We start from the raw sequence: 113,916 nt of genomic DNA on the forward strand, positions 1-113,916 counted from the left end.
CTTTCAGAAAGCTGAATGATATCTTCAAAGGAATGGAATTGATATATGATGTCCGCGCTTTCGTCAAGCTTGACTTGCATTTCGATGTAATCATCATCATACTCATCTTCTTCTGAATCCGCTTCTTGGTTCTTTGTTACGATCACAACCATCCCTTGTGCTTGGAGAGAATACACTTCCACTGCAATCGGTCCATTCGCTTCAAAGCCGAGCTCTGTATTTGCTTCATTCATCATATCTTTAAATAACTGGTGGACTTTAAATGAGTCCTTCCAGAGGTCTTCTTTTGTTAATCCACGATCAGTTAAATCATCGAGGGTCAAGAAGATTTTGATCTTATTATAATTCAGACGCTCAAGCCGCATAACGTTCCCTCCTGCCTCTACTTGCACACAAATCATATAACACATTATATGAGATGATGAGTCATAGGTTCTTAATTGTTATCAGTTTACACTGAGTTCACTAGTAAGACAAGCACAATGCAGTTTTTTATTGACACACTCTTTAGGGAAGTCATTCAGGTGCTGCAAGTGTCACGATGTGTGCCTCAGGCTCCGCCCCTAAACGAAGGGGCACTTTTGTTGTGCCGTACCCATTGCTGATGAGGTACGCAGCATTTTTCACAAAACCGGTTGTCCCAAGCTCATAAGGGCCAAATTTCCCAAATCGAATCTGCCCGCCATGGGTATGCCCGCTGAATATCACATCAATACCGTCAGTGTCATTAATTTGTTGATGGATCTCAGGGTTATGGCAAACCAGAACGTTCACCTGGTTCCCGTCAATTTCTTTAATCGCTTCTTCATAATCATCCATCTCCATCCTGATGTCATCCACTCCGGCTATGGTGATGGTATGTGCGTTATACGTAAAAGGAACCGATTCATTTCGCAGCGTAATAATACGGTGCGTTTTAAAAATAGCATACAGTTCCCGCTGACTGATTTCATAATCATTGTTTCCCCAGACAAACATGACAGGAACTCCCAAACCCGCAAGCCTTCTGACGTTTTCCTCAATTCTCGAGCAGGACACCCCGCCCTCAGCTAAATCACCGCCGATTATAACCAGATCCGGCTGATGGCCCTGCGCTTCCTCTAAAAGACCGTGATCAACAATACGTTTATGAATGTCAGATATAAAAAAGATCGTAAGAGGCGGCTTCCCCTTCATTTTTGATAACGTAAATGTATGGATTTTTAAGTGATTGCCTTTTGCCACTGAATACATTTTTGCCGTCATTGCCGCTGCTGCAATAGCCAATGCACCGGCAATTTTCATTGATCGCTTCATTAAAAACTCTCCATTCTTTTAGAACTTATCAATAAGACGGACAATAAAAAAAAGACGTTTCTATCGTTTGAGAAAACGCCCCATTTTATTTACTTTCAAAATATAGATTAATATCGTATTGGTGCTTCATCAGTTGAAAAACAGATTCTCTCGCCTTCCATTTATCAGGCTGCGGCCAAAGATCAGTGCTTTTCTGAATAATTTCACATCTCAGTTTATGGAAATCACCCTCGGCTTTTTCTTCTTTTTTCTTAAAATAATATGAAGTGCAGTATGCAAAAGCAGTTGCCATCATCCAAAATAAATAAAAGGTATGGCTGAGCATTTCTTGAAGAATGAGCTGAGGCGCCGGACTTTTGATCATCATTAAAAGACATAATAAGCCCAGGCAAATGAGTGAGGTCCACCGCCACCTGCGGCATTGCGCAGCATAGTTTTCGTATTTTTGTTTTCGTTTTACCAACGCCTGTAGCATCTGTTTGGTCGGCGCGTCCGTAAATCGGTCCAGCTGGTTCCATAAGGATTCCATACGCTTCACACCTTGTCCCTTTTCATTGCTACAATATATGAACCTGCGATCAAAAAGATGCCCGCTAATAAGTCAAAGGGATGTCCAAAATTTGCCCGGTATAAACGTCATTTCCGTTCAAATGGTTATAGGCACGGATCTTTTCTTCTCCTGATCTGCTTTTATAATATTTCATGGAAATGCGGTACAGCGTTTCTTTCTTTTGAACGGTGTGCTGAACGATACGTTTTGCCTCCGTATCTTGAACTGGTTCAGACTGCTGCTGTACCTGTTCCTGCTCTTTTTGGACTGTTTTTTCCGGGGAAGGGGAAGCAGCCGCGCTTTTTGCTTCCTGTTTGTTTGCTGTGTCCTCTTTTTCCGCTACAGCAGGCTGCTTCTTATCAGTTGTTGCTTCTGTTTGTTTCTCTGTCTTTTTGCCTTCAGATTTTTTTTTTGACTCTTCGCGCAGAACTGTCTCTGCCGTTTCTTTTTTGGCCTCTGGTTTTTGGACCACCTCGTATTTACTCTGGCTGCTGTTTATAAAAACATCTTCATAATCATCGGGATTTCCCGGATGGCTTTTCATTAGATAAAATAAGGTGACAAAGACGATAACCGGCACAAATACAAACAGTACTGCGAGAGTGGTAAATAACGGCGTTCTTGTTTTGCCTTGCTTTTTTTTCTTCTCTCTTTGATTTTTTACAGATTGTCTTGTCGGAAGGCTTTCTTCATCATCTTCGAAAAGGTCGTCCGCCAATGCGGTTTTATGGTCTTCATAAAGATTCTGGGCTTTTCTTCTTTCTACTCTAGACATGTTCGTCATGTGTATCCCTCCTAACATGTTCAAAACGAATCTGACAGGCAAACACGGCATCAATAATAAAATGCGCCGTTACCGGAACAAATAGATTGCCGGTCCATTCATAAATCAGTCCAAGCAAAAAGCTGATTGCCGTCACCATGATAAATAGCAGCCATTTTGTCAAATACCGAAAATGAAGAACAGCAAATACAAGACTGGCCGCCCATAAACCAATATGGGTCTGCAGCACTCCCCTGAATAACATTTCTTCAGCAAAAGAAATCAGAAGCGTTAAAAATATAATATGAGGGATTGGCCTTTTACTGAATAACTTTTTATTGATTCCGCCGTCATCATATAAATGAGGCGGACACCATTTCATGATTGCCATGTCGGCTAAAATGACAATAACCGCCAAAGAAACACCATAGTAAATGATTCTTGTATCCCTAATATGCCAGAGCTTGAAAAAATCACTTACATCCTGAAAAAAGAACAAAACGGCAGCAGCGGACACCATGATGATCAGAAGCTGTGTCATGTATAGCTGCTTCAGTATATCACGGTCAGACAGATGCTGGATCAAATCCTTTTGCTGTTTCAGTTCGGCTCACCTACAGTCTGCAGACTGAATATACGGTGCAATTCCGATCTCCAGCCGTCTAATGGGTCTATTTTGACGCGCTCCTCTTTTTGTTCATACAGCGAAAGATCAAAACCGCAATGTGAACAGCATGGCATGCTTCCCTTATCGGGCTCGTAGGTTTCATCAAAATAGGCTAACAGCGATTGTCTTAAACAGCCATCGCGATGAAGCAAAGCTGATACGTGACGCATTTTATCAAGTTTCAGCTCCATGCGATACGTGATTTCCTGCTTGATCAGTTCAATTGATGTTTTCCCCTGCATAAAGAGATGGATGATCATTCGCGACTGCGTCTCTGTGATACCACATTGCATTAATAATTCGCGCAGTTTTCTTTCGTCCCGTTCTTCCGTTTCTTCCAGCACGCGAATAACATTGGCGATTTCTCCATCCGCAAGGCTCTCCATTTGGATAATCTGCTCTTGCAATTCGAAATCTCCAGGCGCTCTGAGCAAAATGCTGACACTCGGTTTTCCGTCACGCCCTGCTCTGCCGATTTCCTGCATAAAAGCTTCAGCCGTCTGCGGGAGATAAAAATGGATGACATATTTGATATCAGATTTATCAACACCCATGCCGAACGCATTTGTACAGCAAATGACATCAAGCTGGTTATTGATAAATTGCTGCTGAATTAACATTCTGTCACCTGAATCCATGCCGCCATGGTAATAATCAACCCTGCTGCTTGTTTTATTTTTAATTTCCTCCGCTAATTCCTCTGCCCATTTCCTTGTCGGACAATAGACAATTCCCGGTCCTTGCAGGTTTTCAACCAGCTGAACGACCCTATCTATTTTTTCGGCAGTATCCGCGGTATTTTCAACTTTGAGTGCAATATTCGGCCGGTTAACCGAGTTAAGATGCTGTTCGGCATGCTGCAGATCAAGCAAATTCATGACATCATGCAGCGTATCCTTCGTCGCCGTAGCCGTCAGAGCAAGCACCGGCGGATGCCCAAGTTGTTTTCTCAGCTGTCCAAGCTTTGAATAATCAGGCCTAAAATCATGTCCCCACTCCGATATACAATGCGCTTCATCAATAACAAAAAGACTGATCGGAACGCTCTTTAATTTTTCCAGGACATATGACGACTGCAAAGCTTCGGGCGACAGATACAAAAATTTGTAGCGGTGGATATGCTCCAAAACGAAATGTCTTTCCTGCCTGCCGAGCATGCTATTCAATGCGGCAGCTCGTTTTTCTCCCCGCGCTTTCAGCTGCTGCACCTGGTCCTCCATTAAAGAAAGCAAAGGAGAAACGATTAATATCATACCGTCAAGCATATAACCGGGCAACTGGTAGCAAAGAGACTTTCCTCCCCCTGTCGGAAGCATTGCAATGGTATCCTTTCCGCTGAGTACGCTTCTGATGATGTCCTCCTGCCCTTTTTTGAAGGAATGAAAACCAAAAAACTGATATAACGCTTGCTGTAATTTAGTCATACTGTTTCACCTGCTTTGCCAATGCCAGCCTGATTTGAAAGTAGCTGAACCGCTGCTCTAGGCCTTCTCGAATTTGTTTGATCTTGTTTGTCCGCATGCGTTTGGCGAACTCAGCAATTTGGAGCTGATCTTCAGCCGAAATATATCCATCAATCACAAAAGCCGGCTCATGAAGAGAAATTTCGACGATATGGTCTTCAATTGTGGCGGTTTTCAGCTTTCTGATTTCAGCAATTCGCTGAATCGGAATCCCTTGTCTGACCATCTGCCATGTTTTTCTCGTAGACTCAGTCAGTGCGTTCTCCAAATGCACATCAGAAAGAAGATCCTTTAATATAGAATCTTCACATTGCGACAAGGAATGAATAAAATAATGTACCGCAGCCCAAAACAAGACATAAACGTACCACTCGTCTTCTTTCAGATTGTCAGCAAGCTGCCTGCTCGTATAACCGATCCTATTATATGAAGTTAATGAGTAGACAAAGATAAGAGCTGCTTTCTCGTCAAGCTTTTGCAAATAACTCTCCAGCATATCCTGCAAGCCTCTTGCCAGTTTTTCATGATCCTTTTGCTTGTGCATGTATCGCTTGACCCAGTGAAGCGTCTTATAATCTTTTGTGACGGGAATATACTGTCTACTGCTGTGCTGCTTATTTGACAATACCTGTACGAGAAGGGAAAGTCTTTTCCAGAGCACGCTTGCGGCCTGCTGAAAATAAGCGCCGTGGCAATGGGCTGGCCAAGGCCGTTCACTCAGCGCCTGCCTCAACATGCTTTCGCCTCTTATAGTCACTCTGTATGTATCTGTTTCTGGCATCGGTTCCAGAAATGACTGCTGTTCAAGCTTGCGGAGTGAGGCTGAAATGTCGCTTCTTGAACATTGCGGAGCCATTCCAAAATATCTTGCAGTCTGAAATAAGCCGGCATCTTGAATGGTTTGTGACGATCTTTTTCCTTTGAATAAGTGAAAAACGGCACTTCCTGACCGTTCCCCGTTTATTTTAGAAAGGCAATCGAGAACCATGATATCAAAGTAATTTAATGACAACCTATCCACCCACATTCTTCCTGACAAAAATCGCTGGTTTGTTCTTTTTATTTTAACAGATTTTAAACAGAAATCGACGTTTAAAGTCATCATTAGGGGGGATGTTATGTAGATAACCCCTTATGTGATAAGCATTCTCAATCATTTTTCTGTTGAAATGTGGCATCAACATCATTACAATAAGTAAGAGGAATAGGTGTTAAATTGATTAAATATAAAGATTGATCCATTTGTTCCACCAAGAACAATCTGGGAGGTTTTATTCATGGCAAAGTACACAATCGTAGACAAAGATACATGCATTGCATGCGGCGCTTGCGGAGCGGCTGCACCAGACATTTACGATTACGATGATGAAGGCATCGCGTTCGTAACGCTTGACGAAAACAAAGGCGTTGTCGAAGTTCCTGAAGTACTGGAAGAAGATATGATTGACGCATTTGAAGGATGCCCTACTGATTCCATCAAAGTGGCGGATGAGCCGTTTGAGGGCGACCCGCTTAAATTTGAATAGAAGTAATCGAAAAAGCTCCCCTGCGGGAGCTTTTTTTATTTAATGAATATGCGCGCTTCTTTGCTGTTCAATCCACGGTTTAAGCTTGATAAAGATAAGTGTGAACACAATCGTAATGACAATGCCTTTTATGACGTTAAATGGCAGGATACCAGCGACTACCGCTGTTTTCAGCGCACTGTCGGATAATGCCGGGGAGTGTAAAAACCATGTGTAGGCCGGAAGAATCAGAACATAATTCAGAATGCTCATCAGCACCGTCATAGCTGCAGTTCCAAGCAGAAGACTTACTGCCAGGCCTTTTGCTGAGTTCAGCTTTTTAAATAAGAAAGCAGTCGGCAAAATAAAGAGTGTTCCGGCAATGAAATTTGCAATTTGTCCTACAGGCACTCCAGCCATGCTCCCCTGAATGATATATTGAAGAACGTTTTTTATCGCTTCAACGGCAATACCCGCTAAAGGTCCGTATATAAGAATCGCAATAATGGCAGGGACATCACTGAAATCAATTTTTAAATAATCAGGAAGCCCCGGAAACGGAAAATTTAACAGCATCAAAACAAATGCGATGCTGCTCAGCATGCTGATCACGACTAATTTTTTTACTTTCAATTTGCTCTCTCCTTTTCGATCACATCTTACTCGAAAAGCGGAAAGGTTCTTTTTCCAGCCAATAAAAAAACCGCTCTATGATATAAAAGCGGGGTTTCAAAAATTTGGCTTGGTAAAGAAACGTTTGAAAACCTTTCTTTCAAAACGCTGCTGAACCTCCATCTTCTCCCATCCAGACTATACTGTCGGCTTCGGAATCACACCGAATCCTGCTGTCAAAAACAGCTCGCGGGCTTAGAGCCATTGCTCATCACCGCCGGTAGGGAATTTCACCCTGCCCCGAAGATTGATCATATGAATTTGGTTCCATTATAAACGATAAACGGCTGGTTGTATAGATAATTGCTTCAAATTAAATATAACGCCAAAAGTCTTTAAAACTGGTCAATTCCTCGCTTTCCTTTTATCCTTTACTGCGTCAATACACATTGACACTCTATTGAGAATATGTTAAATTATCAGATATTTAGTTTGTCAATTTAGGAGGAAATCTTACGATGTTTCGAGTATTGGTCTCAGACAAAATGAGCAACGACGGCTTACAACCACTTATTGAATCAGACTTTATTGAAATCGTACAAAAAAACGTAGCAGATGCAGAGGATGAATTACATACCTTTGATGCTCTATTGGTGCGAAGCGCGACAAAAGTAACAGAAGACCTTTTTCAAAAAATGACTTCTTTAAAAATCGTCGGAAGAGCCGGTGTCGGTGTGGATAATATCGACATTGACGAAGCGACGAAACACGGGGTAATTGTTATTAATGCGCCAAACGGAAACACAATTTCCACAGCTGAGCACACATTCGCGATGATCTCATCTTTAATGAGACACATCCCTCAGGCCAATATCTCTGTAAAATCCAGAGAATGGAACCGCACAGCATATGTCGGTTCGGAACTTTACGGCAAAACACTTGGAATTGTAGGATTAGGCAGAATCGGAAGCGAAATTGCACAGCGCGCGAGAGCCTTCGGTATGACCGTGCACGTTTTTGATCCTTTCTTAACAGAAGAAAGAGCGAAAAAAATCGGTGTAAACAGCCGTACGTTCGAAGAAGTCTTGGAAAGCGCAGATATCATCACTGTGCATACACCCTTAACAAAAGAAACAAAAGGCTTATTAAACAAAGAAACAATTGCAAAAACGAAAAAAGGTGTTCGCTTAATTAACTGTGCACGAGGCGGCATTATCGATGAGGCAGCTCTTCTTGAAGCTTTAGAAAGCGGCCATGTTGCCGGTGCGGCTCTTGACGTTTTTGAAGTTGAACCGCCAGTTGATAATAAACTCGTTGACCACCCGTTAGTGATTGCCACTCCTCACCTAGGGGCATCGACAAAAGAAGCGCAGCTGAATGTTGCAGCGCAAGTGTCAGAAGAAGTTCTGCAGTTCGCAAAAGGTCTTCCTGTTATGTCAGCCATTAACCTGCCTGCCATGACAAAAGATGAATTCGCTAAGATTAAGCCGTACCACCAAATCGCAGGAAAAATCGGCAGCCTCGTATCACAATGCATGAAAGAGCCGGTACAGGATGTCGCGATTCAATATGAAGGCACAATTGCTAAACTTGAAACATCGTTTATTACAAAAAGCCTTCTGTCAGGCTTCTTAAAACCACGCGTTGACTCAACAGTTAACGAAGTAAATGCGGGCGGTGTCGCAAAAGAACGCGGCATTAGCTTTAGTGAAAAGATTTCCACTTCTGAATCTGGATACGATAATTGCATTAGCGTAAAAGTGGCAGGAGACCGCAGCACCTTTACCGTTACAGCTACCTATATCCCTCATTTCGGAGAACGCATTGTCGAAATCAACGGGTTTAATATCGACTTTTATCCAACAGGCCACCTGGTTTACATCCAGCATCAGGATACGACGGGGGTCATCGGCCGAGTGGGACGTATTCTCGGAGATAACGATATTAACATTGCAACCATGCAGGTTGGCCGTAAAGAAAAAGGCGGAGAAGCCATCATGATGCTTTCTTTTGACAGACATTTAGAAGATAAAATTGTGAAAGAACTAACAGATGTTCCTGATATCGTGTCTGTGAAACTTATTGATCTTCCATAATGAAAAAAACTCAAGCTCTGCAGCTTGAGTTTTTTTCTGCTTTTTAACGGTTTCCTGTTTATGTATGTTTGTGCAGTACTTCTAACACGTTTCTCAGTTCGGATACAGGTATTTGCCCAGGTGCTGAAGCCTCTTCTCCTGCGCCGAATGTACAAGCTGATCCAAATATCTCACCGCTCAGCCTGCTGACTAATCCCGTTCCCGCCATTGACATTGTGATCATTGGACGGTCCGCATATTTTGTCTTCATCGTATACGTCGCATCAAGCAAGGTTAAAAGATCTCCTGCATCCTTTGGCATTACAGCTATTTTCGGAATATGCGCTCCTAACTCCTGCATTTTACGAAGCCGAGAAATGATCTCGTCCTTTTCAGGTGTTTTCTGAAAGTCATGATTAGACATAATCACGTAGACACCATTTTCTCCTGCTAAAGATACTAACGCTTCAACGTTTGCCTCTCCTGAAAATAATTCAATATCGATAAAGTCTATATCTTTTGTGCGGATAGCCGTTTCCAGCAAAGCAATGTAGGAACTTACATCCATTTCTTTGCTCCCGCCTTCTTTATGCGATCTGAATGTAAATAGAAACAGCTTGTCTCTTAAAGACTCTCGCAGCTTTGAGATCATCTTTATGACTGCTTCATTGTCGTCTGCTTTTTCAAATACATCGACTCGCCACTCGACAATATCCGGATCCAGTAATTTCACAGCTTCTGCTTCTTTTAAAATTTGCTTTTCTGTTTTCCCCATCAGCGGAACGATGATTTTCGGCATCCCTTCACCGATGGAAACTCCTTTGATTGTTAACACGTTCACTCGTCTCAAATCCTTTCAATCTTTACCTTGTTTTATTATACACGGACAACTTTTTTTTGAAAATTTCTATTATATGAAAAGCAACGAAAAAAGAGCCTGAAAAAAGGCTCTTTTAATTCAAGGAAACCGGATTTGGAGCAGCTGGAACCGGAATAGCTTCTGATACATCGTATCTGCCGATTTTATTTGTTCCCGTTTCCGCAAAGGTCACTTCTGTAAAGCCAAACTCCTTTGCTGTTAAAAGAAGTCCCTCCAGCATTAAGATGCCGGCAATAGAATCCTTAACCCCCGAGTGTTTTGAGAAATGGATATATAAGTGATTCTGTTTCTCCGTTACAGATTTGACGGCACCCGCTTGAATAAGAGGTGCAGTATTTGTTTGATTGCTCGATTCCATTTCCTTAATAGCTTCTTTTACAGTATTAAATGTTCTTTCTGTTGGAACGAGAAAGTCTTGTCCTTGTTCATTTTGGTACAAGGAGTAGGCTCTGTTCGACTGTTTAGGAATAGGAATTTCAGTAAAAGTACCATTTGAGCCAATACTGGCGCCGTCCTTTTTCTGCTCCGATGAAAAAATTTTGATTTTTTCATAAGGACTCCATTTTAAAGATTCTTTCAGCAATTTTTTTAGTATTGCGTCGTCTTTTACAGAAAAAGCCTCAATGGGCTGATCGACTTGTATATTTAATTCCTTATGGTTTTGGTTTTGGTTTTCCTTTACTTCCACTTCATCCATGAAGGAGGGAATCGTGATGGCGTGATCAAGGATATCCAATTGATCACTTTCAAACAGCACCTCCTGTATGGTTTGGTTTGATTTCGTTTTTTTAATGCTGACGGGTATAATTGTGGATGTTTCGGCATCGGCAATTGCTACAGTCGTATAGTTGTTCTGCTCCTTTTCAGGAACAACTAACGATGACTGATCCAGGGATAATGCAGCTTTTTTACTGTCTGCTGTCTCAGTTTTCGTTATAGCGTTTTCTTGGGACGCTTCTTTTTGTTGAGGCTGTGCCTGATCAAAGAAATGAGGAGAAATAATGAAGGCGATATAAACCGCAACTGCAGTGGCACATGCGGGGCCAATCCACCTAACAGCGGACTTTTTTTTGCTTTTTGCCATCGAAAGCCGCTTATATATGTCTTGCGGAGAACGATGGTCTTTAACTGCCGGCAGTTGACTTAACAACTCCTTTATCTGTTCTTCGTTCCAATCTGACTTCATCATCCATTAGCTCCTCCCTCAAAAGCTCCATATGTTTCCGAAGTACTTTGAGCCCTCTGTGTTGGGTCGTTTTCACTTTGCTTTCCGAGAAGCGCAGAGCATTGGCTGTTTCCTGTATTGAATATCCCTGAATAAACCGTAAGATAATCACAGCTCTTTGATCGATCGTACATTGATCGAGCGCAGCATAAATTTCCCGGACATTTTCATGTTGAACCGCGAGTTCGTCCGGAAGCAATTGCTGATCTCTGACATCCTGTGTGTCCCAATCAAATGTCCCGAGTACACGCTGTCTGATCGTCTGCTGCTTACGGAACCAGTCTATCGCCACATGGCGTGCAATTGACAAAAGCCATGTTTTTTCACTGCTTCTTCCTTCAAACGTATGATATGAATTTAATACACGAATATAAACCTCCTGAAGAAGGTCTTCAGCCTGGCTTTTATCCTTTACCATATAAAATAAAAATTGATATAAATCTTGATGGTAAGTTTTATATAACGCTTGAAAGGTTTCTTCCATAGGAAACCCCTCCGTTCCTTTAGTCGTAATAATAGCTTAAAAGTTACATTACAACTATATTACGAGAAACTGGAATTTGGAAGGGAATTTATATTAACATATCCTTAAATCTTATTAAGAAAAACCTTTTAAAAAACACCCGCTTGGATCAGCGGGTGTTTCTTATGGAACAAGATTCTTCGGCAAATTCAGACTCGACTTAATCATTTTGTCGGAATATAAAACGTAAACGTCGTTCCTTTGTCCATCCGGCTGTGCACCGTAATGGTACCGTTGTGAGCTTCCACAATATTTTTAACAATAGCGAGTCCCAGTCCGGTTCCTGCTCTGCCTCTTGTCCGTGCTTTATCCGCTTTATAGAACCGCTCAAAAATAAATGGCAGATCCTCTTCCGGTATGCCGGAGCCGGAATCTTTGACGTCTATTTTTATTCCATCCTTAACCGTATGAACGGAGATGGAGACACTGCCGCCTGATTGAGTATGACGCAGCGCGTTATCAATTAAATTGGTAAACACCTGCTCCATCTTATCTTCATCAAACATAAATTCCTCTTCAGTGAGAGAAATGTCCTGATGCAAAGAAATATTTTTTTCTTTGGCAACGCCGGAAAATTTGCGCATGATCTTTTCTATAAATTCATTAAGATTGATTTGTTCATAATGCAATCCAGTATGCCCTGATTCCATTCGCGCTAAATCAAGCAAATCGTTGACAAGGCGGCCCATTCGCAGCGACTCGTCATATATAATTTGAGCAATCTCTTTTCGGTCTTCTTCGGAACTCGCAATATCATCGACAATGGCTTCACTATACCCTTGAAGCATGGAGATCGGCGTTCTTAATTCATGGCTGACATTTGCGATAAAGTCTTCGCGCAATTTATCAAGGCGGCGTTCTTCGGTCATATCTCGAAGAACGGCAACCGCGCCTCTGACATGCGATTCCGCATACAGCGGCGACATCAGCAGCACCCATGATCTGCCCTGCAGCGTCATTTCAATCATTTGTTCTTTTTCTGTGCTGACAGCATTTTGGAACAGTTCTTTTGCTTCTGGCGGAAGATTGTCGCCTTCTTTAATATTCATATTCTGCTCATAATACCAAGCCTGCAGAAAACGTTCGGCCGGCGGGTTTGTCACGAGAATCGTGCCGTCGATATTGATAGTAATCACTCCGTCAGCCATACTGCTTAATATGTTTGAAAGCTGTTCTTTTTCTTGGTTGAGCGCATTGATATGAAAGTTAAGCTGCCGTCCCATTTGATTAAAGGCGGTTGCCAGCTCACCGATTTCATCCTGGGTTAAAATCGGGATTTTCGTGTCAAACTTGCCCTTTGCTAAATCCTGTGCGCCCTCTCTCATTTTTCGAAGCGGATACGTGACCCTGCTTGATAAAAAGAAAGCAAAAAATGTGGTCAGCACAATCGCAATGCCTGCGGCAAGGAATATATAACGGGTCGTGTGTTTTGTTGTGTCTTTGACGGCAAGCAGAGACTGAGATAAAAAGACCATGCCTTTTTTTCCGTCTTTTTCATACGGAACACCCACAATCAGGCGTTCATTATCCGTGTCTCTGCCGCTCAGGCCCGTACGTTTACTGACTTTTTTATGGTTGTCCAGAGCATGATGTAAATCCTTGTCCCGCTGTATTTGCTCAAGCGTGATAGATGAGAGCCGATTTTTATCGTTCGGCGAATACCAGTATTTTTTCTCATCCTGTATGATCGCAATGCTTGTTAAGTTATCAGCGAGCTCCCAGGTGATCGACCTTGCCAGCGCCTGATCCTCGTGTTTTTCTAAGATGACTGCGACTTTATTTGCAAGCTGGGTTAAATCATTTTCGGCTTCTTCCACATGATAATTTTCGATAAACTCGAGTAAAAGCACCGTTAAAATAAATAATACGATCAGGACAAGAGAAAGGATCGTAGCCCACAGCTTGCCTACTACGCTTTTCCAAAATTTCATTCAGCGCCTACCTCGAATTTATAACCGACGCCCCATACGGTGACGATTTTTTTGGCAGCTCCCGGTGATACTTTATTGAGCTTTTCCCGGAGACGTTTGACGTGTGTGTCTACTGTACGCAGATCGCCGAAAAATTCATACTGCCACACTTCCTTGAGAAGCTTTTCCCGATCATACACTTTGTCAGGCGTTTTCGCTAAGAAGTAAAGGAGCTCATACTCTTTCGGTGTTAAGCTCACTTCAGTTCCGTCAGCAGTTACCCGATGGGCATCATGATCGATTGACAGATGAGAAAACACCAATACGTTTTTCGTCGGCGTATTCGCATTGAAATAAGAGTTTTGAGAGGCTCTTCTCAGAAGCGCTTTTACCCGCAGCACAACTTCTCTCGGACTAAACGGTTTGACAATGTAATCATCTGTTCCCGATTCAAACCCCTGCACCCGGTTTGCTTCTTCTCCTTTTGCTGTCAGCATGATAATTGGTGTAGCTTTTTTTTCGCGAATTTGGCGGCAGACCTCAATTCCGTCTGTGCCAGGCATCATTAGGTCAAGCAAAATTAAGTCATAATTGGTTTCGAGGCCTTTGGCAATGGCTTCATCACCATTTTCCGCTTCTTCAATCACATAATTTTCACGTTCAAGATACATTTTTAAAAGGCGGCGAATTCTGGCTTCGTCATCAACTACTAATATTTTGGTTTCATTGGTTTGGTCCATCGTTTTCCCCCTGCTTTCCTTCTGTTACTTTCATTTTATCAAATCGTGAGAAAGTTTGAGAACTGTATCGCTTTGTTCTGGACTATGCATAAGAATGAAGTCCGGCAAGCACAAGATTTACAAATATTAAATTGAACATAATGATGGCAAAACCGATTACGGCCAGCCATGCTGATTTCTCACCGTGCCACCCTCTTGACAGCCTTAAATGCAAATAAGCGGCGTAAAACAAAAACGTGATCAGCGCCCATACTTCCTTCGGGTCCCAGCCCCAAAACCTCGTCCAAGCGAGCTGAGCCCAAATCATTGCAAAGATCAGCGCGCCGAGTGTAAAAATCGGAAAACCGATGGAAACGGCTCTGTAGCCAACCTCATCCACCAGATCAAGATTCACGTTTTTCACCAGAGGATGTAAACAGGCACTGATTCTTTTTCTGACGATCAGGCGAAGCGCTCCGTACAATAGGAGTCCAGCTCCAAACGACCAAATCACTGTGTTTACCTTTCTGCCTGAGAAAAGGGCCGGAAGCTCTGCAATGGGCTGCATTTTCCCCTCGGTGATAAGCTCACCCTCATGCGGACCTACAAGTGCGGGCATTTCATAGACCATCACGCTTTTTTCCTTATTCTTATCCACCCAGTTAAACTCAGCTTCATAGCCGGCAAAACGAAACACAGATGTTATCACAATAAAGGCAACTGCCGTCACCATAATAAACATGATAGCTTCAAGCCAAAAGGTTTTTTTACTTGGTTTTGTCTGGTCAACATGCTTCAAAAGAAAAATGACACCTGCGACAAAACTGATGGCGAGTATAGCTTGCCCCAGCGCAGCCGTGGTTACGTGGATATACAGCCAATTGCTCTGCAATGACGGAATTAAAGGCGAAATGTCCGTCGGAAACATGCTGGCGTATGCAATCAGCAATAAAGCGATCGATAATGTAAACAGACCTAATGAAGGCAATTGATAGATAAAATAAAGGATAATAAACGCAAGCACAAGCATCATACCAAAGGCCGTTGTAAATTCAAACATGTTGCTGACAGGCGCATGGCCGCTGGCAGCCCACCTTGTAATAAAATAGCCCAGGTGGCAGAGAAAACCGATAATCGAAAGGGTAATCCCGATCGTCGCCCACCGGTTTGCCCTGTCTTTTTTATTTTTCCTTCCGCGTATGGCCCCGCCGAAAATCGGGACCGCGATTAAATACACGAGAAAGGCCGCATAAAGAAAATTTCCGCTCAGCTCTGCCATGACACCACTCCCTTTTCGCCTATTTCTGTGTTTTCATTAATTCTTTTTGGTCTGCTGGTTCAGTCAGCCCCGTATCGGCTAAAACAAATTCTAAATCCCGCTTCAGTCCGTACCAGTTTTTATTGGTATGGCCGGCAACCATGACTGCACCTTCCTGTGTATGCAGCCAGATTCTGCGGTGCTGCCAGTACATTCCTTGAATGACGCCAATCATAAAAATGGCTCCGCCGATGGCAAGCACCCAAAGCGTCAGATCTTTTCTGACTGTCAAACCGGTTATGTTTTTCGTTTCGACATGGTCAAATTTTAACTTGTACTTATTGCTGCCCGACCCTTCAATTGTTTCTTGAATGGCAACAAAGCTTTTTTCGCCTTTTGGCTTATCTGGCGTTATGATATTAAAGACAAACGCCGGATTGTTAGGGATTTTTGTTTTTGTGCTCGGCTCTCCGTCCTGATTAAAATAGAAGTCAGGAAGGTAGCTGGCGACCTCGACTTTGTAACCGTTGCCAAGATCATAAACCGAATCTGGATCCAATAGGTTGATCTTTAAGCTCCCAAAGGATTTTTTTGATTTTTTGTCAATCAGCTGAAACACCATCTGATCGAGCTGATTCTCTTTATAATCCACCTGATAAACAGAAAACGAATCAAAGCGCAGCGGCTGGTTGACACGAATATCTTCTTCTTTTACTTTTTTCAGCTTCGGCTTCTCTCCGTAGACAATTTTGCCTTCCCGTTTATAGAGAACCGCGTCTGTTTGAAAGTTTTTCGCGACCTTTCCGCTTCCGACTCTGTCAATGGCATCAGCGAACACCTTTTTTTCTGTCTCGCTGTTATAAGTCTCTACGCTGAATTGATTGTTTTTCAAATAATATCTTCCGTCTGTGCCTGGAATTGCCGCAGTTTCGCCTTCTCTGACCCAGAGCGTTTCATCGACGTACATGCCCGGCACAAATCTCAGCATTGCGCCAATCAGGAAAATGATTAGTCCTATGTGATTGACATACGGACCCCAGCGGGAAAAACGCCCTTTTTCCGCCAGAATGCTGCCCTCTTGTTCTCGTATTCTATAACGCTTTTTCTTTAAGAGCGTCACAATCTTTTCTTTTTCTTCAAGGTTGAGCTCGGTCTCCGTTTCACTGAACAGCCGCTGCCTTTTTAAGAAAACAGGGCTTCTCCTGACCCCCTGATTTTTCAATGCTCTGTACAGGGGGATCACGCGGTCAAGGCTGCAGATGACAAGAGAAATGCCGATAGAGGCAATCAGCAGCAAATACCACCAAGATCCATATAAATGATGGAACCCAAGTAAATAATAAAGCTGGCCGAACGTGCCGTATTGTTCTTTATAATATGTATCAGCCTGAGCGCCGGGGGGCAAATAGGCTTCTTGAGGAAAAATAGTCCCGAATGCTGATGCTGCAAGGGTTATGACGATAAGCCATATTCCGACCTTAACCGAAGAAAAGAAGTTCCATATTTTATCAATGAACGTTTTGTTATAGGTTTGTGAACGTCTCGCACTTCCATCGTATCTCATATCAGCAAGCGGGGGCTGCGTTTCCTGAAGCGCCCTGCCGCACGATTCACATAAAACGGTTCCGACCGGGTTAATATGTCCGCATTCACATTTTACCTGCTTCATCCCGAAGCCGCTCCGGGTTTTATCAGATTCATATAGTCATGGATCATGCTTTCTGTCATAGTGCCGGTCACCACCTTGACAACTTTTCCTTCCGGATTGATTAAAAAGGTTGTCGGAAGCGGAGATACGCCATAGGCATCAAGCACCTGACGATCTGTATCCAGAACAACCGGAAAATTCACTCCGTAGGATTTCATAAAATTATGTACTGCTATCTTTGACTCCCCAACATTTACCGCGACAATTTCAACGCCCTGGTCTTTAAAATATTTGTATTGGTTCGCCATATAAGGAAATTCTTTTTTGCACGGCTCACACCAAGTGCCCCAGAAATTCAAAAAAACACCTTTTCCTTTTAAGTCACTCAGCTCAATACGTTCCCCATTCGTATCTTCAAGGACAAAATTCGGTGCCTCGGACCCTTCGGATATGCTCTCTTTGTCGGCAAATACAGCACTGTATATTGTATAGGCCAGCGCGCAGATTAAAACGAGAAGGATGCCGGTCCGAATGAATAAACGCCTTTTTTTCTTCATTGTCCACTGCCCCCTTCCCCTATTGCAGATCCATTCAATTATATCATTTCACAATCATTTCACATTTCTAACTTTTTGAAGGTTATGTGAAACTTAGAAAGCGTTTTTACCGTGTTCCGCTAGCGCTCTGAGCCTTTTGACTTCATGCGGCGTAAGCTCTCTTGCGTCTCCCGTATTTAAGCCTCTGAGATTTAAAAATGCGTATTCTTCCCGCTTCAGCTTGATTACTTCATGTCCGATTGCTTCAAACATGCGGCGCACTTGCCTGTTCCGTCCTTCATGGATGGTCAGCTGTATAATGCTTGTTTGTTTTTTCTTATCCAATGAAAGCAGCTTCGCTTTGGCAGGAGCTGTTTTGCCTTCCTCCAGCATAATGCCGCGCTCCAGCTTTCTGATCAGCTCTTTAGACGGTATGCCTTTTACCTTTGCTACATATGTTTTGTTTATTTCATATTTAGGGTGCATTAGCTTGTTGGCAAACTCGCCGTCATTGGTTAAAAGCAAAAGACCGCTTGTATCGTAATCCAGACGTCCGACCGGATAGATGCGCTGCGGCACTTCTCTAAAAAAGTCCGTCACGACTTTGCGCCCTTTGTCATCGTCCGCTGCGGAGATCACGCCTCTTGGTTTATATAGCAGAAAATAAACAGGCTCTTCACGTTCGACCTTCAAGCCGTTTACTTCAATCTGATCAGAACCGGTGACTTTAACACCAAGCTCTGTTATTACTTTGCCGTTCACCTTTACTTTTCCTTCTTTAATCAGCTCTTCTGCCTTTCTGCGCGATGCAACTCCGGCGTGAGCAATTACTTTTTGCAGTCTTTCCATGTCTTTCACCTCAAGTATTATCTTACTTTTTTCAACCTGAACAAACAAGCTTTTTCAGATTTCGCATGCTTTATCTAAAAAAACGCCATTTTCAGGCGCTCCCAAATAATAACGTAACGATGATGATAGATGCAACTACACCGATTAAATCAGCAAGAAGTCCCACCTTTAACGCATCACCCATTTTTTTAATGCCAACAGCTCCGAAATACACCGTCAGCACATAAAGTGTTGTATCCGTTGATCCCTGCATCACCGATGCCAGCCTGCCAATAAAGGAGTCCGGTCCATACACTGCAATTAAATCAGTGGTCATACCCAGAGCAGCCGTACCGGAGATCGGACGAATCAGCGCAAGCGGAACCACCTCAGCCGGTATGCCGATGGCGGAAAAGGCCGGCTTTAATAGATCCATAAAAAAGTCAAGCGCCCCCGATGATCTGAAAACAGTAATCGCAACTAGCATCCCGACTAAGTAGGGGATAATCGAAAATGCGATCTCAATTCCTTCTTTTCCGCCTTCAACAAAGGATTCATATGTCGGCACCTTTTTGATTGTCCCATAAAGAAGAATGCCGGCAATAATAATAGGGATCATGGCTAAAGACAGCCAGTTGATAATTTCCATCGGCTTACCTCCCCTTCTTTTTACGGCGGTAATAAAAATACCGGTCAATAATAATGGCGCCGATTCCAGAAATAAGTGTCGCCAAAATGCTCGGTCCGACGATATCTGTCGGCGTTTTGGAGGAATAGGCCATTCGCACGGCAATAACCGTTGTCGGGATGAGAGTAATGCACGAAGTATTAACAGCTAAAAAAGTGATCATGGAACGGCTCGCTTCCGAACGGTTTCCATTCAGCTTTTTCATTTGCTCCATTGCTTTAATGCCAAGAGGTGTGGCCGCGTTCCCGAGGCCGAAGAAGTTCGCCATGAGATTTGATAAAATGTAGCCCATTGCGGGATGATCCGGCGGTATGTCAGGGAACAGCTTAGAAATAAAAGGCCTGCACATACGGCTGAAAATATCCAGCAGTCCTGACTGTTCAGCTATTTTCATTAAACCCAGCCAAAAAACAAGCACGCTCATAAGTCCAAATGAGATTGTGACAGCTTCTTTGGCTCCTTTAAACACCGCCTCATTTACATCCTGCAGCGTTCCATTGCACATCGCAAATACTAGCCCGATCACAGTTAAGCTGACCCAGATTATATTGACCATTTTGCCCCGCCAGCCGCATTCAGAAAAATGGATTGAAACGTTTCAAAAAACTTTTTTTTCGGTTTTTGATTTCGTTCGTTTTCGTAATAGATCGGCACATTTGCGATGGTTTCATCGTTGAACATGACTTTCATGTGTCCTACAATATCCGGAATTTTTGAGACATCCTTTTCCCAGGCTTTTTTCGGTTTGAGCAGGGTAGTGTTGATTTTGACATCTTCTTTTTCTTCTTCGGTAAGCAAATAGGTGATGTCCCGTTTGATGAAAGCTTTAGACTCATAAAATGTACCTTTAAGCTTCGGAATATCTCCTTTTTTTGCGATTAAATATGTTTGATAATGATCAAATACATAGTTAAACATATTCATATGATCATCCCAATCGTCGGGGTCATTAATGGTAACGGCTATCAGATTAACGCCGTCCTTTGAAGCGGTTGAAACGAGTGTGCGTTTTGCAAGCTTGGTATAGCCTGTTTTCCCCCCTGTGCTGTATGGATACAGCATCGTCAGCAATTTATTTTTGTTTTTCCATACACTTTCCATTGTTTCTGCTTTGTATATTTTTGTGCCGGAGATGGTTTGATAGTCTTTGAGCTTCATGGCGTATTTCGTTAAAACAGCCATGTCATAAGCTGTTGAGTAGTGATTTTCATGGTCGTCCAATCCGTGCGGGTTTTGAAAACGGGTATTCTCCATACCGATTTGTTCTGCTTTTTGGTTCATCATATAGACAAATCCATCGAGGCTTCCCCCGACATACTCAGCAATCGCAACAGCAGCATCGTTCCCGGATCTCAGCATCAGGCCATACACAAGATCCTTTAATTTCACTTTTTGCCCTTCGGTTAAATAAATGGCCGAACCCTCTGTTCTGACCGCATTTGCAGAAACAGTCACGGTTTCTTCCATTTTTCCGGATTCAATGGCGAGAACAGCGGTCATGATCTTTGTAATACTGGCAATCCGCCTTTTTTCATGCTCGTCCTTGGCAAATAACACTCTTCCTGATGTGCCGTCAATGACAATGGCGCTCTTCGCACTGACATTTATAGCTGCATGTGCTGTGTTCACATTTACATTTGCAAATAGAAAAGAAATGATGACGATTAATACAGCTTTTTTAAAAATGCGCATGTTTGTTCACGTCCTTGTGGTGGTTTGTACAAGTTTATGCGCATGTCCATCAGTTATGAATAACAATTGTGTCTTGGCCTGCAAACATAAAAAAACTCTCCCGTAAAGGGAGAGTAAGTGTTATCTGATGGATGCCATGCTAGATCCGGACGCTTCGTAATGAGCCAGTTCTTCCCTCATCTTCAGAAACGCTGCGCTCAGCGGCAATAATAATTGCTCCAGAGACTGCGGAACAGCATGGTAGAACTCAATTGCGCTGACTCCGGTATATGACGCCCGGCTGTTTTCACACCAGGTGTCTTTCTTTGGCATAAAGAACTCTTCAATGCATTGATGATACACATTGTAAAGTGTTTTTTCCGCTCTGGTTTCCTGAAATGGCTCTTGCATAAGGAGACGGCGGCATGCTTCAGCGCCTCCTTCACAAAATACTGTCATTCTTCTCAGCGTGCTCAGCACATCACAGCAGTATGCCTCTTCAACAGGCAATTCAGCCTGCATAGACGCCAGTGTGGTTTGATTTAAATAATCATTAACGGTATTGACAACCATTGATAAGAATTCGCCTGTTTTTTGAGTCTGCACTCGCACAATCGAATGTCCCATTTCGTTTGGTATCTTCCCCTCATGTCTTTGTCTCTCACATTTTGCTTCTTTCATGATAGCTACTTCTTCCTTATATCTTATGTTGATGAAAAAGCGCGATTCATTAAATCTCTATTTTATGTCTTCAAAGGTTTGGTTAAAGTTTTCAAAGAATAAATCCGCTTCTTCTTGAAGAACGTCATCTTCCGCATTTTCAGGCAGCGGCGGAAGCTCGTCCAGCGTTTTTAAGCCGAATTGCTCAAGAAAAGTCGGCGTCGTGCCGTATAAAATGGCCCGTCCCGGACCGTCAGCGCGTCCGACTTCACACAGCAGCGCCTTGGCGACAAGGCTGTGTAAAATTCTTTCTGATTTTACGCCTCTGATATCTTCAATTTCCGCTCTCGTAATCGGCTGTTTATATGAAACAATCGCCAGCACCTCCAAAGATGCCTGGGAAAGGCCTTTCGACGGTACTTCGATCAGTTTTTTCAAGTACGGCGCAAAGTCCTTTTTGGTGGAAAGCATGTACGTATCTGCATATTCAATAAGTTCAATGCCTCTTGTATCATGACGGTAATCGTCTGCCACATCCGCCATAATGGTGTTCAGTTCAGGCTCTTCTATTTCAAGCACTGTTAACAGCTGTTTTTTGGTCAGTCCTTCATCGCCTGCCGCATATAGAAGGGCTTCCACTATAGCTTTCCAATTCACGATATCAAGCCCCATGAATGGATTCACTCCCCATAATGTAAATATCTGAAAAATTTTGCTCCTGCTCAATCAAAATCAGCTGATTTTTCATCAGTTCTAGAACCGCCAGGAAGGTGACAACCAAATGTTCTTTTTGCTCATATGAAAAAAGATCCATAAAGTTGATTCTTTTCCCTTTTGATTTCAGGCTGTGCACGATTTCATTCATTCTGTCTTCAATTGGTATTTCCTGTCTAGTAATTGTTGTTTCCATCGGCCTTGTTATTTTTTTTCGCTTCAGCACTTTTTGAAAAGCGCCAATCATATCGTAGACTGTGACTGACAGCTTTTGCTCCGACTGTTTCACTTCTTTTGCATATTCACTCAAGTCACTCGGCGGTTTCGTGAATGATTTTTGTCTTTCTTCTTCCCGTTCCTTTAATTCCTTCGCCGCGTCTTTATATTTTCTATACTCAATCAGCTTTTCAATCAGTTCCTCCCGCGGGTCTTCTTCCTCAAGCAATTCATCCTCAAACAGCTCTTCCTCTTGCTTCGGGAGCAGCATTCTGCTTTTAATACTGAGCAGCGTAGCAGCCATCACCAAATACTCGCTGGCGATATCAAGCTCAAGCACACGCATCGTATGTACATATAATAAATATTGTTCAGTAATCTTCGCCACAGGTATATCATATATGTCAATTTCAAGACGATTGATTAAATGAAGCAGCAGGTCCAATGGGCCTTCAAACGTATCAATTTTTACTTGATATTCTTCCATCATCTCACCATTTTCAAGTATCACTCTCATTGCCGGATAAACTGGCTACCCTTTAGTATAAGCCACCAAAAAGCTCTCGTCCAATACTATTTCATTTCCTGCATTTCAAGAGATTTGTGCTGAATATTCAAATAACAAGATATCCGCCTACACAAAAAAGGGCAGGTGTACATAGGATGCTCGCGTAGACCACAACAAAGGAGGCTGAATGTTCATGGGAGAAAAGTGCTTCAGCGGCGGTTTCGCTTTAATTGTCGTTTTGTTTATTCTGCTGATTATCGTAGGTGCCGCTTGGATTTGCTAGAACTAAAAATGAGCAGGTCCAATGCGCTGTTTTTTCCTTTTATCTGTCCTGTGTTACACTAAAGGCGGATTAAAAGGAGGAAGCATCTTGTACCCGAAAGCTTATATTGATTATCTCGTTGAATTTCACGCAACACGGGATTATTTTGAATGCCATGAAATACTAGAAGAATATTGGAAGGAAGATCCTCCGAACAAACGAAAAATACTTTGGGTCGGCTTTATCCAGCTTGCTGTTGCTTTGTATCATCACAGAAGACAGAATACAGCCGGGGCCAAAAGATTGCTGGCAAACAGCATACGGATTCTTCAAGCGAAAAAACAAGCGGTGGAAGATTTGGGGCTTGATCATACCCGTTTACTGGAGCTTATGCAGTCGGTTTACGAACAAATTGAACTGGGATCTTCCTATAAAAGCATCATGCTGCCAATTAAAGATGAGAAGCTGAAGGAAGCATGCCGCATTGAATGCAAGCGAAAAGCTTACACGTGGGGACAGCCCAGCACACTCACTGATAGATTTCTAATTCATAAACATTGTTTGCGGGATCGGACTGATGTCATCCGCGAACGCGAGAAAGAAATTGAACGAAGAAAAAAAAGCAGAGGCTGATAACAGCCTCTGCTTAATTATTGTATGAAATGTCTTGATCCTGCTGACCTTGACAGCGTTCGAAAAAGCTCTGCGTTAATTCATTCGGAACCAGTACCTGCGTTTTGAATAAATGCTTTAAAGCATCCATCATCTGTTTTCCGATTCCTTGATGGCGATGAGAAGGATTCACACTGATATGCCGGATTTCAACCTCGGAATCCTTTTTTTCAACTCCGATTGCTCCGACGATATCCTCGTCCTCTTTCCAAAGAAAGAGCTGGCGGTCTGTATCCGTTTCGTAGTCCTTAATTGTCTGCTGAAGCTGCTTAAGATCTTTTTCATTTGGCATAAATGAAAGAAGTCCCATCGCAATCTTTTCAAACGATTTTTTATAACGAATTAACATAAAAACCCCTCTATATCCTAATGTCCAGTTCTATCAAACGGATAAGTGTAGGTGATCCGTTTTCTCACATTATATCATTTTCGCCATATTTTTAAACTGTTTTCAGCAAATTATTCAAATGAACGGTTTAAATTTGCCATTTCTATGGCAGAAACAGCACAATCTACGCCCTTATTGCCTGCTTTTGTTCCAGCCCGTTCAATGGCCTGCTCAATGTTTTCCGTAGTGACAATTCCAAAGATCACAGGTACGCCTGTTGTGTTCCCTGCTTGCGCGATGCCTTTTGCTGCTTCGTTGCAGACGTAATCGTAATGAGTTGTCGCGCCTCTGATGACAGTGCCGAGTGTAATAACGGCGTCATATTTTTTTGTTTCAGCCATTTTTTTAGCAGCGAAAGGAATTTCAAATGCGCCCGGAACCCAAGCCACATCAATATCGTTTGTATCCACGCCGTGTCTGAGCAAAGCATCTTCTGCCCCGCTCAGCAGCTTGCTTGTAATAAAATCATTAAATCTTCCTACTACGATTCCGATTTTAAGACCTGTACCAACTAAATTTCCTTGTATGATATTCATATGATTTCCATCCTTTTTTGTGATTTTTGTTATTAGAAATGAAGTAAATGACCTAGTTTGTTCATCTTAGTTTGCAAATATTTTTTGTTGTGCTCTTTGGCTTCCATTTGAAGCGGCACTCTTTCTGTAATGCTGAGACCATACCCTTCAAGTCCGGCAATTTTCCGCGGATTATTCGTCAAGAGCTTCATATTCCGCACGCCGAGATCGCGTAAAATTTGAGCACCAATGCCGTAATTGCGCAAATCAGGCAAAAAGCCGAGCGCTTCATTAGCTTCTACGGTGTCATACCCTTCTTCCTGAAGCTTATAAGCTTTTAACTTATTGATCAGACCGATGCCCCGGCCTTCTTGGCGGAGATACAAAAGCACTCCCCGGCCTTCTGCGGCAATTTGCGTCAGCGCGGCGTGAAGCTGCGGTCCGCAGTCACAGCGATGAGACCCAAACACATCACCTGTGAGACACTCTGAATGAACCCGGACCAATACTGGTTCTTCATTAAACGGCACATCTCCCATCACAAATGCGACATGCTCTTTTCCATCGATCTCATTCGTGTATCCGTACACCTTAAATGTGCCAAAATCAGTAGGCAAGGTAATATCGACTTCCCGCTCTACAAGTGTTGTCAAGTTGTAGCGGTACTCAATTAAATCCTTAATGGTGATCAGTTTTAATTGATGCTTTTTCGCAATTTCAATGAGCTCAGGTACCCTTGCCATCGTTCCGTCTTCATTCATAATTTCACAAATGACGCCAGCTCCCTGAGAACCGCAGGCTTCAGCAAGATCAACTGCCGCTTCTGTATGGCCCGCTCTTTTCAGGACACCCCCCTTTTTCGCAATCAGCGGAAAAATGTGCCCTGGACGCTGAAAATCTGCCGGCACTGAATCGCTGTCCAGCAAAGCTTTGACAGTAAATGATCTTTCCTGTGCGCTGATTCCCGTTTTTGTCTTACGGTGGTCAATGCTTACTGTAAAAGCAGTGTGGTGGGAATCTGTATTGTGCTCAACCATAGGATGAAGATCGAGCCTGTCAGCGATTTCCTCACTGAGAGGCGTGCAAATCAGCCCTCTTCCGTGCGTCGCCATAAAGTTAATCACTTCAGGAGTCGCATGCTCTGCAAGAGCCACAAAGTCTCCTTCGTTTTCTCTGTCTTCATCATCCACAACAATGATGACTTCGCCTTTTTTTAAAGCGTCTAATGCCTCTTCTATCGGATGAAACATGCAAATCTTCCTCTCTAAAAGCCGTTTTCGCTTAAGAAGGCTTTTGTTATGGTTTGTTGGTTCTTATTTTCATTGGCTTTATGCAAAAATCGATACATATATTTTCCGATCATATCGCATTCGATATTCACTTTAGAGCCGATTGTTTTTTCTGAAAAAATCGTTTCGCTGATGGTGTGAGGGATTAAAGAAATCGTCACGGTATCATCTGTCAGCCCGAAGATGGTTAAACTCACGCCGTCCACGGTAATAGATCCCTTTAAAACCAACGTTTTTGTTAATGACGAATCCATTTTCAAATCATAGTAAACTGCGTTGCTTTTTTCTTCAATACGCGTGATTTCTGCGGTTCCGTCGACATGGCCTGAAACGAAATGGCCTCCAAAACGCCCGTTTGCCGCCATGGCTCTTTCCAGGTTCACTTTGCTGCCTTTTGATAAATCGTTCAGCGACGTTGCTTTGACTGTTTCAGGCATGACATCAACTGTGAAGTGACTTTTCGTGAAATCAGTAACAGTCAGACAAATGCCATTTACTGCAATGCTGTCGCCTAAATGAACATCCTCTAATATTTTTGAGCATTTAATTGTTAAGGCCATAGAGGGGCCTGCTTTTTTCATGGATTCGATTGTGCCTGTTTCTTCTATAATTCCTGTAAACATGGTCACCATCCTACTCGTTTTTCGGTTTTGCCGTCAGTCTGATATCACGGCCAATTTGGGTTATATCTGTGAATTGTAATAAGGGGACATCTTTCATTGATTGAAAACCTTCACCGGAGATTAAGCTGGGAGCAAGCGTTCCTCCGATTAATTTAGGGGCAAAATAGTAGATGATCTCTTGAAAACAGCCTGCTTTGACGAAGCTTCCGTGAACAGATGATCCGCCTTCCACATACACCGACATGATGCCTTCTTCCGCAAGGATTTTCAGTACATCGGAAATTGGTATACGATCTGTTTCCAGAGTAAATATTTTCACGCCAAAAGCGGAAAACCGTTTTTTCTTCTCCTCATCAGCACGTGTTGTTGTAAAAATCCAAGTCGGCGCTGCCTGATCGCAAATCACATTCGCGTCATCGGGAATCGAAAGTTCGGTATCAAGTATCACCCTGACCGGCTGTTTTGAAACATTCGGGAGCCTGCAGGTTAAGCTTGGATTGTCAGCTTTCACAGTGCCTGCTCCGACCAAAATGCTTTGATGTGATTTCCTGTATTGCTGAGCATCCTGTCTTGCAGCTTCTGATGTGATCCATTTGCTGTCACCTGTACTGGTCGCTGTTTTTCCGTCTAGGCTTGCGGCAGCTTTTAATGTGACGTAAGGGAGGCCTGTCCTCATGAAATGCAGAAATTTTTCATTCAGCTGTTCCGCCTGATCTGCCAGAATGCCTTCCTTTACTTCGATGCCGGCTTCTTCTATCATGCTGATTCCCCGTCCGGCCACAAGCGGGTTAGGATCTCTCATTGCGACAAATACTCTCTTTATCCCGGACTTGATAATCAGTTCGGCACAAGGCGGTGTTTTTCCGTAATGGCTGCATGGTTCAAGGGTGACATAAATATCAGCGCCTTTCGCATGTGCGCCTGCCATATGAATAGCATGGACTTCCGCGTGAGCTTCACCGTATTTTAAATGGGCGCCCATCCCGACAATCTGTCCGTCCTTCACCACAACAGCGCCTACGAGCGGATTCGATTCGGTCTGTCCTTCACCCTGCTTCGCAAGATCCAACGCCAGTTTCATATAATACTCTTCCATCTGTTTTCCCCTCCCTTCTTTATTCATTTACCGTCAAAAAAGCCCCGAATTTAAGAAAAATTCGGGGCTTTAGGTATTTTACGCAATAGGAAATAACACTATGCATGTTGATACATTTTGCATAGCGGTTCTTCATCCTTCTCCCATCCAGACTTTCACTGTCGGCTTCAGCTTAAACTGAATCCACCGCGTACATATGTGCACACGGGTCACGGGCTCTAAAGCGCATGTCGCTTTACTACCGCCGGTCGGGATTTCCACCCTGCCCCGAAGGATACAATCTTTATTCATTTGTCCTTAATGGCTATTATAGCGATCCTTTCTTAAGTACGCAATGAAATAAACTTACAATTTGAGAAATCAAAAAAACACCCATCGTTCCGAAAGGTGTTTTTTCACTTAATCATTTACTTTTGCGACCTTGATTAAACCGTCGATCCGCTTTGATTTGCTGAAGTACGCCTTAATCTTATCGCCTTCTTTTATATCAGACAAATCTTGATTTAACTTTTTTCCGTTGAAGATGATCTTCGTGCCGTTTTCTGCTTCTCCATGATATTCTGTGCCGTCAATTTTTGTCACTTGATATTCCTCGATTGTATACTCTTCTTCTTCGGAGGACAAGGTTTGTCCAATCGCTGTCGGAACGTCTTTCAGTTCAACATCATTTATGTACATATACCCCCCTGCAAGTAAAACCAATAGCACTAACAGAATGGTAATCTTGGTTTTTATTCTTCCCATTTTAAAAAACCTCCAGCCAATATGAATCTATTCATTCATATGAGTTATTCCTTTTTTTCATGAATAAAAAACCGCAAATTCTCGTAAATTATTAATATAACGATGCATAACGGGAATATGTTTCGCATTTCTGCAAAAATTTCTTTTCTATATATATACGAATTTATGTTCTGGTTTTAGGGGATGCATGAGAAAAAGAATAAAAAAGCAGCTCCTTTTCAGGAAACTGCTTATACCTAGTTGGTTTTACGAATGTCGTTAAATGGGAAGAAAACAAACTTTGACGTACCCGCAATTTGTTTTTTCGTAAAGAGTCCAAGCCCGTTTCGGCTGTCCATTGAGTATCGGCGGTTATCACCCATCACAAAATATTTGTTATCAGGCACTTTGATCGGGCCGAAATCATCAGTTAGATGGTCATATCCATCTTCTTTTGCTTGCTTTTTATTTGCCTTCAAATAAGGCTCAGCCACTTTTTTTCCATTGATATAAAGCTGGTCGTTTTTCATTTCGACTGTGTCTCCCGGCAAGCCGATCAGCCGCTTGACATAGTGGACATCATCCCCATTTAGCACGATGATATCCCCTCTCTTAAACTCGCCTATGTACTTAACTGTCATATTGACAAATACCCTTTCATGGTCATGAAGGGTAGGCTCCATGGACTCACCGTCAACGACATACGGCGCAAAAATAAAATTGCGGATGAGTAATGCCAGAACAACTGCGATAATAATCGCTTTGGCCCATTCAAATATTGATTTTTTCTTAGAAACGGTTTCCGCTTTCAACTGAGTTCCTCCAATAAACAACGGTCTTCAATTTATGTTATCACGAATCGATAAGAAATCCCATTAGGACCATTGAAGAAAATTTTCACATCTATTTATTCTTCTGCCAGAATCAATTTGTTCCCATTTCCTAATGAAATCGGGAGAAGAATCAATCAGCCTCCAAAGAACAAATCCAATATATTGCCGGCAGCTGAAGTTTCTTTATTATAAAACTCCGAATATCCGCATTTCTTACAGTAGACGACGAGAAAACGGTTATGCTGCACATCAAACAACTTTGACAATCCGGTTCCAGTTGTGGCAATTTCTTTTTGGCCAGCTTCAGTGCTTCCGCATTTTATACAGCCCTTGTTGTTCATCAAACGCAGCCCCTTTTCAAAAAAATGACATTGATATGATTTCATTTTACTACAAATGCCGTTTGGGATGAAGCATGTCAACTTTAAAATTTGTTTAATTTTTCCCTGATGGGTGTATATGACTGTAAGGAATGCTCCACCCATACAAACGCGGACTAGCTTTACAACCTCATTTTGTTTTTTACTGGTTCGTTTAAGCTATTTCATACGGTCTCTAATATGAATAAAGAGAAGAGGAGATAGGGATGATTTTCCCATTACGATGAATCATATTGAAGGGAACAGTGTAGGCAGTGCATTTTCTATAAGCCCGCTGAACGTATCAAAATCAGTGTTTTGTTACCGTCGGATTGAATACAATTGTGATTGAACACTTATGATTTGAAACATAGCTATAGGATTTAACTCAAATCTTTCTATGCCTCCTCGTTCTACCTTAAAAACGTCTGTTTGTTAACTGCCGCAGCCAGATCAGGCTGTGAGCGAAAAGAAAAAGCTCCCTCATATCGGGGAGCTTTCTGCCTGCCTATTAGCCTTCTACGCGAACTTCTTTCATCACGTCACCGTTAGACATGTTTTTCGCGAATTCTAGACCGCTTGTTACTTTGCCAAATACAGTGTGAACACCGTTTAAATGAGGCTGCGGCTCATGGACGATGAAAAATTGGCTGCCGCCAGTATCTTTTCCTGCGTGTGCCATAGAGAGTGCGCCTGCTTCATGTGTGTGCGGGTTTCCTTCTGTTTCACATTTGATTGTGTATCCGGGACCGCCTGTGCCAGTACCGTGCGGGCATCCGCCTTGGCTGACGAAGCCTGGAATTACTCGGTGGAATGTAAGGCCGTCGTAAAATCCTTCGTTTGCAAGTTTTTCAAAGTTTGCAACTGTACCCGGTGCTGCTTCCGGATAAAGTTCAAATTCAATTTTGTTGCCGTCTTCTAATAAAAAGTAACCTGTTTTCAATTGTATGCCCACTTTCTTTATTTTAATTTTCAAAGGAGAAATTTATGTATCATTATTATGGCTTGTCTCTCCTTGTCGCGGCTATTATACCACACCTTTTTGGGGAAAACGACTCTCCCGGCTTTTCTCCAAAATAAAAATGAAACCTGAACCTCTCTATCTCCGTCTAACCTATCGGAACTGTATTTTCATCATGATTCAGGTCCTCGCAAAGCAGCTTTAACTGCTGCTTGTGAAATGAAGGAGGTCAACTGCTTTGAAAAAAATATGGATTGGAATGCTGGCAGCGGCCGTTTTGCTGCTGACGATTCCGAAAGTCAGTCTCGCGGATGCCGCAGTCGGGGATGTCATCGTGACACTTGGTGCAAATTTGTCAGAATCAGATAAGCAAAAAGTGCTTGATGAAATGAATGTCCCTGATAATGCCACAACCGTGACCGTTACCAATAAGGAAGAACACGAATATTTAGGAAAATATATACCAAGCGCGCAAATTGGCTCAAGAGCGATTTCATCATCGTCTATTACCATTGCCAAAAAAGGCTCCGGATTAAATGTTGAGACACATAATATCAGCGGCATTACGGATGAAATGTACCTCAATGCCTTGATGACAGCCGGCGTTAAGGACGCGAAGGTTTATGTTACCGCTCCGTTTGAAGTGTCCGGTACTGCGGCTTTGACAGGCTTGATTAAAGCATATGAAGTTTCTTCTGACGAAGCGATTTCTGAAGACGTTAAGCAAGTCGCCAACCAAGAGCTTGTGACGACCTCAGAGCTTGGTGACAAAATCGGTGACGAAAATGCGGCTGCGCTGATTGCAAAAATAAAAGAAGAGTTTGCTAAAAACGGTGTGCCTGACAATAAAGCCGATATTGAGAAAAAAGTGGATGATGCGGCTTCCGATTTAAACGTCACACTGACAGACAGCCAAAAGGATCAGCTTGTATCCTTGTTCAATAAGATGAAAAATGTTGATATCGACTGGGGACAGGTCGGTGACCAGCTTGATAAAGCGAAAGATAAGATTAGTAAATTTTTAGACTCAGATGAAGGCAAGAACTTTATCCAGAAAGTCATTGATTTCTTCGTTTCCATCTGGAACGCGATTGTTTCTATATTCAAATAAAAAAAGCGCCGAATTCCCGGCGCTTTTTTCATTGCTTCACACTCGTTTTAAATGGCAGATCCAGTTTTACAATATCCTCGTACGTTTCTCTTTTTACGACTAAATGAGCCTCTCCGTTTTCTACAAATACAACAGCAGGTCTTGGAATTCTATTATAATTATTGGCCATGCTGTAGCCATAAGCGCCTGTACAAAAAACAGCAAGCAGATCTCCTTCTTTTACTTCCGGCAGGTCAATATCCCAAATGAGCATATCTCCGCTTTCACAGCACTTGCCGGCAATCGATACCGTTTTATCGTGCGCTTCTCCGATACGGTTAGCTGTAACAGCTTCATATTTTGCCTGATAGAGAGCCGGACGGATATTGTCGTTCATTCCTCCGTCAACAGCTACATACTGCCGGACACCCGGCACTTCTTTTTGGGAGCCGACTGTATAAAGTGTTGTGCCTGCGTCTCCTACAAGCGAGCGGCCCGGTTCGATCCAAATTTCCGGTATGTCAAATCCATAGCGGGCTGCATTTGTTTTTACAGCTTCGATAATTTTTTCTACATATTCAGTGGCATGAAGCGGTTCATCTTCTTCCGTATAACGAATGCCAAAACCGCCTCCAAGGTTCAGCACCTTTGAAACAAATGAGTAAGCTTCTCTCCATTCGTCAAGTTTTTTGAAGATTTTTTCTGCCGCTAGCACGAAACCGGCTGTATCAAAAATTTGCGAACCGATATGGCAATGAACACCCAGCAGCTGAATGTGTTCTGATTGTAAAACCTGTTCAATCGCCTGTTCAGTTTGTCCGTTATGAAGGTCAAAACCAAACTTTGAATCTTCCTGTCCCGTTGTAATGTAGTCATGTGTATGCGCCTCTACTCCGGGGGTAATCCGCAGGAGAACATCAATTGAGTGCCCAGTTTCTTTGCACAGGTCTTCAAGAATCGAGATTTCATAGAAATTATCAACCACAATGCAGCCGATACGGTGTTCAAGCGCCATCCGCAGCTCATCCCTGCTTTTGTTATTTCCGTGAAAGTGAATGCGCTCCGCCGGAAATCCTGCTGCAACAGCTGTGTAAAGTTCTCCTCCAGACACGACATCTAAGGAAAGCCCTTCTTCCTCGGCAAGCTGAATCATCGCAACAGAAGAGAATGCCTTGCTCGCATACGCGACCTGCGCTGTCAGCCCTGCAGTTATAAATGCCTGCTTAAAGCTTTTAGCACGCTCACGTATTAAAGCCACATCATATACGTAAAGAGGCGTGCCGTATGTTTCAGCTAAATAGAGAGCGTCCACACCTCCGATTTCCAAATGCCCATGTTGATTTTGTCTGCTAGTGCCGTGTAAGAACAATGTCATTCCCTCTTTCTCCGCTTATGGGTGAAAAGGACAGTTTTATGGACTGTCCTTTCATAATTAAGACATACATTATCATACTCTTCAGTCAGTTTCAATGCGATTATGAATTGGTAGGCTGTCTTAAGCGATTTCTTGGGTGAACAATGCTTGGTCTTACTTTCGCACCAGGTTTCGCCGTGCGAATCAGCACCTGCCACAGCGCCTTTCCGTTAAACGGAATGAGCGGCCATAAGTATGGGGTTTGAAGGGATTTTATGCTGGCCATGGCAATAATAAGAACAGTAAATCCTATAACGAGCCCTTTTACATGAAAGAGCGCTACTAATATCATAAGTGTAAGACGGGCCATTTTATTTGCCAGGCTTAATTCATAGCTTGGCGTCGTAAAGGTTCCAATAGCGGCAAGCGAGACATACAGTATGACCTCAGGAGAGAACAGCCCCACATCAATGGCAATTTGCCCGATTAGAACCGCGGCAATTAATCCCATTGCGGTAGATAAAGCGGTCGGTGTGTGAATAGCCGCCATTCTGAGAAACTCAATTCCTAAATCAGCTAAGAAAATCTGCAGAATGATCGGGATGTGCATATCTTTATTCAACCCGATAAATTTTAGATTCTCTGGCAGCAGTTCGGGTTGAAGAACAAAGAGAAACCAGATGGGGAGAAATAAAGTAGAAGCAAGAATGCCGAAAAATCGTACCCATCTTAAAAAGGTTCCCACAGAAGGAGCCTGTCTGTATTCTTCAGCATGCTGAACATGATGGAATAAGGTTGTCGGCGTGATGATCACACTCGGCGATGTATCAACCATAATCACGACATGTCCTTCAAGTACGTGATTGGCCGCCACATCGGGCCTTTCTGTATAACGGACGAGCGGAAACGGGTTGTAGCTTTGTTTGATAATAAACTCTTCGACTGTTTTGTCTGCCATTGTTAATCCGTCGACATCTATGGCAGCAATTTCTTTTTCCACGATGTCAACCAGATCCGGATCTGCAATGTCTTCGATATAACAAATGCTCAGATCCGTTTTTGAACGCTCGCCGACCTTTGTCATCTTGACGCGAAGGCGTTCGTCCCGGATCCGTCTTCTGAGAAGTGCGGTATTGACTACGATATTTTCAACAAATCCGTCTCTGGCGCCTCTGACCACCTTTTCCGTATCCGGTTCTTCCGGATTTCTTCCCGGATAGCTTCTGACATCAATGATAAAAGCAAATCCTGCACCTTCGACAATAACTGCGACTAACCCGGACAGCACCTGGTCGGTGGTTTCATCCAGCGTTTTTACTTTTTCGACCTGGGCGTTGAGCAGCCTGTTTTCAACGATATCGACCAGCTCTTCAGGGTCCTCTTTTCCTGTCCGGTTGTTTATGGCAACAAGCTCTCTCATTAAGTGAATGATAAAGGCAGTGTCACATAATCCATTCAAATAGTACAGCTGAACTTCTCTGTCTAAAATGGTAAGCTTGCGAACACCTACATCATAGCTGATTCCCATTCCGACGCGATTTTTAAAATAAGCTTCATTTTTGTCTGGATTCCGATAAACCCGGATTTTCTCTTCCTGTTTGTCCGGCATGATACCCGCTCCTTTCTAAAATAAACTCGACCGCTTTCATGGTGATTGGCGACCCTTTCGATATATCGTCTTTCCTGCCCATTTTGCCGATATCCCCGATACCAACGATAAGCGGCAGATCAAGTTTATCAAGGCAATAGACCGTATCCCCGTTCATTCTGTGTTCATCGAATTCCCTCTCTCCGATTTTATCCACGCCGTATTCTGTTATCTCTCCATTGCGGTCAATGCTTACGTCAACCCTGGTCCATTCAGCCTGATGGGTTTTCGACGCTACCGCAATCACACCGAGCACTTCAATTGCCGGATGAGTGGCCACATAGGTCAGAGCGGTTTCTCCCGTTCCCTCTCCTTGAAGGCCGGAGTCGTCAAACATGACAAATACAGGGTCATACGGTGCTGATGTAATCAGCCTGACAAGCTCGGCGCCGCTGCGGGTGGAGGGATTGCCTTTTGATTGAGAAATACATCTCCCTCCAACTCTTCTTGCGGCGTATTCAATTGTTTTAGCAGCATACACATCTCCGTCTGTTACCAGTATGACCTTGCGTTTTGTCGTCATCTCGGATTATCCTTTCGGTTTAAAAATAACAGCGACGATAAAGGCGAATAGAATGGCGGCTGAGATACCGGCAGATGTCAGCTCGAATATCCCCATACCGATTCCGATAAATCCGTGTATATGCGCCTGATGCATGGCACCGTGCAGAAGGCTGTGGCCAAAGCTGACAATCGGAACCGTGGCGCCTCCTCCAGCAAACTCAATAAATTTATCGTAAATGCCAAAACCATCTAAAATCGCCCCGATGACGACAAAGGATGTCATGACGTGGGCAGGCGTCAATTTAAATATGTCCAGCAGCAGCTGCCCGACAATACAAATGGCGCCTCCGCAAACAAAAGCCAAAAGATAGTCCACTTAAGATGCACCTCCTGCACGTTCAAATACAACCCCGTGTGCGATGGTCGGAATGGTTTGTTTTTGCTGGATCATAGTCGGGCTTAACAGCGCCCCGGTTGCTACTACAAACACACGGTTTAATTTTCCTTCTTTCAGCTGCTTGAAAATATGTGAGTAGGTTACAACCGCGGAACAAGCGCAGCCGCTTCCTCCGGCAAACACCTGCTGATCTGGTGTATAAATCAGAAGCCCGCAATCATCATGTTTTGTGCCGACCGGATATCCCTCTTCTTTCAAGATATCTTTGACAATAGGAGATCCGACGCCGGAAAGGTCTCCCGTCAGGATCAGATCGTAGTCGTCTGCTGTGCGGTTCATGTCTTGAAAGTGCTGTTTAATAGTATCAGCAGCAGCAGGAGCCATGGCTGATCCCATATCAAACGGGTCTGTAATTCCTAAGTCAGCCACCTTCCCTATAGTTGCACTTGTAATTTGAATATCACTCGGTGTCTGACTGATGACAACCGCACCGCTCCCAGTTACAGTAGATGTCGCAGTATCCGGTTTTTGCCCGCCGTATTCCGTCGGATAGCGGAACTGTCTTTCGGCTGTGGCATTGTGACTGCTTGTAGCAGCAATCGCCCGATTTGCAAATCCGCCGTCGACTAAGGCAGATGCAACAGCAACTGTTTCCATTGATGTTGAGCATGCGCCAAACATGCAAAGAAACGGGATTTTCAGATGCCTTGCCACATAGTTGGCTGTGACATTTTGATTCAACAGATCGCCTGCAAGCAAAAGATCAATATCATCTTTTTTCAAATTGTTTTTTTGCAGCACGGTATTGATGGCGTCCTCCATTAGCTGCCTTTCAGCCATTTCCCAGCTTTTTTGATTACAGTGCATGTCGTCATAGGTTTTATCATATAAAGACCCGAGCGGACCGTCTTTTTCCTTAGGCCCTACTGCTGTTCCCGCTGCATTGACAAATAAGGGATGCTCAAACACCCAGGTTTGCTTTCCTGTTAATTTCATTTCTTTCTCCTCCTATGACATCAGTTTCTCAAAAGCAAACCGAATCATTCCGACGATGTAAGCAGCCACAACACCGAATACGATGACGTTTCCCGCCAGTTTAAACATGTTTGTCGCTACTCCCAATACTAAACCTTCGCTTTTATACTCAAGAGCCGCGCTTGCCATACTGTTGGCAAAGCCGGTGACAGGTACAGCTGATCCTGCGCCTGCAAACTGACCGATTCTGTCATAAATGCCGAATCCGGTGAGCAACGCTGACAATAGGATCAGCGTTGCCGCCGTAGGGTTTCCTGCTGTTTTTTCGTTAAAATCAAAAAAATGGATATAAAAATTCTGCAGACCTTGCCCGATCATGCAGATCAAACCGCCTACAAGAAAGGCTTTTACACAGTTCCATACGTAAGGCGGCTTTGGCTGATATGTTTTTACTTTTGATTTGTAGTTTTCTTTTATATTTGTCATATTGAAACCTCCTTATGAATGATGAATAAAATACAGCCAATGAAATAAAGATCCCGCGATTTTTCCAATGACAATGGCCATTAATAGAATAATGATTTTACTTCTGAGGCCGATTCGTTTAGCCAAGATCGGCAAGACATTTAACACTTCTGTCAGCGCGGCTGCAAGCATCCCGACAAATACTCCGGCCAACAGCCCGACCGGCACGGCAATCCACTTTGATAAAAAGAGATGGTGCATATGCAGTGTTTCCCAGCCCCCGCAAACCGCACCGAGAATAACAGCCGCTTCATAAGCTTGAACAAATCTCATCGTTTTGGTGAGCTGCATCAGACGCGGAATGATTCCCATCACGGTTAAAAAAGCCACGAAACCTGCCCCGACTGTGATGCCTCCGCCGAGCCCGACAAAAATGATGAACAATACACTAACGATCATGCAGGTCCTTTATTGTTTCTTCATTTTCATGCATGGCCACATATTGATCGAGATCAAGCTGATAGTTAAACATTTCAACCTCCAGCGGGCTGGGCTCTTCATTAAGGCGCTTTTTAAAAATGTGGTTAAAAAACACAATCATCCCCAGTCCCAAACCGATGCTGTAAGGGATTTGAAGTAAATATGGATAGTCATTCCGCTCTCCGGTTATGATTTCATATAGCGCAATATGAACATCTCCCATGCTGACATCCTCATGGAAGTTCATGATGGCGAGGCACGATCCGATAAACAGCAGCAGCCAGACACCAATAAAAAGAACGGTTGATATGTGCCGTTTCTGATACTGAATTTCAACAATGGTTTCAGCTCCGCCCACAGTTTGAACATCAAGTGTGGGATCCTGCTGATAAATGGCTTTGAGCACTTTTATGATATCCAGAATTACGATATTTTTATCTTTTTCGCTCACCTGATACAGCGGCATAGCCGACAGTTTCTTTTTCAGCTGATGCTGCCCTTCTATTTGCGCGGCATCCCCGACCGTTATGATATCCCCCGGATGTGCCAAAACGCGGTGGCGAAGCCTGATAAATAGTCGTCGTTCCATCATTGATCACCATCTTTCGGTGGTTATATATGTAGTATGTGGTTCGATTTTGTTCTCATTCATCCGCTTGAAAAGACCATAAATTACCACACTTTTGCAAAACAAAAAGCCAGCCTGCAGTGACAGACTAGCTTTCCGTATGATCCATTTGAACCTTGATCTGCTTTAATATTTTCTTTTCAAGCCTGGATACCTGCACCTGAGATATCCCCAGCCGCTCAGCAACTTCTGACTGCGTCTGATCTTTATAATACCGAAGATAGACGATTAATTTTTCCCTTTCTTCTAAATCGCTTATGGCTTCTTTCAGCGCAATTTTATCAAACCATTTCTCTTCTGAGTTATCGGCGATTTGGTCAAGCAGGGTAATCGGATCTCCGTCATTTTCATAAACTGTCTCATGAATCGAAGACGGAGCTCTTACTGCCTCTTGGGCTAGTACGACATCTTCAGCTTCAATCTCCAAATGTTCGGCGATTTCCTGTACGGTCGGCACCCTGCCCAGTGTTTTTGAAAGTTCATCTTTCGCTCGGCGAATTTTGTTGCCAAGCTCTTTTAATGATCTTGACACCTTGACAGTTCCGTCATCACGGATAAAACGCTGGATTTCGCCGATAATCATCGGCACTGCATATGTCGAGAAGCGCACATCATAGGTTAAATCAAATTTATCAACAGATTTTAACAGCCCGATGCAGCCAATCTGAAAGAGGTCATCAGGCTCATATCCTCTGTTTAAAAACCGCTGTACGACAGACCAAACAAGACGCATGTTTTTTTCTATGAGGAGGTCTCTTGCCTGCTGGTCGCCATCTTGGCTCTGTTTGATTAATTCTTTTACTTCATGGTCCTTCAGCTGAGCGTTCTTACCGTTTTTCTTAACCTCCACATCCATAACAAATCTCCTTAATTACAAAGCGCTTTGCTTTTTGATAAGTGCTTTGTTAAGCGAATCGTCGTCCCCATTTCGGGTGATGAATCGATACTGACATCATCCATGAAATTTTCCATAATGGTAAAGCCCATTCCAGAACGCTCCAGCTCAGGCTTTGTTGTGAATAAAGGCTGCCGGGCTTCTTCCAGATCTGTAATGCCGAGCCCTTCATCACGGATGGTCATATATACGACATGATCTTCCAGCGTCACCGAAATATATACTTTTCCGTCGCCATTTTCTTCGTACCCATGGATGATGGCATTCGTCACCGCTTCTGATACCACGGTTTTGATCTCGGTGAGTTCATCCATGGTCGGGTCAAGCTGTGCAATAAATGAAGCAACTGTCACACGCGCAAACGATTCATTTTGGCTGAGGGCGGAAAATTCAAGGTGCATTTCATTTTTCATGATGCCACCCCCAGTGTGAGCAGTGCCTGCTGCTCAGATTGTTCAAAGCGAATAATTTTAAACAGGCCAGACATATCAAACAGCCGTTTCACTGCCGGAGAGATGGCGCAAACGACCATTTCCCCGCCAATTTGCTTAATTTGTTTGTATCTGCCTAAAATAACGCCAAGCCCCGAGCTGTCCATAAAGGAAAGGTCCTCCAGATTCAGCACGATATGACGAATATCATCCTTTTCCAATGATTCCGTTACTTTTTGTTTCAGCGTTTCAGCCGTATGGTGATCGAGTTCGCCTGTTAATCGAATACAAAGCACTGATTCTTTGACATGCATGTCAATTCCAAGGCTCATGCTCATTCCTCCTTGATATGATCGGATAATGAGTGTTTCGATTTCGCAGGAATGAATTCCTTCACCGTGACAAAACTAGTGATCATTCGGCATAATTACTTAAATTTTGTCCAATCTCCCATTGCCCTCTTTAAAAATGTTAAATATCCAGCTTTTTCCATATCATCTTTGGCGACGACAGGACTTTCAGCAAGCACTTTTCCGTCCTTTTTCAACACCAGCGTGCCAAGCTCTTGGCCCTTTTGAACCGGAGCGCTCACATTGTTGTTCATTTTAATTTCTTTTTTCACATGTTTCATATCCTCGCCTTTTTTCGTCAATACAGAAATCGGCTCAGAAGTGGTGAGTTCTATCACTTTATGTTTGCCTTTTTTGACCTTTGCTTTTGCTACCGTTTCATTTCGTTTGTATAAAGGATGTGTCTCATATTGGCTGAAAGCATAATCAAGCATCTTTGTGACTTGCGCATTTCTATCCTTAGGTGTGCTTGCCCCAAACACAACGGCAATCGCCCGCATGTTCCCTTTTTTAGCCGAAGCGGTCAGGCAGTATTTCGCTTCTCCTGTATAGCCTGTTTTGACGCCGTCTACACCGGGATAAAATTTGATAAGCCTATTTGTATTCACTAACCAAAACTTTTTATCTGTGTTTTCACGTAAATAATCCTCATACGTACCTGTAAACTTGGTGATTGATTCATATTTCAATAATTCCTTAGCCATAATTGCCATGTCATAAGCCGAGCTGTAATGCCCTTCCTCGGTCAAGCCGGTCGGGTTTTTAAAGGATGTATCTTTTAATCCCAGCTCTTTCGCTTTTTTGTTCATTTTTTTCACAAATTCATCCTCGGAGCCTGAAATAAATTCAGCCATCGCTACGGACGCGTCATTTCCTGATGCAATCGCAATGCCCTTCAGCATTTCTGTAACTGTCATTTCCTCCCCGGGCTCAAGAAAAATCTGTGATCCGCCCATTGAAGCAGCATGTTCGCTCGTACGGACCTTATCACTCATCTTGATTTTTCCTTCGTCTAAGGCTTCCATGATTAAAAGCATCGTCATGATTTTTGTCATGCTTGCAGGCGCCAGTCTCTCACGGCTGTTCTTGTTGTAAAGCACTTTTCCTGTATCACGTTCAATCAGCACCGCAGACTTGGCTTCATGAGCAAGCTCCGATGTATGTTTTCCGTCTTGTTTTGCAAATGCGGACGGTGCAAATGTAAGCATCATCATACCAATCAACAAAGTGGATAAAAGACGTTTCATCTCAAAAGCCCTCCATTTCATAATCCTTTTTATTTTTTCCAAGCTGAATGGTTTTATACACCACTGTTGGAAAATGTTTCGGGACTTTTTCGACATAAAAAAAGACAGCTGTTTCAATTAGAAACAGCTGTCTTTTTATCTTTTCTGAATTCCATTTTTATTCATACTTAGCAACTACCGCTTTCACAAGCTGCAAGAATCCGGCTTTCACCTTTTCTGTCACTTCCATGACCTCATCGTGAGATAAAGGCTGATCCAAAATTCCGGCTGCCGCGTTCGAAATACAGGAAATGCCGAGTACGCGGAGACCCGCATGGTTTGCCACAATCACTTCCGGTACGGTAGACATGCCGACTGCATCAGAACCCATTGTTCTTAAAAAGCGCACTTCCGCCGGTGTTTCATAGGAAGGACCTGTCACAGCGGTATACACACCTTTTTGAATTGGAATGTTAAGGTCTTTCGCAATTTTTTCAGCCAGGCTGGAAAGATCTTTATCATAGGCTGAAGACATATCAGGAAATCTGGCGCCGAAATCTGCTTCGTTTGGCCCGATTAATGGGTTTGTCCCCATAAAGTTAATGTGATCTGTAATGATCATTAAGTCTCCCGCACGGAATTCAGTGTTTACGCCCCCTGCCGCATTTGTCACGATCAAAGCCTCGACTCCAAGCGCTTTCATGACGCGAACAGGAAAAGTGACTTTTTCCATTGAATACCCTTCATAGAAATGAAAGCGGCCCTGCATGGCGATGACGGTAACTCCCTCAAGTGTGCCAAGCACAAGCTGTCCGGCGTGTCCCTCAACCGTTGATACCGGGAATTCCGGGATATCCTCATATTTCAGCTTAACAGGATTTTCGATTTCATCAGCCAAAATACCAAGACCTGAGCCTAAAATAAGGCCGATCTTTGGTGATTCAGGCAAATTTTGTTGAATAAAAGCGGCTGCGCGTTCAATTCTGTCTTTCAAGAAACAGTCCCCCTATTGTAATAAAGATAAAAAGCTTTTACCGTATTTCGGTTTTTTTGTTTGGAAGTTATCGGCGATGGTTGCGCCGATATCGGCAAATGTATCTGCGAGCGGCAGCATTTGCGCTTTCTCATGTTTTTTGCTGTATGCAAGAATCGGCACATACTCACGTGTATGGTCTGTTCCGTGATGAATCGGATCATTGCCGTGATCGGCTGTAATGATTAACAGATCATCTTCTTTCATTTGTTCGAATACTTCCGGAAGACGAGCATCAAATTCTTCAAGCGCGCGTCCGTAGCCTTCCGGATCACGGCGATGGCCGTATAAGGCGTCAAAATCAACAAGGTTTGCAAAGCTCAGACCCGTAAAGTCTTCTCCGAGCGTGTCAACCACCTTGTCCATTCCGTCCATATTGGATACCGTTCTGCGGGAAGACGTAATTCCTTCTCCATCATAAATATCAGAAATTTTTCCGATTGAAATGACATCTAAGCCGCTGTCTTTCAATTCATTCATCACAGTGCGGTCAAACGGCTTAAGCGCATAGTCGTGGCGGTTTGGCGTCCGTTTGAAATGTCCCGGTTCGCCGACGAACGGCCGTGCGATAATACGGCCTACCATATATTTCGGATCAAGCGTCAGCTCTCTCGCCGTTTCACAAATGCGGTACAGTTCTTCAAGCGGAACAACTTCTTCGTGAGCGGCAATTTGCAGAACAGAGTCAGCTGAAGTGTACACAATTAAAGCGCCTGTCTCCATATGCTCTTTGCCGAGTTCATCCAAAATAGCTGTGCCAGAAGCCGGCTTGTTTCCGATAATTTTGCGGCCCGATCTTTTCTCAAGCTCCTTAAGCAGTTCATCAGGAAAGCCTTCAGGGAACACTTTAAACGGTTTATCAATGTATAAGCCCATGATCTCCCAATGGCCTGTCATTGTATCTTTGCCGTTTGACGCTTCTTGCATTTTTCCAAAGTACGCGAGCGGCTGTTCTGTTTTTTCAACGCCCTTGATATCACCAATAAGGCCAAGGCCGAGTTTTGCCATATTCGGCATATGTAATCCGTTCATGTGCTCAGCAATATGCCCGAGCGTATTGGCGCCTACGTCGTTAAAGTCGGCGGCATCAGGCGCTTCGCCAATTCCGACTGAATCCATTACGATTAAAAACACGCGATTATATTTGTATGCAGGCATCATAAAAGCCTCCTTTTTTTCTATACGTCTATTGTATCGCCTAGAGGTCTGACAACTCAAGTATAAACCGTTTTCATTCCCGTTGACAATGCATTTGAAAATAATGAGAAACTTCATTATTTTCTGTCTGGCCTAAAGAAAAAAGCCGCAGCCTGCTGCGGCTAGGCACGCGGATGGTACTGCTTGTACACATCCTTCAGCCTTGTTTTTGTCACATGCGTATAGATTTGCGTCGTAGATATATCCACATGGCCGAGCATTTCCTGCACCGCTCTTAAATCAGCCCCGTTTTCAAGCAGATGCGTTGCGAAGGAATGCCTGAGTGTATGCGGGGTGAGCTCTTTTTTGATTCCGGCTTCGAGCGCGATTTTCTTCAGATTTTTCCAAAACCCCTGGCGGCTGATCTGCTTCCCGTGATGATTTAAAAAGAGTGCGTCAGACACTTTGTTCTTCAGCAGTTTCCCCCTGGCTTTCATCATATATTCTTCAATAGCAGAAGCAGCGGTTTCACCGATCGGCACAATCCGCTCTTTCCTCCCTTTTCCGAAACAGCGGACAAACCCCATTGACAAATGGACATCTGTCGTTTTCAATTCAATCATTTCACTGACTCGGATACCTGTGGCATAGAGCAGCTCCAGCATCGCTTTATCCCGATAGCCAAAAGGACTCGTAAGCTTAGGCGTGTCCAACAGCCGCTCAACCTCGTTCAGCGCCAGCACCTTTGGAAGCGTCCGTTCTGTTTTTTGTGTTTCGATATGTACGGAAGGGTCTTTGTCCGTCACCTTTTCCCTAAGCAAAAATTGATGAAAAGAGCGAATCGATGCCAAATGCCGCGCTGATGTCTTTCCGGATTTCCCCGAGTCCTTCAAGTGCTTCAAATATTGGATAATATGTATACGGGTCACATCGTTCCAATTGTTGATATGAAGGGTTTCTGTTAAATAAAGAGAATAGCTTTTCAAGTCACGCTCATAGGAGACCACCGTATTTTGAGAAAGCCCTCTCTCTACCATGACGTAGTGGATGAAATCCTTTATTTGATCTTTCACTCTAGATCTACTCCCCATTTTGGTAAAAAAAGATTAACCGGTCAAACCATCCGCCTTTTTCTTCCGCATCCATTTCAACAACTTTTACGGCAGAGCCTTCCGGTTTATCGTACCGATGATAGTTTTCATACTCTTGATTTACCCATATCATAGCATAATAGAAGAGAGCGGTAAAACCTGTGAACAGAATAAAAACCTTCAATGTATCAACAGCCGTTTTCAGGAATCTTCCCATGTCCCAATCGATCCTTTCTCTATGGTTCCAGTTATTTAAACCATATGCCAAATCAGAAAGGAATTATACGTCGAAACAGCAAAAAACCCTTTCCCCAAGAGAAAAGGTTCGAGCCCGGCATCGTCTATTCAGTTTCTTTTCCGTTACAGCGGTGGCAAATGCCGTGAAACGTCAATCTATGATCTTTGATCTTAAATTTCCAATCACGTTCAATGACTTCTTCTACGTCTTCAAGCAAATCTTCTTCAATTTCATCAACGGCTCCGCACTCCATGCACACCAAGTGGTGATGAAAGTGAGCTGCCCCCTCCTTACGAAGATCGTAACGGGACACGCCGTCTCCAAAGTTAATTTTATCAACGACTTTTAATTCAGTTAGTAATTCAAGCGTACGGTATACTGTTGCGAGACCGATCTCAGGAGATTTCTCTTTTACGAGGAGGTATACATCTTCTGCGCTTAAATGGTCTTCTTCGTTTTCAAGCAGCACTCTTACTGTCGCTTCACGCTGAGGCGTAAGTTTGTAGCTGGATGAGTGCAGCTGTTTCTTAATTCGATCAATACGGTTTTCCATGTCTTTCCCTCCTACGCCGCATTCCATGACTCATTATAACAAAATAAGCGCGGAGTTCCAACTATAATTATTATAAACTGATAAATAAAATGATTTTCTTTTAATAATGTTTTTAAAAAAGTCGCGATGTCAGCTTTTCCATCAAAACAGGCGACATGTATGCTTCAAAGAGAGACGAGATCAGCGCTAAAAATAAAATGATCAGGAGAACAACAGCATATCGCCCGAACCACTGGATCGGCGCATCATGCAGACTTCGTTTGACGAACAGCTGTCTGATCAGCTTTAAAGAAAATGCAATCGCACACGTGCCCATAATGAGGTAAGCCGGAATAAGCAGCACATTTTGCGGCAAAACCGAGACAAAGGATAAGAAAAAACCGCTGATTCCCATCTGGTTGACGAGAAATCCCACAGTAAATCCGACGACAATTCCTTTTAGAAAGATCATAATAAAAATGATCGGCATACCAATCACAGAAATGCCTAAAATCCACATCAGCCCTAAATACTTTACATTATGAAAAATGCTTTGCCAAAACATATCGGATGAGCTGGCCTGCTTTCCGTCTGATAGCTGTCCGAAAAATTGGCTTAAATAATAATATAAATCTTCTTTCTGGCTGATCGTCATGCTGTTGACAATAATAGCGCCAAAAATCACACCCATGAAAAACAGGACAGACACAAATATATAAAGAGAGAGATGATCCTTTACATGCCCGAGAAACATGTCCTTATAAGAAATTTTCCGCATATCGTTTCCTCCCGCCCGCTCTATTGATTTGATTTAATAGATTGTATGAAAGAAACGGAAAAACATGCTCTTTTTCAAAAAGAAACGATAGAGATTGCTAGGCGGCGGTTTCGGGCATAAAAAAATCCCTATCATCAAATGCATTATGATCATAAGGATTTTTGTGTTTATGCTTTCTTTTATTCAATATGTCTTTTATGCTTTTTGTCATTCTTTCATGGGTGCTGAAGGATGGAGAACTGCCTCTTGATAATAAGGCGTCCCGTCCGCTGTTTCTAAGCAGATGCTCCCGTTTTCTTTTCGCTCGGCTTTTTGCCATGCTGATCACTCCCTGTTTCATTTGGTTCATTATAGCAAATGGAACATGTTATTAAAATGTTTTGAATCTGTCAGAAAAAAACAGCACCTGTCGTGCCAGGCGCTGTTTTCATTTTAATGTTTGACCGCTGTAAGAGCTGCGCGTTCAACGGCAGCTGTCACTTCGTGATGGACCTTTGAATCCAGCGGCTGCGGAACCACATCACCTGGCTTTGTGCAGGCTGCAATGGCCTCTGCTGCCGCCACAAGCATATCGTGATTGATCTCCTTGCTTTTGGCATTCAGTGCTCCTCTGAATATACCCGGGAAGCCAAGCACATTATTCACAGACCGCCCGTCAGCTGCATACGCTGCGCCGGCCTGCAAAGCAGCCTCAGGCTCAATTTCCGGCTTCGGATTGGATAATGCCAATATGACCTGACCAGATCGTACAAATTCAGGTTTAATTAAACCAGGAACTCCTGTTGTGGCAATGACAATATCACATGTTTCCATTAACTCTTCGATGCTGGCAGCTGTCTGTCCGCCGTATTGCTCAAGACGACTCATCGCCGCCTCTGATTTGTCTGTTCCACATACAGCTTTGACGCCGTAAGCCATAAACATCCGGCAGATGGCTACGCCCGCTGCGCCGAGGCCGATCTGCCCCACTTTTGCTTCTTTCAAGTCAACGCCCGCGCTTTTACATGCCGAAATGGCAGCTGCCAGCGTAACGACAGCTGTCCCATGCTGATCATCGTGCATGACAGGGATACTGAGCTCCTCTTTTAGGCGATCTTCAATTTCGAAGCAATGCGGTGACCCGATATCCTCAAGCAGGATGCCGTTAAATCCTGGTGAAATATGTTTTACCGTATTGATGATTTCTTCAGGATCACTTGTATCCAGCAAAATCGGGATACCGCTGATTCCTGCCAGCTGATCAAACAGCGCTGCCTTTCCTTCCATAACAGGCATTCCCGCCACAGAGCCGATATTACCAAGGCCAAGAATCGCTGTTCCATCGGTTACAATTGCGACCGAGTTGCTGATTGTTGTATAGATATCAGCCTTCTGAGGTTCTTTCTCGATCAGTCTGCAGACGTCTGCTACACCTGGGGTATAGACGCGCCCGAGCTCTGCCAGCGAACGGATTGGCATTTTGCTTTTCATTTGGATTTTTCCGCCTTCATGAGCAGACAGGACTTCATCAGATACCGTGTGAAGCCTGATCCCTTCGCCAAGAGCCTGAACAGCCATGATCACTTCCTGAAGCTGTTCTTCATTTTCCACTTGTACAGTAATATTGCGCATCGTGTAATTGGGTCCGACTTTTACCGTCTCCACATCACCAATGTCTCCGCCCAGAAGGCCGATTGCTGTAGCCACTCTTCCGAGATTTCCGGGAACCGAAGGCGTTTCTATCATCAGTGTCCGAATCATGTGTTTCGCTATCATTCAGTGATCCTCCCCTTAGCCTAGTTTTTCAGCTTGAGCTGTATCGTTTTTCGTATACCATATACATTTTCCTGTATAACCATAGATAATGGCAAGACCTATTGCGACAAAACTGAGCCACATAAACGGCAGATAAGAGAAGGTAGAAACTCCTAAAATTCCGGCCATGTAAATGCCGTTATCAGACCAAGGAACCATACCTGAAGTCAATGTTCCTCCGACCTCTGAATTACGGGAGAGAACTCTTCTGTCCAGATGCAAACGGTCATAGCTGTCTTCCATAATCTTCGGTGTCAAAATAAGAGATACATACATGGCACACCCGAAGATGTTCGCCAAAAATGCTACAATCAGCGTAGATAATGTCACATTGCCCGCTGATGTCAATTTCTTTTCAAACAATGAAACAATGACTTTTAACACACCTAGCTTCTCAAGCAACCCGCCAAAACCGAGACCAAAGATAATCACGACGAGAGACCCGAGCATGCCTACGATGCCTCCGCGGTTTAAGAGGCCGTTTAAAAATTCAACATCTGTTTTAATAGAGAACCCGTTGTAGGCTGTTGCAATCGCATCCGCGAAATTCATGCCTTGGAAAACAGCAGCCCAGACAGCGCCAAGCAATGCACCAATTACGATAACCGGCATAGATGGCTTTTTCATCGCTAATAAGACGATAACGATTACAGCCGGGATCAGCATCCAAATATGAATGTCAAATGTATTCTGCAATGAAGATTTCAAAAATTCAACTTTGTCGAGGTCAATATTTTTCCCGCCGTACATAAATCCAACAGCTGTAAAGAGAATAGCCGTAATCACATATGCTGGTATTGATAAATAAAGCATCGCTCTGACGTGGTCCAATACATCCACTTTTGATAATGAAGAAGCCAGGACTGTACTGTCAGACAGAGGAGACAGCTTGTCCCCGAAATAAGCTCCGGAAAGAATGGCTCCCGCTACAAGAGGAAGCGGGATTCCGAGGCCTTCACCAATTGCGATCATGGCGATGCCGGCTGTTCCAACTGTTCCCCATGACGTTCCCGTTGCCACAGACATAATAGAACAAATAATTAACGTTGCGAGTAAAAAGATACTAGGGTGAATAAATTCTAATCCATAATAAATCAAAGTCGGCACCACGCCTCCGGCGATCCATGTTCCGATGAGCGCTCCGACTGAAACGAGAATCAGAACGGCTTCGAGACCGTTTGATATTCCGCTAAGAATCGCATTCTGCAAATCTTTATAAGAATGACCGAGTCTGATTCCGAGAATCATTGCAATAAACCAGGAAATAAAAAGCGCAAGCTGTATCGGCAAGTCCAAAAAGACTGTAAACGACATGACAAGTGCCAAAAATACTCCTAGTACGATAATAATTTCAAATAGTGTTGGCAATCTTACATCCTTCAAAAGAAGTCCCCCTTAATGAAAAAGCTAAAACGCTTTCAATAAATAGTGCAACACGTATACTATACTTCCTCATCCCTATGCTTGTAAACAGCTTATTCACCGGCTATTCAGGGGTGAATAAGCTGTATTTTGTTTAAATTTTATTTTTCTAATAGCTCTTTTCCAGCAATCCCTGGCTTTGTCATCTCGTATGGATTTAAAATGATATCCAGTTCTTCTTCTGTCAGCACATCATGCTGAAGGCAAAGATCACGTACGGACTGGCCTGTCATAATCGCTTCCCTGGCGATTCGGGCAGCCGCTTCATAGCCAAGATGCGGATTCACAGCGGTAATAACGCCAGCGCTTTTTTCTACGTATTGTTTCAAGCGTTTTTCATTAGCTTCGATGCCTTTTAAGCAATAGTCAGTGAAGGAACGGAAACCATTGTTCATAATGCTGATTGATTGCAGCAGATTAAAGACGAGCACTGGCTCCATAACGTTTAACTCAAGCTGACCTGCTTCTGAAGCTAGGCAGATGGTATTATCGTTTCCAATCACCTGGAACGCAATTTGGTTAATGAGCTCCGCCATAACCGGATTGACTTTACCCGGCATGATGGAAGATCCCGGCTGGCGGGCAGGCAGAGAGATCTCTGCAAGTCCGGCGCGCGGTCCCGATGCCATTAAACGAAGGTCGTTTGCGATCTTCGACATGTTCATCATGCAGACTTTTAATGATGCAGAAACTTCTGTGTAAGCATCTGTATTTTGCGTTGCATCGACAAGATGGTCAGCGCCGACAAGAGGCAGTCCGCTAATATCAGCAAGGTGTTTAACGACTTGTTTGATATATTCCGGATCGGCGTTCAGTCCAGTGCCGACAGCAGTAGCGCCCATGTTGACTTCATACAGGTGCTGCCGGGATTGTTTAATGCGTTTAATATCACGCTCAAGAACACGGCTGTATGCTTCAAATTCCTGGCCGAGACGAATCGGAACAGCGTCTTGGAGGTGAGTCCGTCCCATTTTAATGACAGAATCAAATTCCTGTGCTTTTTGTTTAAACACACCATGCATGTCTTCCATTGTCTTAAGCAGTTTTTCCAGCAGATTCAGTGTGGATATATGAATGGCTGTCGGAAATACATCGTTTGTTGACTGAGACATATTAACGTGTGTGTTAGGGCTTAAATGGATGTATTCTCCCTTTTTATGACCCATGATTTCGAGCGCGCGGTTTCCGATGACCTCGTTCGCATTCATGTTCATGGATGTACCAGCGCCGCCTTGAATCGGATCGACGATAAACTGGTCGTGCCACTTGCCTTCCAGAATCTCGTCAGCGGCTTGTACGATAGCTTGGCCAATTCCTTCATACAGCCGTTTTACATCCATGTTTGCAAGAGCGGCAGCTTTTTTTACAATCGCCAGCGCGTTAATCATTTCTTCATGGATTTTATATCCCGTAATCGGAAAGTTTTCTGAAGCACGCAGCGTTTGGATGCCGTAATAGACATCTGCTTCAATTTGTTTTTCTCCAAGGAAATCTTTTTCCACGCGGTATTCTTTTTGGCCGTTTAACATAATCTTTAACCTACTTTCTCTATAATGGTTATAGTTTTAGCTTTTTTACAGGACAACGTCATCGGCAATCGGTGTTTCCATAATTCTTTTCACGACCGGCAGATCTGAGGATTGGCCGAGTGCCCACATTAATTTAGGAACGATTGCTTCAGTGTTCATGTTTCTAGAGCGGATAATCAAGTCCTGATTGACTCTGCGGCCGACTTCGTAAATACTCATATCTTCGCCTTCTTCCAAGCATTGAGTCGTAATGACGACAACGATGCCGCTTTCAATCAGCTCATTTACTTTGGACAAAATGTCTCTGCCTTCAAACGGAACGCCTCCGCTGCCATAACTTTCGATGACAATTCCTTTGTACATGCTTTTCAGAGCGTCCAGCATTTCCGGCTTTAAGCCCGGATGCAGCTTAAGCAGACAAACATCTGTGCATAGTGACGTATCAACCGTGAAGGAGTCGTTCTCAGGTTCCGTTACTTGTTTGTTGTATTCAATCCCGTCTTCTGTAATAAAAGCGATATATGGATAATTGATGCTTTCAAACGCGTCATAGCTTTTCGTTCTTAACTTGATCGCACGTGTTCCTTGAATGACTCTGCCGTCAAACACAACATAAACCCCACCTACGCCTTCACAGGCAAAGCGAATGGCATCTGTAATATTTTTTTTGGCGTCTGTCTTTTGAAAGGTAATCGGAATTTGCGAGCCTGTAATCACAATCGGCTTTTTAGCATACTGCAGCATATAAGATAATGCGGCAGATGTATAGGCCATTGTATCTGTACCATGGGTAATAACAAACCCGTCATAGGCATCATAATTTTCCTTAACGGCTTCCGCTATCTCCACCCAGTATTCAGGCTGCATATTGGTGCTGTCTATATTCATAAGCGATTGGGTTTCCATCGTGTAATCGTTATCAAGTTTTGATACGTAACTTAACAACTCGTCAGCCTTCACCCCCGGGGCAAGCCCGTTTTCCCCTTCAACTGAAGCGATCGTTCCCCCAGTTGTCAACATCAATAATTTTTTCATACCATACACCTCTTCACTATATCTAAAGATGGGTTTGCGAGAAGGCATTCGCTTTTCGCATACTTTTAATGCAATTATAGACACGGAAAATAAAATACGCAAGACATTATTATTCAATTCGCGTACACTTCCGAATACCTATATGATATAATCAGCTCAAGTTGAAAAAGGAGCGGAAGTCCATGAATTTAGATCGTTTAACTGAATTGAGAAAAAAGAAAAATTGGTCGCTTCAATATACGGCTGACCTCCTGGGCATCGCAAAAAGCACATACGCGGGATACGAATCCGGCTACCGCCGCCCTTCGCTTGAGGCGCTGGCAATGCTGGCAGACCTTTTTGACACAACCTGCGATGACCTCTTAGGCCGCCCAAAGCAAAAGCAGACTGCTCCTCAGACCATTGAATTGACCACGTGGAGCAGCCTTGACATTGATATTGCTGTTGACGGCAAGCCGCTGTCTGAAGACGAAATTATACAGTTGATCACCTTTATCCGGACAAAGAGAAAAGTCCAGGAGGAACTGAGTTAATTTTCACTCAGGACTTAACTTTCCCGTAGGTTCCTCCTCCTCCGGCTTTCAGTTCAAGCTTTCCTGACCTCGCTTTCACAATAAGAGCGGCGGTTTTCGGCGGAACAACCCGCGCCAGATCCTCCTCTGAAGTCTCATGGAGAACAGCCATTTCTGTGCCAAAGGCAGTCTTCAGCTTGTCCAGGGTTTTCGGTCCGACACCCGGAACAAATTGCAGCGGTATCTGATGGACATATCTAGGACGCGTTATGCCTTTTCCAGACTGATCACTCAGTTCGCGCAGTCTCTCGCTGACACCCTTTGTCAATCTGGCACTTCCGCATTCCGCGCACGCCGTTGCCCCGCTCACTGTACGCTCCCCGCATACTTCACAAGCCGTTTGATAATACTTCCCCAACAGCGGATCTAATCCGTAATTTGCAGTAATTTTCCTGTTGTCCTGCCCCTTTAATGCAAGAGCAAACTCAGAAAAATCAGCTGACTGCACATATAGTTCATTATATTCTCTGCCGATCTTCCCTAAGGAATGCGCATCAGAATTTGTTAAAAATGAATATTTATTTAATTCGGATACCTGTGAAGCCATAGGTGTGTCACAGCTTAAACCAAGCTCGACCGCATCTATCATAGAAGGATCAAAAACCTCAGTTAAACTTGACTTAACCCCTTTTCCGTACAAGCTTTTGTAGGGCGTGAAAATATGGGCGGGGATAAACAATCCGCCCATTTCCTTTACTTTTTTTTGAAGGTTCAAGCCTGTTTCGTATATCCGCTGCGAGCTTAAGTGAATATTTTTCATCCGCGCTGAAAGCCAGGCTGAAAATTGTTTCATATCAGCGAGATTCGGCATAAAAGCGAGCACATGAATCGGCCCGCTGCAGGCTTCATCGTAAATCTCCAGCTCGCTTCCCAATAAAAGAGTTGTGCTGCGATAACGGATTCCGCCGCCCTCAAGCTCATGATACCTGCCTGAAGCAATGCCTTCCTCAAGCTCTATTATGACTTCCGGGGATTGGCAGTCAATAATCCCGAGAAGTTCAATCCCTTTATATTCACTGGCCTCAACCAAAATCCGGTCCAGCGTCAGGGTTTTTGCACCTGTTATTTTGACAGCCCTTCCTGTATAGGTCCGGCCGATATGAATGTGTAAATCCGCGTAAATCTTTTTCATTTTTATGCTTGCAGCGCTTCTTTCAGCTGAAGATATTGAATCGCATAAGCTGTCTTTGCGTCGTATACCTCACGCGACTCAACCAGCTTCAGTGCGTCTTCAAGCGTCACCTCCATCACTTCAACAAACTCGTCCTCATCAAGCTCCCGTTTTTCTTCAAGCACAGACAGCTCTTCCGCAAGAAAAACGTGAACAATTTCATCGGCAAAACCGGGCGATGTATAGAATGCTGTGATTTTCGTCAGCTTTTTCGCTGTGTATCCTGTTTCTTCTTCCAGCTCCCGAATCGCCGTATACTCCGGCTCTTCTCCTTTTTCCAGCTTTCCGGCCGGTATTTCAACGATCGTCCGCTCCAGCGGCTTCCGGAATTGTTTCACCATTATGATTTTCCCTTCGTCTGTGACAGCCAGCACCGCTACAGCACCCGGGTGTTTTACAATTTCGCGTTTACTCGTTTTTCCGTTTGGGAGCTCGACGTCCTCTACATAAAGATCAATAACTTTACCCGAAAAAATCTGTTCTTTAGCAATTGTTTTTTCTTCTAAGTGTTTCATTTCTTCATCTCCCGTTCTGTCTCTATATCATGCCCCATACATTTTATCATACTAGAGAAAAGGGGGCTTCTTTATGAAAGTGTACCGTATGCAAAAGGGCGTCGTTTTAGTGGGAAAAGCGTGGGAGGTGCGGGCGAAGCTCAAGGAATACGGGCGCACATTCCGGTATGTGAAAGATTGGGTTTCCGAGCCGTAAAAGTTGAAAACTCCGCTCCTTTATATTACGGTCATTACAAAGCCTAAAAAAAGGAGTGTGCACATGAGAAAGCGCAAACTAGGTTCATCTGATTTAGAAATAAGCGAAGTCGGACTTGGCTGTATGTCCCTTGGAACCGAAAAAAATAAAGCGCTGTCGATCCTTGATGAAGCCATTGAGCTTGGCATCAACTATCTCGACACAGCTGATTTGTATGACCGCGGCCGCAATGAAGAAATCGTCGGCGAAGCGATTCAAAACAGACGCCAGGATATTATTTTGGCAACGAAAGCGGGAAACCGCTGGAGTGACGAAAGTGAAGGCTGGTATTGGGACCCTTCAAAAGCTTACATAAAAGAAGCTGTGAAAAAGAGCTTGACACGTCTGAAAACGGATTATATCGACCTGTATCAGCTTCACGGCGGCACAATAGAAGATAACATTGATGAAACGATTGAAGCATTTGAAGAATTAAAACAAGAAGGTGTCATTCGTTATTATGGAATTTCTTCTATTCGCCCGAACGTCATTAAAGAATATGTGAAAAAGTCAAACATCGTCAGCATTATGATGCAATTCAGCCTGTTTGACAGACGGCCGGAGGAATGGCTCCCGCTTTTAGAGGAACATCAGATCAGTGTCGTTGCCAGGGGCCCGGTCGCTAAAGGGCTGCTGACTGAGAAACCGCTTGAACAAGCGGCTGACAGTATCAAACAAAACGGGTACTTATCCTATTCGTTCGAGACACTGACAAATGCCCGCAAAGCGATGGAGAATGTCGCGTCAGATCTGTCCATGACAGAAAAGTCGCTGCAGTATCTGTTAGCACAGCCTGCTGTCGCCTCAGTGATTACAGGCGCCAGTAAGATTGAGCAGTTACGGGAAAACGTTCATGCTGCAAACGCACGGCGTTTAAGTGAAGAGGAAATCAAAGCGCTCCAATCTCATACGGAACAAGACGTTTACGAAGCGCACCGCTCTTAACAGAAAAACCAGTACCTGTACAGGTGCTGGTTTATTTATATTGATGCCAATCCAACGGACTTTCATTTAGGAGCTCTTCGAAGGTTTTATTTTTTTCGATCTCCTTTTTCTTTCTGATCTGTTCTGCTTTTTCTCTTTTCTGTCTCTCCTGATTCTCTTCCTTCAATTGGCTTTTCATCTGCATCAGCTTTTCTTTTATATCGGATTGAAGGTCGTCTTTTAATTGGTGTTTGTCAGCGGATTTTTGTTTTTTCATGCTCGCTTCCCCCGTGTTTTGTTTTGAAGCCAGTTTATCATGGAGATTCAGGCTGAACAAGCAGACTCTCTTCGGAAAAACGCTGTCATATTTTTCTGCCGGCTCAGCAGCGTTTAGGTATAATGGTGTTAGAAGGTTATCCATAATAGAGTTGAAAGGTGCTGTGTCTTTTGAAAAGATTCCTTTTAGCCGTCGGCGCTGTCTTGGCAGCTGTAGCTGCTATCGGTATTTGTTTCACAAATATCATTATGTTCATAAAGAAAAAAACCGACGAAGAGATTATGAAAAGAGAAACAGATGACGGGCATAATGTATTTGAATCGTTTGAACGCATGGAGAAAACGGCTTTTGTGATTCCATCGGCATATGGATATGATATAAAAGGCTACTATGTTGCACCGCACGATACATCAAATACAATGATCATCTGCCACGGTGTGACCGTGAATGTATTGAATTCTCTCAAATATATGGATTTATTTCTTGATCTCGGCTGGAATGTGCTGATTTACGATCATCGCCGGCATGGACAGAGCGGCGGAAAGACTACAAGCTATGGTTTTTATGAAAAGGATGATTTACACGAGGTCGTCAAATGGGTCAAAGACAAAACCGGTAACCGCGGATTGGTTGGAGTTCATGGTGAATCAATGGGAGCAGTGACTGCTCTGTTGTATGCAGGCGCACATCCTGACGATGGCGCTGATTTTTATATTGCCGATTGCCCGTTTGCAAGCTTCGAGGAACAGCTTGCGTATCGTCTGAAAGCGGAATACCGGCTGCCTTCCTGGCCGATTCTTCCCATTGCCGACTCCTTTTTACGGTTCAGGGACGGCTACCGCGCACGGGATGTATCTCCGCTTGCCGTCATCGAAACGATCGAAAAGCCGGTCCTCTTTATTCACAGCAGGCACGATGATTATATTCCTGTTTCTGCAACCGAGCGGCTTTATAAAAAAAAGCCCGGTCCAAAGGAACTCTATATTGCTGAAGCTGGAGAACACGCCATGTCGTATACAAAAAATCGGGACACGTATCGAAAAACCGTGCAAGCCTTTTTAGACAAAATAACGTAAAAAGCGAAAGGCCCCTTTCGGCCTTTCGCTTTTCCATCATAAAACGTCGGTGATGCCATCCATATGTTCACTGATCCATTCAATCGCAAGGTCTATCGTAGTAAACTCCTGCGCTTCAAATGTCATTTCATCCTGCAAAAGCCAAACATCCTTCTCGACGGATTGCGCTCCTCCGATTGACCAATGCAGCAGGGTGTAGGGATGGTTTTTGTTCAGAAAGGATACCCACGTTTTATTCTGTGCTGTATTCTTAATTGACTTCAGCTTTTGTTCCACGTTTCGTGTCTCCCTACTTTACTAATATGCTCATTCTTGGACTGAGCATTTGAGCCGGACTTTTCAGCGCCAGCGTTTTGGCTTTTTCATTGTAATCGATTGTCATTTGATCGTCAAAAAACACTTTTTGCGACGACTGGATATATAGCGGAATGCCGTTCGTTTCCAGCTGCTCACACTGTCCCGCTAATTCCTCTGTCACCCAGATGGTCGGTACACCGCTTACTGCGCAGCCGCATCCTTCAGCGTCATAACGGAGCTGTGCCTTTTTTCCCGGGTTGGCGTCAAGCGCCTGCTGCAGTGCCTGTTTTGCTGCATCTGTCACATGAATGTTCATAAGGTGAAACCCCCGTTTTTTTCATTTTCGCTATTGTAGCACACCACGCGTCCGTTCGCATTGTTTCTGCCTTTTTTCCACCGCTTCGCTTTTTCTTCTGCAGCCTTGATCCAATCGGTTTTTCCCTGTATGTACTGCTTGATATTGTCCGGGTACTGGGCCGCCAGCTGTTTTTTGAGCGCGGCGTATTCATTCGCTATCTCCGGATGAGCTGTGAGATAATCTCTGAACACCAAATGCCGTTCAATAGCAGGATGCCCTCCCTCATAAATATGAACATGATGAGTACGCTTATTTCCGCCCTTTTGAAAATAGCGTCTGCCAATCATGCCGTTTTCTCCTTTCGGCATATAGCCGAGCTCCGCCATTTTCGAATCATATTGGTTCACGGCCGCGATATCCTTTACTGCAATCAGGATATCAATGACCGGCTTTGCCGCCATATTTGGTATCGATGTGCTTCCGACATGATGCACGTCAATAATCTCCGGGCCGAGCACAAGCTTCAGACGATCTTTTTCCTCTCTGAACAGCCTTGCCCATTCTTCATTGTAGTGAACGACTTCAACCTTTCTTTTCGGATAGAGATGAAAGACTGACAGAAAAAGCCCCTCTGACGCTTTGACGGTTTTCGTCTTTACAAACCCTGCCTGCGTATACAGCGACACGGCCGGGTTGTTTTTCTCGGCTGTTACTACCTCGATTTTCTCAGCGTCTTCGTTCTGATCAATAACAAATTGCACGAGTGCTCGTCCGATGCCTTTTCTGAAACCGTCGGGATGCACAACAAGCCTGCAAATGGTCAGCTCATGCATAAACTTCTCGTATGAAATGACACCGAGCAGTTTCCCGTCTTCCCGGTATCCCGCAAATTGCTCCTGAGAGGCTCTGATATCCTCAGCTTTTTCGTGTAAAGCTGGGATTCCGTCAAAACCGATAAGCTCCGCTTCTTTTACATAAGCTGGCTTTTGAACGTCAATAATCTCACGCGATACAGCCTCTACCTTATGCTGAAGAAATCCAATCATTTGTTTTCTCCTGAAAACAGCCGCTGCTTCTCGACTTTGGCGATGCGGACCGCATACGATTCATACCATACGCTTTTTCCTTTCTCTTTCGCTGCCTGGTGTTCGGTGTGATGCTTCCAATGATTGATTGCGTCCATACTCTCCCAATAGGAAACTGTGATGCCGGTTCCATCCGCTCCGCGAATGCTTTCCACACCTAAAAATCCGGGCTGGCTCGCCGCAAGCAAAACCATCCGCTCTGCTGTTTCTCCATATGCTTCGTCATTTTCACTTTTGACAGAAGAAAAGATAACAGCATAATAAGGAGGCTCAGGTGTTTTTGATAAAAAATCCATAGCGGTTCCTCCTCATATGTTTTTCACAAAAAGGACCCTGTCCTGGCCCGGTCCATCGTAATTTGCAAATACTGAGATGCCATTCACTGTTTTGCTGCCTTTTTCAATTTCAAATCCCAGTCTTGTATGATACGCGATTGACACCTTATTTACCGGGGACGTGACGCACTTTACCCGGGTGCATCCCCTCTTCTTAACTGTTTCAATAAACACATCGTATAATTGTTTTCCAATTTGCATTTTTCTGAAATCTGGATGCACACCGGAAAAATGGATGTATGCCGTTACAGGATCTGATTGCGATTGAAATCCGATTAAAAATCCAGTCATGCTGTTATGTTCATGTGTGATAAAGCTGGTGTCCTGAAAATGTTCAAAAAATAATCGCGGGAGCTTTTCTTTCAGCTGCCTGCCGCCCCACCATTCATTCATTACAGACGTTACCATTTCATAATCTGAAGACGTGATTGTTCGAATATCCATTACGATTTGATCTCCCTCCGTCTGGCAAAACGAATGTCTCTTTTTCTCACAATATAAAAATTATATTTTGCCTGACTGGAATTGTAAATGCCTTCTTTTCTGTATCATACGTTTCCAGACTGCTGACGGAACAATGTTTGCTATTTTCACATCTAGTTCTCCCCCTCCAGGAGGGGGAGCATTTACAGAAAAATATCAAGCACCTGATCAAGTCTCAGCTTACAGAGCTTGCCGGCGTCCCCTTTTAGCCACACTGTTTTTTCAAATTCCTCATAGCGGCAGATTTTCCCGCTGCAGGTGACAATTTCGCCATCTTGAAAGCAGCTGACAGTAATATCCTGAGCAAATTCCATTGCCATGCAAAGCGTTTGGTTCATCTCCTCCAGCTTATCCGAATCAAGGATTGGCCTTTGCAGCTTCTGTTTATGGTGTTTTCTCTCAAGCAGGCTTTGTTTATGTTCAGGCAGAAACATTCGGCTTCCTTCCCACAGCAGATTGCCTCTTTTTAAATGCTCATTCATTTATAATGCCCTCCTATTTTAGCCGCACGTTCAAACGCCTGGCCTGCCGCTGTCAGTGAGGCCGCCCTGATGATCGCCGTGTCGCCGAACCGGTTTTTAATCCCGTCCATCACATAGCCGAGGCTCATCTTCTTTGCATAATCCTGAAATAAATTAAGCTGCCATACTTCATCAGATGAGAGCTGAGAGAGATTGACCCCGAGGCGGCGGACAGGCTTCCCGTCCCAAAACTTGAGAAACAGTCTGCATACAGCCTGGTACACATCCTGCGTAGAATTGGTCGGTTCCGCCAGCTTCACTTGCCGGTTGAAGCCGGTCGGCAAATCAAAGTCAGCCCCCCTGCAGCTCACCGAAACCGTCTGCCCCATCATCCCGGCGTTTCGGCTTCGCCTGCATACCTCTTCACTCAGCTCCAGCAGAACGACCTTTATTTCTTTGTCAAAGTGTTCATAGTCTTTCGGGAGTGTCATTCCGTGGCCAATCGCTTTTTGTCCGTCCAGCGATGCCGTTGACACAGGAGAATAGTCGATTCCGTTCGCCGTCATCCACAGCACGTGTCCGTTAATGCCCCATTTCTTTTTTAAAAGCTCGAGCGGAAAAACCGCAAGCCCGCCGATCGTGCTGATGCCCATTCGATTTAAATGATGTTTCATCCGGCTCCCGACGCCAAACATACTCCCCACCGGAAGCGGCCACATCTCGGTTTTCATATTTTCTTTCGTTAACGTAAAAATACCGTTCTTATTCTTTTTGGCAAAATTGTCACACGCGATTTTGGCAAGCGCTTTATTAGGGCCGATTCCGACCCGGGCATAAATGCCGACCTCTCGCATGATTCTGTCCTGAATGCTTTTAGCAATTTCCTCGGGCGCTCCAAACAGCTTCTGGCTGCCTGTGATATCCATGAACTGCTCGTCAATGGAATAGGGCTCCACAAGATCTGTATATTCCTCTAAAATGGCGGTGATTTGCAGCGATACATCAATATACCGCTGCATACGAGGCCGGAGCACAACAGCTTCAGGGCACTTTTCCTGCGCTTCCCACAGGCGTGAGGCATTGGCTACCCCTTTTCGTTTCGCCAGCGGGCATGCAGCCAATACAACTCCGCCCCGCCTTTCCGGATCACCCGAAACAATCACCGGCTGATTTTTCAAATGTGGATTTTCCGCTTTCTCTACAGATGCATAAAACGATTGCATGTCAACGAGAAAAATCACTTTTTCTTTCATCATACACACCTCTAAAAAGAACTTATGTTCGCTTTCACTATTATATGCGAAAATACGTTCGATTTATACTGGTAAATGATTCTTGTCTGACAGAAAATATGATGCAAGGGTTTGAGAGAAGGAAAACATTTAGTAGAATGAAAGCGAACCATAAAGATAGGAGAGTCAAAATGGAGAAATTTGTCGAAAAAATGCTGGGACAGGCATTGCGCCAATACGGCCGAAATGTCGCCGTTGATCCGTTAAGCCCGTATGAAAAACAAAGCCTGAAAGCTGCTTTAGAGGAAAGACAAAATGAAGATCCAGACGAGGACCTGCATGCGCATATAGAGGATATCATTTATGACTACGTCACAAACCAAGGGCTGTTTTCTTAGTGTCATGCACCTTCATTGTTGGAGAAATTTCGTATATCTGTTTTCGTATGGCCAGAAGGGACGCGGCTGATATTGACGGGAAGCGCCCCTTCTCATGTAAGGACGCTCAAGCCCATCAATAAACTTTACTCACTCAGCATTTGACGATATGAGCTAGAGCCTGATGGGTCAACGTCTTTAAACGGAAATCCGTTTGCTTCTCCCGCATTCCTGATGTCTTTAAACTGGCCAGGCATTTCTGCTCAATGAGAATTGCACTTTCATGGTGAGATATAAGCGCCAGACAAAAATCCGCGTACTTCAACCTCCGCTTCAACGGCGTAAACGCCACCGTCAACGTGAAACATGAACCATTCAAAAACAAAGGTCATCCTGCGCACACATAGTGTAATACAATCCCATATAAACCGGTAAGTAAAAATATTTAATCCTCCGTTGGATAAGGAAATTTTTTCATGTATGATAGAAAAAGATCTTACTAACAGGAGAGAACAATAGACATGAAGACATGGAAAGATATCCACCCAATCAGCTGGACAATTATTATCGGATCCATTTTTGGCAGGATGGCAACATCGATGAGCATTCCGTTTTTAGCGATTTATTTAACAGCTGTCCAAGGCGCATCAGCGTCCTACGCGGGGCTTGTCATTGCGGCGAGCTCATCAGTCGGTATCATTGCAAGCTTTTATGGCGGATATATCTCGGACAAATTCGGCAGAAAGAACATGATGCTTGTATCCATTTTCGGCTGGATGCTGGTGTTTGCAGGGTTTGCGGCCGCTTCTCACCTCTGGGTATTTTTTGTGGTAAATGCGTTAAACGGACTTTGTAAATCACTGTTTGAACCTGCTTCAAAAGCTTTGCTGTCAGATATGACAGAAGAAAAAACAAGATTGCTGGTTTTTAATTTACGGTATGCAGCCATTAATATCGGCGTTGTCTTCGGCCCTGTGCTCGGTCTGTACTTTGGTTCATCACAATCTACCGCTCCTTTTTTGGTGCCCGCGGTGATTTATGGGATATACGGTGTCATCCTTGCCATCCAATTTAAAAAGCATCCACCCGCGACATTAGAACAATCCAGAAATATGAATGTACGGGAAGCGTTTATGGTAACGCAAAAGGATCGTCTTTTTACAGTTGCTCTTATCGGCATTACACTATGCAGCTTCGGCTATTCGCAGTTCAGCTCTACATTCCCGCAATATATGGCGCAAAATCCTTTTATCGAAAATGGGACAAAATTGTACGGCTTGATGCTGACATTAAACGCAATTGTTGTTTTGGCAACACAGTTTCCCATCGTCCACCTTGGTAAACGGTTTTCGCCGCTTTGCTCCCTGATGCTCGGCAATATCATGATCAGCGCCAGCATGATGATCCTTACCATGTCACACGGGGTTTCTTCACTTGTTATCATTGTGATTGCATTTACAATTGGAGAAGTGCTCTTATTCTGTATGATGGATTTGTTTGTAGACCAGATTGCAAAACCCGGATTAAAAGGAACGTATTTCGGAGCGATCGGCTTTTCGCAGTTTGGGAATGTGATTGGCCCTTGGGCCGGCGGCTTATGTATAGATGCATTTGGTGCCGGGCATCCAAGTTCCATTTTTTCTGTCCTTAGCGGCATCACCCTGCTTGGCCTGCCGTTTTTAGTGTTTGCCTATCGGAGGATGAAAGCGGGAATTACTGAGCAGCAATCCGAACTGGGGAAGCCGCTTTAACACAAGAAGACGGGAGAGAATCGCTCTCTCCCGCAAAAACGAGGTGATGAAATATGAATATAGGTGATATCATGTTTCAGCTGATCGTATTTTTCATGTTTGCCGCTGTTATCTCGGCGGCTGTGATCGGCTCTACATATGCGAAAAACCGTAAAGCACAGCTGGACCGAATCGAAAAAAAGCTTAACAGCATGTCCGAAGACCAAAACGATTAACCGCTTGGGGCAACGAGCTCTACCTTGATCCGGTCAGGGTCCTCACAATAGACTGCATAATGCCCGTCTCCTCCGGCAAAAGGATGCCGGTCTCGGTACAGCCTTTTGCCAACAGTTTTTCAGTCATCAGGTCGACTTGAAGCTTGATTTCAGCATGAAACGCGAGATGGTTCAGGCCGACACGGCACCTGTGATATTTCGGCTCTAGACATTCTTCTTTTGCCTGAACAATCACAAAGTAAAAGTGATCATTCTTCCAGCTGATGCCGGAACTCCATTTTTGAAACTCTTTATAGCCGCTTCCAAACCGGAGACATACAGTTCAATATGGTGCATAATGATCACACCCTTCTGACTAACACTTCTTCTACCTTATGCCGGTCTCCCTTTCGCAATATTAAATCTGACCTGAATTTAGTCGGCAAAATATTTTCATATAAATTAGGGCGGTTGACACTCTCCCAAATCGAGGTTGCCATCTCGTCAGCCTCCTGGTCAGACAGGTCTTTAAATTTATGAAAATACGAGTCAGGATTTTGAAAGGCTGTTTCCCGAAGAAGGCGGAAACGCTCTAAATACCAGGTAAGAATCCGGCTTTCGTCCGCATCGACGTAAATTGAAAAATCAAAGAAATCGGAAACAAAGATGCGGGGATTTTCCCGGTCATCCTCCAAGGTCGGCGATTGAAGAACATTAATCCCTTCGATGATCACGATATCAGCCTGTTCTACAACCTCGAACACACCTTCCTCGCGGTCATAGGTTAAATGAGAATATACCGGGGCCTTTACTCTTTCTTTTCCTGACTTTACGTCATTCAAAAATTCGAGGAGCGCTTTCACATCATAGCTTTCAGGAAATCCTTTTCTTGACAGCAAGTTTTTCTTCTTCAGCTCAGCTGTAGGAAATAAAAAGCCGTCTGTCGTGATCAGGCTGACCTTGGGGCGATCCGGCAAACGCGAAAGCAGCTTCTGCAAAATCCGCGCTGTCGTGCTTTTCCCGACTGCAACACTGCCGGCAATGCCGATGATAAACGGAATTTTGGCTGAATGAGGGTGCTTCAAAAAAACATTCACATGCTTATTTCGTTCGGCAGCCGACTTGACATGCAAATGAAGCAGGCGAACAAGCGGAATATAGATCGTCTCCACTTCCTCTACGGATAGATGATCATTCAGCCCTTCAACAGCTTTTGCCTCTTCTTCAGAAACAGCAATCGACAAATGGCCCCCAAATCCTGACCAAGACTGCCGGCTGTGCTGTGTATATAAAGTATGTAAATTAAGCTCTTTATTTTTCACTGTTTACACCTGACTCTCTGTAGCTTTAAACAAACGCTTACAAAGATTGTAACGGAAAACATTCCTACTGTCTGCTTATTTTTTCAATTTACCTTTTAACAAGTCAGCACCGATTCGGTTATATGCAGCCATTTCTTCTTTCGGAACCATACTGCCTCCCGTTCCCCAGACAACATGTACGGCATTTTTCATGCTGAGACGCAGATCATTTTCAGACATGTCGTGTTTCCCGGTTTCCGATAAAAACAGCTGAACAGGCCCGAACATGCCGGCAAGCGCAGACGGCTCTAAATGCTTATTTTCAGATAAAGCCAGCAAATGAAGCAAGGTATACAGCGTTTCGTCTTCAATTGTATAACAGCCGCTCAGCAAAGGTTCTATCAGATTGCCGACAAATCCTGACGGACGCCCTACGGCAAGCCCGTCAGCAGCCGTTACATTATCCAAGCCGATATCCTGCACAGAGATCTGGTCATGCAGGCCGGAATATAGACCTAAGAGCATAGACGGTGAATGGGTAGGCTCCCCGAAAAATACATGGACATGGTTTCCATACAATAGCTTCAGTCCAAATGCCACACCGCCCGGCCCTCCGCCGACTCCGCAAGGCAAATACACAAACAGCGGTGTTTCAGGACCAGGCTCGATATCCATAAAGCTGAGCTGTGTTTTTAAACGACTGGCCGCTACCGCATATCCTAGGAACAGCTGGCGGGAATGTTCATCATCAATAAAATAACAGAATGGATCTTGTTCCGCCTGCCGCCGTCCTTCTTTAACCGCTTCACTGTAATCTGATTCGTACTCGATTACGGTGACGCCCTTTTTGCGAAGTAAATCCTTCTTCCACTGTTTAGCGTCGGAGGACATATGCACCGTCACTCGAAAACCTAGTTTGGCGCCAATGATGCCGATGCTTAAACCAAGATTGCCTGTTGAGCCGACAGCAATGGAATAGCGTGAGAAAAATGAAGTGAACCGCTCTTCGTGCAAGATGCGGTAATCATCTGTTTCCTTAAGCATTCCTTCTTGAAGCGCAAGCTCCTCCGCATGTTTCAGCACTTCATAAATACCGCCGCGTGCTTTAATCGATCCCGAAATCGGAAGCTCATGATCGCACTTTAAAAGCCATCTCCCCGGAAACGTTGCGCCATACACTTCCTCCAGCTTCTTTTTCATATGGCGTATTTCAAAAAGCGGCGATTCAATCATCCCTTCGGCAGCTTTTGTTTCCGGAAACGCCTCGGCAATATAAGGAGCAAACCGCCGAAGTCTTTTGTCCGCCTCGGCTATCTCGCTTTCCCACTCAGCCGCTTGTAGAACCATCCCCTCTTTCTTGCCGGGATTAGCCCAGAATACCGGTCGTGCATCAATCAATTTCTGAATAAATGGATCTTTTATCAGATTACGCAAAGTTTCTTGATTTATCGACATCAGCCATTTCTCCTTCCTTTAACAAATGTATATGTTTATAAAAAACTGCCTGCAAACACACCAAAGGCGCCTCACACAGGCAGTTCCATGCTTATTTTTTCATGAACACCCGTCCAGCCAGCTTTTCCACAAGGGCTGGAAACAGCTGATATAGCTTTGTGCCGGCATTCATCAAACGAGGAAGGTTGATTTCACGTTTGTTCGTCATAATGGCAGACGCGATTTGTGCTGCCACATCATCTGGGTCAAGCATCCAGCGTTCGACATTTTTGGCATAGTCTCCGCCTTTGTCAGCAATAGAAAAAAAGTCAGTCTGAATCGGTCCTGGATTGACTGTCGTCACATGGACGCCCGTGCCCGCCAGCTCCATACGCAAAGCGTTTGAATAGCCGAGCACAGCATGTTTTGTCGCTGAATAAAGGCTGGATTTCGGCGTGGCAATTTTCCCTGCTTGAGAGGCAATATTGATGATATGGCCGCTTTTTTGCTCAAGCATATGCGGAAGAACAGCTTTTGTACAGGCGATCAGACCGAAAACATTGACATCAAACATTGATTTCATCTCATCAAGTGTAGAGTCTAAAACCGTTTCAAAAATACCGAAGCCTGCATTATTGATCAGCACATCAACCGGACCGATCTGATCACGGACGAGGGTGATATCTTCAAGACGGGAGACATCCAGAGGGAAAATATCACACTGTCCGCTCCATTCCTCGGTCATTTTTCTTTTGATTTCCTTCAAACGATCCTCACGTCTTGCCGACAGCAAAACATGGGCTCCTTCAGCCGCACATAAATAAGCGATTCTTTCACCAAGCCCTCCTGAAGCACCTGTAATCCAAATACGCTTGCCAGCTATATTTTTCACCCTGTTCACCTCTCTATTGCTCTAAAGTATGCGGTTTTTCCATCCCAATATGACGTGATGCCTGCTTCGGCTGCCAATATATCAAGATGCCCAACCGTTTCTGACATCGTTAAAAACAACTCTTTTGCATAAACGGCAGGAAAGAGCTGCTGACAGACCTGAAAAGCGGTAAGCGGTTTTTCCGACAGTATATGACGCACATCCTCGGTTCGGCTGCTCTGCTTGTCAAACCGCTTCTTGATCAGTGCTCGTACATTGCCAATCGTCTCGCCATGACCGGGAAACACTGTGTTCGGGGCAAGTTCAGACAGCCTCCGCAACGACCGCTGATAATCCAGTAAAGGCTCCGATCTTTTTTCTCCCGTTTTTGGCGCTTCAAGAATCGGGTTAGACGAGCTGTTCGCCAGCAGCAAATCACCGCCAAGCATTCTTCCGGTCTTTTCATGTAAGAGAACAATATGCGACTCTGCATGTCCGGGCATTTCCAGAACAGTCCAGTCACCCATCCCGTCAATTTTCATCCCTTCCGTAACCGTTTGGGTCAAGGATCTTGTACAGGAAAATGCGTACGCCGACCGGATGAGCCTTTCTGCTTTCACATCATCAAATGGAACGCCTAACTCAGGCAGCAGCTTTTGAAAAAAATGTTTTTGCCACTCCATAAATGCCTTGTCTCTACTGATATATGGTTCGTTAAACGGATGTCCAATCACTTTAATATCATCAGAAAAAACATCAAGCAACCCCGCATGATCCGCGTGATGGTGAGTCAGCACGATCTGCTCAATATCTGACATTTCTATACGTATACTAGCAAGCTGCTCTTTTAGGACTTCAGCTGCTTCTTTAGTGTTCGGTCCGGCATCGATCAGTGTCAGCGCGTCACCTTTTACTAAGTAAACGATGACATCACCGACGGCAAACGGTGTCGGGACGCGAATCGGAATGATATCTGCAGTTGTCATTCTTTTGCTCCTTGTCTTCATTCATTACTCATATTTTAGCTTTTTCCCGGTCTTGTGTCATTATTGCCGTATGAGAATGTCCCTTTTTGAAAAAGCTATTGACATTAGCTTATCCCCCATTGCATAATGAACAACAACTAAAATGAGAACCATTGGAACGCTATGACGAGGAATAGTATACAGGCAATGGCCAGAGAGAGCGATATCCCCAGGCTGAAAGGTATCGCGGCCCGCTTGTTTGTAGAACCTGCCCTCAAGTCGCGGTTAGGAAAACCTAAACGTTTCCCGCGTTACGGGATTTGAGCTGAGCACAAGTTGTGCTAATGAGGGTGGTACCGCGAACCTTTTCGTCCTTTACGTGATGAAAAGGTTTTTTGTTGTTCTGATAGAAGGAGGATATCCATGAAAAAGATAGGATTTGTCGGCGCCGGGTCCATGGCTGAAGCAATGATCAACGGCTTTTTGCAAAGCGGCATTACAAAACCTGAAAATATTTATATCACAAACAGGTCAAACGAAGAGAGACTCAATGAATTAAAGGAAATGTACGGCGTGCGTCCATGCAGGGATAAGAGCGAGTTTTTCACACAAACAGATATCGTCGTTCTCGCTTTTAAGCCTAAGGATGCGGCAGAGAGCATTGACAGCATTCGTTCTTACATGAAGGATCAGCTTGTCATTTCTGTGCTTGCAGGCCTAACCATCGAAACCATTCAGCATTATTTCGGCAGAAAGCTTGCTGTCATACGGGTGATGCCGAATACTTCAGCTGCCATCAGAAAATCAGCAACCGGATTTTCCGTAAGCGCTGAAGCAAGCCAAGACGATATCACGGCGGCTACAGCATTGCTAGAAACCATCGGTGACGCCACATTGGTTGAGGAGCAGCACCTTGATGCCGTTACCGCGATAGCAGGCAGCGGTCCCGCTTACCTGTATCGCTATATCGAAGCGATGGAAAAAGCGGCGCAAAAGGTCGGTTTAGATGAGGAAACGGCTAAAAAACTGATCCTGCAGACAATGGCAGGCGCAACAGACATGCTTCGTCAAAGCGGAAAACAGCCCGCACAGCTGCGAAGGGAGATTACGAGCCCAGGGGGAACAACAGAGGCAGGCCTTCGCGCTTTAACGGAAGCCCGCTTTGAAGAAGCGATCATTCATTGTATTGAAGAAACAGCCAAACGAAGCGCTGAAATCAAAGAGCAATTTGCCGGAGCCGCCTTAGAGAAGCATTTATAGAAAAAAAGAAGACAGAAGGCAAAGCGCTTTCTGTCTTCTTTTATCTTAAGGCTGGCTGGCAGCTTCTGATTGTTTTAATAATGCAGAGATTGTAAAGGAAAGCAAGTCGGGAAGCACCTCAAAGGAATAAGGCACATACAGTCTTTCTGTCCATTTGTGCGGGTCTTTTCCAGCCGGGCCGACATTTAATACCGGGACATACAGCGCCTTGTCTTTACTGCTGGGAAGTGAATATCCTCTGTTAAAGAGCGGCATATTGCTTGTGTATGCACCAACCTCCTGTTTTTCCAGCTGAAGATAGCTCAAATCCGAGAGTCCTGGGAAATACTGAACCTCCCGTAAAGCAATGCCGTACCTGTCAGCTGCATATTGAATGAGCTTGCCAGCAGTATTCTTGATTATCTGATCGTTCTTTGATGACACTGCCGGATAAAATGGAGGGCTGTAAAAGAGAACGATGAGCGGCGCATCTTCCTTACACAGCGCTGCGAGATCAGATACAATTCTAGTCGAAAAATCCCTGTCTCCAAGATCTCCCCTGTTTGCATAAGTGAAATTCAGCACCCGTTCTGTTTCCGAGCTTCCGACACGCCTTTTCGCACGTGCAAGCAGCTCATCAAATGTAAAAACAGAGACAGTTCGTTCAATTGGATGAAATGGCTCAAACTTCTGGAAATCACGTGTTTTTTGCTGAATATGGTTTGAAATCTTCTCTGCCGCCTGCTCTGCGGTTCTCCGCAGCATGTTATGCAGCTCACTCGCAGAACGCTTCATTGTCAGTACATTAAATAAGGTAACGGCCGTATGCGGTGTTTGGACGGAATATGCCTCCTTCAAGTCCTTTTGCATTAAGTTTACCGGCGGCGGGGTGACTTCCCCGTCAGCCATTTCGCAGTAATTCACGTTCAGTTCCAGCAGACGGTTGATCTCAGAAACCATTAAATTTGCATTTAAACCGGAAAACGGCTCTCCGACATGCGTCTCTATCCCTTTGCAGAAAAACCCTGCGAGAACCTTGCCGATGCTTCCTGAATACACATATTGCTGCTGGTCGCCCGGAAACTTTTCAAACATCGGTTCGCTATTCAAACAAGCAGTGTATGTAAGATGATATTTTTTCTCCATTTCTTTCAGCGCAGGAACGGCTTCGATCATTCCCCTTGAATTCACTTCCTCATCAGGAACCGTAATCAAAAGCACATTCCCATCAAAATGACCATTCATTGCCCGCTCAAGCATCGACAGCTGAACAGCCAGCCCCGCTTTCATATCCATCGTGCCTCTCCCGAACAGCCAGTCGCCGCTTTCCGCGTCTGTTCTCACACGTTTAGGAAGCAACTCTTTTTTCTCTAAAAAGGAGTTCAAAAGCTCAGCCGGCTTACAAGCCATATGTTTGAATTCTCCGTAGTCCTCTATGTCCACGACGTCAAAATGACTCAGCAAGAGCACCGCCTGTTTGACATCTTTCTTTTTGACAAGCGCTGTCAAAAACGTTCTGCCGTCTTCCATCGGATGGAGTGTTACATGATCAGGGTTATTTTGAAAATAAGGCTTGTCCTTTAAAAGATAATAAAGATATTCTGCAAGTGCGGCCTCCCCTTTCGAACCGGTGACACTTTCGTACTGGACAAGAGAAGTTAAAAGGGTAAGCAAATCATCCTTAGTCTGCCAATTCATCATTTCCGCCCTCCTATGTATAAAAACGCTTCGATCCTAAAAAATAAAATGATTCCCTGTCTATTATACAGAAATATTTGACAAATTCGGATCGTTTGAGCAGTTTATATGACGTGAAAGAAATGACTTGTTATAATCAATCTCTAAAAACCTTACGGGAGGCGAAAGAAATGGCCAGAAAATTATTCACACCTATTACAATTAAAGATGTAACATTAAAAAACCGCATTGTGATGTCACCAATGTGCATGTACTCTTCTCACGAAAAGGACGGAAAATTACAGCCGTTCCACATGGCTCACTACATAACGCGCGCAGTCGGCCAGGTCGGATTGATTATTGTGGAAGCATCAGCGGTAAATCCTCAAGGACGAATCACAGACCAAGATTTAGGGATATGGTGCGACGAGCATATCGAAGGTTTCGCAAAGCTGACTGAGCAGGTAAAAGCGCAAGGCTCAAAAATCGGAATTCAGCTTGCCCACGCAGGACGTAAAGCAGAGCTTGAAGGAGATATTTTCGCTCCGTCTGCGATCGCGTTTGACGAGCAATCAAGCACGCCGGTTGAAATGACAACTGAAAAAGTGAAAGAAACCGTGCAGGAGTTCAAACAAGCGGCTGCCCGTGCAAAAGAAGCAGGTTTTGATGTGATTGAGATCCATGCAGCACACGGTTACTTAATTCATGAATTTTTATCTCCGCTTTCTAACCATCGCACAGATGAATACGGCGGCTCACCAGAAAACCGCTACCGTTTCTTAAGAGAAATCATTGATGAAGTCAAACAAGTGTGGGACGGTCCTTTATTTGTCCGTGTATCGGCTTCTGACTATACAGACAAAGGCTTAGACATCGCTGATCATATCGGTTTTGCAAAATGGATGAAGGAGCAGGGCGTTGACTTAATTGACTGCAGCTCAGGTGCCCTTGTTCAGGCAGACATTAACGTATTCCCTGGCTATCAGGTCAGCTTCGCCGAGAAAATCCGCGAACTGGCTGACATGGCGACTGGAGCTGTCGGGATGATTACAAATGGTTCAATGGCTGAAGAAATTCTTCAAAATAACCGTGCAGACCTCATCTTTATCGGCAGAGAGCTATTACGCGATCCTTACTTTGCAAGAACTGCCGCAAAACAGCTGAATACAGACATTCAAGCCCCTGTTCAATACGAAAGAGGCTGGTAATCTTGACCCGAGATATCCGCGGCTCCGCCGCCGGATATCTCTTTTTTTATTTTTGGAGAAACGATCAGCTGACGTTCTCCGTCTCCCTAGTAGAACCAATTAGAGGAGATGACTCCAATGAATGCAGCATGGATCGAAAGGACCTATACGGTTGACGGTTGTGAATTTCATACAAAACACCGAAAAGGATTTAGCGGAGTAACCATTGTCTTTGAAGCCGGCTACGGCACTTCTTCAGAGACGTGGAAACCACTAACAGCGGACATTGATGACGAATTTGGCATATTCACATATGATAGAGCGGGCATTGGGAAAAGCGGACAAAGCAAAGCAGAACGAACAGCCGACCAAAAGGTGAGAGAATTAGAAAGCTTGCTTAAGACAGCAGGTATAAGACCCCCTTATCTGGCTGTTTCACATTCATACGGATCGGTTATCAGCAGTTTATGGGCCTGTAAAAACCGACAGGATATTATCGGCATGGTGCTCCTTGATCCCGCTTTAGGAGATTACGGCAATGGCGGCTTTACATTTATTCCTGAAGAAATGCATACAGCATACAGAAAACAGATGATGCTCGAGGAGACACATGCAGACTTTTCGAAAAGTCTGCGGCAGTTCAAACAGCAGCAAGTCCATTTAGGGAACATGCCGCTTATTGTACTGTCATCAGGTGAACGCACTGAGAAATTCGCCTCCGGTGAAGAGGACTGGAGAAACCTGCATAGCAGCATTTTGTCTTTATCCGATCAAAGCGGCTGGATACAAGCTAAAAACAGCTCACATAACATTCATCATGATGAACCTCATATCGTCCATCTGGCGATTTATGATGTTTGGTGCGCGGCCTGCCAGCAGGCCGCCCCGATATACCAGGCAGTCAATTAAACAAAAACCCCGGCTAATGCAGCCGGGGTTTTTGTTATTTTGTTTCGCGATGAAGGGTATATTTCTTTAACCGCGGTGAGTATTTTTTCAGCTCTAAACGATCAGGATTTGTGCGTTTATTTTTGGTTGTGATGTAGTTTCTGTCTCCTGTTTCAGTGCAAGCCAAAGTAACATTTACTCTCATGTTAACATCTCCTTATAAAACGTAATGGTTACGTTTTATTATACAGCTTAACAACAGATTGTCAAACTCCATCTCTTTCTCAGCCTCTCGGAACTTGAACCTCTAAGAAATCATACGCTGTGATGCTGTTCGGAAAAACGGCTGCCGCTTCTTTTTGGAGCTCTAAAGAAGCCTCTCCCTGATATCTCGCGCTGATATGAGTTAAAATGAGCTGCTTCGCCCCAGCTTCTTTGGCAATTACAGCTGCTTGTTCTGTTGTACTGTGAAAATAATCAAAAGCAAGTTTCACATCATCCTTAGCAAAGGTGGCTTCATGCACAAGCACATCACAGTCCCGTGCAAGCTCTTTTATCTTATCGCTCACTCTCGTATCCCCGGAAAACACGACAGCTCTCCCCTTTTTAGGAGGCTCCAGAAAATCCTTCCCGTTTATGATGCGTCCGTCTTCAAGTGTCACAGTTTCACCTTTTTTCATTTTCGAATATACAGGTCCCGGCGGAATATTCATTTCCTTTAATAACGCCGCCTTTAAAGAACCAGGCACATCTTTTTCCTGTACGCGGTACCCGAAGGCCTCTACACCATGAATCGCGGATACAGCTGTGACGATAAACTGATCGTCCTCAAATACCGCTCCCTCTTCAATCTCTTGTATCACAAGCGGATATGTTAGGTGAGTTTTCGTGACGGCAAGACTTGTTTCAATAAACGCCTTGATGCCTTTCGGTCCGTAAACCGTCAGCTCGTCCTCACCGCCCTGAAAAGAACGGCTGCCAAGAAGCCCTGGAAGACCGTATACATGATCGCCGTGCATGTGAGTAATGAAGATTTTTTCTATTTTTCGAGGTTTAATCGATGTATGTAAAATTTGATGCTGTGTGGCTTCCCCGCAGTCAAACAGCCATACAGATCGCCTTTCTTCAAGCAGTTTTAATGCGATCGACGTCACGTTTCTCGACTTAGCGGGAATTCCGGCTCCCGTCCCTAAAAAAAGTAATTCCACATTTCCTTCCTCCTACTAGAACTAGTTACCTACAAGAATACAGGATCATGCGTAAAATGTGAATCTTGCCTCTGATTCGGGCAATCCTTTCGTTCTAGAAATATTTTTGCGCCATTCTGCAAAAAAAGGTCTTAAATGTTTGCTTTCGTTGAATTTTAGATTTAAAATGAAGGAAATATGCGGGGTACTAAAATAAAGCTTCGAATAAAGTGAGGTACTTTTAGTGAAAACAAACCAACAACCAAAAGCAGTAATTGTCATATTCGGTGCAACGGGAGATTTAGCAAAACGAAAACTCTATCCGTCCATTCACCGTTTATATAAAAACGGACAAATCGGAGAAGAGTTTGCAGTTGTAGGAGTCGGAAGAAGACCCTGGTCCAATGAGGATCTTCGCCAAACCGTCAAAACATCTATTTCCTCAGCTGCTGATAAACATATAGATGATTTCACGTCTCATTTCTATTATCACCCGTTTGACGTGACAAACCCTGGTTCTTATCAAGAGCTTAACGTGCTGCTCAACCAGCTGGAAGATACATATCAAATCCCGAACAACAGAATGTTCTACTTGGCAATGGCCCCAGAATTCTTTGGGACAATTGCAAAGACATTAAAATCAGAAGGTGTTACAGCAACTACAGGCTGGTCCCGCCTTGTGATTGAAAAGCCGTTCGGCCATGACTTGCCGAGCGCGCAAGCATTAAATCAAGAAATTCGCGAAGCATTTACAGAAGATCAAATTTACAGAATCGATCACTATTTAGGAAAACAAATGGTACAGAATATTGAGGTCATTCGATTTGCCAATGCGATTTTCGAACCGCTATGGACAAACCGCTACATCTCAAATATCCAAATCACATCAAGCGAATCACTTGGTGTTGAAGACCGTGCTAGATATTACGAAAAATCAGGCGCCCTTCGCGACATGGTCCAAAACCATATTATGCAAATGGTTGCGCTTCTCGCAATGGAGCCGCCGATTAAACTGAACACAGAAGAAATCCGCAGCGAAAAAGTGAAGGTGCTTAGAGCCCTCCGCCCTATTGCAAAAGACGAAGTGGATGAGTATTTTGTGCGCGGACAATATCAAGCCGGTGAAATTGATGGTCTGCCAGTCCCTGCTTATACAGATGAGGATAACGTCGCTCCTGACTCAAATACAGAAACCTTTGTTTCTGGAAAGCTTCTGATCGACAACTTCAGATGGGCTGGTGTTCCATTCTACATTCGTACCGGAAAACGAATGAAAGAAAAGTCTACAAAAATTGTCGTTCAATTTAAGGACATTCCGATGAACCTGTACTACGGCAATGAAAACAACATGAATCCGAACTTACTCGTCATTCATATTCAGCCTGACGAAGGCATTACACTTTACTTAAACGCTAAAAAACTCGGAGGAGCAGCACACGCGCAGCCAATCAAACTGGATTACTGCAGCAATTGCAATGACGAGCTGAACACTCCTGAAGCATATGAAAAATTGATTCACGACTGTCTTCTCGGAGATGCGACGAACTTCGCACACTGGGATGAAGTTGCCCTTTCTTGGAGCTTTGTCGATTCCATTTCTGAAACATGGGCAGCCAACAAAACCCTATCGCCAAACTACGAAGCAGGTTCTATGGGTCCAAAAGAATCAGATGATCTTTTGGCGAAAGACGGCTTGCATTGGTGGAATATATAAAGAAAAAGGCTGAAAGTGCTTGTAAAGCATTTTCAGCCTTTTATTTATGTATCAAGCTTTCTGCCTCTAAGCGGCTCAAAAAGACGATTGATTCTCTCTCTGTCGTAATCTAATATCCAACTGTTATATGTTTCATACATATCCCGTATTGTTTCAGCTGTAGCAGCTAAAATATCGCAGCCTCGATCATCATAAAGATAAAAAATGGTTCTCTTTTTTATATTGATAAAGTAAATTTTTTGAGAAATGCTTGGTTTTATCCCCATATCTTGATTACATATTGCTCTCAGCATTGGAATATATCTTATATCACCAGCTTTGCATCTAAGAAAAAATCTATGCGTTTTATCATCATAATCATCAGAACAAGTATAAGGAACAGCAATGTGCTGCAGTTTTTTCAACACAGCTTTTTCTCGAATGTACCGTGAGAAAATATGCAATTTGCTCTTATATCCCCTTCTCCCTTCAAAACCAACAGCATCAGCTATAACAAATATATCATCATCTTCGGCATGTAGAGACTTAAATAAAGTGACAGCTCTCTTATATGCGTTATTTAAATAAGGGCTGTGTAGATAGGCATCGTTTACATTATACCCTACACCTATTTCAAACCGAATTCCAATCTGCCAGTTATAAAACAAAGGAGGCATAAGTCGTAAACCAGGGAAATTTTCAAGTAGATACTCATTTACAGGCAAAATATACATCCTTTCGTCGGCACTCTATTTCAAAAAAATCCCGCAGCTGTCAGGCTGCGGGATTTCCACATCATTATTTCATCCATTCAGTATGGAAGACACCGTCTTTGTCTGTGCGCTCATAAGTATGGGCACCGAAGTAGTCACGCTGCGCTTGAATTAAGTTTGCAGGCAGCACGGCTGTGCGATAGCTATCATAATAAGCTAGTGCGCTTGAGAATGAAGGTACCGGCACACCTTGGGCAACTGCAAGTGAAATCACTTGGCGAAGCGCTCCTTGGTAGCTTTCTGCAATGTTCTTGAAGTGGCTGTCAAGCAGCAGGTTATCAAGCTCAGGATCACGGTCGTAAGCTTCTTTGATTTTCTGCAGGAATGCCGCACGGATGATGCAGCCGCCGCGGAAGATCATAGCGATTTCACCGTAATTGAGATCCCAGTTGTATTCTTCAGAAGCTGCTTTCATTTGGGCAAATCCTTGGGCGTAAGAACAGATTTTGCTCATGAACAGCGCTTTTCTGACTGCTTCGATCAGCTCTTCTTTATTTTCTGTAACAGGCTTCACTTCAGGCCCTGAAAGAAGGCCGCTTGCTTTCACACGCTCATCCTTCATCGCTGAAATAAAACGTGCGAATACAGATTCAGTGATAATCGGAAGCGGAACACCTAAGTCAAGTGCACTTTGACTTGTCCATTTTCCTGTTCCTTTTTGACCCGCTTTATCAAGAATCACATCAACAAGCGGTTTGCCTGTTTCTTCATCTTTTTTCGTGAAGATATCAGCAGTAATTTCGATCAGATAGCTGTCAAGCTCGCCTTTATTCCATTCAGCAAATACTTCATGAAGCTCATCAGCTGAAAGGCCGAGTACCTGCTTCAGGATGAAATAAGATTCAGAGATCAGCTGCATATCCCCGTATTCAATACCGTTGTGCACCATTTTCACATAATGGCCGGCACCGTCCGGACCGATATATGTCGTACACGCTTCACCGTCAACTTTTGCAGAAATCGCTTCAAGAATTGGCTTCACAAGTTCATGAGCTTCTTTTTGTCCGCCAGGCATGATAGAAGGCCCTTTAAGCGCTCCTTCTTCTCCGCCTGAAACACCTGTGCCGATAAAATGAATGCCGCTTTCAGCAAGCTCTTTGTTTCGGCGCTGTGTATCTTTATAATATGTATTTCCGCCGTCAATTAAAATATCGTCCTTCTCTAAGTGAGGAAGAAGAGATTGAATTGTCGCATCTGTAGCAGTTCCCGCTTTAACCATTAACAAAATTTTGCGCGGTGTTTCCAAGGATTGAACAAATTCTTCAATGCTGTAGGTGCCAACAACGTTTTTGCCTTTAGCCTCCTGCAAAAATTCCTCGGTTTTGCTGCTTGATCTGTTGTAAACAGAAACAGAAAATCCTCGGCTTTCAATATTTAAAGCCAGATTTTTACCCATTACCGCAAGTCCGATAACTCCGATTTGTTGTTTTGACATATTCTAACGTCCCTTCTGCAAACGTTTAACCATTTTAAAATTTACATTAAAATAAAATGATATTTATACTATTGAAATTACCATACTTCACCCCCTTATTTCAAGACATTCAGCTTTTCTTTTCATCTTGAAAAAAATCTTTATTAAAGCTTGTTCCGCTCGTTTTGCTCTCGTCTTTTTTAACCTTTGCACCTTTTCTGATCAGCTTGGAGCCGTACTTTTCATTCAGTTTTTCCATCATCTGCTGAATCGGTTCATCCTTCGCATCCTCTGTAAAGCTGAACAAATCGAGCTGCTTATAGGCCTGCTCTTTTTCTACCAAATCCGTTCCGGTAATGCCGAGCAGCCTGATGGGGTTTTTGTTCCAATGCTTAAAGAAGAGATGTTCTGCTTCATTATATATTTCGTTTTTTTGATCTATCGGATTCTTCAGTGTGATGCTTCTCGTAATGGTTTTCCAGTCCGCATATCTGATCATAATAAACAGCTTTGAAGCCATTACTTCCTTACGCTGCAAACGGTCGCTAACTGATGCGGACAGTTTGCGAAAAACAGCTAACAGCTCATCCTCATCGGCAGAATCATGAGAAAGTGTGGATGAATTGCCTACGCTTTTAAATTCATAAATGCGCTCCGGATCAACAGGAGCATGGTGAATGCCGTTCGCTTTATTTTTTAGACGGGGCCCGTTGATGCCGAGCAGCCGTTTTAGCGAGTGTTCGTCAGCGGCTGCTAAATCTCCAATCGTATCAATACTGAGCCCGTTCAGTTTTTCCGCCGTCTTTTTGCCTACGCCATGCATTTCTCCAACTGGGAGAGGCCAAAGGATATCAGGCACTTCTCTTTTTCTCAGGATGGTGATCCCAAGCGGTTTTTTCATATCGGATGCCATTTTAGCGAGAAATTTATTAGGGGCAATTCCGATGCTTGACGGAAGCAGCAGCTCTTTCTGCAGTCTGCTTTGTATTTCTTTTGCCGTCTCATAGGCATTGCGGCTGTATGGTGTATCCGTCATATCCATATAGCCTTCGTCGATGGATACAGGCTCCACCAAATCTGTATATTCACGGAGGATGCTAAACATCGCTCTTGAAGAGCTTCTGTAGCGGTCAAAGTTCGGCGGAAGGACGATGAGCTCAGGACAGTTGCGCTTTGCTTCCCAAACCGGCATGGTTGTTTTCACGCCGTGCGCCCTTGCTTCGTAGCTGCATGTGACGACGATGCCTTTGCGTTCTTTGACGTTTCCGGCAACTGCAACCGGCTTTCCTCGGAGAGACGGGTCATATGCCATTTCCACCGATGCATAGAAACTGTTCATATCAATATGGAAAATAATTCGGCCCTTCCCCGGCATAAACATATCTCCTTTCCGTTCATTAGACAACGGCTTGTACATATAGTAAAATGAAGGTATTGAATGGATGTGATTACAATGTTTGTGGAATCGATAAATGACGTTTTATTCTTAGTCGATTTTTTCACAATTATTCTTCCGGCTCTGACCGCCATCGGGATTGCCTTTCTCTTGCGAGAGTGCCGTGCCGGCGAGCAGTGGAAATCAAAACGAACAGATGAACATCAGACGGTCTTTCGAATAAACCGAACAGACTTTCTTATTATTATATATCATCGCATTACAACTTGGATACGTAAAGTCTTCCGCATGAATTCACCTGTGAATGATGATGAAGACGTCAGTTCCCTTCTTTTATAAACCGCATTTATAAAAAGGAGGAGAACAAATTGTTAAAAACATATCAGAAACTTTTGGCTTTAGGGGCCTTTTTGATCGTATTATGCTCGGGCAACGCAGCTTTTGCTGCAACAAATCAGGTGGGAGGTCTCGGTAACGTCGGTTTTTTCCACGACTATTTAATTGAGCCGTTTTCCTCGCTGCTGAAAGGCGTTGCCGGACTGTTTCACGGAGAATACGGGTTGTCTATCATACTTGTAACCGTTATTGTGCGCGTTGCGGTACTGCCTTTGTTTGTCAATCAGTTTAAAAAACAGCGTGTGTTCCAAGAAAAAATGGCAGTCATTAAACCGCAAGTAGACAGCATTCAAGCCAAAATCAAAAAGACAAAGGACCCGGAAAAACAGAAAGAACTCCAAATGGAAATGATGAAGCTGTATCAGGAGCATAATATCAACCCGCTTGCGATGGGCTGTCTTCCAATGCTGATTCAGTCTCCGATTATGATTGGGCTTTATTACGCGATTCGCTCAACACCTGAAATTGCGTCACACTCGTTTCTGTGGTTCAGTTTAGGGCAATCTGATATTCTCATGTCCCTTAGTGCAGGGATCATGTATTTTGTCCAAGCCTATGTCGCTCAAAAACTGAGCGCGAAATATTCCGCTGTCCCGCAAAATCCGGCAGCGCAGCAATCTGCAAAACTAATGGTGTTTATCTTCCCTGTGATGATGACGATTTTCTCGCTTAATGTTCCTGCAGCCCTTCCGCTGTACTGGTTCACCAGCGGCCTGTTCTTGACAGTGCAAAACGTCGTACTTCAGATGACACACCATAAACATAAAAAAACAGCCGCTCTTACAGAGCCGGTGAAATAGAAAAACAACTCCGACTTTTGTTCGGAGTTGTTTTTTTATTTCCATCACGTTTTAGAACCTGCATTCGTCTAAAAAGAAGAAAATCGGGAATACCTTTTACTCACATCCAAATGAAAGGAGCTGGTGTCGTGACGGAACAGTCTCAGCAAAAAAATATTTCTGTGCCTGAGGGAATTTGGATCATGAAACAAACATGGAATGATGTCTTATTTGCTCATTGGCCGGTTAATTACTTTACCCTTCGAGCTAAGATTCCGCCGCTATTGGACATAGATACATATAACGGACAAGCTTGGGTCAGCGTGCTTCCCTTTATGCTCACAAACCTTCGCGCGCGTTTTCTCCCTCCTATTCCCGGAGCCCAGTCCTTTCCAGAGCTTAACCTGCGCACTTATGTTACCTATAAAGGCAAGCCGGGCATTTATTTCTTCAGCTTAGATGCTGATCATCGGCTGGCAGTTCAAGGTGCACGGACTTTCTTTCATTTGCCTTATTTTTACGCCGATATGAAAGCCGAAAAAAATGGGAATGATATGGAATATAGAAGCAAACGGAGAGACGCCGGAAAAGCAGAATTCGGCGCCAAGTACCGGCCGCTCTCTGCGCCTTTTACAGCGCAAGAGGATTCGCTTGATTACTGGCTGACGGAGCGCTACAGACTCTACACTGCCCATCGTGACAAGCTCTATTATGAGGACATTCACCATCATCCTTGGCTTCTTCAAAGAGCCGAGGCCCAGTTTTCAGTCAATACAGTGGCTGATGCTCACGAAATCACTTTACCAGACTCAGAACCGCTGCTTCATTATGCCAAAAAACAAGACGTGTTATTTTGGCCGCTTCGACAATGGCGCTGACTGTCAGAAAAAAACCCGAATGCAAGATCCGCACTCGGGTTTTTCTTCATTATTTTGCTGCTTCTTCAATAATGGCAACAACCATTTCTGCTGTTTTCACCAGCTCTTCAATCGGCATTTTTTCGTTCTTCGTATGAATTTGCTCATACCCGACAGCAAGATTGACCGTTGGGATGCCATGGCCTGCGATTACGTTTGCGTCGCTTCCGCCGCCGCTCGTTTGCAGCTCGCTTGTACGTCCGATTTTCGCAGCCGCTTTTTTCGCGATTTCAACGACCTGGTCGCCATCTTGATATTTAAACCCTGGATACATGACTTCGATTTCAACTTCTGCACGTCCGCCCATATCAGCTGCCGCCTCTTCAAAAGCAGCTTTCATTTTTTGAACCTGCGCTTCCATTTTTTCAGGAACTAAAGAACGCGCTTCAGCGAGAATATGCACTTCATCGCACACAATGTTCGTTTGCGTGCCGCCTTCAAATCGGCCGATGTTTGCTGTTGTTTCTTCATCGATGCGGCCCAATGGCATTTTTGAAATCGCCTTACTTGCGATTGTAATCGCTGATATACCTTTTTCTGGTTCAACTCCGGCGTGTGCGGTTTTACCGTAAATCGCCGCTCTTACCTTCGCCTGAGTCGGTGCCGCAACAATGATATTGCCGACTTTTCCGTCTGAATCAAGAGCATAACCGTAGGAAGCTGTCATCATGGAACGGTCAAGCGCCTTTGCCCCGATAAGACCTGATTCTTCACCTACAGTGATGATGAATTCAATCGTGCCGTGCTCAATGTTTTCTTCTTTGAGCACTTTAATTGCTTCAAACATGGCAGCCAATCCGGCTTTGTCATCGGCGCCTAAAATCGTTGTGCCGTCTGTTTTGACATATCCGTCCTCAACAACCGGTTTTACGCCGTTTCCGGGTACGACTGTGTCCATATGAGATGTAAAATAAATTGTATCTGTCTTTTTCGTCCCTTTTAATGTGCAGATCAGGTTTCCGGCTCCGTGGCCAGTGATATCCATTGTATCGTCTTCTTTTACGTCTACACCTAAATCAGAAAATTTCTGTTTCAGCACTTTGCAGATTTCAGCCTCGTGCTTCGTTTCTGAATCGATTTGTACAAGCTCTAAAAATTCTTCCAGCAGGCGTTTTTCATTCACCATTTGTAAATCCCTCCATGTTAAAGCGGTATGTTACCGTGCTTTTTTTTCGGTCTCTCTTCTGTCTTATGTGCAAGCATGTGAAAAGCTTGGATGAGTCTTTTCCTTGATTCTTCCGGCAAAATGATGTCATCGACCATTCCGCATGCCGCCGCTTTGTAAGGGCTGGCGTTTTGTTTTTTGTATTCAGCTGTTTTTTCGCGTTTTGTCTTTTGCGGGTCAGCTGACGCTTCAATATCCTTGTCATACAAAATAGATGCCGCACCTTCAGCACCCATCACTGCGATTTCGGCATTTGGCCAAGCAAACACGAGATCCGCTCCGATGGATTTGCTGTTCATGGCGACATACGACCCGCCATACGCTTTTCTGATAATGAGCGTTACTTTTGGGACCGTCGCTTCTGCATAAGCAAACAGCAATTTGGCTCCGTGTCTGATAATGCCGTTATGCTCCTGCTGAATGCCGGGCAAAAACCCCGGAACATCTTCGACAGTTAACAGCGGGATGTCAAAGGCGTCACAAAACCGGATAAATCTCGCTGCTTTATCAGCCGCGTCAATCGTCAGGCTTCCTGCTAAATGTTTCGGCTGGTTTGCCACAATTCCGATCGTTTTTTGGCCAAGCTTTGCAAATCCGATGACTATATTTTTCGCAAAATACGGCTGAATCTCAAAAAAAGACTGCGGATCAGCCAATTCCTGAATCACCGCCCGAACATCATACGGCTTTGTGCTGTCAGCCGGCACGAGGCGGTTTATTAACGAGCTGGAGGCCTCATCCACAGATGAAGGTAGTGATATCTGTTTGTCGAGCGGCAAATAAGACAGCAGCTTCTTCACTCCTGCCAGAACCTCCTCTTCCGTTTTTCCGGAAAAGTGGGCATTTCCGCTGACGGCATTATGTATTCCCGCTCCTCCTAAGCTCTCCGCATCAACCTGTTCTCCTGTTACTTTTTCAATGACCTTCGGACCGGTAATAAACATTCGGCCCGTCTGTTCTGCCATAAAGATAAAATCAGTAAGTGCCGGAGAGTACACAGCGCCTCCAGCGCACGGCCCTAATATAACCGAGATTTGCGGAATGACTCCGGAATATAAGACGTTTCGGTAAAATATGTGACCGTATCCATCTAATGATACCACACCCTCTTGAATTCTCGCACCACCTGAGTCGTTCAGCCCGATAATCGGTGCTTTATTTTTTGCTGCAAGATCCATCAGAGAGGTGATTTTTTTCGCATGGGTTTCGCCAAGCGCCCCGCCGAATACGGTAAAATCCTGCGCAAACACATATACAGAGCGGCCGTCAATCGTCCCGTAGCCCGTCACGACTCCATCTCCCAATATACGCTGCTCTCTTGTTAAGCTTCGGCTCTCCATGAAGGGATATAATTCGATAAAACTATCCTCATCCAGGAGATAGGCGATCCTTGCCCGCGCTGTGAGCTTTCCCTTTTTCCGCTGCTCAGCCTGCTTTGCATGTCCTCCGCCTTCTTCCGCCTGCCTGCGCCTGTTGTATAGATGACCGATATGTTCATTCATGTTCAATGTCTTGATCTCCTTTCGGTTCACAGAGCTCTACAAGCACGCCATTTGTTTCCCGCGGAGAAATAAACGCGATCTGTTTCCCGTTTGCTCCCTGTCTCGGCTGCCTGTTTATTACATCAATTTGCCGGTTTGATAATGCTTGAAGCTGATCTGTTAAGCCATTGCATAAAAACGCAACATGGTGCAGCCCCTCTCCTTTTTTATCTAAAAATGTACGGACAGGGCTGTCAGGCGTTAACGGCTCGATCAGCTCCAAATAAACGCCCCCCGCTTGGAACAGAGCAATGATCACCTTTTGCTCTTCAACCGTTTCTTGATGAAGAAACGTTAATCCCAATACATCTTCATAAAAAGCTCTGGCTTTTTTTATGGAATAAACGGCAATCCCAATATGGTCAAGTCCGGTCATTTTCATCCCTGCTTTCCGGCAATAGATATCGCTTGTCCGCCCATACAAAACACGTTAAAATATAATCAGATTGTCTAAGGAGTGAAACCATGTCTCAAAAACTGATGAAAAGCGTTTTAATCGTGATTTTGGGAGTTTTTATTCTTTCAACAGTACTCTCAGGAATCGTTATGTTTTTATAATGATAAAAAAGCAGGCGGCCTTATTGAACGGGAACATCCTGCTTTTTTATCAGGGCTTTATGCTCAATGGCAATCTCCTCAAAAGACCGGGAGTCTTTCGTGATCAGCACTCTCGTCCCCACCGGAATCTCTTGAAACAGATGGATAACTTCATCGTTATGCATACGTATACAGCCGTTAGATACAAATTGACCGATAGATTCTTCCCGGTTTGTCCCGTGAATACCGTAGATCCGGCCGTCTGTCCCTCTCGCATCAAACCCAATCCATCTTGCCCCAAGCGGATTCTCAGAAGCTCCGCCTTCAATATTTTTCTTTCTGTAATAAGGATTCGCCGCTTTTACTGTAATCGAAAATTCTCCCTCAGGCGTCAGATCATCCGACTTTCCGGTTGCCACACGATAAACGCCTTCAATTTTGTTGTCGATAATGACAGCAAGTTCATTTGTTTTCTTGTTGACGATGACATACGGGTCACCCGGAAGAGGATTTTCGCCAAGAGGCCATATCGGAGAAATAATCATCAATATTGAACATAAGAAAAAACGCATAAGCTCCTCCTTTTCCATTAGGTTGACCAATGTAGGATGAGCTCATGCGAGTTAAGCGAGCGATTTTTCTTGTTTGATTCCTTTGAAATAACTTTTGATCACTAAATATTGCTCCATTTCCCCAAGAAGATGAAAGAGTGCGGCTCTCGCTTCAAATTCTTCTCTTGTCGCAGGAAGCGGCATCTCTTCGAATTCTTTTCTCATGTCAGCAAGTCTTTTCAAAAATTTGTAGGCTGTATTCCCCGGGTGAATTGCTTCCCGCAGATCGCGAAGAAATTCAGCAATCATTTTTCCCTGATCCACCGTAATGGAGATGGATGTCACTTTAGGAAGAAGGCGCTCGAAGATTTCAAATTGTTTTTCTCTCATTTTAAAATAATGATAGTGCTGATTTTCGTGGCGCAGTATGTGGTTTTGTACATCTCGGTACGCCAGGTTTTTGGCTTCAGTGATTAACTGGTGTGTTTCCGGAATTTCTTTTCCTGTCCAATCTTGCTCACCAGTTAACAAATACCGTTCGATTTCTGCGAAAATGACAGCAAAATTGTCCTCTATCTTTTTTCGATAGGCAATCAGCTTCCGGTCAAGGCTCGGCATATACAGATTCATGAAAAGAGCGACGCCGATTCCCACCGTAATTAACTGGACTTCATTCCAGATGAATTGGGGCGTAATGCCGCCGGACATATACAGATGAAGGATAATAACAGAGCTGGTGACGATACCTTCGTTGATTTTTAATACAACTGTTGTCGGGATGAAAATCAGCAAAAGCAATCCAATGACAAACGGATGATAACCAATCAGTTCGAAAAAGAGATAGGAAAAGAGAATTGCCAGACAGCATGCTGCAAATCGGGCCCATGACGCTTGAAGCGACCGTTTTTGTGTGATTTGTATGCACAAAATGGTGATGATTCCTGCTGATGCGAAGTTTTGCAAATGCAATAGCTGGCTTATATAAATAGCCAGAGCTGTTCCAAGTGCGGTCTTTATTGTGCGGTAACCAATTTTAAACATGTCGGACTCCATTCTATTTGTTTCTTCAACAAAAAAGAAGAAGCACAAGCCTTCTCCTTTTTCCCTATATTCTATAATATTTTTTCTAAAAAGTCCTGTGCTCTTTTGGATTTCGGCGAAAGAAAAAATTCTTTCGGATTGCCATCCTCGACAATCATTCCTTCATCCATAAATAACACGCGGTCGGCCACTTCTTTTGCAAAGCCCATTTCGTGTGTAACGATTACCATGGTCATACCGGTTTCGACCAGTTCTTTCATGACCTGGAGCACTTCTTTGACCATTTCAGGGTCAAGCGCGGATGTCGGCTCGTCGAACAGCATGATTTCAGGATTCATTGCCAAAGCACGAGCGATGGCAACACGCTGCTTTTGTCCGCCTGATAAACGGTTTGGATAGTCATTTCGCTTTTCAAACAATCCGACTTTGCGCAGCAGCTCTTCGGCTTTTCCCTGTGCAGTCTGCTTTGATTCTTTTTTGACATTTACAGGTGCGTACATGATATTTTCGAGAACCGTTTTGTGCGGAAAAAGATGAAAATGCTGAAATACCATTCCGATGTTTTCCCGTACCTTTAATGTATTGGTTTTCGGCTGCGTGATCTCTTTGTCTTTAATTGTGATGATTCCGCCGTTAGGTTTCTCCAAAAGATTCAAACAGCGAAGAAATGTTGATTTGCCTGAGCCTGAAGGGCCGATGACGGCAACAACCTCACCTTCAGCGATGTTTGTTGAAATGTTTTTTAATACTTCATGTTTCCCAAATGATTTTGACAGCTTTTCAACCTTAATCATTGGATTTCAGCTTCCTTTCTACAGCCTTGCCGATAAACGTTAAAATAAGGACAAGCACATAATAAATCAATCCGGCGATAATCAGCGGCTCAAGGTAATTGTAAGTGGCGGCGCCAGCTTGATAGGCGCGTCTCATGACATCGCCAAGACCAATAACGGTAACGATCGCCGATTCTTTTGTTAACGTAATTAATTCATTTACAATAGCAGGTGATATATTTTTGAAGGCCTGCGGCAAAAGCAGATCCTTCATCATTTTGCCGTACGGAACACCCAGTGCGACAGCAGCCTCTTTTTGCCCTTTATCAATTGCGTTGATTCCCGCTCTGATAATTTCCGATACATAAGCAGCGGAATTCAGTGACAATGCGACAACCGCCGCCCAAAACTGGTCAATTTGAAAGCCGAGCAGCTGCGGGAGCCCGAAATAAACAATCATAAGCTGCAGCACTAAAGGCGTGCCGCGAAATACTGATGTGTAAAAATCAGCAATCCAGATCAGCGGGCGGAATGTGCTGATCTTGCATAAGCTTAGCACAATCCCTAATATAAGTCCGATAATAGCAGATACAACAACAATTTTTAATGTGATTGCTAAGCCTTCTAATATAAAAGGAATTTGGGGAATCGTTGCTGAAAAATCCAAATTCATAGCCTTTGTCTCCTTTTCTTACAGGAAAAAAGATTTCCTATTCAATAAAAAGGCTCAACGAAAAAGTTGAGCCGCTTTTTTTACTTCTCGCCAGTGAACCATTTTTTCTTCAATTTATCGAGCTCTCCGTTATCTTGCATTTCTTTGAGCGCTTTATTGAATTTGTCCGTCAGCTCACTGTCTTTTCTGAAAGCAATCGCAGAACCGGCTTCTTCCGCTTTCGCATCAGGAATCACGAAGCCCTGCAGGTCATCATTTGATTTGAAATACCCTTCTGCCACCATGTCTTCAATAATCGCGGCGTCAAAGCGGTCAGATTTGATTTCCTGCACCAAATCAGAAATTCTGTTGCGGTCTTCTGTTTTGAAATCATATTCCGGAGAAAGCTCTTTCCCCTTCTCTTCCTGAATGGAGCCAAGCTGAACGCCGACTGTTTTTCCTTTCAGATCTTTTAAAGACTTAATGCCGCTGTCTTTTTTGCTGACAATCATATGATTGGCTGTGTAATATACATCGGAAAAATCAACTTGTTTTTTACGGTCAGGCGTCGGTGTCATTCCTGACAAAACCAAATCCACTTGTTTTGATTTCAGTGCTGTAATTAAGCTGTTGAAGTCCATATCCTGCACTTCAATTTCGTAGCCGGTTTTCTTCGCAAGGGCCTTTGCCAACTCTACATCAAAACCGACAATGTTATCGCCATCTTTATATTCAAACGGTTTGTAATCCGCCGAAGTTCCCATAACTAATTTTTTCTTGCCGCTTTCTGAACCTGAACTGCTTGAGCCGCAAGCAGATAATGCAAAGGTGATGCACGCAGCTATCAGTAATAAGAGCCATTTTTTCATGATCCATTTCCCCCATATTCATTACTTTTATCATATTTGAATATTTATTCGTTAATTTGTATTTTAAACACTTTCTTATTTTTATGCAATACTATTTTTAAAAATTATCTCGAAGCTTATTTTTCCAGCAATCTCTTTTCATATTACTAGATAAAAGGACATCTTCTGTAGCGTAGCCATTGAATAAAATCTAATATTTATTCATTATGACTTTGAATTTTATGCACAAAAAAAACCCGTGCCGCTCGGGCATCCGGGGTTTTATCTTATACTTCTTCGCAATATTCTTCGAAGGCTTCCTGCAGTTTAGAGACAACCGCCATCGGCTCATGGCCTTCAATTTCATGACGCTCCACCATTTTCATGATTTTCCCGTCTTTTAGAATAGCAAATGACGGAGAAGATGGCGGATATCCTTCGAAATATTCGCGTGCTCTTGCCGTCGCTTCTTTATCCTGTCCCGCAAACACAGTCACGAGCTGGTCAGGTCTTTTGTCATAATGAACGGAATGGTATGCAGCCGGTCTTGCGATCCCGCCCGCGCATCCGCAGACAGAGTTGACCATGACAAGCGTCGTTCCTTTTTTCGTAAGTGCCTCGTCCACCTCTTCAGCTGTTTTCAGCTCGGTATATCCGGCAGCCGTAATTTCTTGTCTCGCTTGGCGGACAACATCATTCATAAATAAATTAAAGTCCATGTTCAATGAAGACCTCTCCTTTTTCATCATCTATTCTTATGATAGCAAGGAAACCGCCTTATCGGCAAATGCCACCGCTTATATCGGAGGATTTTTTGCTTTCCGTTTACTGCTTACAAGAAAAGGGAATTATATGATCAGATGTATAAATAAAGGAGCAGTTTTGTATGAGTCACAGGAAAGCTTTACTTATTCATAACGGAAACGCCGGCAACAAAAATATAGAAAAAGCATTAGGAGCTGTTGTGCCGGTGTTATCACAATCGTTAGATGAGGTGATCATTAAACAGACAAAGAAAAAAGACGATGCCTATCATTTTTGCCGTTCGATAGATGATTCTGTCGAGACTGTCTTTATTCTCGGCGGCGACGGTACAGTCCATCAATGCATCAATGGCATCAGTACTTTAGAAAGAAGGCCAGCTGTCGGTATTTTGCCCGGCGGAACGTGCAATGACTTTTCAAGAGTGCTGGGCATTCCTCAAAATCTTGCAAAGGCAGCCGAAGCACTTGTGTCAGGAAAAAAATCCAGAGTTGATGTATGCCAGATGAACGATCGTTATTTTTTGAATTTCTGGGGGATCGGCCTGATCGCAGAAACATCGAATCAAATCAACGAAACGGAAAAAGCCCTATTAGGAAAAATCAGCTATTTTACAAGCGCGTTACGGACCGTCTCATCTGCTGAATCCTTTCCTATTTCATTGACAATCGATGGGCAAGAGATAAAAGATGAAGCCGTTATGCTGCTTGTCATGAACGGACAGTACATCGGAACGAATCGAATTCCCCTGCCGGATGCCAGTATATGTGACGGATTACTTGATATCCTCATTTGCCGCAGCACCAATCTCTCCGCTTTGCGCGAGCTGATGAATATGGAACAGGGCACAATAGAGCGGTTCACCGGAGAGCTGTCCTATGTTCAGGCCTCTCGCGTCGAAATTGAAACGGATACTGTTAAAAAGGCTGATACAGATGGAGAAGTGTACACACATACACCGGCTGTGATTCAAGTCCTTCCGCAGCACATTGACATGCTTATTCCCCGCAATGAATAACTGTCCGCTGGTAAAGGACGTTTATAAAGAGCGAACAGCTTTATAGAAAGAAATCCGTTGACTCTCCCCTAAGAGGAGGTCTTACAGTATAAGGGATACACTTTCGTAAAAAGGGGAAGTCACATGAAGAAACAGAACATCACATTAGCTATATTATTAACCAATTTATTCATTGCCTTTTTAGGGATCGGGCTTGTGATTCCGGTAACGCCCGCGATTATGAATGAATTGCATTTATCCGGTACCGCGGTCGGCTATATGGTTGCATGCTTCGCTGTTACGCAGCTTATTGTGTCACCAATCGCCGGACGCTGGGTTGACCGCTTCGGACGCAAAATTATGATCGTGATTGGCCTGTTGTTTTTTAGTGTTTCAGAGTTTTTATTCGGCATCGGAAAAACAGTTGACATTTTATTTATATCCCGTATGCTTGGCGGCATCAGTGCTGCTTTCATTATGCCCGGGGTCACGGCTTTTATCGCCGATATCACTACTGTTAAAACACGGCCGAAAGCGCTCGGCTATATGTCAGCCGCTATTTCAACAGGTTTTATTATCGGTCCCGGCATTGGCGGATTTTTAGCGGAAATCCATTCCCGGCTGCCTTTCTTCTTTGCGGCAGCCTTTGCGTTAATAGCAGCCATTTTATCGATGCTAACGCTTCGGGAACCGGAGCGAAATCCTGAGAATGAGAAAATAGAGGGCCAAAAGACAGGATTCAAGCGGATTTTTGCACCTATGTATTTCATTGCTTTTCTTATCATTTTAATATCGTCTTTTGGATTAGCATCGTTTGAATCTTTATTTGCGTTATTCGTTGATCATAAATTCGGATTTACGGCCAGTGACATTGCCATTTTGATAACTGGGGGAGCGATTGTCGGAGCCATCACGCAAGTCGTCTTATTCGACCGCTTCACAAGGTGGTTTGGGGAAATCCGTTTAATCCGCTACAGCTTAATTCTCTCAACTAGTCTTGTGTTTTTGCTGACCATCGTAAATTCATATGCTGCGATTTTATTAGTTACCTTCACCGTATTTGTCGGATTCGATCTTATGCGGCCGGCCGTAACAACCTATCTGTCAAAAATTGCGGGAAATGAACAGGGGTTTGCCGGCGGGATGAATTCAATGTTTACGAGTATCGGCAATGTGTTCGGCCCCATTATCGGGGGAATGCTATTCGATATTGACTTAAACTATCCATTCTATTTTGCAACAGCAGCTTTAGCCATAGGCATTGCGCTGACCATTGCCTGGAAAGCCCCTGCCCATATAAAAGCCAGTATGTAAAAAAAGCGTATTCTTTGTGTACTGCAAAGGATGCGCTTTTTTATTATACTGATCATAAGGGGAGTGATGGCATGAAGGACTCGTTTTACTCAATTGGAGAAGTTTCAAAACTGGCAAATGTGTCGATTAAAGCGCTTCGGTATTACGATAAGATTGATTTATTTAAACCCGCCTACGTCGACCCGAATACCAAATACCGCTTTTATACAGACTCCCAGCTCTATCATCTTGATTTGATTAAATCATTAAAATATATCGGCACACCTTTAGAAGAGATGAAAAAGGCACAGGAATTAGAGATGGAAGAACTGTTTTCTTTTTATACAGAGCAGGAAAAGCAAATCAGGGAGAAATTAGATTTTTTATCAACATTGGAGCAGACCATTACTCTGGTGAAAAAGCGAATGAAACGGCAGATGGAATATCCTGCGCTCGGTGAGGTGTTTGTTCTAGATGAAGAAGAAATACGGATTATACAGACAGAGGCAGAGGGAATCGGGCCTGAAAACGTGCTCAACGCTTCATACAGCAAACTAAAAACCTTTATCGAATCAGCTGATGGGTTTACGAACAATAGCTACGGTGCTACTTTCTCGTTTCAGCCGTACAACAACATTGATGAAATGACTTACCGTCATATTTTCACGCCTGTCTTAACGAATAAACAAATTTCTTCGATTACGCCGGATATGGAAATCACAACGATACCAAAAGGCAAATATGTTTGTATCGCTTATAATTTCTCTCCGGAGCATTATTTTCTCAACTTACAGAAGCTGATTAAGTATATCGCGGACCGTCAATTAACGGTTATCAGTGATGTTTACGAGTTAATCATACCGATTCATTATTCTCCGAAAAAACAAGAAGAATATCGGGTTGAGATGAAAATTCGAATCGCAGAATAATGGTACATAGAAAAAGAGCATTTTTTGAAGTTATCGTTCAAAAAATGCTCTTTCTGTTTGTTTAGTAGACAGAGGTTTTCTCATCTATAGATTCTAAAATTTCTTTGACACGCGCCAGGAATCTTCCGCACACGAGGCCGTCAAGCACTCTGTGATCTAAAGACAGGCACAGATTGACCATATCTCTGACCGCAATCATGCCGTGATCCATGACAACCGGGCGTTTGACGATCGATTCCACTTGAAGAATCGCAGCCTGAGGATAATTGATGATTCCCATCGACTGAACAGATCCGAAAGAACCTGTATTGTTGACGGTAAACGTTCCTCCCTGCATATCGTCTGCTGACAGTTTTCCGTCTCTTACCTTTTTGGCAAGGTCGGTAATTTCTCTCGCAATGCCTTTAATTGTTTTTTCATCAGCGTTTTTGATCACCGGAACAAATAAAGAATCTTCCGTGGCAACCGCGATTGAAATATTGATATCTTTTTTCTGAATGATTTTGTCCCCCGCCCACATGCTGTTCATTTGCGGGTATTCTTTTAACGCCTGAGCGACCGCTTTTACGAAAAAAGCGAAAAAAGTTAAATTAAAGCCTTCTGTTTTCTTGAAGGAATCTTTTATACTGTTTCGGTATGCCACCATGTTTGTGACATCGACTTCCATCATCGTCCAAGCGTGAGGAATTTCTGTTTTGCTTCGTTTCATATTTGAAGCTATCGCTTTTCTAACAGCTGTGACAGGAATTTCTTTATCCCCGGCTGCTGAAGCAGGAGGAGAAACATCTTCTTTCGTCTCCTGTTTTTGCGCTGGTGCAGGAGCTGCTGCTTTTGGCTCCTCAGTCCGTTCGGAAACGCCGCCTGAATCAATGATACGCTGAATATCTTTTCTCGTAATCCTTCCTCCGGCGCCCGTTCCTGTCACTTGCTCAAGATCAATGCCGTGCTCTCCGGCCAAACGAAGTACGGCTGGAGAAAAACGTTTCTTATTGGCCTGGCTGGCTGCTTCAGTGCGGCTTTCAGGAGCAGCTTGCCTGTCAGTTGGCGCTTCCGTCTGATCTTGTTTTTGTTCAGCCGGCTTTACGCCTTCTGTTTCGATTTTGCAAATCACTTCTCCGACTTGCAGGGTCTGGCCTTCTGCTCCCACAAGCTCTGTTATTGTACCGGTAAAAGAGGACGGAACCTCCGCGTTTACCTTATCTGTCATAACTTCCGCAATCGGATCGTATTTGTTCACCTTATCTCCAGGGGCGACAAGCCATTTACTGATCGTGCCCTCTGTTACGCTTTCGCCAAGCTGCGGCATCGTCATTTGTTCTATTGCCATGATCGTATCCTCCTTACGTCTTTAAAACTCCGCTAATTCTCTCATCGCCGCTTCTACTTTATCAGGGTTGAGCATAAAGTATTTTTCCATTGTCGGCGCATAAGGCATAGCCGGAATATCAGGACCTGCAAGCCGTTTGATCGGCGCGTCTAAGTCGAACAGACAATGCTCGGATATAATGGCAGCCACCTCACTCATGATACTGCCCTCTTTTGTATCTTCTGTGACCAAAAGGACCTTTCCAGTTTTGGATGCGGCTTCGATGATCGCTTCTTGATCAAGCGGGTATACCGTTCTTAAATCCACCACATGTACAGAAATGCCGTCTTTTTCGAGACGTTCTGCAGCCTGTAAAGCAAAGTGGACACAAAGCCCGTATGTGATCACTGTGATGTCGTCGCCTTCCCTTTTTACATCAGCTTTGCCGATAGGAAGTACATAATCATCTGCCGGAACCTCTCCTTTGATCAGACGATACGCTCGCTTGTGCTCAAAAAACAGCACCGGGTCTTCATCACGAACTGCGGCTTTTAAAAGTCCTTTCGCGTCATATGGCGTTGAAGGCATCACAATTTTCAGTCCGGGCTGATTGGCGAAAATCGCTTCGACTGATTGAGAATGATAAAGCGCTCCGTGCACGCCGCCACCGTACGGCGCTCTGACAACGATCGGGCAGCTCCAGTCATTGTTGCTGCGGTAGCGGATTTTAGCAGCCTCAGAAATAATCTGGTTTACCGCCGGCATAATAAAATCAGCAAACTGCATTTCAGCAATCGGCCTCATGCCGTACATAGCCGCTCCGATACCGACTCCGGCGATCGCTGATTCAGCAAGCGGCGTATCCATGACACGCTCTTCTCCAAATTGTTCGTACAGGCCGGCTGTGGCTTTAAATACACCGCCTTTTTTTCCTACATCTTCCCCAAGAACGAAGACACTTGAATCTCGTTCCATTTCTTCTTTCATTGCCAAATTGATCGCATCAATATATGACATTACTGACATTTATACTTCCTCCCTACTTCGCATACACATAATCGAGCGCTGACTCAGGAACTGCATAAGGAGCGTTCTCCGCTTCATCTGTCGCCTCGTTTATGATTGCCATGATTTCGTCCAGCATGGTTTGTTCTATCTCTTCGGTCAGCAGGCCTATTTCCTTTAAGTAAGCTTGATAAGTAAACAGGGGATCACTTTTTTTCGCTTCCTCTACTTCTTCACGGCCTCTGTAGCTGCTGTCGTCGTCATCGCTGGAATGCGGAGTCAAGCGGTAAGAAATCGTCTCAATTAAGGTAGGGCCTTCTCCTCTGCGCGCCCGTTCACGCGCTTCTTTCACCGCTTGATAAACTTCGAGCGGATCGTTTCCATTCACAGTTACGCCAGGCATTCCATAGCCTACGGCACGATCTGAAATATTTTCACATGCTACTTGCTTATCGTAAGGGACCGAAATCGCGTATTTGTTGTTTTCACACATAAAAATAACCGGAAGCTTATGAACAGCGGCAAAGTTTGCCCCTTCATGGAAATCGCCTTGGTTTGAAGATCCTTCTCCAAATGTGACAAAAGCCGCGATATCTTTTTTCTCCATGCGTCCAGCCAGCGCAATGCCGACCGCATGCGGCACTTGCGTTGTTACCGGAGACGACCCCGTCACGATCCGGTTTTCCTTTTGACCGAAATGCCCCGGCATTTGGCGGCCTCCTGAGTTTGGATCTGCTGCTTTGGCAAACCCGGACATCATTAAATCCTTCGCAGTCATGCCAAACGCAAGCACGACACCCATGTCTCTATAGTAAGGCAGTACATAGTCCGTTTCACGGTCAAGGGCGAAAGCTGCTCCTACTTGTGCTGCTTCCTGTCCTTGACAAGAGATAACAAACGGGATTTTACCAGAGCGGTTTAACAGCCACATTCTTTCATCGATTTTTCTTGCTAACAGCATGGTTCTATACATATCAACGGCTTCCTGATCAGTCAGCCCTAATGCTTGATGTCGGTTTGTACTCATTCAAGCGCCTCCTTTATGCTTTTAAAAATGAATGGCTTTGCCATCTGCAGCAAGCGCTGCTTCTCCAATCGCTTCAGACAGCGTTGGGTGCGGGTGGATCGTTTGTCCGACCTCCCATGGCGTCGCATCCAGCACTTTTGCAAGACCTGCCTCTGATATCATGTCAGTGACATGCGGGCCTATCATATGCACGCCGAGAATATCATCCGTTTCACGGTCCGCCACGATTTTTACAAATCCGTCGCTTTCTCCATATACAAGCGCTTTTCCAATTGCCATAAATGGGAACTTGCCGATCTTGACATTATGCCCATTCGCTTTTGCCTCATCTTCTGTTAAGCCGACACTGGCAGCTTCAGGGCTTGAGTAAATGCACTTCGGAACAAGTGTCGGATCAAGCGGATGCGGATTGATACCCGCAAAATGCTCAACGGCAATGATTCCTTCATGCGATGCAACATGAGCTAACTGAAGGCCACCGATTACGTCTCCGATTGCATAAATATGAGATTCCTTCGTTTGGCAGCTTTCATTTACTGAAATGACGCCATTCTCAGTGACAATATCGGTGTTTTCTATACCGATTCCTTCGATATTTGCCTGTCTGCCGATGGAAACGAGCATTTTTTCAGCAGAGTAGGTAACGGTTTCTCCGTCTTTTTCCGCTTGTATGCTGATTTCGCCTGACGATTTTTTCAACGTATCAGGCAGCACTTTAGCTCCTGTGACAAACTGAATTCCTTTTTTTATAAGAAGGCTTTGCATTTCTTTTGAAATGTCCTGGTCTTCAGTCGGCAATATCCGGTCCGCATATTCAATAACCGTTACGTTTACGCCAAAGTCATGAAGCATGGATGCCCATTCGATTCCAATGACCCCTCCGCCGACGATGATCATCGATTTTGGAAGTTCCTCCATTTGGAGCGCTTCATCCGAGGTCAAAACAAACTCTCCGTCCGCTTCCAGACCCGGAAGCATTCTCGGCCTTGAACCTGTAGCTATAATGACCTGCTTCGGGATCAGCATATCATTTTCTTCGCCATTTCCCCGTTCAACAGAAATCGTTCCCGGCAGCGGAGAGAAAATAGACGGTCCGAGGATGCGCCCATATCCGTCATACACGTCAATTTTTCCTTTTTTCATTAAATGATTGACGCCTGCTGCAAGCTTATCGACAACAGCCTGCTTACGGTGTTGTACCTTTTCAAAGTTGAGGGAAACGCCGGACGTTTCGACTCCGAATTGATCGGCTTCACGGGCTGTCCGGTACACTTCCGCGCTTCTCAGCAGCGCTTTACTCGGAATACAGCCTTTATGCAGGCATGTTCCGCCGAGCTTTTCTTTTTCTACAACGGCTGTTTTTAAGCCGAGCTGCGCCGCTCTGATCGCCGCGACATAACCGCCTGTACCGCCGCCCAGAATGACTACATCATACTCAGTTGCCATCTGACTCACTCCTGTCTGTCTATTCAATGCAATATTGTTTGGATTGCTCTTCGCCCTGCAATACCCTGAGCGCCCCTTGGGCCAGAGATTGCAGTTCGTTTTCTCCCGGATATACTAAAACGTCCGAAATCCAATCTATGTATGATCTGATGCTGGAAACAAAGCTTTTGCCGTAAGCCAGACCTCCTGTCAGAACAATGGCCTCGACTTCGCCTTTTAAAACGGCGCTTGCTGCTCCGATTTCTTTCGCTACCTGATACGCCATGGCGTCAAAAATTAAGCGGGCTTTTTCATCGCCCTCCTGAATCATTTGTTCTACTTTCACAGCGTCATTTGTACCGAGATAACCGGAGAGCCCGCCGGTTCCCACCAGTTTTTTCATCATTTCTTCTTTTGTATATTTTCCTGAAAAGCATAAATTAACGAGATCCCCTGCAGGCACTGTTCCTGCGCGTTCAGGACTCAACGGCCCCTCTCCGTGAAGGCCGTTGTTGACATCGACCACCCGGCCCCGGTCATGTACACCTATTGTAATGCCGCCGCCCAAATGAGTAATGATCATTTTCATATTCTCATATCGTTTGCCAAGAGAGGCTGCCGCCTTACGGGCGACAGCTTTTTGGTTTAAAGCATGAAAAATGCTTTTCCGTTCAATTTCCGGCATGCCTGATATTTTAGCGAGCTCTGACATTTCGTCAACTACAACAGGGTCTACAATATAAGATGGAATGTTGAGGCCGTCAGCAATTTCTCTTGCGATAATGCCTCCTAAATTGGAGGCATGCTGTCCTGCATAACCGCTTTTCAAGTCCTCAATCATGTCGTCATTCACTTCATATGTCCCGCCTTCTATCGGGCGGAGAAGACCGCCTCTTGCACAGACAGCATCAAATTTTGAAATATTGATGCCCTGTTCATGAAGCGTTTCGAGGATATGCTTTTTTCGAAACTCATACTGGTCAATAATATGGTCGAACTGCTGCAGCTCTTCTATGTTGTGTCTCAGTGTTTTTTCAAAAATACTGCGTTCATTATGAAAAACACCGATTTTCGTTGAAGTTGAGCCTGGATTAATGGTGAGAATGCGTTTTTCATCATGTAGCATTTCAAAACCTCCAGATCAATTTCTTAGCGTCTGCTTAATATATGGTGGCCGTTTTGCAAAAACTGGCTTCTTGAGCGGCGATTGCGTTCAATTCGTTCTTCAGCCAAGCGGTCAGCCGCTAAATACGTCGGAATGCCGTCACGCTGGGAAATTTCAAGGACACGTTCAATATTGGCGTAAATGCCCTCAACCTTTTTCAGTGCACGTTCCGCATTATAGCCGTAAAGCTCATCCGCCACGTTGATAACGCCGCCCGCGTTGATGACGTAGTCTGGTGCGTAAACAATGCCCATTTCGTGAATTTGATCGCCGTGGCGAGTTTCTTTCAGCTGATTGTTAGCCGCGCCTGCAATCACTTTAGCTTTCAGCTGCTTAATAGTATCGTCATTGATGGTTGCACCAAGAGCACACGGCGCATAAATATCGCAGTTTTGTGAATAAATATCTTCTGGATCAACCGCACGAGCACCAAAATCTTGTACCGCACGTTCAACTGATTGCTTGTTGATATCCGTAACGATTAAGCTTGCTCCTTCTTCATGAAGGTGGCGGCATAGATTGTAAGCCACGTTGCCAACACCCTGTACAGCGATGGTTTTCCCTTCAAGAGAGTCCGTGCCGAATGCAGCTTTAGCGGCAGCCTTCATGCCTTTATACACCCCGTAAGCCGTAACAGGAGACGGATTTCCTGAAGAGCCGAACGCAGGAGAAATACCTGTGACAAAATCTGTTTCATCATGAATGATATCCATATCCTCAACCGTTGTGCCGACATCCTCAGCCGTAATGTATCTGCCGTTAAGCCCTTGAATATAACGGCCGAACGCGCGGAACATTTCTTCATTTTTATCCTTGCGCGGATCGCCGATGATAACCGTTTTTCCGCCACCCAGGTTTAAGCCTGCCGCCGCGTTTTTATAGGTCATGCCTCTTGCAAGTCTCAGTGCGTCTTCAATCGCAGCTTCTTCATTTTCATACGTCCACATTCTCGTTCCGCCGAGCGCTGGTCCCAGTGTTGTATCATGAATTGCGATAATTGCCTTTAATCCGGATTGTTCGTCTTGGCAGAAAACCAATTGCTCATAATCGTATTGCTCCATATATTTAAAAAGTTCCATATCAGTTCCTCCTAAAGTGTGTATTCTTCAGATGCGCATAATGCCAGCGCAATCGAATACAGTTTGTTTTCAGCGGAATCCGCTCTGCTCGTTAATGCAATCGGCGCTTTGGCCCCCGCAATGACAGCCGCCACGTGTGCTTTCGCAAAATAAATCAGTGATTTATATAAAATATTCCCCGCTTCAATCGAAGGGACAAGAAGGATATCGGCGCTGCCCGCTACGTCTCCCGAAATCTTTTTCTGAGCCGCGGCGATTTGCGATACTGCGTTATCCAAGGCAAGCGGTCCATCTACAATGCACCCTTTAATCTGCCCTCTTTTGCACATTTGGGCGAGAGCAGCTGCATTGACCGTCGCTTCCATCTTCGGATTTACCGTTTCTACCGCTGCAAGGGCAGCCGCTTTTGGCATATTGTTCCCTACTGCACGCGCGACATGAACAGCATTTTGAAGAATCTGCTGAAGCTCCTCCAGCGAAGGGGCAATATTCATAGCCGAATCTGTCACAAACATCAGTCTCTCAAAGTCAGGAATATCAAACACGGCCACATGAGAAAGGACACGGGATTTCCGCAGCCCTTCCTGTTTGTTTAATACCGCTTTAAGCAAAACAGAAGTCGGCACATTCCCTTTCATTAAGACGTCTGCTTTTTTTTGATGAACAGCGCGAACCGCTAGCTTCGCCGATTCCTCCGGCGTATTGGCATGAATGATTTCCACTTGATGCCCTTGCATGGAGGATGTCAGGTTGTTCAGTTTTTTGCTGTCGCCCACTAATAAAAAACGGACGGACAAATGCTCGGCTGCCAGTTTCACAGCCCGGATCACTTCCTCATCCTCAGCATGAGCAACCGCAATGATCTTGTTTTTGTACATCGACGCTTTGCCGATCAAATCTTTCAGCTTCATCAGTTACCACCTTTCTTGTCTCGACTCCGCTTTTTATTATGCAAGTTCTATGCCAGCTCGGTGCGATGCTGTCATGATGGATGCGAAGAAAGATTCGTGCAGACGTTTGCGCTTATTCTGCAAATTATTGCATGCCTTCATTTGCAAGGCCGTATTTATCCATTTTGTAATATAAATTTCGAATGCTGACGCCGAGGGCTTTCGCTGTTTTCGTACGGTTAAAATGATGCTTTTCCAGCGTTTGCTGAATCAAGTGCGCTTCAAATTTTTCAACGGCCTTAGACAGCTTTTCGCCTTCGATGTCAGGAAAATCAAAACCGGCTCCCTGTTCTGCGCTGCTTTCTTTTTGTTCTATTTCAAATACAGGCAAATGCTCTTTTTCAATCCATTCCATGTGCGGCTTCAGAAAAATCATTGCTCGTCCAAGGACATTTTCCAGCTCGCGGACATTCCCCGGCCAATGGTAAGCCGACAATGCCCGCAAAGCCTGCTGGGTCAGTCCCTTTACATTCCGGCCGTAATCGCGGTTAATCTTTTGAATGAGCCTTTCACTGAGCGCTTCAATGTCTTCAATCCGCTGACGCAAAGGGGGGATAGAGATGGGATAGCGATTGATGCGGTAATACAGATCTTCACGGAACGTCCCATCCGCCATTGCTTTTTCGATATTTACATTTGTGGCTGCAATAATTCTCACATTAACAGGGATTGCCTTCGTGCCTCCCACTCTGACGATCTCTTTTTCTTGAAGGACGCGCAGCAGTTTCGCCTGCATATTTTGCGTCAGCTCGCCGATTTCGTCTAAGAAAATGCTGCCGTTATTGGCTTCTTCAAATAAGCCCTTCTTGCCGCCGCGCTTCGCTCCCGAAAACGCGCCTTCCTCGTAGCCAAACAGTTCTGATTCCAGAAGATTTTCTGAAAGAGCGGCGCAATTTACGCGGATGAATTTATTGTATTTCCTGTCGCTTTCATTATGGATGGCATGGGCAAACAGCTCTTTGCCCGTGCCCGATTCTCCGCGCAGCAAAATCGTTGCCGGCGTTTTCGCTCCAAGCTTCGCCTGCTCAAGCGCAACCAGCATTTGCTCACTTTTGCCGATAATATCGTCAAAGGTATATTTCGCTTCGAGCGTGCGGATAATCTGCCTGGCCCTGTTAAGCTCCGCGGTTAGCATTTTAATTTCTGACACGTCATGGATCACGCCGACACTGCCTTTTAAAATGCCATCCACAATCACCGGCGCTACATTGACGATGACCTCTTTTTCATTCGGGCCGACTTTCATTCTGACGCCGCGCACTGGGCGTCTTGTCTCAAGCACCTTTAAATGCATGCTTTCCCCTTCAGAAATATCAGTGTTCGCCGGCTTGCCGATGACTTCTTTTTCAGAAAGCCCAGTCATTTTTGTGTATGCTTTATTGATCAACAGGCCAATGCCGTTTTCATCAACGACAGAAATCGCCTCGTCGGAGGATTGTATAATCGCCTCCAGCATCGTGCGCACCTGTTTTAAATTTGTCACTTCCTCCGCCAGCTCGACCGCATCTGTAATATCCTTAAATACACTGAGTGCTCCGAGCAGACGTCCGCCTTCATCAATGATCGGCAGCCTTGTTGTTACAATTTGCAAATTTTCACCCAAGAGCTGTTTTTGATTGTATTCAGGCTCTCTCGTTTTTAAAATCCGAGGCATCTTTGTGCTCGGGATGACTTCTTTGATCGGGCGTCCAATGACTTCCTCACGTTGTTTTCCCACCATATTTTCAGCCATATGATTAAACAGAATGATCTCTTCATTGATATCAATAAAAATCATTCCGTCGTGGGTGGAATTAAAGATTCGGTCATGTTTGTATGTTTGTTCTTTTAGCATTTGAATCAGCTGCTGTTTTTCTTCCATAAGCTGAAACACAATGTAAGCCATCTTTCCCGGCATAACAATGGTCTGCTCATGTTTTTCCTGAAGGAGTTCGTCAAGTACAGCTTGATCACCCGTTGTATGAATGACGATATCCGGCTTTTGTTGTATGTATGGTTTCCAATCAGATGAAACGGCAATTCCATAATGTTTTGCTTCTTTTAATCCCGGCGCTTCGGGGTTTTTGTCAACCACGGCAATAATGTCTATGATGGCTGTTTTAATGAGAATTTGTAATAACGCCGTTCCCCTTTTACCGGCACCTACGATCAGTACCTTCTGCATCCCGATACCCCTTTGTATGAAAAAATTTGCATACCTGTTTTTTCCGTTGCAATAATTTGCACAACCCTATGTTACCACGTTTTCTTCTCTTGACAAAATATTTTTTCCGCTGGACAATAAAGGAAATGAAAAATAAAGGGGTTTTCTGAACATGAGCCGACTTCTTGCGCTTTTGATTTTAGTGCTCCCCGGCGCCATTTCTGCTTTAGGCATTAAACTGATGAGAGATATGCTTTTCGGCCATACGGTAAAGCCGTTTTCGTCTCTTTGGCTCCAAGGTTTATCAGGATTAATCTTTTTCGTTTTCGGCCTGTATGTGCTGGCCGGGTTCATCTTGTACAGAGACAGAAAACGCAATCAAGTCAGTCCGCGATTCAGAAAACAAAAGATGTAAAAAAGCCGGAGAATGCTCCGGCTTTTTTGTTCGCATTATTTATCAGGCAAGACGGTCTTGGCAATCGTTTTGTCCAGCGCTTCATAATCATAATAAGAAATCGTTTCATACAGCTCCTTACGCGTCTGCATATCATCAAGCCCTTCTTTTTGCGATCCGCGCTCCCTTATCAAGCTAAACATCCGTTCATAAGCCTTTGCCGCAGCTCTGAGCGAGGTGACCGGATAGATCACCATCTGAAACCCCATAGCAGCAAATTCATCTGCATGATAATACGGCGTTTTCCCAAACTCAGTCATATTGGCAAGAAGCGGGACAGGGATCTGTTTAGCAAACTGGCGAAATTCGTTTTCCGTTTGAAGCGCTTCCGGGAAAATTGCGTCCGCTCCCGCCTCAATGTATGCCGAAGCGCGTTTTATTGCAGATTCAAGTCCTTCCTGCGCTCTTGCATCTGTACGGGCAACAATCACAAGTGATGGTGCCGCTTGTTTAATGACTTTTATTTTTTGCGCCAATTCCTGAGCCGGGACAAGCTGTTTGCCATTCAAATGCCCGCATTTTTTCGGAAGCTGCTGGTCCTCTATTTGCACAGCTGCCACCCTTGCTTCCAGCATCTCGCGGGCGGTGCGGGCAGCGTTTAATACCCCGCCAAAACCCGTATCAATATCAACAAGCAAAGGCAGGTCTGCTGCGCGGACAAGATCTTTTGCCCGTTCGGCCATTTCTGCCGACGTAACAATTCCGAGATCAGGCAGCCCCCTGCTGGCCGTATAAGCCGCACCCGATAAGTATAAGGCAGAAAAACCGGCCTCCTTCGCAAGCAAGGCGGCCATCCCGTCATGAGCGCCGGGAATTTGCAATATTTCCGGCGCACACATCAGCTTGCGGAAGCGTTCAGCAAGCTCTTCTTGTGACGATTGCTCATTGACGATCCAAGACATGATATGAGTCCTCCTTTCACATACAGAACATATCGACAAAATCGTTTACGCGCATGGTTTGTAATGTTTCAGAGCTGGTGCAGCGCTTGTAAATATGTTTTTGCTGCTTCTCAGAAAAATGGGTTTTGAGATTCGCAGAAAACTTTTCTAACAATTTTGGCACAGCCTCGCCTCTTCGAAAACGATGGCCCAGCGGAAATTCACATTCAACCATCTCTGTACTCGTTCCGTCTTTAAAATGAATCTGAACGGCATTTGAAATGGAGCGTTTATCTGGTTTGAGATAATCTTCCGTATATGCTTTGTTTTCAGTCACTTCCATTTTTTCTCGAAGTTTATCTATTCTTGGATCACTTGCCGTATCAGCCTCATAATGCTGTGCAGTGATATCACCGAATATTAAACCAATCGCTGTGATGTATTGCAGACAATGATCGCGATCCGCGGGATTATGCAGCGGGCCTTTTTTATCAATGATGCGAATAGCTGATTCATGCGTTTTGATAACAACACGGTCAATTTCATCGATACGGTCTTTGACATGCGGATGAAGAATGACGGCACACTCTGCCGCTGTCTGGGCGTGGAATTCCGCAGGATAAGAGACTTTGAACAACACATTTTCCATGACATAAGCGTCAAGCGGGCGGGCGAGCTTGATCTCTTTCATGTTGAATAATACGTCTTGAAAGCCCCAGCCCGGAGCGGTCAAAGCTGTCGGGTAACCCATTTCCCCTTTTAATGCCATCAGTGCGAGATGAACGCCCCTGCTGGTCGCATCTCCTGCGGCCCACGATTTGCGCGAGCCTGTATTAGGCGCATGCCGGTATGTCCGCAAGGCGGCATTGTCAATCCAAGCATTCGAAAGCGCATGATTGATTTCTTCCCTTCCGCCGCCCAGCAGCTTTGCGGCTACAGCCGTCGTTGCCACCTTGACAAACAATACATGATCAAGCCCGACACGGTTTAAGCTGTTTTCTAAAGCCAGCACACCTTGAATTTCGTGAGCCTTGATCATCGCTTCAAGGACGTCGCGAACCGTTAATGGCTCTTTTCCTTCAGACAGCCTCACTCTTGATACATAATCAGCCGCCGCAAGAATGCCGCCCAAGTTATCTGACGGATGCCCCCACTCCGCCGCAAGCCACGTATCGTTGTAATCAAGCCAGCGGATCATACACCCTATGTTAAATGCTGCCCGTACAGGATCAAGAACATATGACGTTCCCGGCACTCTGCTTCCGTTTGGCACACTGGTTCCGGGGACAATCGGGCCGAGCAGCTTGGTGCATTCGGGATAGCGGAGCGCTAAAATCCCGCAGCCGAGTGTATCCAGCAAAACGTGACCTGCCGTTGTAAACGCTTCTGAACTCGTAATCTCTTTCTCAAGCACATAGTCTGTTATTTCTTCAATGACATGATCCGTTTTCAGCATTCGACCCATTCCTTTCATGATTTGGATTTGTTCTCATATCGCGGGCCGGTATAGCGGACACGTGGGCGGAACAAGCGGTTATTGGTATGCTGTTCGATCACATGTGCGCATAAGCCTGCCGTTCTCGCACTGAAAAAGACAGGTGTATACAACGGAATTGGTATACCAAGCATCCAATACACCGGGGCGGCGTAATAATCCAAATTCGGATAAAGCCCTTTTTCCCGCTCCATCAGTTGCTCCCCTGCTTCACACATTTCGTATAAACGGTGATCTCCGGCTTGATTGGATAACTGCTGAAGCGCTTCTTTCATCATAAGCGCTCTCGGGTCCATTTTTTTCATGTACACCCGGTGGCCGAAGCCCATGATTTTTTCTTTTTTTCTCAGTTTTGATAACAGGATTTGTTCAAAATCAGCCTTTGTTTTTGCCTCCAAAAGCATATACATGACCGCTTCGTTTGCGCCTCCATGAAGATTCCCCTTCAAAGAAGCTACAGCTCCTGTCAATGCGCCATAAAGATCCGATTGTGTTGAAGCAATCACCCTGGCCGTAAAGGTTGAATTCGGCATCTCATGCTCACTGTACAGAATGAGTGAACGGTCAAAGATCCGCTCTTCCAATGCGGACGGTATTTTCCCTGTCATCATGTATAAGAAATTCGCGCTGTAGGATAGGTGCTGAAGCGGGAGAATCGGTTTTCCTTTATTTATCTTTCTATAGCTGCTTGCTGTGAGCGCAGGCATTTTCCCTAAAAGCTGATAGGCGCGTTCCTTGTTTGCAGAAGGCGACCGATCGTCAATTTGGCGGTCGTAGCCGGCAAGAGCCGATACCCCGGTTCGCAGACAATCCATCGGATGAGTATGTTCAGGCAGCAGCTCAAGAAGACGGACAATGTCAGCCGGCAGGTTTGAAGCGCTGTTGACCTTCCTTTTGACCGTTTCCGTTTCAATTTCATCCGGCAGCCTCGCCTCCAGCAATAGATGTACCAGTTCTAGATAGCTTTTGGTTTTTGAAAGATCAATTAAATCATAGCCTCGAATCAATATCTGGCTGTACTGTGTGTCAAGATAAGAAATATCCGTTTCTGCCGCGACGACCCCGTCCAGACCTGGAGAAAAATGCTGTTTACCATCCATATTCTCAACCTCCGCTTTGCGTTATGATCTGTCAGATTGCGCCAAGCAGGTGCTTGGAAATAATGAGTCTTTGAATTTCATTTGTACCTTCATAAATTTGTGTTACCTTTGCATCCCTAAGCAGCCGTTCGACCGGATAATCCTTCATATAACCATATCCTCCATAAATCTGGACTGCCTCAAGGGCAGCCTTCACCGCTGAATCGGAAGCAAATTGTTTAGCCATGGACGCTTCCTTTCCGCAGGCCATGCCGCGGTTATGGAGATCTGCCGCATGATAGACAAGGTGCCTTGCCGCCTCTGCTCTTGTCGCCATATCGGCGAGCTTAAACGATATGCCTTGATTGGCTGCGATAGGCCTGTTGAATTGGACACGCTGTTTCGCGTAAGCAACCGCATATTCTAGGGCAGCCTCTGCGATTCCCAGCGCTTGTGCTGCAATGCCGATGCGCCCCACATTAAGATTCGCCATCGCGATTTTAAATCCATCGCCCTCTTTGCCCAGCAAATTCTCTTCCGTCACTTCCGCATTTTCAAATATCAGCTCTGTTGTATTGGACCCGTGAAGCCCCAGCTTTCTTTCTTTTTTACCGACTGTAAAACCCGGTGTGTTCTTTTCAACGATAAAAGCCGAAATCCCGTTCCTGTTTTGGCCTGGGGCTGTTAAAGCAAACGTAATATAGACGTCAGCGGCACCGCCGTTTGTTATGAAAATTTTCGATCCGTTTAAAATATATTTGCCGTTCTTTTTGATTGCTGTGGTGCGAAGGCTCCCGGCATCCGATCCAGAGTAAGGCTCAGTCAGCGCAAATGCACCCAAGTAGTTGCCTGAGGCGAGTTTCGGTATATATTTCACTTTTTGCTCTTCGTTTCCGAAGTACAAAATCGGATTTGTGCCCACTGAGGAATGAACCGAAAGAATGACACCGACCGCCGCGCTGATTTTAGAAATCTCATGAATGGCCAAAATATAAGAAACAACGTCCGCTCCAGCGCCGCCATACTGTTCCGGCACTGGTATTCCCATCAAGCCGTGTTCACCCATTTTCTTCATTAGCTGAAATGGAAATTCATCTGTTTTCTCCATGACCTCCGCAGCAGGAGCAATTTCTTTTCGGGCAAAATCACGCACCATCTTTCGCATCATGACTTGCTCTTGGGTTAAATGCAACTCGGCCACCCCCGGATTGGAATTGACTTCAGGTATTCTTCTCCTCGCCGTAATGATAAAAGCCGCGTCCGCTCTTTTTGCCGAGCCACCCTGCTTTGACGTACTTACGAAGCAGCGGGCAAGGACGGTACTTGGAGTCTCCAAGCCCGGAGTGAAGGACTTCCATAATCGACAAACATGTGTCCAGCCCGATAAAATCAGCTAATTTAAGCGGACCCATCGGGTGATTCATGCCAAGCTTCATGACCTGGTCTATTGCGTCTGGCTCAGCTACCCCCTCATAAAGACAATAGATGGCTTCATTAATCATTGGCAGAAGCACACGGTTGGAGACAAATCCGGGAAAATCATTGACTTCCACCGGTGTTTTCCCCATTTTTTCTGCTAATGCCGTAATGGTTGATGCCGTTTCATCTGATGTCGCCAGGCCGCGAATAACCTCAACCAGTTTCATAACAGGGACGGGGTTCATAAAATGCATGCCAATGACATGTTCTGGACGATTTGTGACAGCTGCAATTTCTGTTATAGGCAAGGAAGATGTATTGCTGGCCAAAAGCGTATGAGCCGGGCAAATATGATCAAGGTTTTTGAACAATTTAGTTTTTGCCGTCATGTTTTCTGCAATTGCTTCAATCACAACATCCGCATGCTGCGCCTCCTCCAGCGCGGGGGAAAGCGAAATACGGCTGATAACAGCCTTCACTTCAGCTTCCGTCTTTCTTCCTTTTTCAGCAGCGCGGTTCAAATGCTTTTTTATGTGCTGAAACCCAGTATCCGCTGCCTCCGGATTCAAATCATACAGCCGCACATAAAAGCCGGCTTCAGCCGCTGTTTGGGCAATTCCGCTTCCCATCTGTCCGGCGCCGGCTACCATGATATGTTTGATTTCCATTCAAATCCCCTTCTCCGTCAATGTTTTAATGAACTTGAACCAAGACAGCGTCTCCCTGAGCCGCCCCGCTGCAAATAGCAGCAATACCCAGTCCGCCTCCCCGGCGCTTTAATTCGTACACAAGTGTCATCAAAATTCTCGCACCGCTAGCGCCGATCGGGTGGCCCAGCGCAATCGCTCCGCCATTTACGTTTACTTTTTCAAGATCAAACCCGACGATTTTTTCACATGTTAATACAACAGAAGCAAATGCTTCATTGATTTCAAAAAGATCAATATCCTGTAATGTAAAGCCGGTCTTTTTCAGCAGCTTGTTTATTGCGTATCCCGGAGCAGCCGCAAGCTCATGCGCTTGCATTCCGGCTGTTGAAAAACCAAGAATGGTTGCAAGAGGACGCTTTCCAAGTTCAGCGGCTTTTTCCTCAGACATTAATACAAATGCTCCCGCTCCGTCGTTGACTCCCGGCGCATTGCCGGCTGTAATGGATCCGTCACTCGAGTATATCGGAGATAGTTTCGCAAGCTGATCGAGAGTGGTATCGCGGCGAATCGCTTCATCTTTGTCAACAATGTTTGTTTTTCCTTTCCGGCCAAGCCAGCTGACAGGAACAATTTCTTCATCAAACTTTCCTTCATCGGCCGCCTCGGCCGACCGCTTGTGGCTTCGAAGGGCCCATTCATCCTGCTCTTTACGTAAAATTCCATATTCCTTGGCCGCCGTATTTCCGTGAACAGCCATGTGCACTTCATCAAAGGCGCATATTAATCCGTCATAAACCATTAAATCCCTTAGCTCACCGTTACCCATCCGCGCGCCCCAGCGGCCAGCGGGAACAGCATAGGGAATATTGCTCATGCTCTCCATGCCTCCGGCAACAAGAATGTCCGCATCATGCGCCCGAATCATTTGGTCACATAGAGTGACAGCGCGAAGGCCGGAGGCGCAAACTTTATTCAGCGTTTCCGATGGCACGCTCCAAGGCAGTCCGGCTAAACGGGCAGCTTGCCGGGAAGGTATCTGGCCCGCACCGGCTTGGACAACCATACCCATGACCGCGCCTTCCGCCTGATCTCCAGAGACTCCGGCACGCTTTAACGCCTCTTTCATAGCAGCGCCCCCGAGTTCAGCAGCTTTTACTTCTTTTAATGCCCCGCCAAATTTGCCAAACGGGGTTCTCGCAGCACTTACAATAACTGTTTTCCTCATAGTTCCACCTCAAATCAGAAGATAGACAGCGCTTACATTTCTTGATGTCTTCTATGAATGTATGCTTTGAAACAGGTATGAATGAATGAAAAAAGAAGGCTGCTCCGGCAGCCTTCTTGAAAACTAATTTCTTCTATTCAATTTCTTAGCGATGGCAGCAGCCCGCTCAGGAAAATCTGTGAAAAGGCCGTCTGCTCTCATTTTCATCAAATGCTCCATATCGTCTGGCCGATTGACTGTAAAAGGCCTTACCTTAATCGAACTGTTCCGCATTTGCTGCAGCACTTCATCCGTTACCGCCGGGCTATGCAGCTTTGGGTGGTAGCCGGCTGCCGGAATGGATTTTACATATTGATCAGCCTGATAAAGCACATCTGAGGTCAGCACCGCCCGCTCAATATGGGGTGCCAGCCGGCCGCATAACGCTAAGCTTTCATGATTAAATGCGGACAGAATCGTTCTTTCTTCTATTTTAAATCGCTTTACTGCCTCAAGCACTTTTTCTTCCATTCCTTCATAGCGGATCACGCTGTTTTTCAATTCAATGTTAATCAGAAAATCCTTTTTTTCAGCCCACGAGAGCACGTCTTCAAGCAGCGGCACTCTTACATCGCCGACTGTTTGATGATGACCGGCAGCCGCATCCGCGGTTTTCAAGACATCGTACACCGTGTCCTTTACGAAACCTTTTAAGGATGTCGTCCGGTCGAGCCTTTCATCATGAATAACGGCAATACGTCCGTCTTTTGTCAGCTGAACATCAAGCTCTATTCCGTCTGCTCCGTCTTCAATCCCTTTTTCAAATGCAATCATTGTATTTTCGGGATAATGACCTGATGCCCCCCGATGGGCAAAAATCTTTGTCATTGTTTCACCTCAAGCCTAAAGTTGCCCGTTTTCTCCATTATACTGATTTTGGCCTTGTCACTCTAGAATTAAGGTTTCTTGTACTCAGACTATTGCGCGTAATAAGAATCGATCCCCGCGACAATCGCGTCTGCAGCTTTTTCCTGATATACTTCACTCCCAAGCTTGTCCGCATCAGAGCTGTTTGTAATAAATCCAAGCTCAGCCAGCACGCTCGGCATTTGTGAATATGTAATGACATAAAAATCTGATTCTTTCACACCCCTGTCTCTTGTTTGTAAGGATGATACTAGCTCTGACTGAATATCTGATGCCAGCCGCTGACTGTTTTCCGCTTCATAATCAGACTGAAAGTACGTTTCCGTGCCTGAAGCGGAGGAAACGCCCGAATTCACATGAATGCTGACAAAAAGATCGGCATGGTTTGCACTTGCTTTTGCCACTCTTTCCTCCAAGGTCAGAAAATGATCATCTGTCCTTGTAGCGACAGGGTTCGCTCCTTCCGCTTTCAGCTTGTCCACAACATGACGGGAGACAGCCAAATTAATATTTTTCTCCAAGAGCCCGTTTCCGACTGCCCCGCTGTCTTTGGCGCCATGGCCGGCATCAATATATACCGTCTTCCCTGCTACCGGCTCTGCCGCTTGCGCACAGGGTGCGAGCATAAAAGCCAATCCGCATATCGCTAAACTCCTCCATAACATTCTCAACGTTTCTCCCTCCGGTCTGTCATTACGAATTCTTTTGCTGAATATCTTCCAGCTGTAAGGTTCCGTTCTCTTTTTTTATATATTTCACCTGGACATTTGTGTGATCTGGCAGATCCTCACAATCATCGCGCTTGTCTCTTGGAACTTGTATCATGGTTTCTTTTCCGTTAAGGGAAACAGCGATTGTATGAGGATCGGCCGAGCCAATATATTTGCCCTCTTCTGTAAACCTCGGGGCTGATTCATCCGCGCTTGCAATACTGCATCCGGAAAGCAGCAGTACAGTAAACAGAAATAGACCAGCTTGTTTCACATGATCACCTCTTCCTGATGTTTGGCTTTTATCTTTGACCAGAATGACGGATTTGTAAAGCTTGCACAAAAGCCGGCACAACGTTTCCATGATTTTCAAAAGGGCTATCTGACCTGCTGATTTCCTATTGTTAGAAAGAAAGCAAGCGGATCTGTCTATGAGGATGTCTCTAAAAGAGCAGCATTTTAGAAAAAATTAGCTGAAAGAAGCAACTTTTTATTCATTTTAAAAAAAATTGATGAATACGGTGAGCAGATGGTTTGACGGAAGGGTTGGGCAGGCGTAAGCTTTTAAAGAATATTTACTTTACAGAAAGAAGTTACAGCTCATGAAAAAATTCGTTCTGCTGCTAGCCGCGGCGGTCATCACTTGCTCCATTGGCCATCAAATCAAAGGCGGCTACAAAAGCCCCGAAAAAGAGCGAAGAAAACCACATTCGGCACTCAAGATATTCAGCCGGTGAAGCAGATTGATTGCATCAAATTTTACATATAGGCTAGAATATGTGCGAATCCAAACGAAAGAAGATGATCTTATGAATCCAAAGTACAAACCGCTCTTTGAATCATTTACATTCCGAAGCGGCGTTACGATTGACAATCGGATCGCGGTTGCCCCAATGACCCATTATTCTTCCAATGAGGACGGTACGATTTCTGAAGCGGAGCTGGACTATATCATCCCCCGTTCAAAAGAAATGGGAATGGTGATTACAGCATGCGCAAACGTCACGCCTGATGGAAAAGCGTTTTCCGGACAGCCAGCCATCCATGACGACTCACATATTGCCGGGCTAAAAAGACTAGCCCAAGCCATTCAAGCACAAGGGTCAAAAGCGATTGTGCAAATTCATCACGGCGGAATTGAATGCCCTGCTGAGCTCGTTCCGAATCAGGATGTTGTCGCGCCAAGTGACGTGTCTGATAACGGCAAACAAATGGCCCGCGCCTTGACAGAAGCAGAGGTTGAAAACATTGTGAAGGCTTTTGGAGAAGCGACAAGACGCGCCATTGAAGCCGGATTTGACGGTGTCGAAATTCACGGTGCAAACGGCTACTTGATTCAGCAGTTTTATTCTCCAAAAACAAATCAGCGCACAGACCGCTGGGGAGGAAGCGATGAGAAACGATTAGCCTTCCCGCTTGCTATTGTGGATGAGGTGAAACAAGCAATTGCCGATCACGCGAAGGGTGCATTTTTAGTCGGCTACCGCCTGTCTCCGGAAGAGCCAGATACACCGGGACTGACAATGACAGAAACCTTCACGCTTGTTGATGCCTTAGCAGAAAAAGAACTGGATTACCTCCATATTTCATTGATGGACGTCAACTCCAAAGCGCGCCGCGGGGCAGACCCGACACGTACGCGCATGGACTTATTGAATGAACGTGTCGGACACAAGGTGCCTCTGATTGCTGTTGGTTCCATCCATTCCGCTGATGACGCGCTTGCTGTGATTGAAAACGGCATTCCGCTGGTGGCGATGGGGCGTGAAATTTTAGTTGATCCTGATTGGGCTGTAAAAGTAAAAGAAGGACGCGAAAAACAAATTGAAACTGTGATAAAAGGGACAGACAAAGAAAAATATCACTTGCCTGAGCCGCTATGGCAAGCGATTGTGAATACACCTGGATGGGTTCCTTATAAAGATTAATTTGATGTGACTGCCGGAATGTTTCGGCAGTCTTTTTTATAAAAAAAGACCCTTAGGAAAGGGTCCTTTTCGTCAATCGAATAGTTTGTGCACATATTTAAATGGCAAAATGAGAAGCTGACCAATTCCTTCGGTTAGAAAATCGAACAGCAGTCCGTCACGTTTTCTGTTTTTCTTTTTTCTCCTTTTCATGATATGTCTCCTTTATACCTCATATTGCTCTTTTCACTACGAACATACAGCGTAAAGGGTTTCAATCCGTTTTTGACTTTCTGTTTCTCATGGTCCAACCAACGAATATACATATGACCATTGCAGCAAATGAAATGAAGTCAATCAGCATGCCTATTTTGTGTGACTCCACGATGATGTTTGAATTGACACAAAGCGAAAGGATAAATATAGCCATCAGCAGCCCGTACTTTTCACACATTTTCGATCACTCCAAGCGTATAAACAAATATTCACCCATCTACCGCATTCATTATAACAGATTTATCCAAAAACAAAACGCCTCCTATTTATCAGCGGAAACCAATAAATAAAAGACGTTTGATTTAAGTGCTTTTGCTGATCATGCTTAAGAAGCCTTATGCTCTAATCTCAGCTTATCTGCAACCATCGCAATGAACTCTGAATTTGTAGGTTTTGCCTTCGTCATGCTGACTGTATAGCCGAACAATGAGGAAATGGAATCAATATTCCCTCTGCTCCATGCCACTTCAATCGCGTGGCGGATCGCTCTTTCTACACGGCTAGCGGTTGTGTTGAATTTTTTGGCGATGTCCGGATAGAGGACTTTTGTAATACTGCCGAGCAGTTCGATGTCGTTGTACACCATTGAGATCGCTTCACGCAGATAGAGATAGCCTTTAATATGTGCAGGGACGCCGATTTCATGGATAATGCTTG

The 113,916-nt window shown here is 44.5% G+C and carries 127 protein-coding genes, 2 pseudogenes and 2 riboswitches (2 of these 131 cut by a window edge); of the genes and pseudogenes, 26 read left to right on the plus strand and 103 right to left on the minus strand.

Features of this window, described 5'->3' with window-relative positions; translation table 11 throughout:
- The 7 genes from WA325_RS03245 to WA325_RS03275 all read right to left on the minus strand — a co-directional run.
- Positions 1 to 365, minus strand: partial view of a genetic competence negative regulator gene (locus WA325_RS03245; protein WP_010334765.1) — the 5' portion only. 220 nt of this gene lie to the left of the window's left edge; 365 of the gene's 585 nt are visible here — the first part of the coding sequence; the start codon lies at positions 363 to 365; its stop codon lies off the left edge, out of view.
- A gap of 151 nt (positions 366 to 516) precedes the next feature.
- Positions 517 to 1,296 carry a metallophosphoesterase gene (locus WA325_RS03250; protein WP_193659427.1) on the minus strand — a complete coding sequence of 260 codons (780 nt, stop codon included), beginning with the start codon at positions 1,294 to 1,296 and terminating at the stop codon, positions 517 to 519.
- Between the two features lie 85 nt (positions 1,297 to 1,381).
- Positions 1,382 to 1,825, minus strand: coding sequence for a YpbF family protein (locus WA325_RS03255; RefSeq protein WP_024121889.1), 444 nt, complete (start codon positions 1,823 to 1,825; stop codon positions 1,382 to 1,384).
- A 64-nt stretch (positions 1,826 to 1,889) separates the two neighbouring features.
- On the minus strand, positions 1,890 to 2,630 hold the full coding sequence (locus tag WA325_RS03260; protein ID WP_105954930.1) for a LysM peptidoglycan-binding domain-containing protein: 741 nt from the start codon (positions 2,628 to 2,630) through the stop codon (positions 1,890 to 1,892).
- A complete protein-coding gene (locus WA325_RS03265) occupies positions 2,614 to 3,195 on the minus strand; it encodes a CPBP family intramembrane glutamic endopeptidase (RefSeq protein WP_306460567.1) in 582 nt (193 codons plus the stop codon). Before WA325_RS03265 ends, WA325_RS03260 begins: the two co-directional genes overlap by 17 nt.
- Before the next feature lie 14 nt (positions 3,196 to 3,209).
- Positions 3,210 to 4,700 (minus strand): RecQ family ATP-dependent DNA helicase, encoded by a 1,491-nt coding sequence (locus WA325_RS03270; RefSeq protein ID WP_105954929.1) that lies wholly within the window; start codon positions 4,698 to 4,700, stop codon positions 3,210 to 3,212.
- Positions 4,693 to 5,751 (minus strand): helix-turn-helix domain-containing protein, encoded by a 1,059-nt coding sequence (locus tag WA325_RS03275; protein WP_105954928.1) that lies wholly within the window; start codon positions 5,749 to 5,751, stop codon positions 4,693 to 4,695. Before WA325_RS03275 ends, WA325_RS03270 begins: the two co-directional genes overlap by 8 nt.
- 265 nt (positions 5,752 to 6,016) lie before the next feature.
- On the opposite strand from WA325_RS03275, the gene WA325_RS03280 reads away from it, so the two are divergent.
- Positions 6,017 to 6,265, plus strand: a complete 249-nt coding sequence (locus WA325_RS03280) for a ferredoxin (RefSeq protein ID WP_003225461.1) — start codon at positions 6,017 to 6,019, stop codon at positions 6,263 to 6,265.
- Positions 6,266 to 6,304: 39 nt separating this feature from the next.
- Here the strand turns inward: WA325_RS03280 and fmnP are convergent, their stop codons facing one another.
- Positions 6,305 to 6,877, minus strand: coding sequence for a riboflavin transporter FmnP (fmnP, locus tag WA325_RS03285; RefSeq protein WP_024121894.1), 573 nt, complete (start codon positions 6,875 to 6,877; stop codon positions 6,305 to 6,307).
- A gap of 156 nt (positions 6,878 to 7,033) precedes the next feature.
- Positions 7,034 to 7,168: riboswitch (FMN riboswitch) on the minus strand.
- Positions 7,169 to 7,374: 206 nt separating this feature from the next.
- Between fmnP and serA the strand changes: the two genes are divergently transcribed.
- Positions 7,375 to 8,952 (plus strand): phosphoglycerate dehydrogenase, encoded by a 1,578-nt coding sequence (serA, locus tag WA325_RS03290; RefSeq protein WP_105954927.1) that lies wholly within the window; start codon positions 7,375 to 7,377, stop codon positions 8,950 to 8,952.
- Positions 8,953 to 9,010: 58 nt separating this feature from the next.
- Here serA and aroD read toward each other — a convergent pair whose 3' ends face one another.
- From aroD to scpA, 15 genes are all read right to left on the minus strand, one after another.
- A complete protein-coding gene (gene aroD, locus WA325_RS03295) occupies positions 9,011 to 9,772 on the minus strand; it encodes a type I 3-dehydroquinate dehydratase (protein WP_105954926.1) in 762 nt (253 codons plus the stop codon).
- Positions 9,773 to 9,884: 112 nt separating this feature from the next.
- A complete protein-coding gene (locus tag WA325_RS03300) occupies positions 9,885 to 11,000 on the minus strand; it encodes a sigma-X negative effector (protein WP_336183197.1) in 1,116 nt (371 codons plus the stop codon).
- Positions 10,936 to 11,520: an RNA polymerase sigma factor SigX gene (sigX, locus tag WA325_RS03305; RefSeq protein WP_024121898.1), complete on the minus strand. Its 585-nt coding sequence runs from the start codon at positions 11,518 to 11,520 to the stop codon at positions 10,936 to 10,938. Before sigX ends, WA325_RS03300 begins: the two co-directional genes overlap by 65 nt.
- 203 nt (positions 11,521 to 11,723) lie before the next feature.
- Positions 11,724 to 13,490, minus strand: coding sequence for a sensor histidine kinase ResE (gene resE / locus WA325_RS03310; RefSeq protein WP_105954924.1), 1,767 nt, complete (start codon positions 13,488 to 13,490; stop codon positions 11,724 to 11,726).
- Positions 13,487 to 14,209, minus strand: a complete 723-nt coding sequence (gene resD, locus WA325_RS03315; RefSeq protein WP_010334777.1) for a DNA-binding response regulator ResD — start codon at positions 14,207 to 14,209, stop codon at positions 13,487 to 13,489. The genes resE and resD overlap by 4 nt, the downstream gene beginning before the upstream one ends.
- Positions 14,210 to 14,291: 82 nt before the next feature.
- Positions 14,292 to 15,467 (minus strand): c-type cytochrome biogenesis protein CcsB, encoded by a 1,176-nt coding sequence (ccsB, locus tag WA325_RS03320; RefSeq protein ID WP_101860350.1) that lies wholly within the window; start codon positions 15,465 to 15,467, stop codon positions 14,292 to 14,294.
- Positions 15,468 to 15,486: 19 nt separating this feature from the next.
- Positions 15,487 to 17,115, minus strand: coding sequence for a cytochrome c biogenesis protein ResB (resB, locus tag WA325_RS03325; protein ID WP_336183198.1), 1,629 nt, complete (start codon positions 17,113 to 17,115; stop codon positions 15,487 to 15,489).
- Entirely contained in the window at positions 17,112 to 17,651 is a 540-nt protein-coding gene (resA, locus tag WA325_RS03330) for a thiol-disulfide oxidoreductase ResA (protein WP_105954920.1), read from the minus strand. Before resA ends, resB begins: the two co-directional genes overlap by 4 nt.
- A 93-nt stretch (positions 17,652 to 17,744) precedes the next feature.
- Positions 17,745 to 18,479 (minus strand): 23S rRNA pseudouridine(2605) synthase RluB, encoded by a 735-nt coding sequence (gene rluB / locus WA325_RS03335; RefSeq protein WP_024121903.1) that lies wholly within the window; start codon positions 18,477 to 18,479, stop codon positions 17,745 to 17,747.
- A gap of 91 nt (positions 18,480 to 18,570) precedes the next feature.
- Entirely contained in the window at positions 18,571 to 19,107 is a 537-nt protein-coding gene (gene spmB, locus WA325_RS03340; RefSeq protein ID WP_010334782.1) for a spore maturation protein SpmB, read from the minus strand.
- A 4-nt stretch (positions 19,108 to 19,111) separates the two neighbouring features.
- Entirely contained in the window at positions 19,112 to 19,702 is a 591-nt protein-coding gene (gene spmA / locus WA325_RS03345; RefSeq protein ID WP_024121904.1) for a spore maturation protein SpmA, read from the minus strand.
- Entirely contained in the window at positions 19,690 to 20,838 is a 1,149-nt protein-coding gene (locus WA325_RS03350; RefSeq protein WP_322008648.1) for a D-alanyl-D-alanine carboxypeptidase family protein, read from the minus strand. Before WA325_RS03350 ends, spmA begins: the two co-directional genes overlap by 13 nt.
- Positions 20,839 to 20,958: 120 nt before the next feature.
- Entirely contained in the window at positions 20,959 to 21,498 is a 540-nt protein-coding gene (locus tag WA325_RS03355; RefSeq protein ID WP_038954213.1) for a YpuI family protein, read from the minus strand.
- A 57-nt stretch (positions 21,499 to 21,555) separates the two neighbouring features.
- Positions 21,556 to 22,149, minus strand: a complete 594-nt coding sequence (gene scpB, locus WA325_RS03360) for an SMC-Scp complex subunit ScpB (protein ID WP_044154877.1) — start codon at positions 22,147 to 22,149, stop codon at positions 21,556 to 21,558.
- The gene (gene scpA, locus WA325_RS03365) at positions 22,139 to 22,894 is read right to left on the minus strand and encodes a segregation/condensation protein A (RefSeq protein ID WP_024121908.1); all 756 of its coding nucleotides are present in this window, start codon (positions 22,892 to 22,894) and stop codon (positions 22,139 to 22,141) included. The genes scpB and scpA overlap by 11 nt, the downstream gene beginning before the upstream one ends.
- 214 nt (positions 22,895 to 23,108) lie before the next feature.
- Here scpA and WA325_RS03370 point away from each other — a divergent pair, with 214 nt between their 5' ends.
- Both WA325_RS03370 and WA325_RS03375 read left to right on the plus strand, forming a co-directional pair.
- A complete protein-coding gene (locus WA325_RS03370) occupies positions 23,109 to 23,198 on the plus strand; it encodes a YjcZ family sporulation protein (RefSeq protein ID WP_024121909.1) in 90 nt (29 codons plus the stop codon).
- Between the two features lie 87 nt (positions 23,199 to 23,285).
- Entirely contained in the window at positions 23,286 to 23,810 is a 525-nt protein-coding gene (locus tag WA325_RS03375) for a DUF309 domain-containing protein (RefSeq protein ID WP_105954918.1), read from the plus strand.
- 13 nt (positions 23,811 to 23,823) lie between these two features.
- On the opposite strand, the gene ribT is transcribed toward WA325_RS03375, so the two are convergent.
- The 9 genes from ribT to WA325_RS03420 form a co-directional block, all read right to left on the minus strand.
- Positions 23,824 to 24,198 (minus strand): GNAT family N-acetyltransferase RibT, encoded by a 375-nt coding sequence (gene ribT / locus WA325_RS03380; protein WP_003223910.1) that lies wholly within the window; start codon positions 24,196 to 24,198, stop codon positions 23,824 to 23,826.
- Positions 24,199 to 24,308: 110 nt separating this feature from the next.
- On the minus strand, positions 24,309 to 24,773 hold the full coding sequence (ribH, locus tag WA325_RS03385; RefSeq protein ID WP_105954917.1) for a 6,7-dimethyl-8-ribityllumazine synthase: 465 nt from the start codon (positions 24,771 to 24,773) through the stop codon (positions 24,309 to 24,311).
- A gap of 32 nt (positions 24,774 to 24,805) precedes the next feature.
- Positions 24,806 to 26,002 carry a bifunctional 3,4-dihydroxy-2-butanone-4-phosphate synthase/GTP cyclohydrolase II gene (locus WA325_RS03390; RefSeq protein WP_105954916.1) on the minus strand — a complete coding sequence of 399 codons (1,197 nt, stop codon included), beginning with the start codon at positions 26,000 to 26,002 and terminating at the stop codon, positions 24,806 to 24,808.
- A gap of 14 nt (positions 26,003 to 26,016) precedes the next feature.
- Positions 26,017 to 26,664 (minus strand): riboflavin synthase subunit alpha, encoded by a 648-nt coding sequence (ribE, locus tag WA325_RS03395; protein ID WP_024121913.1) that lies wholly within the window; start codon positions 26,662 to 26,664, stop codon positions 26,017 to 26,019.
- 10 nt (positions 26,665 to 26,674) lie between these two features.
- On the minus strand, positions 26,675 to 27,760 hold the full coding sequence (gene ribD / locus WA325_RS03400; protein WP_105954915.1) for a bifunctional diaminohydroxyphosphoribosylaminopyrimidine deaminase/5-amino-6-(5-phosphoribosylamino)uracil reductase RibD: 1,086 nt from the start codon (positions 27,758 to 27,760) through the stop codon (positions 26,675 to 26,677).
- Positions 27,761 to 27,891: 131 nt separating this feature from the next.
- Positions 27,892 to 28,039, minus strand: a riboswitch (FMN riboswitch).
- 120 nt (positions 28,040 to 28,159) lie between these two features.
- Positions 28,160 to 28,504, minus strand: coding sequence for a hypothetical protein (locus tag WA325_RS03405; RefSeq protein ID WP_024121915.1), 345 nt, complete (start codon positions 28,502 to 28,504; stop codon positions 28,160 to 28,162).
- Positions 28,505 to 28,740: 236 nt separating this feature from the next.
- Complete coding sequence (gene sipS / locus WA325_RS03410; RefSeq protein ID WP_103671741.1) at positions 28,741 to 29,295, minus strand: signal peptidase I sipS; 555 nt, start codon at positions 29,293 to 29,295, stop codon at positions 28,741 to 28,743.
- A gap of 155 nt (positions 29,296 to 29,450) precedes the next feature.
- On the minus strand, positions 29,451 to 29,657 hold the full coding sequence (locus WA325_RS03415) for a zinc ribbon domain-containing protein (RefSeq protein ID WP_322008645.1): 207 nt from the start codon (positions 29,655 to 29,657) through the stop codon (positions 29,451 to 29,453).
- A 529-nt stretch (positions 29,658 to 30,186) separates the two neighbouring features.
- On the minus strand, positions 30,187 to 30,618 hold the full coding sequence (locus WA325_RS03420; RefSeq protein ID WP_003223931.1) for a peptidylprolyl isomerase: 432 nt from the start codon (positions 30,616 to 30,618) through the stop codon (positions 30,187 to 30,189).
- Positions 30,619 to 30,874: 256 nt separating this feature from the next.
- On the opposite strand from WA325_RS03420, the gene WA325_RS03425 reads away from it, so the two are divergent.
- On the plus strand, positions 30,875 to 31,747 hold the full coding sequence (locus WA325_RS03425; RefSeq protein ID WP_059336647.1) for a DUF1002 domain-containing protein: 873 nt from the start codon (positions 30,875 to 30,877) through the stop codon (positions 31,745 to 31,747).
- A gap of 28 nt (positions 31,748 to 31,775) precedes the next feature.
- On the opposite strand, the gene lysA is transcribed toward WA325_RS03425, so the two are convergent.
- The 23 genes from lysA to ansA form a co-directional block, all read right to left on the minus strand.
- Positions 31,776 to 33,095: a diaminopimelate decarboxylase gene (gene lysA, locus WA325_RS03430; RefSeq protein WP_105991771.1), complete on the minus strand. Its 1,320-nt coding sequence runs from the start codon at positions 33,093 to 33,095 to the stop codon at positions 31,776 to 31,778.
- Between the two features lie 106 nt (positions 33,096 to 33,201).
- A complete protein-coding gene (spoVAF, locus tag WA325_RS03435) occupies positions 33,202 to 34,689 on the minus strand; it encodes a spore germination protein SpoVAF (RefSeq protein WP_059293666.1) in 1,488 nt (495 codons plus the stop codon).
- On the minus strand, positions 34,634 to 35,251 hold the full coding sequence (locus tag WA325_RS03440) for a stage V sporulation protein AE (RefSeq protein WP_336183199.1): 618 nt from the start codon (positions 35,249 to 35,251) through the stop codon (positions 34,634 to 34,636). Before WA325_RS03440 ends, spoVAF begins: the two co-directional genes overlap by 56 nt.
- 6 nt (positions 35,252 to 35,257) lie before the next feature.
- A complete protein-coding gene (gene spoVAE / locus WA325_RS03445) occupies positions 35,258 to 35,608 on the minus strand; it encodes a stage V sporulation protein AE (RefSeq protein WP_003230467.1) in 351 nt (116 codons plus the stop codon).
- Positions 35,609 to 36,625 carry a stage V sporulation protein AD gene (gene spoVAD / locus WA325_RS03450; RefSeq protein WP_024121921.1) on the minus strand — a complete coding sequence of 339 codons (1,017 nt, stop codon included), beginning with the start codon at positions 36,623 to 36,625 and terminating at the stop codon, positions 35,609 to 35,611.
- Between the two features lie 12 nt (positions 36,626 to 36,637).
- Positions 36,638 to 37,090 (minus strand): stage V sporulation protein AC, encoded by a 453-nt coding sequence (gene spoVAC / locus WA325_RS03455; protein ID WP_024121922.1) that lies wholly within the window; start codon positions 37,088 to 37,090, stop codon positions 36,638 to 36,640.
- 12 nt (positions 37,091 to 37,102) lie between these two features.
- The gene (gene spoVAB, locus WA325_RS03460) at positions 37,103 to 37,528 is read right to left on the minus strand and encodes a stage V sporulation protein SpoVAB (protein WP_024121923.1); all 426 of its coding nucleotides are present in this window, start codon (positions 37,526 to 37,528) and stop codon (positions 37,103 to 37,105) included.
- Positions 37,518 to 38,138, minus strand: a complete 621-nt coding sequence (spoVAA, locus tag WA325_RS03465; protein WP_044154790.1) for a stage V sporulation protein SpoVAA — start codon at positions 38,136 to 38,138, stop codon at positions 37,518 to 37,520. The genes spoVAB and spoVAA overlap by 11 nt, the downstream gene beginning before the upstream one ends.
- A gap of 127 nt (positions 38,139 to 38,265) precedes the next feature.
- Positions 38,266 to 39,033, minus strand: a complete 768-nt coding sequence (sigF, locus tag WA325_RS03470; protein ID WP_024121925.1) for an RNA polymerase sporulation sigma factor SigF — start codon at positions 39,031 to 39,033, stop codon at positions 38,266 to 38,268.
- A gap of 11 nt (positions 39,034 to 39,044) precedes the next feature.
- The gene (spoIIAB, locus tag WA325_RS03475; RefSeq protein ID WP_010334803.1) at positions 39,045 to 39,485 is read right to left on the minus strand and encodes an anti-sigma F factor; all 441 of its coding nucleotides are present in this window, start codon (positions 39,483 to 39,485) and stop codon (positions 39,045 to 39,047) included.
- The gene (gene spoIIAA / locus WA325_RS03480; RefSeq protein ID WP_010334804.1) at positions 39,482 to 39,835 is read right to left on the minus strand and encodes an anti-sigma F factor antagonist; all 354 of its coding nucleotides are present in this window, start codon (positions 39,833 to 39,835) and stop codon (positions 39,482 to 39,484) included. The genes spoIIAB and spoIIAA overlap by 4 nt, the downstream gene beginning before the upstream one ends.
- 95 nt (positions 39,836 to 39,930) lie before the next feature.
- Positions 39,931 to 41,100, minus strand: coding sequence for a D-alanyl-D-alanine carboxypeptidase family protein (locus WA325_RS03485; protein ID WP_105954910.1), 1,170 nt, complete (start codon positions 41,098 to 41,100; stop codon positions 39,931 to 39,933).
- Between the two features lie 157 nt (positions 41,101 to 41,257).
- On the minus strand, positions 41,258 to 42,073 hold the full coding sequence (locus tag WA325_RS03490) for a purine nucleoside phosphorylase I, inosine and guanosine-specific (RefSeq protein WP_105954909.1): 816 nt from the start codon (positions 42,071 to 42,073) through the stop codon (positions 41,258 to 41,260).
- Positions 42,074 to 42,085: 12 nt separating this feature from the next.
- Positions 42,086 to 43,270 (minus strand): phosphopentomutase, encoded by a 1,185-nt coding sequence (deoB, locus tag WA325_RS03495; protein ID WP_105954908.1) that lies wholly within the window; start codon positions 43,268 to 43,270, stop codon positions 42,086 to 42,088.
- A gap of 161 nt (positions 43,271 to 43,431) precedes the next feature.
- Positions 43,432 to 44,322, minus strand: coding sequence for a site-specific tyrosine recombinase XerD (gene xerD, locus WA325_RS03500; protein WP_105954907.1), 891 nt, complete (start codon positions 44,320 to 44,322; stop codon positions 43,432 to 43,434).
- 7 nt (positions 44,323 to 44,329) lie between these two features.
- A complete protein-coding gene (locus WA325_RS03505) occupies positions 44,330 to 44,557 on the minus strand; it encodes a YqzK family protein (RefSeq protein ID WP_010334808.1) in 228 nt (75 codons plus the stop codon).
- Positions 44,558 to 44,681: 124 nt separating this feature from the next.
- The gene (fur, locus tag WA325_RS03510; RefSeq protein WP_024121932.1) at positions 44,682 to 45,131 is read right to left on the minus strand and encodes a ferric iron uptake transcriptional regulator; all 450 of its coding nucleotides are present in this window, start codon (positions 45,129 to 45,131) and stop codon (positions 44,682 to 44,684) included.
- 112 nt (positions 45,132 to 45,243) lie between these two features.
- Entirely contained in the window at positions 45,244 to 45,888 is a 645-nt protein-coding gene (gene spoIIM, locus WA325_RS03515) for a stage II sporulation protein M (protein WP_024121933.1), read from the minus strand.
- Positions 45,889 to 45,985: 97 nt separating this feature from the next.
- On the minus strand, positions 45,986 to 46,207 hold the full coding sequence (locus tag WA325_RS03520) for a hypothetical protein (protein ID WP_105954906.1): 222 nt from the start codon (positions 46,205 to 46,207) through the stop codon (positions 45,986 to 45,988).
- A gap of 113 nt (positions 46,208 to 46,320) precedes the next feature.
- Positions 46,321 to 47,643: an NAD-dependent malic enzyme gene (locus WA325_RS03525; protein ID WP_105954905.1), complete on the minus strand. Its 1,323-nt coding sequence runs from the start codon at positions 47,641 to 47,643 to the stop codon at positions 46,321 to 46,323.
- Between the two features lie 15 nt (positions 47,644 to 47,658).
- Positions 47,659 to 49,065, minus strand: a complete 1,407-nt coding sequence (gene mleN / locus WA325_RS03530; protein WP_105954904.1) for a malate-H+/Na+-lactate antiporter MleN — start codon at positions 49,063 to 49,065, stop codon at positions 47,659 to 47,661.
- A 140-nt stretch (positions 49,066 to 49,205) separates the two neighbouring features.
- Positions 49,206 to 50,633, minus strand: coding sequence for an aspartate ammonia-lyase (aspA, locus tag WA325_RS03535; RefSeq protein ID WP_010334814.1), 1,428 nt, complete (start codon positions 50,631 to 50,633; stop codon positions 49,206 to 49,208).
- A 45-nt stretch (positions 50,634 to 50,678) separates the two neighbouring features.
- Positions 50,679 to 51,668: an asparaginase gene (gene ansA / locus WA325_RS03540; RefSeq protein ID WP_105954902.1), complete on the minus strand. Its 990-nt coding sequence runs from the start codon at positions 51,666 to 51,668 to the stop codon at positions 50,679 to 50,681.
- A 182-nt stretch (positions 51,669 to 51,850) separates the two neighbouring features.
- Here ansA and WA325_RS03545 point away from each other — a divergent pair, with 182 nt between their 5' ends.
- Complete coding sequence (locus tag WA325_RS03545) at positions 51,851 to 52,201, plus strand: helix-turn-helix domain-containing protein (RefSeq protein ID WP_024121939.1); 351 nt, start codon at positions 51,851 to 51,853, stop codon at positions 52,199 to 52,201.
- Between the two features lie 7 nt (positions 52,202 to 52,208).
- Here the strand turns inward: WA325_RS03545 and WA325_RS03550 are convergent, their stop codons facing one another.
- Positions 52,209 to 53,372, minus strand: coding sequence for a TIGR00375 family protein (locus WA325_RS03550; RefSeq protein WP_105954901.1), 1,164 nt, complete (start codon positions 53,370 to 53,372; stop codon positions 52,209 to 52,211).
- 2 nt (positions 53,373 to 53,374) lie between these two features.
- Positions 53,375 to 53,926: an ADP-ribose pyrophosphatase gene (gene nudF / locus WA325_RS03555; protein ID WP_105954900.1), complete on the minus strand. Its 552-nt coding sequence runs from the start codon at positions 53,924 to 53,926 to the stop codon at positions 53,375 to 53,377.
- 73 nt (positions 53,927 to 53,999) lie between these two features.
- On the opposite strand from nudF, the gene mciZ reads away from it, so the two are divergent.
- Entirely contained in the window at positions 54,000 to 54,122 is a 123-nt protein-coding gene (mciZ, locus tag WA325_RS03560) for a Z-ring formation inhibitor MciZ (protein ID WP_024121940.1), read from the plus strand.
- A 63-nt stretch (positions 54,123 to 54,185) separates the two neighbouring features.
- Entirely contained in the window at positions 54,186 to 55,106 is a 921-nt protein-coding gene (locus tag WA325_RS03565) for an aldo/keto reductase (RefSeq protein ID WP_105954899.1), read from the plus strand.
- Between the two features lie 31 nt (positions 55,107 to 55,137).
- On the opposite strand, the gene WA325_RS03570 is transcribed toward WA325_RS03565, so the two are convergent.
- Entirely contained in the window at positions 55,138 to 55,362 is a 225-nt protein-coding gene (locus WA325_RS03570) for a YqkE family protein (protein WP_105955075.1), read from the minus strand.
- Positions 55,363 to 55,532: 170 nt separating this feature from the next.
- Here WA325_RS03570 and WA325_RS03575 point away from each other — a divergent pair, with 170 nt between their 5' ends.
- Positions 55,533 to 56,438, plus strand: coding sequence for an alpha/beta hydrolase (locus WA325_RS03575; protein WP_105954898.1), 906 nt, complete (start codon positions 55,533 to 55,535; stop codon positions 56,436 to 56,438).
- Positions 56,439 to 56,474: 36 nt separating this feature from the next.
- On the opposite strand, the gene WA325_RS03580 is transcribed toward WA325_RS03575, so the two are convergent.
- The 7 genes and pseudogenes from WA325_RS03580 to WA325_RS03610 all read right to left on the minus strand — a co-directional run bounded on the left by WA325_RS03580 (position 56,475) and on the right by WA325_RS03610 (position 60,653).
- On the minus strand, positions 56,475 to 56,714 hold the full coding sequence (locus WA325_RS03580) for a DUF2552 family protein (RefSeq protein ID WP_044154756.1): 240 nt from the start codon (positions 56,712 to 56,714) through the stop codon (positions 56,475 to 56,477).
- Positions 56,715 to 56,727: 13 nt separating this feature from the next.
- The gene (locus tag WA325_RS03585) at positions 56,728 to 57,051 is read right to left on the minus strand and encodes an iron-sulfur cluster biosynthesis family protein (RefSeq protein ID WP_024121945.1); all 324 of its coding nucleotides are present in this window, start codon (positions 57,049 to 57,051) and stop codon (positions 56,728 to 56,730) included.
- Positions 57,048 to 58,079 (minus strand): GNAT family N-acetyltransferase, encoded by a 1,032-nt coding sequence (locus WA325_RS03590; protein WP_105954897.1) that lies wholly within the window; start codon positions 58,077 to 58,079, stop codon positions 57,048 to 57,050. Before WA325_RS03590 ends, WA325_RS03585 begins: the two co-directional genes overlap by 4 nt.
- Positions 58,057 to 58,414, minus strand: a pseudogene (locus WA325_RS03595) (antibiotic biosynthesis monooxygenase family protein). The gene WA325_RS03590 and the pseudogene WA325_RS03595 overlap by 23 nt, the downstream one beginning before the upstream one ends.
- A 12-nt stretch (positions 58,415 to 58,426) precedes the next feature.
- Positions 58,427 to 58,897, minus strand: coding sequence for a GNAT family N-acetyltransferase (locus WA325_RS03600; RefSeq protein ID WP_105954895.1), 471 nt, complete (start codon positions 58,895 to 58,897; stop codon positions 58,427 to 58,429).
- Positions 58,898 to 59,079: 182 nt separating this feature from the next.
- On the minus strand, positions 59,080 to 59,418 hold the full coding sequence (locus WA325_RS03605; RefSeq protein ID WP_105954894.1) for a YolD-like family protein: 339 nt from the start codon (positions 59,416 to 59,418) through the stop codon (positions 59,080 to 59,082).
- On the minus strand, positions 59,415 to 60,653 hold the full coding sequence (locus WA325_RS03610; RefSeq protein WP_095713226.1) for a DNA polymerase IV: 1,239 nt from the start codon (positions 60,651 to 60,653) through the stop codon (positions 59,415 to 59,417). The genes WA325_RS03605 and WA325_RS03610 overlap by 4 nt, the downstream gene beginning before the upstream one ends.
- Before the next feature lie 167 nt (positions 60,654 to 60,820).
- Between WA325_RS03610 and WA325_RS03615 the strand changes: the two genes are divergently transcribed.
- From WA325_RS03615 to WA325_RS03625, 3 genes are all read left to right on the plus strand, one after another.
- Positions 60,821 to 61,027 carry a YqzH family protein gene (locus WA325_RS03615; protein WP_024121951.1) on the plus strand — a complete coding sequence of 69 codons (207 nt, stop codon included), beginning with the start codon at positions 60,821 to 60,823 and terminating at the stop codon, positions 61,025 to 61,027.
- 500 nt (positions 61,028 to 61,527) lie between these two features.
- Positions 61,528 to 62,757: an MDR family MFS transporter gene (locus tag WA325_RS03620; RefSeq protein ID WP_336183200.1), complete on the plus strand. Its 1,230-nt coding sequence runs from the start codon at positions 61,528 to 61,530 to the stop codon at positions 62,755 to 62,757.
- Between the two features lie 53 nt (positions 62,758 to 62,810).
- Positions 62,811 to 62,972 carry a hypothetical protein gene (locus WA325_RS03625; RefSeq protein ID WP_024121954.1) on the plus strand — a complete coding sequence of 54 codons (162 nt, stop codon included), beginning with the start codon at positions 62,811 to 62,813 and terminating at the stop codon, positions 62,970 to 62,972.
- On the opposite strand, the pseudogene WA325_RS03630 reads toward WA325_RS03625, so the two are convergent.
- The 5 genes and pseudogenes from WA325_RS03630 to WA325_RS03650 all read right to left on the minus strand — a co-directional run bounded on the left by WA325_RS03630 (position 62,969) and on the right by WA325_RS03650 (position 67,543).
- Positions 62,969 to 63,308 (minus strand): annotated as a pseudogene (locus WA325_RS03630) (VOC family protein). The gene WA325_RS03625 and the pseudogene WA325_RS03630 overlap by 4 nt on opposite strands.
- Before the next feature lie 5 nt (positions 63,309 to 63,313).
- Complete coding sequence (coaA, locus tag WA325_RS03635; RefSeq protein ID WP_024121956.1) at positions 63,314 to 64,273, minus strand: type I pantothenate kinase; 960 nt, start codon at positions 64,271 to 64,273, stop codon at positions 63,314 to 63,316.
- 75 nt (positions 64,274 to 64,348) lie between these two features.
- On the minus strand, positions 64,349 to 65,707 hold the full coding sequence (gene dsdA, locus WA325_RS03640; RefSeq protein WP_185848855.1) for a D-serine ammonia-lyase: 1,359 nt from the start codon (positions 65,705 to 65,707) through the stop codon (positions 64,349 to 64,351).
- A gap of 91 nt (positions 65,708 to 65,798) precedes the next feature.
- Complete coding sequence (locus tag WA325_RS03645) at positions 65,799 to 66,578, minus strand: SDR family NAD(P)-dependent oxidoreductase (protein ID WP_105954889.1); 780 nt, start codon at positions 66,576 to 66,578, stop codon at positions 65,799 to 65,801.
- Between the two features lie 5 nt (positions 66,579 to 66,583).
- The gene (locus WA325_RS03650; protein ID WP_336183201.1) at positions 66,584 to 67,543 is read right to left on the minus strand and encodes an MBL fold metallo-hydrolase; all 960 of its coding nucleotides are present in this window, start codon (positions 67,541 to 67,543) and stop codon (positions 66,584 to 66,586) included.
- Between the two features lie 402 nt (positions 67,544 to 67,945).
- On the opposite strand from WA325_RS03650, the gene proC reads away from it, so the two are divergent.
- Complete coding sequence (proC, locus tag WA325_RS03655; RefSeq protein WP_257987517.1) at positions 67,946 to 68,782, plus strand: pyrroline-5-carboxylate reductase; 837 nt, start codon at positions 67,946 to 67,948, stop codon at positions 68,780 to 68,782.
- A 45-nt stretch (positions 68,783 to 68,827) separates the two neighbouring features.
- Here proC and WA325_RS03660 read toward each other — a convergent pair whose 3' ends face one another.
- A complete protein-coding gene (locus WA325_RS03660; protein WP_336183394.1) occupies positions 68,828 to 70,459 on the minus strand; it encodes a M20/M25/M40 family metallo-hydrolase in 1,632 nt (543 codons plus the stop codon).
- Positions 70,460 to 70,629: 170 nt separating this feature from the next.
- Between WA325_RS03660 and namA the strand changes: the two genes are divergently transcribed.
- Entirely contained in the window at positions 70,630 to 71,646 is a 1,017-nt protein-coding gene (gene namA, locus WA325_RS03665) for an NADPH dehydrogenase NamA (protein WP_336183202.1), read from the plus strand.
- A 117-nt stretch (positions 71,647 to 71,763) separates the two neighbouring features.
- Positions 71,764 to 72,534, plus strand: a complete 771-nt coding sequence (locus WA325_RS03670; RefSeq protein ID WP_336183203.1) for an alpha/beta fold hydrolase — start codon at positions 71,764 to 71,766, stop codon at positions 72,532 to 72,534.
- 34 nt (positions 72,535 to 72,568) lie between these two features.
- Here the strand turns inward: WA325_RS03670 and rpmG are convergent, their stop codons facing one another.
- On the minus strand, positions 72,569 to 72,718 hold the full coding sequence (rpmG, locus tag WA325_RS03675; protein ID WP_003226511.1) for a 50S ribosomal protein L33: 150 nt from the start codon (positions 72,716 to 72,718) through the stop codon (positions 72,569 to 72,571).
- A 79-nt stretch (positions 72,719 to 72,797) separates the two neighbouring features.
- Positions 72,798 to 73,721, minus strand: coding sequence for a ribonuclease Z (rnz, locus tag WA325_RS03680; protein WP_105991944.1), 924 nt, complete (start codon positions 73,719 to 73,721; stop codon positions 72,798 to 72,800).
- Between the two features lie 223 nt (positions 73,722 to 73,944).
- Here rnz and zwf point away from each other — a divergent pair, with 223 nt between their 5' ends.
- Positions 73,945 to 75,414: a glucose-6-phosphate dehydrogenase gene (zwf, locus tag WA325_RS03685; RefSeq protein ID WP_010334843.1), complete on the plus strand. Its 1,470-nt coding sequence runs from the start codon at positions 73,945 to 73,947 to the stop codon at positions 75,412 to 75,414.
- 44 nt (positions 75,415 to 75,458) lie between these two features.
- On the opposite strand, the gene WA325_RS03690 is transcribed toward zwf, so the two are convergent.
- The 3 genes from WA325_RS03690 to WA325_RS03700 form a co-directional block, all read right to left on the minus strand.
- Positions 75,459 to 76,127, minus strand: a complete 669-nt coding sequence (locus WA325_RS03690) for a DUF3885 domain-containing protein (protein ID WP_248338815.1) — start codon at positions 76,125 to 76,127, stop codon at positions 75,459 to 75,461.
- 64 nt (positions 76,128 to 76,191) lie between these two features.
- Entirely contained in the window at positions 76,192 to 77,601 is a 1,410-nt protein-coding gene (gene gndA / locus WA325_RS03695; RefSeq protein WP_044154734.1) for an NADP-dependent phosphogluconate dehydrogenase, read from the minus strand.
- A 109-nt stretch (positions 77,602 to 77,710) separates the two neighbouring features.
- Positions 77,711 to 78,955, minus strand: coding sequence for a DNA polymerase IV (locus WA325_RS03700; RefSeq protein ID WP_336183204.1), 1,245 nt, complete (start codon positions 78,953 to 78,955; stop codon positions 77,711 to 77,713).
- Between the two features lie 72 nt (positions 78,956 to 79,027).
- Between WA325_RS03700 and mifM the strand changes: the two genes are divergently transcribed.
- From mifM to WA325_RS03715, 3 genes are all read left to right on the plus strand, one after another.
- A complete protein-coding gene (gene mifM / locus WA325_RS03705; protein ID WP_081638334.1) occupies positions 79,028 to 79,315 on the plus strand; it encodes a membrane protein insertion/folding monitor MifM in 288 nt (95 codons plus the stop codon).
- A gap of 29 nt (positions 79,316 to 79,344) precedes the next feature.
- Positions 79,345 to 80,172, plus strand: a complete 828-nt coding sequence (locus tag WA325_RS03710) for a membrane protein insertase YidC (RefSeq protein ID WP_227597694.1) — start codon at positions 79,345 to 79,347, stop codon at positions 80,170 to 80,172.
- 128 nt (positions 80,173 to 80,300) lie between these two features.
- Entirely contained in the window at positions 80,301 to 81,029 is a 729-nt protein-coding gene (locus WA325_RS03715) for a YqjF family protein (RefSeq protein WP_336183205.1), read from the plus strand.
- 49 nt (positions 81,030 to 81,078) lie between these two features.
- Here WA325_RS03715 and WA325_RS03720 read toward each other — a convergent pair whose 3' ends face one another.
- From WA325_RS03720 to mce, 3 genes are read right to left on the minus strand one after another with little or no spacing between them, the layout of a single operon-like run.
- A complete protein-coding gene (locus WA325_RS03720) occupies positions 81,079 to 82,194 on the minus strand; it encodes a tripeptidase T (protein WP_044154721.1) in 1,116 nt (371 codons plus the stop codon).
- Positions 82,195 to 82,211: 17 nt separating this feature from the next.
- Positions 82,212 to 83,735 (minus strand): acyl-CoA carboxylase subunit beta, encoded by a 1,524-nt coding sequence (locus WA325_RS03725; RefSeq protein WP_336183395.1) that lies wholly within the window; start codon positions 83,733 to 83,735, stop codon positions 82,212 to 82,214.
- Positions 83,728 to 84,150, minus strand: a complete 423-nt coding sequence (mce, locus tag WA325_RS03730) for a methylmalonyl-CoA epimerase (protein ID WP_202853858.1) — start codon at positions 84,148 to 84,150, stop codon at positions 83,728 to 83,730. Before mce ends, WA325_RS03725 begins: the two co-directional genes overlap by 8 nt.
- Before the next feature lie 89 nt (positions 84,151 to 84,239).
- Here mce and prli42 point away from each other — a divergent pair, with 89 nt between their 5' ends.
- Positions 84,240 to 84,332 carry a stressosome-associated protein Prli42 gene (prli42, locus tag WA325_RS03735; RefSeq protein WP_003226489.1) on the plus strand — a complete coding sequence of 31 codons (93 nt, stop codon included), beginning with the start codon at positions 84,240 to 84,242 and terminating at the stop codon, positions 84,330 to 84,332.
- A gap of 20 nt (positions 84,333 to 84,352) precedes the next feature.
- Here the strand turns inward: prli42 and WA325_RS03740 are convergent, their stop codons facing one another.
- The 6 genes from WA325_RS03740 to brxB all read right to left on the minus strand — a co-directional run bounded on the left by WA325_RS03740 (position 84,353) and on the right by brxB (position 88,901).
- Entirely contained in the window at positions 84,353 to 84,883 is a 531-nt protein-coding gene (locus WA325_RS03740) for a L,D-transpeptidase (RefSeq protein ID WP_105955619.1), read from the minus strand.
- A 51-nt stretch (positions 84,884 to 84,934) separates the two neighbouring features.
- Positions 84,935 to 85,903 (minus strand): aromatic acid exporter family protein, encoded by a 969-nt coding sequence (locus WA325_RS03745; RefSeq protein ID WP_336183206.1) that lies wholly within the window; start codon positions 85,901 to 85,903, stop codon positions 84,935 to 84,937.
- A 71-nt stretch (positions 85,904 to 85,974) separates the two neighbouring features.
- Positions 85,975 to 86,697, minus strand: coding sequence for an arginine ABC transporter ATP-binding protein ArtR (gene artR / locus WA325_RS03750; protein WP_336183207.1), 723 nt, complete (start codon positions 86,695 to 86,697; stop codon positions 85,975 to 85,977).
- Entirely contained in the window at positions 86,690 to 87,349 is a 660-nt protein-coding gene (artQ, locus tag WA325_RS03755) for an arginine ABC transporter permease ArtQ (protein WP_014664528.1), read from the minus strand. The genes artR and artQ overlap by 8 nt, the downstream gene beginning before the upstream one ends.
- An 80-nt stretch (positions 87,350 to 87,429) precedes the next feature.
- Entirely contained in the window at positions 87,430 to 88,197 is a 768-nt protein-coding gene (artP, locus tag WA325_RS03760) for an arginine ABC transporter substrate-binding protein ArtP (protein WP_202853861.1), read from the minus strand.
- Between the two features lie 266 nt (positions 88,198 to 88,463).
- A complete protein-coding gene (gene brxB / locus WA325_RS03765) occupies positions 88,464 to 88,901 on the minus strand; it encodes a bacilliredoxin BrxB (RefSeq protein ID WP_024121978.1) in 438 nt (145 codons plus the stop codon).
- 161 nt (positions 88,902 to 89,062) lie between these two features.
- Between brxB and WA325_RS03770 the strand changes: the two genes are divergently transcribed.
- The 3 genes from WA325_RS03770 (at position 89,063) to WA325_RS03780 (ending at position 92,157) form a co-directional block, all read left to right on the plus strand.
- On the plus strand, positions 89,063 to 89,956 hold the full coding sequence (locus WA325_RS03770) for a YegS/Rv2252/BmrU family lipid kinase (RefSeq protein ID WP_105955616.1): 894 nt from the start codon (positions 89,063 to 89,065) through the stop codon (positions 89,954 to 89,956).
- 123 nt (positions 89,957 to 90,079) lie between these two features.
- Complete coding sequence (gene bmr / locus WA325_RS03775) at positions 90,080 to 91,249, plus strand: multidrug efflux MFS transporter Bmr (RefSeq protein WP_105955615.1); 1,170 nt, start codon at positions 90,080 to 90,082, stop codon at positions 91,247 to 91,249.
- A 71-nt stretch (positions 91,250 to 91,320) separates the two neighbouring features.
- Positions 91,321 to 92,157: a MerR family transcriptional regulator gene (locus WA325_RS03780; protein WP_336183208.1), complete on the plus strand. Its 837-nt coding sequence runs from the start codon at positions 91,321 to 91,323 to the stop codon at positions 92,155 to 92,157.
- 61 nt (positions 92,158 to 92,218) lie between these two features.
- Here the strand turns inward: WA325_RS03780 and WA325_RS03785 are convergent, their stop codons facing one another.
- From WA325_RS03785 to WA325_RS03820, 8 genes are all read right to left on the minus strand, one after another.
- On the minus strand, positions 92,219 to 93,484 hold the full coding sequence (locus WA325_RS03785) for a dihydrolipoamide acetyltransferase family protein (RefSeq protein ID WP_336183209.1): 1,266 nt from the start codon (positions 93,482 to 93,484) through the stop codon (positions 92,219 to 92,221).
- Between the two features lie 21 nt (positions 93,485 to 93,505).
- Positions 93,506 to 94,489, minus strand: coding sequence for a 3-methyl-2-oxobutanoate dehydrogenase subunit beta (bfmBAB, locus tag WA325_RS03790; protein WP_202853082.1), 984 nt, complete (start codon positions 94,487 to 94,489; stop codon positions 93,506 to 93,508).
- Positions 94,490 to 94,502: 13 nt separating this feature from the next.
- Complete coding sequence (gene bfmBAA / locus WA325_RS03795) at positions 94,503 to 95,495, minus strand: 3-methyl-2-oxobutanoate dehydrogenase subunit alpha (protein ID WP_336183210.1); 993 nt, start codon at positions 95,493 to 95,495, stop codon at positions 94,503 to 94,505.
- 21 nt (positions 95,496 to 95,516) lie between these two features.
- Positions 95,517 to 96,941 carry a dihydrolipoyl dehydrogenase gene (gene lpdA / locus WA325_RS03800; protein WP_202853081.1) on the minus strand — a complete coding sequence of 475 codons (1,425 nt, stop codon included), beginning with the start codon at positions 96,939 to 96,941 and terminating at the stop codon, positions 95,517 to 95,519.
- A gap of 19 nt (positions 96,942 to 96,960) precedes the next feature.
- A complete protein-coding gene (buk, locus tag WA325_RS03805; protein ID WP_105955610.1) occupies positions 96,961 to 98,046 on the minus strand; it encodes a butyrate kinase in 1,086 nt (361 codons plus the stop codon).
- A gap of 23 nt (positions 98,047 to 98,069) precedes the next feature.
- A complete protein-coding gene (bcd, locus tag WA325_RS03810; protein ID WP_044154665.1) occupies positions 98,070 to 99,164 on the minus strand; it encodes a branched-chain amino acid dehydrogenase in 1,095 nt (364 codons plus the stop codon).
- Positions 99,165 to 99,175: 11 nt separating this feature from the next.
- Positions 99,176 to 100,075 carry a phosphate butyryltransferase gene (gene yqiS / locus WA325_RS03815; RefSeq protein ID WP_336183211.1) on the minus strand — a complete coding sequence of 300 codons (900 nt, stop codon included), beginning with the start codon at positions 100,073 to 100,075 and terminating at the stop codon, positions 99,176 to 99,178.
- Positions 100,076 to 100,199: 124 nt separating this feature from the next.
- Positions 100,200 to 102,278 (minus strand): sigma-54 interaction domain-containing protein, encoded by a 2,079-nt coding sequence (locus WA325_RS03820; protein WP_105991961.1) that lies wholly within the window; start codon positions 102,276 to 102,278, stop codon positions 100,200 to 100,202.
- Positions 102,279 to 102,429: 151 nt separating this feature from the next.
- On the opposite strand from WA325_RS03820, the gene WA325_RS03825 reads away from it, so the two are divergent.
- A complete protein-coding gene (locus WA325_RS03825; RefSeq protein ID WP_024121990.1) occupies positions 102,430 to 102,672 on the plus strand; it encodes a DUF2627 domain-containing protein in 243 nt (80 codons plus the stop codon).
- 35 nt (positions 102,673 to 102,707) lie between these two features.
- Here the strand turns inward: WA325_RS03825 and prpB are convergent, their stop codons facing one another.
- The 9 genes from prpB to WA325_RS03870 all read right to left on the minus strand — a co-directional run bounded on the left by prpB (position 102,708) and on the right by WA325_RS03870 (position 111,350).
- Positions 102,708 to 103,613, minus strand: coding sequence for a methylisocitrate lyase (gene prpB / locus WA325_RS03830; protein WP_336183212.1), 906 nt, complete (start codon positions 103,611 to 103,613; stop codon positions 102,708 to 102,710).
- A gap of 16 nt (positions 103,614 to 103,629) precedes the next feature.
- Positions 103,630 to 105,048 carry a bifunctional 2-methylcitrate dehydratase/aconitate hydratase gene (locus tag WA325_RS03835; protein WP_336183213.1) on the minus strand — a complete coding sequence of 473 codons (1,419 nt, stop codon included), beginning with the start codon at positions 105,046 to 105,048 and terminating at the stop codon, positions 103,630 to 103,632.
- A 14-nt stretch (positions 105,049 to 105,062) separates the two neighbouring features.
- Entirely contained in the window at positions 105,063 to 106,187 is a 1,125-nt protein-coding gene (gene mmgD / locus WA325_RS03840) for a citrate synthase (protein ID WP_336183214.1), read from the minus strand.
- Between the two features lie 31 nt (positions 106,188 to 106,218).
- Positions 106,219 to 107,358 carry an acyl-CoA dehydrogenase gene (locus WA325_RS03845; RefSeq protein WP_105955604.1) on the minus strand — a complete coding sequence of 380 codons (1,140 nt, stop codon included), beginning with the start codon at positions 107,356 to 107,358 and terminating at the stop codon, positions 106,219 to 106,221.
- Between the two features lie 28 nt (positions 107,359 to 107,386).
- Positions 107,387 to 108,253 carry a 3-hydroxybutyryl-CoA dehydrogenase gene (locus WA325_RS03850; protein WP_336183215.1) on the minus strand — a complete coding sequence of 289 codons (867 nt, stop codon included), beginning with the start codon at positions 108,251 to 108,253 and terminating at the stop codon, positions 107,387 to 107,389.
- A 25-nt stretch (positions 108,254 to 108,278) separates the two neighbouring features.
- Entirely contained in the window at positions 108,279 to 109,460 is a 1,182-nt protein-coding gene (locus WA325_RS03855) for an acetyl-CoA C-acetyltransferase (protein WP_336183216.1), read from the minus strand.
- A gap of 123 nt (positions 109,461 to 109,583) precedes the next feature.
- A complete protein-coding gene (locus tag WA325_RS03860) occupies positions 109,584 to 110,327 on the minus strand; it encodes a glycerophosphodiester phosphodiesterase (RefSeq protein WP_227597723.1) in 744 nt (247 codons plus the stop codon).
- A gap of 89 nt (positions 110,328 to 110,416) precedes the next feature.
- Positions 110,417 to 111,037, minus strand: a complete 621-nt coding sequence (locus tag WA325_RS03865) for an N-acetylmuramoyl-L-alanine amidase family protein (RefSeq protein WP_336183217.1) — start codon at positions 111,035 to 111,037, stop codon at positions 110,417 to 110,419.
- 22 nt (positions 111,038 to 111,059) lie between these two features.
- On the minus strand, positions 111,060 to 111,350 hold the full coding sequence (locus WA325_RS03870; protein WP_105991997.1) for a hypothetical protein: 291 nt from the start codon (positions 111,348 to 111,350) through the stop codon (positions 111,060 to 111,062).
- Between the two features lie 328 nt (positions 111,351 to 111,678).
- Here WA325_RS03870 and WA325_RS03875 point away from each other — a divergent pair, with 328 nt between their 5' ends.
- A complete protein-coding gene (locus WA325_RS03875; protein WP_024122000.1) occupies positions 111,679 to 111,813 on the plus strand; it encodes a hypothetical protein in 135 nt (44 codons plus the stop codon).
- 72 nt (positions 111,814 to 111,885) lie between these two features.
- Positions 111,886 to 113,004, plus strand: coding sequence for an NADH-dependent flavin oxidoreductase (locus tag WA325_RS03880; RefSeq protein WP_202853069.1), 1,119 nt, complete (start codon positions 111,886 to 111,888; stop codon positions 113,002 to 113,004).
- A 580-nt stretch (positions 113,005 to 113,584) separates the two neighbouring features.
- On the opposite strand, the gene spo0A is transcribed toward WA325_RS03880, so the two are convergent.
- Positions 113,585 to 113,916: the final stretch of a sporulation transcription factor Spo0A gene (gene spo0A, locus WA325_RS03885; RefSeq protein WP_010334880.1), read on the minus strand. 472 nt of this gene lie beyond the right edge of the window; the window shows 332 of its 804 coding nt (coding positions 473–804); its start codon lies beyond the right edge, outside the window; the stop codon is at positions 113,585 to 113,587.

This window comes from Bacillus sp. 205(2023), assembly GCF_037027485.1.
Taxonomy (GTDB): Bacteria; Bacillota; Bacilli; order Bacillales; family Bacillaceae; genus Bacillus; species Bacillus halotolerans.

Bases quoted from the DNA above. Each gene is read 5' to 3' on its own strand.
- artP (WP_202853861.1), bottom strand. From the start codon at position 88,197: ATGAAAAAATGGCTCTTATTACTGATAGCTGCGTGCATCACCTTTGCA.
- WA325_RS03650 (WP_336183201.1), bottom strand. From the start codon at position 67,543: ATGACAACTGCAGATATCATTCCGATTCGCGTCCCGACACCGTTTGCC.
- resD (WP_010334777.1), bottom strand. From the start codon at position 14,209: ATGGACCAAACCAATGAAACCAAAATATTAGTAGTTGATGACGAAGCC.
- lpdA (WP_202853081.1), bottom strand. From the start codon at position 96,941: ATGGCAACTGAGTATGATGTAGTCATTCTGGGCGGCGGTACAGGCGGT.
- WA325_RS03250 (WP_193659427.1), bottom strand. From the start codon at position 1,296: ATGAAGCGATCAATGAAAATTGCCGGTGCATTGGCTATTGCAGCAGCG.
- WA325_RS03350 (WP_322008648.1), bottom strand. From the start codon at position 20,838: ATGCGCATTTTTAAAAAAGCTGTATTAATCGTCATCATTTCTTTTCTA.
- WA325_RS03505 (WP_010334808.1), bottom strand. From the start codon at position 44,557: ATGGGAAGATTCCTGAAAACGGCTGTTGATACATTGAAGGTTTTTATT.
- WA325_RS03880 (WP_202853069.1), top strand. From the start codon at position 111,886: ATGAATCCAAAGTACAAACCGCTCTTTGAATCATTTACATTCCGAAGC.
- WA325_RS03405 (WP_024121915.1), bottom strand. From the start codon at position 28,504: ATGGGAAGAATAAAAACCAAGATTACCATTCTGTTAGTGCTATTGGTT.
- WA325_RS03745 (WP_336183206.1), bottom strand. From the start codon at position 85,903: ATGTTTAAAATTGGTTACCGCACAATAAAGACCGCACTTGGAACAGCT.
- WA325_RS03835 (WP_336183213.1), bottom strand. From the start codon at position 105,048: ATGCTGAAAACGGATCATGTCATTGAAGAAATAACAGACTATGTGCTT.
- WA325_RS03860 (WP_227597723.1), bottom strand. From the start codon at position 110,327: ATGACAAAGATTTTTGCCCATCGGGGGGCATCAGGTCATTATCCCGAA.
- spoIIAB (WP_010334803.1), bottom strand. From the start codon at position 39,485: ATGAAAAATGAAATGCACCTTGAATTTTCCGCCCTCAGCCAAAATGAA.
- rpmG (WP_003226511.1), bottom strand. From the start codon at position 72,718: ATGAGAGTAAATGTTACTTTGGCTTGCACTGAAACAGGAGACAGAAAC.
- WA325_RS03770 (WP_105955616.1), top strand. From the start codon at position 89,063: ATGAGTCACAGGAAAGCTTTACTTATTCATAACGGAAACGCCGGCAAC.
- WA325_RS03545 (WP_024121939.1), top strand. From the start codon at position 51,851: ATGAATTTAGATCGTTTAACTGAATTGAGAAAAAAGAAAAATTGGTCG.
- WA325_RS03875 (WP_024122000.1), top strand. From the start codon at position 111,679: ATGAAAAAATTCGTTCTGCTGCTAGCCGCGGCGGTCATCACTTGCTCC.
- ansA (WP_105954902.1), bottom strand. From the start codon at position 51,668: ATGAAAAAATTATTGATGTTGACAACTGGGGGAACGATCGCTTCAGTT.
- sigX (WP_024121898.1), bottom strand. From the start codon at position 11,520: ATGGAAGAAACCTTTCAAGCGTTATATAAAACTTACCATCAAGATTTA.
- WA325_RS03355 (WP_038954213.1), bottom strand. From the start codon at position 21,498: ATGAAAGAAGCAAAATGTGAGAGACAAAGACATGAGGGGAAGATACCA.
- prli42 (WP_003226489.1), top strand. From the start codon at position 84,240: ATGTCTCAAAAACTGATGAAAAGCGTTTTAATCGTGATTTTGGGAGTT.
- WA325_RS03670 (WP_336183203.1), top strand. From the start codon at position 71,764: ATGAATGCAGCATGGATCGAAAGGACCTATACGGTTGACGGTTGTGAA.
- WA325_RS03785 (WP_336183209.1), bottom strand. From the start codon at position 93,484: ATGGCAATAGAACAAATGACGATGCCGCAGCTTGGCGAAAGCGTAACA.
- WA325_RS03255 (WP_024121889.1), bottom strand. From the start codon at position 1,825: ATGGAATCCTTATGGAACCAGCTGGACCGATTTACGGACGCGCCGACC.
- aspA (WP_010334814.1), bottom strand. From the start codon at position 50,633: ATGTTAAACGGCCAAAAAGAATACCGCGTGGAAAAAGATTTCCTTGGA.
- WA325_RS03590 (WP_105954897.1), bottom strand. From the start codon at position 58,079: ATGATTGGATTTCTTCAGCATAAGGTAGAGGCTGTATCGCGTGAGATT.
- bmr (WP_105955615.1), top strand. From the start codon at position 90,080: ATGAAGAAACAGAACATCACATTAGCTATATTATTAACCAATTTATTC.
- WA325_RS03415 (WP_322008645.1), bottom strand. From the start codon at position 29,657: ATGAACAACAAGGGCTGTATAAAATGCGGAAGCACTGAAGCTGGCCAA.
- artQ (WP_014664528.1), bottom strand. From the start codon at position 87,349: ATGAATTTGGATTTTTCAGCAACGATTCCCCAAATTCCTTTTATATTA.
- bfmBAB (WP_202853082.1), bottom strand. From the start codon at position 94,489: ATGTCAGTAATGTCATATATTGATGCGATCAATTTGGCAATGAAAGAA.
- WA325_RS03485 (WP_105954910.1), bottom strand. From the start codon at position 41,100: ATGAAACGTCTTTTATCCACTTTGTTGATTGGTATGATGATGCTTACA.
- WA325_RS03720 (WP_044154721.1), bottom strand. From the start codon at position 82,194: ATGGTGAATGAAAAACGCCTGCTGGAAGAATTTTTAGAGCTTGTACAA.
- WA325_RS03740 (WP_105955619.1), bottom strand. From the start codon at position 84,883: ATGCGTTTTTTCTTATGTTCAATATTGATGATTATTTCTCCGATATGG.
- nudF (WP_105954900.1), bottom strand. From the start codon at position 53,926: ATGAAACACTTAGAAGAAAAAACAATTGCTAAAGAACAGATTTTTTCG.
- WA325_RS03610 (WP_095713226.1), bottom strand. From the start codon at position 60,653: ATGATGAAAGAAAAAGTGATTTTTCTCGTTGACATGCAATCGTTTTAT.
- resB (WP_336183198.1), bottom strand. From the start codon at position 17,115: ATGAAGCAGGTAAAATGTGAATGCGGACATATTAACCCGGTCGGAACC.
- WA325_RS03690 (WP_248338815.1), bottom strand. From the start codon at position 76,127: ATGTATATTTTGCCTGTAAATGAGTATCTACTTGAAAATTTCCCTGGT.
- spoIIM (WP_024121933.1), bottom strand. From the start codon at position 45,888: ATGCGGAAAATTTCTTATAAGGACATGTTTCTCGGGCATGTAAAGGAT.
- spoVAC (WP_024121922.1), bottom strand. From the start codon at position 37,090: ATGACAAATATAAAAGAAAACTACAAATCAAAAGTAAAAACATATCAG.
- dsdA (WP_185848855.1), bottom strand. From the start codon at position 65,707: ATGTCGATAAATCAAGAAACTTTGCGTAATCTGATAAAAGATCCATTT.
- buk (WP_105955610.1), bottom strand. From the start codon at position 98,046: ATGCTACATGATGAAAAACGCATTCTCACCATTAATCCAGGCTCAACT.
- spmB (WP_010334782.1), bottom strand. From the start codon at position 19,107: ATGGAAATTATCAACTGGCTGTCTTTAGCCATGATCCCTATTATTATT.
- WA325_RS03390 (WP_105954916.1), bottom strand. From the start codon at position 26,002: ATGTTTCATCCGATAGAAGAGGCATTAGACGCTTTAAAAAAAGGCGAA.
- WA325_RS03550 (WP_105954901.1), bottom strand. From the start codon at position 53,372: ATGAAAAAGATTTACGCGGATTTACACATTCATATCGGCCGGACCTAT.
- scpB (WP_044154877.1), bottom strand. From the start codon at position 22,149: ATGGGGCTTGATATCGTGAATTGGAAAGCTATAGTGGAAGCCCTTCTA.
- WA325_RS03625 (WP_024121954.1), top strand. From the start codon at position 62,811: ATGAATATAGGTGATATCATGTTTCAGCTGATCGTATTTTTCATGTTT.
- resA (WP_105954920.1), bottom strand. From the start codon at position 17,651: ATGAAGAAAAAAAGGCGTTTATTCATTCGGACCGGCATCCTTCTCGTT.
- bcd (WP_044154665.1), bottom strand. From the start codon at position 99,164: ATGGAACTTTTTAAATATATGGAGCAATACGATTATGAGCAATTGGTT.
- spoVAD (WP_024121921.1), bottom strand. From the start codon at position 36,625: ATGAAATTAACAGGAAAGCAAACCTGGGTGTTTGAGCATCCCTTATTT.
- WA325_RS03855 (WP_336183216.1), bottom strand. From the start codon at position 109,460: ATGAGGAAAACAGTTATTGTAAGTGCTGCGAGAACCCCGTTTGGCAAA.
- ribT (WP_003223910.1), bottom strand. From the start codon at position 24,198: ATGTTAATTCGTTATAAAAAATCGTTTGAAAAGATTGCGATGGGACTT.
- fur (WP_024121932.1), bottom strand. From the start codon at position 45,131: ATGGAAAACCGTATTGATCGAATTAAGAAACAGCTGCACTCATCCAGC.
- ribD (WP_105954915.1), bottom strand. From the start codon at position 27,760: ATGGAAGAGTATTATATGAAACTGGCGTTGGATCTTGCGAAGCAGGGT.
- WA325_RS03825 (WP_024121990.1), top strand. From the start codon at position 102,430: ATGAGCCGACTTCTTGCGCTTTTGATTTTAGTGCTCCCCGGCGCCATT.
- deoB (WP_105954908.1), bottom strand. From the start codon at position 43,270: ATGCCTGCATACAAATATAATCGCGTGTTTTTAATCGTAATGGATTCA.
- spoIIAA (WP_010334804.1), bottom strand. From the start codon at position 39,835: ATGAGCCTTGGAATTGACATGCATGTCAAAGAATCAGTGCTTTGTATT.
- WA325_RS03570 (WP_105955075.1), bottom strand. From the start codon at position 55,362: ATGAAAAAACAAAAATCCGCTGACAAACACCAATTAAAAGACGACCTT.
- WA325_RS03850 (WP_336183215.1), bottom strand. From the start codon at position 108,253: ATGGAAATCAAACATATCATGGTAGCCGGCGCCGGACAGATGGGAAGC.
- yqiS (WP_336183211.1), bottom strand. From the start codon at position 100,075: ATGAAGCTGAAAGATTTGATCGGCAAAGCGTCGATGTACAAAAACAAG.
- WA325_RS03780 (WP_336183208.1), top strand. From the start codon at position 91,321: ATGAAGGACTCGTTTTACTCAATTGGAGAAGTTTCAAAACTGGCAAAT.
- gndA (WP_044154734.1), bottom strand. From the start codon at position 77,601: ATGTCAAAACAACAAATCGGAGTTATCGGACTTGCGGTAATGGGTAAA.
- WA325_RS03620 (WP_336183200.1), top strand. From the start codon at position 61,528: ATGAAGACATGGAAAGATATCCACCCAATCAGCTGGACAATTATTATC.
- WA325_RS03370 (WP_024121909.1), top strand. From the start codon at position 23,109: ATGGGAGAAAAGTGCTTCAGCGGCGGTTTCGCTTTAATTGTCGTTTTG.
- rluB (WP_024121903.1), bottom strand. From the start codon at position 18,479: ATGGAAAGACTGCAAAAAGTAATTGCTCACGCCGGAGTTGCATCGCGC.
- spmA (WP_024121904.1), bottom strand. From the start codon at position 19,702: ATGGTCAATATAATCTGGGTCAGCTTAACTGTGATCGGGCTAGTATTT.
- WA325_RS03725 (WP_336183395.1), bottom strand. From the start codon at position 83,735: ATGAATGAACATATCGGTCATCTATACAACAGGCGCAGGCAGGCGGAA.
- namA (WP_336183202.1), top strand. From the start codon at position 70,630: ATGGCCAGAAAATTATTCACACCTATTACAATTAAAGATGTAACATTA.
- serA (WP_105954927.1), top strand. From the start codon at position 7,375: ATGTTTCGAGTATTGGTCTCAGACAAAATGAGCAACGACGGCTTACAA.
- resE (WP_105954924.1), bottom strand. From the start codon at position 13,490: ATGAAATTTTGGAAAAGCGTAGTAGGCAAGCTGTGGGCTACGATCCTT.
- WA325_RS03520 (WP_105954906.1), bottom strand. From the start codon at position 46,207: ATGGCAAAAAGCCGAGCGAAAAGAAAACGGGAGCATCTGCTTAGAAAC.
- WA325_RS03700 (WP_336183204.1), bottom strand. From the start codon at position 78,955: ATGCCGGGGAAGGGCCGAATTATTTTCCATATTGATATGAACAGTTTC.
- WA325_RS03605 (WP_105954894.1), bottom strand. From the start codon at position 59,418: ATGAATGAGCATTTAAAAAGAGGCAATCTGCTGTGGGAAGGAAGCCGA.
- WA325_RS03600 (WP_105954895.1), bottom strand. From the start codon at position 58,897: ATGGATATTCGAACAATCACGTCTTCAGATTATGAAATGGTAACGTCT.
- bfmBAA (WP_336183210.1), bottom strand. From the start codon at position 95,495: ATGAGTACAAACCGACATCAAGCATTAGGGCTGACTGATCAGGAAGCC.
- proC (WP_257987517.1), top strand. From the start codon at position 67,946: ATGAAAAAGATAGGATTTGTCGGCGCCGGGTCCATGGCTGAAGCAATG.
- ribH (WP_105954917.1), bottom strand. From the start codon at position 24,773: ATGAATATCATACAAGGAAATTTAGTTGGTACAGGTCTTAAAATCGGA.
- spoVAB (WP_024121923.1), bottom strand. From the start codon at position 37,528: ATGATCGTTAGTGTATTGTTCATCATTTTTGTCGGGCTCGGCGGAGGC.
- prpB (WP_336183212.1), bottom strand. From the start codon at position 103,613: ATGTCTTGGATCGTCAATGAGCAATCGTCACAAGAAGAGCTTGCTGAA.
- scpA (WP_024121908.1), bottom strand. From the start codon at position 22,894: ATGGAAGAATATCAAGTAAAAATTGATACGTTTGAAGGCCCATTGGAC.
- WA325_RS03280 (WP_003225461.1), top strand. From the start codon at position 6,017: ATGGCAAAGTACACAATCGTAGACAAAGATACATGCATTGCATGCGGC.
- ribE (WP_024121913.1), bottom strand. From the start codon at position 26,664: ATGTTTACAGGAATTATAGAAGAAACAGGCACAATCGAATCCATGAAA.
- mciZ (WP_024121940.1), top strand. From the start codon at position 54,000: ATGAAAGTGTACCGTATGCAAAAGGGCGTCGTTTTAGTGGGAAAAGCG.
- WA325_RS03660 (WP_336183394.1), bottom strand. From the start codon at position 70,459: ATGAATTGGCAGACTAAGGATGATTTGCTTACCCTTTTAACTTCTCTT.
- WA325_RS03270 (WP_105954929.1), bottom strand. From the start codon at position 4,700: ATGACTAAATTACAGCAAGCGTTATATCAGTTTTTTGGTTTTCATTCC.
- ccsB (WP_101860350.1), bottom strand. From the start codon at position 15,467: ATGGCAGAGCTGAGCGGAAATTTTCTTTATGCGGCCTTTCTCGTGTAT.
- WA325_RS03565 (WP_105954899.1), top strand. From the start codon at position 54,186: ATGAGAAAGCGCAAACTAGGTTCATCTGATTTAGAAATAAGCGAAGTC.
- WA325_RS03585 (WP_024121945.1), bottom strand. From the start codon at position 57,051: ATGAACATTCATGTGACAGATGCAGCAAAACAGGCACTGCAGCAGGCG.
- mce (WP_202853858.1), bottom strand. From the start codon at position 84,150: ATGACCGGACTTGACCATATTGGGATTGCCGTTTATTCCATAAAAAAA.
- WA325_RS03615 (WP_024121951.1), top strand. From the start codon at position 60,821: ATGGAGAAATTTGTCGAAAAAATGCTGGGACAGGCATTGCGCCAATAC.
- WA325_RS03525 (WP_105954905.1), bottom strand. From the start codon at position 47,643: ATGATAGCGAAACACATGATTCGGACACTGATGATAGAAACGCCTTCG.
- WA325_RS03440 (WP_336183199.1), bottom strand. From the start codon at position 35,251: ATGACGACAAAACGCAAGGTCATACTGGTAACAGACGGAGATGTGTAT.
- WA325_RS03260 (WP_105954930.1), bottom strand. From the start codon at position 2,630: ATGACGAACATGTCTAGAGTAGAAAGAAGAAAAGCCCAGAATCTTTAT.
- WA325_RS03300 (WP_336183197.1), bottom strand. From the start codon at position 11,000: ATGATGAAGTCAGATTGGAACGAAGAACAGATAAAGGAGTTGTTAAGT.
- mmgD (WP_336183214.1), bottom strand. From the start codon at position 106,187: ATGGATGGTAAACAGCATTTTTCTCCAGGTCTGGACGGGGTCGTCGCG.
- sigF (WP_024121925.1), bottom strand. From the start codon at position 39,033: ATGGATGTGGAGGTTAAGAAAAACGGTAAGAACGCTCAGCTGAAGGAC.
- artR (WP_336183207.1), bottom strand. From the start codon at position 86,697: ATGATTAAGGTTGAAAAGCTGTCAAAATCATTTGGGAAACATGAAGTA.
- WA325_RS03820 (WP_105991961.1), bottom strand. From the start codon at position 102,278: ATGCAGAAGGTACTGATCGTAGGTGCCGGTAAAAGGGGAACGGCGTTA.
- spoVAF (WP_059293666.1), bottom strand. From the start codon at position 34,689: ATGCCGGACAAACAGGAAGAGAAAATCCGGGTTTATCGGAATCCAGAC.
- spoVAA (WP_044154790.1), bottom strand. From the start codon at position 38,138: ATGGAACGACGACTATTTATCAGGCTTCGCCACCGCGTTTTGGCACAT.